98 protein-coding genes and 1 tRNA gene (2 of these 99 only partly in view) are annotated in these 115,343 nt (G+C 42.9%); 41 read left to right on the forward strand and 58 right to left on the reverse strand.

The annotated features are described in order from the left end of the window. Positions 1–301: the start of a RagB/SusD family nutrient uptake outer membrane protein gene (locus tag Q0R52_RS08490; RefSeq protein WP_295793935.1), read on the reverse strand. It extends 1,148 nt beyond the left edge of the window; only the first 301 of its 1,449 coding nucleotides appear in the window; the start codon lies at positions 299–301; the stop codon falls past the left edge of the window. A 10-nt stretch (positions 302–311) separates the two neighbouring features. On the opposite strand from Q0R52_RS08490, the gene Q0R52_RS08495 reads away from it, so the two are divergent. The 3 genes from Q0R52_RS08495 to Q0R52_RS08505 all read left to right on the forward strand — a co-directional run bounded on the left by Q0R52_RS08495 (position 312) and on the right by Q0R52_RS08505 (position 2,315). After that, complete coding sequence (locus Q0R52_RS08495) at positions 312–665, forward strand: hypothetical protein (RefSeq protein WP_295793937.1); 354 nt, start codon at positions 312–314, stop codon at positions 663–665. Positions 666–736: 71 nt separating this feature from the next. Beyond that, on the forward strand, positions 737–1,636 hold the full coding sequence (locus Q0R52_RS08500) for a helix-turn-helix domain-containing protein (RefSeq protein ID WP_295793939.1): 900 nt from the start codon (positions 737–739) through the stop codon (positions 1,634–1,636). A 79-nt stretch (positions 1,637–1,715) separates the two neighbouring features. Continuing rightward, on the forward strand, positions 1,716–2,315 hold the full coding sequence (locus Q0R52_RS08505) for a sigma-70 family RNA polymerase sigma factor (RefSeq protein WP_295793941.1): 600 nt from the start codon (positions 1,716–1,718) through the stop codon (positions 2,313–2,315). A 256-nt stretch (positions 2,316–2,571) separates the two neighbouring features. On the opposite strand, the gene Q0R52_RS08510 is transcribed toward Q0R52_RS08505, so the two are convergent. After that, positions 2,572–2,760 carry a hypothetical protein gene (locus Q0R52_RS08510; protein ID WP_295793942.1) on the reverse strand — a complete coding sequence of 63 codons (189 nt, stop codon included), beginning with the start codon at positions 2,758–2,760 and terminating at the stop codon, positions 2,572–2,574. Positions 2,761–2,984: 224 nt separating this feature from the next. On the opposite strand from Q0R52_RS08510, the gene Q0R52_RS08515 reads away from it, so the two are divergent. The 3 genes from Q0R52_RS08515 (at position 2,985) to Q0R52_RS08525 (ending at position 6,234) form a co-directional block, all read left to right on the forward strand. Then, positions 2,985–3,707 carry a hypothetical protein gene (locus Q0R52_RS08515; RefSeq protein ID WP_295793945.1) on the forward strand — a complete coding sequence of 241 codons (723 nt, stop codon included), beginning with the start codon at positions 2,985–2,987 and terminating at the stop codon, positions 3,705–3,707. Continuing rightward, positions 3,697–5,592 carry a metallophosphoesterase gene (locus Q0R52_RS08520; protein WP_295793948.1) on the forward strand — a complete coding sequence of 632 codons (1,896 nt, stop codon included), beginning with the start codon at positions 3,697–3,699 and terminating at the stop codon, positions 5,590–5,592. Before Q0R52_RS08515 ends, Q0R52_RS08520 begins: the two co-directional genes overlap by 11 nt. 186 nt (positions 5,593–5,778) lie before the next feature. Next, positions 5,779–6,234 (forward strand): hypothetical protein, encoded by a 456-nt coding sequence (locus Q0R52_RS08525; protein ID WP_295793950.1) that lies wholly within the window; start codon positions 5,779–5,781, stop codon positions 6,232–6,234. Positions 6,235–6,472: 238 nt separating this feature from the next. Here the strand turns inward: Q0R52_RS08525 and Q0R52_RS08530 are convergent, their stop codons facing one another. The 6 genes from Q0R52_RS08530 to Q0R52_RS08555 all read right to left on the reverse strand — a co-directional run bounded on the left by Q0R52_RS08530 (position 6,473) and on the right by Q0R52_RS08555 (position 13,742). Beyond that, positions 6,473–7,306, reverse strand: a complete 834-nt coding sequence (locus tag Q0R52_RS08530) for a hypothetical protein (RefSeq protein ID WP_295793951.1) — start codon at positions 7,304–7,306, stop codon at positions 6,473–6,475. Positions 7,307–7,308: 2 nt separating this feature from the next. Further along, on the reverse strand, positions 7,309–9,489 hold the full coding sequence (locus Q0R52_RS08535) for a hypothetical protein (protein WP_295793952.1): 2,181 nt from the start codon (positions 9,487–9,489) through the stop codon (positions 7,309–7,311). Between the two features lie 557 nt (positions 9,490–10,046). After that, on the reverse strand, positions 10,047–10,397 hold the full coding sequence (locus tag Q0R52_RS08540; RefSeq protein WP_295793954.1) for a hypothetical protein: 351 nt from the start codon (positions 10,395–10,397) through the stop codon (positions 10,047–10,049). 90 nt (positions 10,398–10,487) lie between these two features. Next, positions 10,488–11,657: an aldose epimerase family protein gene (locus Q0R52_RS08545; protein WP_295793955.1), complete on the reverse strand. Its 1,170-nt coding sequence runs from the start codon at positions 11,655–11,657 to the stop codon at positions 10,488–10,490. Between the two features lie 71 nt (positions 11,658–11,728). Next, the gene (locus Q0R52_RS08550) at positions 11,729–13,276 is read right to left on the reverse strand and encodes a carboxylesterase family protein (protein ID WP_295793956.1); all 1,548 of its coding nucleotides are present in this window, start codon (positions 13,274–13,276) and stop codon (positions 11,729–11,731) included. Between the two features lie 199 nt (positions 13,277–13,475). Further along, positions 13,476–13,742, reverse strand: a complete 267-nt coding sequence (locus Q0R52_RS08555) for a hypothetical protein (RefSeq protein WP_295793957.1) — start codon at positions 13,740–13,742, stop codon at positions 13,476–13,478. Between the two features lie 718 nt (positions 13,743–14,460). Between Q0R52_RS08555 and Q0R52_RS08560 the strand changes: the two genes are divergently transcribed. The 3 genes from Q0R52_RS08560 (at position 14,461) to Q0R52_RS08570 (ending at position 19,483) form a co-directional block, all read left to right on the forward strand. Beyond that, positions 14,461–14,961: a HEPN family nuclease gene (locus Q0R52_RS08560; RefSeq protein ID WP_295793959.1), complete on the forward strand. Its 501-nt coding sequence runs from the start codon at positions 14,461–14,463 to the stop codon at positions 14,959–14,961. Positions 14,962–15,185: 224 nt separating this feature from the next. Next, positions 15,186–18,230, forward strand: coding sequence for an AAA family ATPase (locus Q0R52_RS08565; protein ID WP_295793961.1), 3,045 nt, complete (start codon positions 15,186–15,188; stop codon positions 18,228–18,230). Further along, positions 18,227–19,483, forward strand: coding sequence for a hypothetical protein (locus tag Q0R52_RS08570; RefSeq protein ID WP_295793963.1), 1,257 nt, complete (start codon positions 18,227–18,229; stop codon positions 19,481–19,483). The genes Q0R52_RS08565 and Q0R52_RS08570 overlap by 4 nt, the downstream gene beginning before the upstream one ends. Positions 19,484–20,698: 1,215 nt before the next feature. On the opposite strand, the gene Q0R52_RS08575 is transcribed toward Q0R52_RS08570, so the two are convergent. Then, the gene (locus Q0R52_RS08575; protein WP_295793965.1) at positions 20,699–22,417 is read right to left on the reverse strand and encodes an ATP-binding protein; all 1,719 of its coding nucleotides are present in this window, start codon (positions 22,415–22,417) and stop codon (positions 20,699–20,701) included. 240 nt (positions 22,418–22,657) lie between these two features. Between Q0R52_RS08575 and Q0R52_RS08580 the strand changes: the two genes are divergently transcribed. Then, complete coding sequence (locus Q0R52_RS08580) at positions 22,658–24,412, forward strand: hypothetical protein (RefSeq protein ID WP_295793967.1); 1,755 nt, start codon at positions 22,658–22,660, stop codon at positions 24,410–24,412. 503 nt (positions 24,413–24,915) lie between these two features. Here Q0R52_RS08580 and Q0R52_RS08585 read toward each other — a convergent pair. After that, entirely contained in the window at positions 24,916–25,722 is an 807-nt protein-coding gene (locus tag Q0R52_RS08585; RefSeq protein ID WP_295793969.1) for a phosphotransferase, read from the reverse strand. A 72-nt stretch (positions 25,723–25,794) separates the two neighbouring features. On the opposite strand from Q0R52_RS08585, the gene Q0R52_RS08590 reads away from it, so the two are divergent. Further along, on the forward strand, positions 25,795–26,271 hold the full coding sequence (locus Q0R52_RS08590) for a hypothetical protein (RefSeq protein WP_295793970.1): 477 nt from the start codon (positions 25,795–25,797) through the stop codon (positions 26,269–26,271). 17 nt (positions 26,272–26,288) lie between these two features. Beyond that, positions 26,289–26,705, forward strand: coding sequence for an ester cyclase (locus Q0R52_RS08595; RefSeq protein ID WP_295793972.1), 417 nt, complete (start codon positions 26,289–26,291; stop codon positions 26,703–26,705). Between the two features lie 51 nt (positions 26,706–26,756). On the opposite strand, the gene Q0R52_RS08600 is transcribed toward Q0R52_RS08595, so the two are convergent. The 3 genes from Q0R52_RS08600 to Q0R52_RS08610 all read right to left on the reverse strand — a co-directional run bounded on the left by Q0R52_RS08600 (position 26,757) and on the right by Q0R52_RS08610 (position 30,241). Further along, entirely contained in the window at positions 26,757–27,542 is a 786-nt protein-coding gene (locus Q0R52_RS08600; RefSeq protein ID WP_295793974.1) for a LuxR C-terminal-related transcriptional regulator, read from the reverse strand. 129 nt (positions 27,543–27,671) lie between these two features. After that, entirely contained in the window at positions 27,672–29,009 is a 1,338-nt protein-coding gene (locus Q0R52_RS08605; protein WP_295793976.1) for a sorbosone dehydrogenase family protein, read from the reverse strand. Between the two features lie 179 nt (positions 29,010–29,188). Continuing rightward, positions 29,189–30,241: an NAD(P)/FAD-dependent oxidoreductase gene (locus tag Q0R52_RS08610; RefSeq protein WP_295793977.1), complete on the reverse strand. Its 1,053-nt coding sequence runs from the start codon at positions 30,239–30,241 to the stop codon at positions 29,189–29,191. Between the two features lie 279 nt (positions 30,242–30,520). Here Q0R52_RS08610 and Q0R52_RS08615 point away from each other — a divergent pair, with 279 nt between their 5' ends. The 7 genes from Q0R52_RS08615 to Q0R52_RS08645 all read left to right on the forward strand — a co-directional run bounded on the left by Q0R52_RS08615 (position 30,521) and on the right by Q0R52_RS08645 (position 37,377). Then, positions 30,521–31,198, forward strand: a complete 678-nt coding sequence (locus Q0R52_RS08615) for a hypothetical protein (RefSeq protein ID WP_295793980.1) — start codon at positions 30,521–30,523, stop codon at positions 31,196–31,198. 95 nt (positions 31,199–31,293) lie between these two features. Further along, positions 31,294–33,348 (forward strand): M13 family metallopeptidase, encoded by a 2,055-nt coding sequence (locus Q0R52_RS08620; protein WP_295793983.1) that lies wholly within the window; start codon positions 31,294–31,296, stop codon positions 33,346–33,348. A gap of 162 nt (positions 33,349–33,510) precedes the next feature. Continuing rightward, a complete protein-coding gene (locus Q0R52_RS08625; protein ID WP_295793985.1) occupies positions 33,511–34,224 on the forward strand; it encodes a GNAT family N-acetyltransferase in 714 nt (237 codons plus the stop codon). 57 nt (positions 34,225–34,281) lie between these two features. After that, on the forward strand, positions 34,282–34,641 hold the full coding sequence (gene pth2, locus Q0R52_RS08630; RefSeq protein WP_295793986.1) for an aminoacyl-tRNA hydrolase: 360 nt from the start codon (positions 34,282–34,284) through the stop codon (positions 34,639–34,641). A 389-nt stretch (positions 34,642–35,030) separates the two neighbouring features. Beyond that, positions 35,031–35,405 carry a hypothetical protein gene (locus Q0R52_RS08635; RefSeq protein ID WP_295793988.1) on the forward strand — a complete coding sequence of 125 codons (375 nt, stop codon included), beginning with the start codon at positions 35,031–35,033 and terminating at the stop codon, positions 35,403–35,405. Positions 35,406–35,986: 581 nt separating this feature from the next. Beyond that, the gene (locus tag Q0R52_RS08640) at positions 35,987–37,012 is read left to right on the forward strand and encodes an SMP-30/gluconolactonase/LRE family protein (protein ID WP_295793990.1); all 1,026 of its coding nucleotides are present in this window, start codon (positions 35,987–35,989) and stop codon (positions 37,010–37,012) included. A 5-nt stretch (positions 37,013–37,017) separates the two neighbouring features. After that, positions 37,018–37,377 (forward strand): helix-turn-helix domain-containing protein, encoded by a 360-nt coding sequence (locus Q0R52_RS08645; protein WP_295793991.1) that lies wholly within the window; start codon positions 37,018–37,020, stop codon positions 37,375–37,377. A gap of 252 nt (positions 37,378–37,629) precedes the next feature. Here the strand turns inward: Q0R52_RS08645 and Q0R52_RS08650 are convergent, their stop codons facing one another. Further along, positions 37,630–38,889, reverse strand: coding sequence for a phage integrase SAM-like domain-containing protein (locus Q0R52_RS08650; RefSeq protein ID WP_295793993.1), 1,260 nt, complete (start codon positions 38,887–38,889; stop codon positions 37,630–37,632). 171 nt (positions 38,890–39,060) lie between these two features. Further along, a tRNA-His gene (locus Q0R52_RS08655) sits at positions 39,061–39,137 on the reverse strand. A gap of 210 nt (positions 39,138–39,347) precedes the next feature. On the opposite strand from Q0R52_RS08655, the gene Q0R52_RS08660 reads away from it, so the two are divergent. Both Q0R52_RS08660 and rnhA read left to right on the forward strand, forming a co-directional pair. Further along, the gene (locus tag Q0R52_RS08660) at positions 39,348–41,450 is read left to right on the forward strand and encodes a cation-translocating P-type ATPase (RefSeq protein ID WP_295793995.1); all 2,103 of its coding nucleotides are present in this window, start codon (positions 39,348–39,350) and stop codon (positions 41,448–41,450) included. 84 nt (positions 41,451–41,534) lie between these two features. After that, positions 41,535–42,005: a ribonuclease HI gene (gene rnhA / locus Q0R52_RS08665; protein WP_295793996.1), complete on the forward strand. Its 471-nt coding sequence runs from the start codon at positions 41,535–41,537 to the stop codon at positions 42,003–42,005. Between the two features lie 69 nt (positions 42,006–42,074). On the opposite strand, the gene Q0R52_RS08670 is transcribed toward rnhA, so the two are convergent. The 10 genes from Q0R52_RS08670 to Q0R52_RS08715 form a co-directional block, all read right to left on the reverse strand. Beyond that, on the reverse strand, positions 42,075–42,569 hold the full coding sequence (locus Q0R52_RS08670; protein WP_295793998.1) for a metallophosphoesterase family protein: 495 nt from the start codon (positions 42,567–42,569) through the stop codon (positions 42,075–42,077). Positions 42,570–42,578: 9 nt separating this feature from the next. Beyond that, positions 42,579–43,238, reverse strand: coding sequence for a methyltransferase (locus Q0R52_RS08675; RefSeq protein WP_295794000.1), 660 nt, complete (start codon positions 43,236–43,238; stop codon positions 42,579–42,581). A gap of 102 nt (positions 43,239–43,340) precedes the next feature. Further along, positions 43,341–43,697, reverse strand: a complete 357-nt coding sequence (locus tag Q0R52_RS08680; protein ID WP_252790861.1) for a hypothetical protein — start codon at positions 43,695–43,697, stop codon at positions 43,341–43,343. 79 nt (positions 43,698–43,776) lie between these two features. After that, on the reverse strand, positions 43,777–45,216 hold the full coding sequence (locus Q0R52_RS08685) for an alpha-L-fucosidase (RefSeq protein WP_295794005.1): 1,440 nt from the start codon (positions 45,214–45,216) through the stop codon (positions 43,777–43,779). Positions 45,217–45,260: 44 nt separating this feature from the next. Beyond that, entirely contained in the window at positions 45,261–46,964 is a 1,704-nt protein-coding gene (locus Q0R52_RS08690; protein WP_295794008.1) for a GMC family oxidoreductase, read from the reverse strand. 284 nt (positions 46,965–47,248) lie between these two features. After that, the gene (locus tag Q0R52_RS08695) at positions 47,249–47,638 is read right to left on the reverse strand and encodes a VOC family protein (RefSeq protein WP_295794009.1); all 390 of its coding nucleotides are present in this window, start codon (positions 47,636–47,638) and stop codon (positions 47,249–47,251) included. A gap of 120 nt (positions 47,639–47,758) precedes the next feature. After that, positions 47,759–49,981, reverse strand: coding sequence for a phosphoribosylformylglycinamidine synthase subunit PurL (gene purL, locus Q0R52_RS08700; protein WP_295794011.1), 2,223 nt, complete (start codon positions 49,979–49,981; stop codon positions 47,759–47,761). A 151-nt stretch (positions 49,982–50,132) separates the two neighbouring features. Next, positions 50,133–50,519 carry a hypothetical protein gene (locus Q0R52_RS08705; RefSeq protein WP_295794012.1) on the reverse strand — a complete coding sequence of 129 codons (387 nt, stop codon included), beginning with the start codon at positions 50,517–50,519 and terminating at the stop codon, positions 50,133–50,135. 251 nt (positions 50,520–50,770) lie between these two features. Continuing rightward, positions 50,771–51,586, reverse strand: coding sequence for an energy transducer TonB (locus Q0R52_RS08710; protein WP_295794015.1), 816 nt, complete (start codon positions 51,584–51,586; stop codon positions 50,771–50,773). Positions 51,587–51,642: 56 nt separating this feature from the next. Further along, complete coding sequence (locus Q0R52_RS08715; protein ID WP_295794017.1) at positions 51,643–52,464, reverse strand: energy transducer TonB; 822 nt, start codon at positions 52,462–52,464, stop codon at positions 51,643–51,645. Between the two features lie 480 nt (positions 52,465–52,944). On the opposite strand from Q0R52_RS08715, the gene Q0R52_RS08720 reads away from it, so the two are divergent. Together Q0R52_RS08720 and Q0R52_RS08725 are read left to right on the forward strand one after the other, a co-directional pair. Next, positions 52,945–53,310 (forward strand): hypothetical protein, encoded by a 366-nt coding sequence (locus Q0R52_RS08720; protein WP_295794018.1) that lies wholly within the window; start codon positions 52,945–52,947, stop codon positions 53,308–53,310. Positions 53,311–53,566: 256 nt separating this feature from the next. Further along, on the forward strand, positions 53,567–54,874 hold the full coding sequence (locus Q0R52_RS08725) for an ammonium transporter (protein ID WP_295794019.1): 1,308 nt from the start codon (positions 53,567–53,569) through the stop codon (positions 54,872–54,874). Between the two features lie 149 nt (positions 54,875–55,023). On the opposite strand, the gene Q0R52_RS08730 is transcribed toward Q0R52_RS08725, so the two are convergent. From Q0R52_RS08730 to Q0R52_RS08740, 3 genes are all read right to left on the reverse strand, one after another. Continuing rightward, positions 55,024–55,614, reverse strand: a complete 591-nt coding sequence (locus Q0R52_RS08730) for a DUF4468 domain-containing protein (protein ID WP_295794022.1) — start codon at positions 55,612–55,614, stop codon at positions 55,024–55,026. Between the two features lie 64 nt (positions 55,615–55,678). Beyond that, positions 55,679–56,731, reverse strand: coding sequence for a porin (locus tag Q0R52_RS08735; protein WP_295794023.1), 1,053 nt, complete (start codon positions 56,729–56,731; stop codon positions 55,679–55,681). A gap of 228 nt (positions 56,732–56,959) precedes the next feature. Then, positions 56,960–58,579, reverse strand: a complete 1,620-nt coding sequence (locus Q0R52_RS08740) for an ammonium transporter (RefSeq protein ID WP_295794025.1) — start codon at positions 58,577–58,579, stop codon at positions 56,960–56,962. Between the two features lie 542 nt (positions 58,580–59,121). Between Q0R52_RS08740 and Q0R52_RS08745 the strand changes: the two genes are divergently transcribed. Beyond that, positions 59,122–61,296, forward strand: a complete 2,175-nt coding sequence (locus Q0R52_RS08745; protein WP_295794027.1) for a glutamine synthetase III — start codon at positions 59,122–59,124, stop codon at positions 61,294–61,296. 146 nt (positions 61,297–61,442) lie between these two features. Here Q0R52_RS08745 and Q0R52_RS08750 read toward each other — a convergent pair whose 3' ends face one another. After that, positions 61,443–62,831, reverse strand: coding sequence for a chloride channel protein (locus Q0R52_RS08750; RefSeq protein ID WP_295794029.1), 1,389 nt, complete (start codon positions 62,829–62,831; stop codon positions 61,443–61,445). Positions 62,832–63,047: 216 nt separating this feature from the next. Between Q0R52_RS08750 and Q0R52_RS08755 the strand changes: the two genes are divergently transcribed. Together Q0R52_RS08755 and Q0R52_RS08760 are read left to right on the forward strand one after the other, a co-directional pair. Then, positions 63,048–64,229, forward strand: a complete 1,182-nt coding sequence (locus tag Q0R52_RS08755; protein ID WP_295794031.1) for an AIR synthase related protein — start codon at positions 63,048–63,050, stop codon at positions 64,227–64,229. A 10-nt stretch (positions 64,230–64,239) separates the two neighbouring features. Continuing rightward, positions 64,240–64,929, forward strand: coding sequence for a sterol desaturase family protein (locus tag Q0R52_RS08760; RefSeq protein WP_295794033.1), 690 nt, complete (start codon positions 64,240–64,242; stop codon positions 64,927–64,929). Positions 64,930–65,197: 268 nt separating this feature from the next. Here Q0R52_RS08760 and Q0R52_RS08765 read toward each other — a convergent pair whose 3' ends face one another. After that, positions 65,198–68,521, reverse strand: a complete 3,324-nt coding sequence (locus tag Q0R52_RS08765) for a carboxypeptidase regulatory-like domain-containing protein (RefSeq protein ID WP_295794035.1) — start codon at positions 68,519–68,521, stop codon at positions 65,198–65,200. A 503-nt stretch (positions 68,522–69,024) separates the two neighbouring features. Here Q0R52_RS08765 and lpdA point away from each other — a divergent pair. Continuing rightward, entirely contained in the window at positions 69,025–70,413 is a 1,389-nt protein-coding gene (gene lpdA / locus Q0R52_RS08770; protein WP_295794036.1) for a dihydrolipoyl dehydrogenase, read from the forward strand. A 69-nt stretch (positions 70,414–70,482) separates the two neighbouring features. Here the strand turns inward: lpdA and Q0R52_RS08775 are convergent, their stop codons facing one another. Both Q0R52_RS08775 and Q0R52_RS08780 read right to left on the reverse strand, forming a co-directional pair. Further along, positions 70,483–71,025 carry an RNA methyltransferase gene (locus tag Q0R52_RS08775; RefSeq protein WP_295794038.1) on the reverse strand — a complete coding sequence of 181 codons (543 nt, stop codon included), beginning with the start codon at positions 71,023–71,025 and terminating at the stop codon, positions 70,483–70,485. A 111-nt stretch (positions 71,026–71,136) separates the two neighbouring features. Next, the gene (locus Q0R52_RS08780) at positions 71,137–72,300 is read right to left on the reverse strand and encodes a galactokinase (protein ID WP_295794040.1); all 1,164 of its coding nucleotides are present in this window, start codon (positions 72,298–72,300) and stop codon (positions 71,137–71,139) included. 131 nt (positions 72,301–72,431) lie between these two features. Between Q0R52_RS08780 and Q0R52_RS08785 the strand changes: the two genes are divergently transcribed. Then, positions 72,432–72,725, forward strand: coding sequence for a YciI family protein (locus tag Q0R52_RS08785; protein ID WP_295794042.1), 294 nt, complete (start codon positions 72,432–72,434; stop codon positions 72,723–72,725). A 92-nt stretch (positions 72,726–72,817) separates the two neighbouring features. Here the strand turns inward: Q0R52_RS08785 and Q0R52_RS08790 are convergent, their stop codons facing one another. Beyond that, on the reverse strand, positions 72,818–73,561 hold the full coding sequence (locus tag Q0R52_RS08790; RefSeq protein ID WP_295794044.1) for a hypothetical protein: 744 nt from the start codon (positions 73,559–73,561) through the stop codon (positions 72,818–72,820). Between the two features lie 160 nt (positions 73,562–73,721). Further along, on the reverse strand, positions 73,722–74,585 hold the full coding sequence (locus Q0R52_RS08795) for an aldo/keto reductase (RefSeq protein ID WP_295794045.1): 864 nt from the start codon (positions 74,583–74,585) through the stop codon (positions 73,722–73,724). A 131-nt stretch (positions 74,586–74,716) separates the two neighbouring features. Here Q0R52_RS08795 and Q0R52_RS08800 point away from each other — a divergent pair, with 131 nt between their 5' ends. Next, a complete protein-coding gene (locus Q0R52_RS08800; protein ID WP_295794046.1) occupies positions 74,717–75,151 on the forward strand; it encodes a DUF6526 family protein in 435 nt (144 codons plus the stop codon). Between the two features lie 119 nt (positions 75,152–75,270). Here the strand turns inward: Q0R52_RS08800 and Q0R52_RS08805 are convergent, their stop codons facing one another. The 3 genes from Q0R52_RS08805 to Q0R52_RS08815 form a co-directional block, all read right to left on the reverse strand. Continuing rightward, positions 75,271–76,704 (reverse strand): DUF6600 domain-containing protein, encoded by a 1,434-nt coding sequence (locus Q0R52_RS08805; protein WP_295794048.1) that lies wholly within the window; start codon positions 76,702–76,704, stop codon positions 75,271–75,273. Positions 76,705–76,902: 198 nt separating this feature from the next. Beyond that, a complete protein-coding gene (locus Q0R52_RS08810; protein ID WP_295794049.1) occupies positions 76,903–77,316 on the reverse strand; it encodes a DUF1761 domain-containing protein in 414 nt (137 codons plus the stop codon). A 347-nt stretch (positions 77,317–77,663) separates the two neighbouring features. Next, the gene (locus tag Q0R52_RS08815; RefSeq protein ID WP_295794052.1) at positions 77,664–77,978 is read right to left on the reverse strand and encodes a DUF3892 domain-containing protein; all 315 of its coding nucleotides are present in this window, start codon (positions 77,976–77,978) and stop codon (positions 77,664–77,666) included. 217 nt (positions 77,979–78,195) lie between these two features. Here Q0R52_RS08815 and Q0R52_RS08820 point away from each other — a divergent pair, with 217 nt between their 5' ends. Next, positions 78,196–78,555: a plastocyanin/azurin family copper-binding protein gene (locus Q0R52_RS08820; protein WP_295794053.1), complete on the forward strand. Its 360-nt coding sequence runs from the start codon at positions 78,196–78,198 to the stop codon at positions 78,553–78,555. A 466-nt stretch (positions 78,556–79,021) separates the two neighbouring features. Here Q0R52_RS08820 and Q0R52_RS08825 read toward each other — a convergent pair whose 3' ends face one another. The 4 genes from Q0R52_RS08825 to Q0R52_RS08840 all read right to left on the reverse strand — a co-directional run bounded on the left by Q0R52_RS08825 (position 79,022) and on the right by Q0R52_RS08840 (position 83,246). Continuing rightward, positions 79,022–79,705, reverse strand: a complete 684-nt coding sequence (locus Q0R52_RS08825) for a LytTR family DNA-binding domain-containing protein (protein WP_295794054.1) — start codon at positions 79,703–79,705, stop codon at positions 79,022–79,024. After that, positions 79,702–80,847, reverse strand: a complete 1,146-nt coding sequence (locus tag Q0R52_RS08830) for a TlpA disulfide reductase family protein (protein ID WP_295794056.1) — start codon at positions 80,845–80,847, stop codon at positions 79,702–79,704. Before Q0R52_RS08830 ends, Q0R52_RS08825 begins: the two co-directional genes overlap by 4 nt. 16 nt (positions 80,848–80,863) lie before the next feature. Next, positions 80,864–81,928 carry a sensor histidine kinase gene (locus tag Q0R52_RS08835; protein ID WP_295794057.1) on the reverse strand — a complete coding sequence of 355 codons (1,065 nt, stop codon included), beginning with the start codon at positions 81,926–81,928 and terminating at the stop codon, positions 80,864–80,866. A gap of 151 nt (positions 81,929–82,079) precedes the next feature. Next, the gene (locus Q0R52_RS08840; protein ID WP_295794058.1) at positions 82,080–83,246 is read right to left on the reverse strand and encodes a hypothetical protein; all 1,167 of its coding nucleotides are present in this window, start codon (positions 83,244–83,246) and stop codon (positions 82,080–82,082) included. Between the two features lie 187 nt (positions 83,247–83,433). Here Q0R52_RS08840 and Q0R52_RS08845 point away from each other — a divergent pair, with 187 nt between their 5' ends. Further along, positions 83,434–84,171: a DUF5020 family protein gene (locus Q0R52_RS08845; RefSeq protein WP_295794060.1), complete on the forward strand. Its 738-nt coding sequence runs from the start codon at positions 83,434–83,436 to the stop codon at positions 84,169–84,171. A gap of 16 nt (positions 84,172–84,187) precedes the next feature. Here Q0R52_RS08845 and Q0R52_RS08850 read toward each other — a convergent pair whose 3' ends face one another. The 4 genes from Q0R52_RS08850 to Q0R52_RS08865 form a co-directional block, all read right to left on the reverse strand. Next, entirely contained in the window at positions 84,188–85,084 is an 897-nt protein-coding gene (locus Q0R52_RS08850) for a hypothetical protein (protein WP_295794062.1), read from the reverse strand. 129 nt (positions 85,085–85,213) lie between these two features. Continuing rightward, positions 85,214–85,486, reverse strand: coding sequence for a SnoaL-like domain-containing protein (locus Q0R52_RS08855; RefSeq protein ID WP_295794064.1), 273 nt, complete (start codon positions 85,484–85,486; stop codon positions 85,214–85,216). Between the two features lie 112 nt (positions 85,487–85,598). Beyond that, the gene (locus Q0R52_RS08860) at positions 85,599–86,132 is read right to left on the reverse strand and encodes a GNAT family N-acetyltransferase (RefSeq protein ID WP_295794066.1); all 534 of its coding nucleotides are present in this window, start codon (positions 86,130–86,132) and stop codon (positions 85,599–85,601) included. Beyond that, complete coding sequence (locus Q0R52_RS08865) at positions 86,133–87,680, reverse strand: tetratricopeptide repeat protein (RefSeq protein WP_295794067.1); 1,548 nt, start codon at positions 87,678–87,680, stop codon at positions 86,133–86,135. It abuts the gene before it with no gap. Positions 87,681–88,008: 328 nt separating this feature from the next. Here Q0R52_RS08865 and gltB point away from each other — a divergent pair, with 328 nt between their 5' ends. The 6 genes from gltB to Q0R52_RS08895 all read left to right on the forward strand — a co-directional run bounded on the left by gltB (position 88,009) and on the right by Q0R52_RS08895 (position 97,041). Then, positions 88,009–92,529, forward strand: coding sequence for a glutamate synthase large subunit (gltB, locus tag Q0R52_RS08870; RefSeq protein ID WP_295794069.1), 4,521 nt, complete (start codon positions 88,009–88,011; stop codon positions 92,527–92,529). Further along, positions 92,529–94,007 (forward strand): glutamate synthase subunit beta, encoded by a 1,479-nt coding sequence (locus Q0R52_RS08875; protein WP_295794071.1) that lies wholly within the window; start codon positions 92,529–92,531, stop codon positions 94,005–94,007. Before gltB ends, Q0R52_RS08875 begins: the two co-directional genes overlap by 1 nt. Positions 94,008–94,219: 212 nt before the next feature. Then, on the forward strand, positions 94,220–94,453 hold the full coding sequence (locus Q0R52_RS08880) for a DUF433 domain-containing protein (RefSeq protein WP_295794073.1): 234 nt from the start codon (positions 94,220–94,222) through the stop codon (positions 94,451–94,453). Between the two features lies 1 nt (position 94,454). After that, complete coding sequence (locus Q0R52_RS08885) at positions 94,455–94,817, forward strand: DUF5615 family PIN-like protein (protein ID WP_295794076.1); 363 nt, start codon at positions 94,455–94,457, stop codon at positions 94,815–94,817. An 11-nt stretch (positions 94,818–94,828) separates the two neighbouring features. After that, the gene (locus tag Q0R52_RS08890) at positions 94,829–95,638 is read left to right on the forward strand and encodes a tRNA pseudouridine synthase A (RefSeq protein WP_295794077.1); all 810 of its coding nucleotides are present in this window, start codon (positions 94,829–94,831) and stop codon (positions 95,636–95,638) included. A gap of 92 nt (positions 95,639–95,730) precedes the next feature. Continuing rightward, positions 95,731–97,041, forward strand: coding sequence for a DEAD/DEAH box helicase (locus Q0R52_RS08895; protein WP_295794079.1), 1,311 nt, complete (start codon positions 95,731–95,733; stop codon positions 97,039–97,041). 142 nt (positions 97,042–97,183) lie between these two features. Here Q0R52_RS08895 and Q0R52_RS08900 read toward each other — a convergent pair whose 3' ends face one another. From Q0R52_RS08900 to Q0R52_RS08915, 4 genes are all read right to left on the reverse strand, one after another. Continuing rightward, entirely contained in the window at positions 97,184–97,402 is a 219-nt protein-coding gene (locus tag Q0R52_RS08900; protein WP_295794080.1) for a VF530 family protein, read from the reverse strand. Positions 97,403–97,464: 62 nt separating this feature from the next. Beyond that, entirely contained in the window at positions 97,465–97,890 is a 426-nt protein-coding gene (locus Q0R52_RS08905) for an SRPBCC domain-containing protein (RefSeq protein WP_295794083.1), read from the reverse strand. 14 nt (positions 97,891–97,904) lie between these two features. After that, entirely contained in the window at positions 97,905–98,228 is a 324-nt protein-coding gene (locus Q0R52_RS08910; RefSeq protein ID WP_295794084.1) for a metalloregulator ArsR/SmtB family transcription factor, read from the reverse strand. A gap of 130 nt (positions 98,229–98,358) precedes the next feature. Continuing rightward, positions 98,359–99,027: a YdeI/OmpD-associated family protein gene (locus Q0R52_RS08915; protein ID WP_295794086.1), complete on the reverse strand. Its 669-nt coding sequence runs from the start codon at positions 99,025–99,027 to the stop codon at positions 98,359–98,361. A gap of 155 nt (positions 99,028–99,182) precedes the next feature. Between Q0R52_RS08915 and Q0R52_RS08920 the strand changes: the two genes are divergently transcribed. Together Q0R52_RS08920 and Q0R52_RS08925 are read left to right on the forward strand one after the other, a co-directional pair. Then, positions 99,183–99,791, forward strand: coding sequence for an HAD hydrolase-like protein (locus Q0R52_RS08920; protein ID WP_295794088.1), 609 nt, complete (start codon positions 99,183–99,185; stop codon positions 99,789–99,791). A gap of 72 nt (positions 99,792–99,863) precedes the next feature. Beyond that, complete coding sequence (locus tag Q0R52_RS08925) at positions 99,864–101,468, forward strand: S41 family peptidase (protein WP_295794090.1); 1,605 nt, start codon at positions 99,864–99,866, stop codon at positions 101,466–101,468. 130 nt (positions 101,469–101,598) lie between these two features. Here the strand turns inward: Q0R52_RS08925 and smc are convergent, their stop codons facing one another. Beyond that, positions 101,599–105,141: a chromosome segregation protein SMC gene (gene smc, locus Q0R52_RS08930; protein ID WP_295794092.1), complete on the reverse strand. Its 3,543-nt coding sequence runs from the start codon at positions 105,139–105,141 to the stop codon at positions 101,599–101,601. 274 nt (positions 105,142–105,415) lie between these two features. Here smc and Q0R52_RS08935 point away from each other — a divergent pair, with 274 nt between their 5' ends. Further along, complete coding sequence (locus tag Q0R52_RS08935) at positions 105,416–106,054, forward strand: NAD(P)-dependent oxidoreductase (RefSeq protein ID WP_295794093.1); 639 nt, start codon at positions 105,416–105,418, stop codon at positions 106,052–106,054. Between the two features lie 103 nt (positions 106,055–106,157). Here Q0R52_RS08935 and Q0R52_RS08940 read toward each other — a convergent pair whose 3' ends face one another. The 8 genes from Q0R52_RS08940 to Q0R52_RS08975 form a co-directional block, all read right to left on the reverse strand. Beyond that, positions 106,158–106,943 carry a PhzF family phenazine biosynthesis protein gene (locus Q0R52_RS08940; protein ID WP_295794094.1) on the reverse strand — a complete coding sequence of 262 codons (786 nt, stop codon included), beginning with the start codon at positions 106,941–106,943 and terminating at the stop codon, positions 106,158–106,160. A 107-nt stretch (positions 106,944–107,050) separates the two neighbouring features. After that, complete coding sequence (locus Q0R52_RS08945) at positions 107,051–108,484, reverse strand: glycogen-binding domain-containing protein (protein ID WP_295794095.1); 1,434 nt, start codon at positions 108,482–108,484, stop codon at positions 107,051–107,053. Between the two features lie 3 nt (positions 108,485–108,487). Next, positions 108,488–109,465 (reverse strand): pepsin/retropepsin-like aspartic protease family protein, encoded by a 978-nt coding sequence (locus tag Q0R52_RS08950; protein ID WP_295794096.1) that lies wholly within the window; start codon positions 109,463–109,465, stop codon positions 108,488–108,490. Between the two features lie 273 nt (positions 109,466–109,738). Beyond that, a complete protein-coding gene (locus Q0R52_RS08955) occupies positions 109,739–111,721 on the reverse strand; it encodes a gliding motility-associated C-terminal domain-containing protein (protein WP_295794097.1) in 1,983 nt (660 codons plus the stop codon). Between the two features lie 195 nt (positions 111,722–111,916). Continuing rightward, positions 111,917–112,777, reverse strand: a complete 861-nt coding sequence (locus Q0R52_RS08960; RefSeq protein WP_073404581.1) for an RNA polymerase sigma factor RpoD/SigA — start codon at positions 112,775–112,777, stop codon at positions 111,917–111,919. Between the two features lie 161 nt (positions 112,778–112,938). Further along, on the reverse strand, positions 112,939–113,778 hold the full coding sequence (locus tag Q0R52_RS08965; RefSeq protein ID WP_295794098.1) for an MBL fold metallo-hydrolase: 840 nt from the start codon (positions 113,776–113,778) through the stop codon (positions 112,939–112,941). A gap of 192 nt (positions 113,779–113,970) precedes the next feature. Next, positions 113,971–114,264 (reverse strand): hypothetical protein, encoded by a 294-nt coding sequence (locus Q0R52_RS08970; protein WP_295794099.1) that lies wholly within the window; start codon positions 114,262–114,264, stop codon positions 113,971–113,973. 6 nt (positions 114,265–114,270) lie between these two features. After that, on the reverse strand, positions 114,271–114,924 hold the full coding sequence (locus Q0R52_RS08975) for an ABC transporter ATP-binding protein (RefSeq protein WP_295794101.1): 654 nt from the start codon (positions 114,922–114,924) through the stop codon (positions 114,271–114,273). Between the two features lie 366 nt (positions 114,925–115,290). On the opposite strand from Q0R52_RS08975, the gene sucC reads away from it, so the two are divergent. Then, on the forward strand, positions 115,291–115,343 hold the start of the coding sequence (gene sucC, locus Q0R52_RS08980) for an ADP-forming succinate--CoA ligase subunit beta (protein ID WP_295794102.1). 1,141 nt of this gene lie beyond the right edge of the window; only the first 53 of its 1,194 coding nucleotides appear in the window; the start codon lies at positions 115,291–115,293; the stop codon falls past the right edge of the window.

Raw genomic sequence — 115,343 nt, forward strand, 5'->3', positions numbered from 1 at the left:
GAAAATAAGCATAAGCCCGCAGAAATTTGGCCTCGGCAATATATTGCGTTTGGTCCGTTGCCTCTGTAGGTTTAAGCGGATCAGGTTTCCATACCTGCGCACGATCAATAACCACATTGGCGCGCGCTATTATCTGGTATAATGCTGACCATATTTGATTCGCCTGATTCTGGTCGGTGCCAAAATTATACTGTGCCAATTGCAGCAAATCACCTACGAGGGGCTGATTGTTTTTGGCATCATAGCCAAGCAGATCAAAAGTAAAATACCATTCGCGTGTCCACAAGCCAGTGTGCAGCAAACCTGCGTAAGTGGCTACAACCGTCGTCTATGGCGTAAACTCGGCAGACGGACATACCAGTATATTCAGCTGCGGCAGTTGTACGACCAATAACATTGGACCAATAGTAGAGATACTGGAAAGAAGGCTGGGCATAAATAAAGCCGTACTCAACACCACGCACGCATATACCGCGTCACAAACGCTGGTGGACTCCCCTTCAAAAAAAGAGCCAAGGATGGGCCGTGCGGCGGGGGTAAACCTGGCACCTGCAGCCACTGGGGCCGCGGTAGCAGTAACAAAAGTGCTTCCGAAATTTCACGGGAAATTTGATGGGATCGCTGTTCGCACACCTGTACCCGTTGGATCCATATCGCAACGTTAATTCTAAAAAAATACGAAACAGGTCATTAAATTAACCATTACAAGCCCATATATAACTTAAACAACTTAACCATGCTAAACCAATCTGTATTCACGCTCGTAAACCCGCAAAATAGCAAACTCGCCCTAAGGTATTTTACAATCGAGGATGACTGTTTTTTTAAGGGGGTACAACGTAACGATTTCTTTTCCCTGATCTGGATCGTAAAGGGTAAAGGCACCGTCGATACCAACTTTGACAACAATGAGTTCGGCGATAATACCTTTTTTGCCTTCGCGCCTTATCAGCCGTTCTCTTTTACTTTTGATGAGAAAATAACGGGGTTCGCCCTTTACTTCCATCCCGATTTCTTTTGCATTTATAAACATGATAAAGAAGTTGAGTCAAATGGGGTTTTGTTCAACAATGTTTACAGCCAGCCCTTTGTAAGCATAAGCGACGATCTGACAAATACCCTGACCATGCTGTTCGATCAGGTTAAAGAAGAAATGCAAAATTCGGCCATGGCACAACATGACGTACTTGTTTCCTATTTGAAGATTATCCTCATCACTGCATCACGCTTAAAGTTAAAGCAGACAGTTCAACCTATTGAAACAGGGAAGGCAAATAAGGACCTCTTTATACTTCAAAAATTAAAGAACGCTATTGAAGAAAATTTCAAAATAAAACACTCGCCGAGTGATTACACCAAACTGCTAAATATCTCTGCCAAAACGCTTGCAAGTATCGCAAAGTCGAACTTTAACAGACCCGTCTCTAATTTGATCAATGAACGGATCATTATTGAAGCAAAAAGGGAGCTGTACATTACCGATAAGGCCGTAAAATTAATTGCCTACGAGCTCGGGTATAAGGACGAATATTATTTCAGCAGGTTTTTTAAGATCAACACGAGCGTTTCACCGCAATACTATCGGGATACGATAGGATTTGCCAAAGGGGTACAGCCGCAGCCGTCCCTTAACTGAGTACCGGTAGGTTTCCTGATCATATCAGGGTCACGAAATTAACCGGCTGGATTTTTATCAATATTTAATAAAGAAAGGTATGCAAAACTTAGAGACCATCAGTACCCCAATCAGTAATAGATGTAGCCTTGAGCCTCAATATTGGGTTGAGCGACATGCGGACTTTATGTACAATTATGCCCTTATCAGGATTAATGATAGTGATCTGGCACAGGACCTTGTGCAGGAAACATTCCTTGCGGCGCTGGAGCGGACCAGTACTTTCGAGGGGAGAAGCTCGGAAAGGACCTGGCTTGTCTCCATCCTGAAAAATAAGATCTTCGACGTTTACAGAAAGAGGTCCTCAGGCCTTACTATCCGGATGCCCGCAAAAACGCCATCGGAGGTAGAGGACTTCTTTAATCCGGACGATGGGCGCTGGAATAAGACAGATCAACCGGTCTATATGAGTTTTGAAGAAAATGACCCGCTTAGAGAAAAGGAATTCAACCAGGTCTTGGAAAAATGCATGCTGAAACTGCCGGAGCTTTGGCTGGCTGTTTTCCGGATGAAACATATAGATGACCAGTCTACCCAGATCATTTGCAATGAACTGAGGGTTACGCCTTCAAACTATTGGGTTATCATTCACCGGGCTAAACTTAATCTTCGCGCCTGCCTTCAAAAAAACTGGAATTAATGCAAACCGTATATGGGCGTAAAGATCAGTAACAGGTGCGAAAAAATAACACTATTGTTAGAAAAAGGTCGATTTGCAAAAATAACGTATAACGAAAAATTGGCTCTGGGAATTCATTTGATCCAGTGCCGGGCTTGCAGGCAATATCAAAAAGACAGCCGCTATCTTAATAAAGCGATGGCACAATGTTTTAAAACATCAAAAATTAAACCGGCAAAACTAAATACCATTTTTAAAGACAGCTTAGCGGAACAAATCAGATCAAGATCAGGAAATCAATAAAAAACAAGCACAAAGGCAGGCGGTAATTTAAACGGGTAAAAGCATTCATTAAATCAGCATCAGGATGAAAAATATCACAAAAACGATCACCCGAATCAAGGAAAAAGAAGATGTTTCTTTTGTTGTTTTTATCAGCCTTATAGTCGGCGACGTCTTGCTTCATTTTTTTTTATTTATTACCAATTCTAATTTTTAGGCGATGTTGCACCAACAAAATAAAACCGACATTATAGGTCCGCATACTATTAAACAAGGTACGCTGACTTTAAGCAATAATTACACGCTGACTTACACCGGTGCTAATTTGACTATCGGCACAAAGGCTATCAGTACTGGTTCTGGACTTATAATCTGCAGAATACCTCGCTATTTGACGAGACTGGTGTGATGAATGAACTTCATTTTCGCAAAGAGTTGCTCCGGATCGTTTTTATCAATATCTTTTTTGGTCACGACCATAACCAAATGAAATGCCCTTTGCCGGAGCTTTATACTTTTTGGGACCGGCACTACAAAGAGATTCGAAACGCCGTGCTGGAATTGCTGGATTTTATGGGCAGGATCAATCTTGCGGGCGACTTAATGACCTATGTGAACCAGCAACTGGATACTTCACTCAAAAAAACTGTTGGGCACCTGGTTGTGTCGGAAAAAGATATTGATTTGGGAGACCATTTCATTAAGCAAATCTCCACACGCTATCATGGCGAGTACAATCCTTCGGGGCTTGCTGCAAGATTGACCACCAAAATTCGACTTTTCGGAATTCTTGATAATGCTGATCCGGACGATTTAATCTCGAAAGATTCTGTGATCTACATGCAGTGGTTTATGCACCACTCCCTGAAAGTCATTTATAAGGAGAATAGCAAAATCGTTGTGCTCCGGCGCAACTGGCGGGATGGTCAGCCTTTAAAAACTTTTTTGCAGCAGGAATCTGCCGGCTATCTGTATTCCGTTGATCAAACCGGGGGCCTATTCTTCGACGATCCGAACTCTCAAATGAAATATTTCCAGCTAAGTTGCGCAATCATTACGCAAATCTGGGACTTTGCTCAACGCAGAAAAAAAATCTTCATTCTTAAAAACCTGGCGGGCAATGAAAAGTAAAGAATTTAAAATACTATGGATCAGCGACATTCACTTTTCAGTGAAGTACGAAGAGGCTTTCAAAAAGAAGCCTGCGCTGGAGTTATATTTTGCAAACTTTTTTAATAAGATTAATGAAATTGTAATAACAGATGGCCGGGTCTCTTTTGACTACATATTTTTAACCGGTGATTTGGCCCAGGCAGGCCTGGAAGCCGATTACAAGCTACTGTTTATCAAGTTTCTTAAACCTCTTTTCGACTTGCTATTAACCTTTACAGGAAGCAAGCCCAGGGTGATCGTGATTCCCGGCAACCATGATGTAGATTGGCAGAAAAGTGAATTTTTAAAGGAGTATGTAAAAAAGATTGAACCAGGGAAAAAAGAACCTGTTGAAAGAGCAGCATATCTCGCCGATAATACCCCCGAATTCAAAAAGCTGTTTACCGATTATCGCAAATTTCTCATGGAATATGTTGTCGAGTTCGATGGGGGTAAGTATAAAGATTTTTTCTGCATGGACAACAATTTGGAATTCAAGGTATCACCTGAATATCAGGAACATCGTTTGTTCGGTTATTTGGTGGATCACGAACGTCGACTGATCGTCAATTTAGTCAATACCGCATGGTATTCACTTGGCGGCCGTTTCAACAATATTCTCGCTGATTTGGAAGCCGATCCAACCAATTGGAACATTTATCATGTTGAGACCGGAAATAAAGCTGAAAATCCAACCGTTGGTGACATTTTAAGAAAACACACTGCCGCTCGACTGAAACGAGTATTGAACAAAAAAGAATATATCAGCGAGTATAATAGCCAGATTACAGGTATTAATCTCTTCGAGCTCAGTGATATGCAAACTACCCAAAAAGAGTATAGTGAGTATTTCGTAATAACCTGCCTACATCACCCATTTAATTGGTTAAAATGGGACGAACAATACGCATTCGATGACAAAGGCGACGACACCAATGCGAAGCGGCTGTCGAAACTTATCGGATTATCGAACTTAATCCTCACCGGGCATGAACATGTGCCGAAACAGGTTAAAGGCGAAATGAAGTCCAATAGTTGTGTAATGCTCAAGAGCGGCTGTTTTCTTTTCGACAACCAGCATTCAGATGAAGGAAACCTGGAAAACGGCTGGTTTTCCGTATTGCACATCGACTCAGATAGAGCAACGGTACGACAGGACAAACACTACTATGTCGTGAAAGAGCATAGCGGCAACTGGGATGACCTTAAAAGCGATCGGTCAAAAACGGGCTATTATAAACTTAGAAAAAAAAACGCAGGGTATCCGGACAAAGGGGAACGGCTACAAGAAATATCGAAAATGGTAAATAATACGTCAGTTGAGCAACTTTTTGCTTTACTCAATACCCTTTTTGAGGCAGACGAAAGAGCAATTAACGTCGAGCTGATTTCGAGCATCCCTGAGGCAAAATTTTTTAGGGTGGAAAGGACAGGCCTGGCAAACCTAACCGAAATATGTATAATAGTACGAACGGAGAATGCTTATGATGTTTTACGTAAAGAAAGTTTTTGCGAGCAACTTATTAGTTTAGCCGCCGATGTCAGAGCCAAAGTTAGCATTTTTCGCTTTGTTATTTTGGACCTGTTCATCGATCCGCCTGACCTAAGCCGCATGGCCCCACACCTTCAGGAAAAGTATTCATTTAAGGAAAGAAGTTCGCAGCTCCAATTAAAGACCTTGATCGCGGATGACATGTTTGATATTATGCGTTATGAAATGTTCGTCAATTTTGAAAAACGCTTCGCGTCTAGCGGAAACCTACCCAGCGAATTTGAACTTATCAGGGATGCAATGTTCGTAAATACCATCGTTCCATTTTGGGTTGCCGAAAACATATGGCGGTCCGCCAAAATTCGGGTATAACGGTGTAACATTTTTAACCGCTAGGCGTCAGTATATAGCAACCATAACGATGGCTCTGCGTATAAAGTTAATAATCTGATAATTGTTGACAAATAATTGACAGTGAGTGAAATATTATAGAAAGTTTTTGTTTAAATTTGACACTTAAAAAAAACCTTCCTTATCCGCGCTTGTTAAGCGTATAGGATGAAAATTTTAACTATGAGGAAAGTAACGCTTAATCCCGGGAGTCAACTGAACGCTGAAGGCGAGTTCAATCAGATTTTTGATTTTTTCAAAAGCACAGAAATTATTGCGGACACTCCTTATCCCGAACTGAAGCAGAAGGCGCAGGAATTTTTAGCAGGCGCCGATCAAATGACGAAAAACGCCATACTTAACTCCGTTTATCAGCCAGCTGGCGATTTATTCGATTTTCCGGAAAATTTAGACCCTTATGACCGTTTTGCAATAACTTTTGGTTTTCAGAACTTTTACAGGGCTGTTCATAACGTACTTACTGAACATACACCATTATCATTGCAAAGCAATGGGGCCAAGCCACAATACGTGCTGACAAAAGATGCCTTTGACTATATGGGGCACAACGACTTGGAGATCGAGCCTAGTAAAGCTGGATATGCAGCGCTGTTCTATCATTAAAGCTGCGTCTTTATTCATTACCTTGCGAAGTAAGAACAGTCCGGACTCCCTCCTTGTCTTTCCCACCCGCGGCTCCATGCCCAATTCTCCGGCGTACTGCCGGATGGCACTTGCTTTTTCCCGCGCGTTTTAATGATTACTCATTTTACTAGCATCTTATCCCGGTTTCGCTTTTATGCGACATAGATTAGGGTGAACCGAGATTTAATAATATTATTAAGCAAACACACTTATTCTATCAATTATCACTAAAGTCTTCGTCATCTTCGTCCTCATCTTCGGTTAATTTATCGAATTTGGCTTTTTGTTCATCCCTTTCGCTTTCCCAGCGCTTGAGCGTTTTCTCATTTTCTATTTTAAAGTCTTCATACTCTTGCATGGGTAGCTGGTAACCTAAACCTGATTTTGGATAACCCTGATCTCCAAAACCAAAGTTTCTTTCATCGAGGTTAACACCAAGTTTTTTAACGCTTCTGGCCAAACGTATAAATTCTGCATAATCCATACCTGCTTTTAACCTCGATACGTCCTTTACTTCTTCCCCCCACCACGTGTGATCGACTGTGGGAAATCTCCACGTTTTAATATCTTGAAAATATTGATATTCCCCTGAAAAATAGTATAGATAACTACGTGTCAGCAAATCAGCCGTTTGCTCCGAAAAGTCCATCCCAACGAGCATGTCCATCGTTTGCATATACCCCGTGTAGGCATAATTTGCGTTTGTCAAATCTTCTGCCTGATCTTTAGAAATACCAAAATTGTTATACAACCGAAACACCCAGACTGGCTGATAATCGGCACCCGCTTTAATTGCTGCAGCCTCATTACCATCATACAGCCCGGCGGAAACGGCCCCCAACCAAACTTGAAATGCCTCCAGCTTAGAAGATTTTGCCACCTCCGTTAAAAGCGCTTCGTTTTTCTCTAAAACCGACTTTGCTAAAGTGGCCGAAAAGTCATTTGGTAAATAATTAAATCCGAATCTTGTACCAAATGGTTTAGCTGCATCCAAAAAATTTCCAGGTTTTGCATCATGGCGATCTGGCCACATTGAATAGTCATTGTACATTCTCAAAATATTTTCTCTAAAAATTCGATTGTTGCAAGCTGTTGATTTGGAATTGCTTGCTCTGCTTGGATTAAAATATCTTCGGAAATTCCGACAATTACCGGGTTCAAGAATCTGCTGGACAGCGGTAAGAACTCTTGAAAATTTAAAATTCCTTCTACGGAAAAATTGACTGATGCAATCATTTCCAAGTCGATTTTCCAAGACTTTCCTTCAACCGGTTCAACTCGTTTAACAATGCAGGAAAAGAAAATATTATCACCGATAGTTTTAACGCCGTTAATGGCGACTTTCCAAACAGACATGGGTAGCACAGGAAGGTCTGACATATCTTCCTGAGTGATAAATGCCTGTGCATCACACCGAAACCTATCAATTATCGTAGCAATAGGTTTACCTTCGGTAACAAATTCTCCAATTGAAACGATCCGCGATACAACTTTGCTGTCTAGCGGAATTTTCAGGTAGCCTAAATTGATATAATCGCTATTTAGTTTAGCTGTTAAGCTGTCGAATATTTTTTGAACATTATTTATTGCATCTACCGTTGTTAGGGCAATTCTTATTTTATCGATTTTCGAAAAAATCGAATCAAAACTTTTTCGGTTTTTTTCCAAATAAGATCTACTTTTATTAAACCTATAATAGTCATCAATCACTACATCGTCATTAGGGATACTTGTGCGAACGTTATTTTGTTCGAAATTATCGCGCCAAATGCGTAAGTTGTTTATTTGATCCTCATATAACCTGGGATTAACAAGCAGGTCATTATAAATTTGAATACCTTGAGGGAGATCAGAAATGTTTCCTCGCTGATCAAACGGATTGTTTTGTAGATCTGCTGAGGTGTAGGCTTGCAGTAGCTTTACAGTGGTTCCGCCAAAAATACTTTTGATCTTAAATTCCATAACAGCCGAGATATAATCGCTGGCCGCATGGGGGATGATAAACGTTAAAAGCCCTTCAATGTCCCCGGCAAAAAATAAATGTGGTACTAATTTTCCATCTTGGTCATGATTTTTCGCAATCGGAATTGCCTTGTTTGGGGTTGTAATATACTTAATTATAAAGCCGAGCAGACCGTCAAAGCAACTACCATATTTATTGGCTTCCTCGGCTGGCAGACCAAGATTTGCAACTGCACATTTTGCGACCCACAGCGATCGTTCCTCAGGAAGCACTTCCGTCGTTGCAGGCCATCCTCCACTAAGCCAAACGTTAAATCCGACATTCCCAATCTCTTTGGTGGCTTTGATGGCATTATCAATTTGAATTCTAACATCATACAATTCATCATAAGCATTTTCTAACTTGGTAAATGGGGTGGGGATATCTTCCGCTGCGGGCAGAAGGCCTGCAAGGTCAGCTTTTTTATTTTGAATAACGCCCCATGCTTTAAGCGCTGCTATGTCATCTTCATTATATAGTTTTTTTAAAGCTATATTTTCCCAATATTCCTTTATTTTGCTAGGGTAATACATCAAAGAATTGATGCTCTCATAATCTACATAGATAATTTGTTCTTGGTAAAATACAGGGTCATTGATCCTTATTTTTTGAAATAGGGCTGTCGGATGAGAGACTTCATCCGAATAAAGCCCGTTAAATAGTTCCCGTCTCCTTATTTCATTAGCAATTTCCTTACAGGCTAATAAGCGAGTACTACCCTTGTCTAAGGAGATCAGAGCCGAACAAAATGCGATGGTTGTCTCGCTTAATAGAGCACTAATTCTTTTTTCTAAAACTGGATAAGTTTCCTCAGGTATATCATTAGCTAGTGATGAAATTTGATTATTCCATAAAATTGACAGCAGCAATGCAATTGAATTATTTATTCTGGCTGAATCTTTAAATTTCGCTGGCAGGAAAGGGTCTTCAACCGCTTGCAATGACAGGCTATCAAAATCTTTCCGAAAGGCAAACAAAGCGTCATATCTGGTATTAAATTCTTCACTCAATTTGCGTACCTCCTCGCTAAACACATTAGTCTGAAATTCAATCACATTTGTTGATGCGTCGTATTCCAAATAATAACCGTCTGAAAGATTTTCTGACCGGTTTTTGACGCCATCGAGAGAGTTTCGGCCTATGTCACCAATATCAGCCATTTTGGTAATTGTCCCTGAAACAGGCATCGTTAAAGAACTTATACCTTTATGCAGTAATGCTTCTATTTTCATGGTTAACAAGGGAATTAGTGAAATTCAGGTTAGATATCATAAATATTGATTGATGCAATTTAATATTTAAATTCGATTCATAAGTAGCCCGTTCAACCGATAAACGTTTATGAAAATGATGTTAGCAATTTCTTAGGCAGCTAGGTGAAACTTTTCGAAACACTTGTCACATTTTAAGACTCTTTAGTGCCTCTCCCCTCCTTTTTCAGCGGGAATAATAACACCACCACCACTACGGTCAACGCAACATATACGTTCGTTAAGTTTCCCGCTGCATCCGTTAATATCCCCTTACCTGTAACAAGGTCCGCTCCCCAAACCACTTAATCTCATACCCCGTTACAGGCCGCGCCGCAAAACCATCCGGCATCCATACTCGCCTTTCCCCCCCGCTGCCCCAGCCCCAATTCTCCCGGCGCACTACCAAATGGCACTTCCAATGCATGCCGGCTTAGTTCCTGTTCTTCGACCTTTACTTTTTCCCCATCTTTTTGGGAGTAACGGTGAACTGGCCTGGAAAAGTCGTAATGAAATTTTCAACCTGACAACTTAGGGGATTATTTTGCAGCATCCTTCTTAAGTTCGAAAGCCACCGGGTTGCCATTGAAAGACATAGAAAGGCTCATTACATCCCCTTTCACAACACCTTTAATAGGAACATCGTTATCCATTATCGGTATGGTAAAACTTAGGCTATCGCCTTTGATAACACCATTTTTTATTTGTACGACATTTCCGTCAGGCCCCTTATGGGTTCCCGTCAGCGTTGTGCCGTCTACCTTGAAGTCGTAAGAAATGTCAAACTGGTCGTTAACTCTTCCGGTCCAGTGTCCGGTAATGTCAGCGGCAAAGCAAATGGCAACAACTGCCAATACTAATAAAGCGGATAATAAAAATTTCTTTTTCATAATAAATAATTTAAAAAGGTTAATGACTATATTGATTTAAAATTTAGATAACGATTTGATTTTCTGATGGTAAGCGAAACCGGCTTATACTTACTTCTCAAACTTATACATCGTCTGAGTTTTATAGATTTGACCCGGTCTTAAAGTAGTTGCGGGAAACTGCGGTTGATTAGGCGAATCCGGGAAATGCTGGGTTTCCATAGCGAACCCTGTGCGATGTTTGTCTTTTTCGCCATATTTCATGGTGTTAGCACCGCCCATAAAGTTGCCGCTGTAAAATTGCAAGCCGGGCTCTTCGGTATAAACCTTCATCACAATGCCGGTTTTATCTCCTTTAACTGTAGCTACAGGGGTAGTAAAGCCATGCTTATTTAATACAAAATTATGGTCATAACCCTTGCCGTTTTTTATCTGCTCGTTTGTATCGTTTATATTCGCGCCGATAGTAGCTGTCACAGTGAAATCAAATGGTGTGCCTTTTACCGGTTCAATTTTCCCGGTAGGTATTAGTGTTGCGTCAACCGGGGTGTAATTATCGGCATCTATTTGAACGATATGATTTAATATAGTACCGTTGCTTTCGCCATTCAGGTTAAAATAGCTATGATTGGTCAAATTCACTACGGTAATTTTATCGGTAGTAGCTTCGTAGCTGATTTTCACTGCGTTATTATTTGTTAATTTATAAACTACTTTAACACTTAATGTACCCGGATAGCCTTCTTCCATATCTTTGGAAACATAGGTCAATTCCAGTGTCTGGTTGTCTGTTTTTTTTGCATCCCAAACTTTGCGGTCAAATCCTTCTTTACCGCCATGCAGGCTGTTCGGCCTATTGTTGATGAACATTGTATAATCCTTACCATCCAGGGTAAAATGCCCTTTTGCGATACGATTGCCATAACGCCCAATAGTTGCCCCATAATAGCTTGCCCCGGCTTTAACATAACCATCGATACTGCCGCAGCCCAATACTACATCTGTCATCTTACCTTCATGATCAGGTACTAACAGGCTCACTAAATGGCCGCCATAGTTGGTAATTGCAGCTTCCATTCCGTTTTTGTTTTTTACTACAAATAAATGTGTTTGTTTACCCTTAATGGTTTTTTCAAAGCCTGAATCGGCGGGCAGCTTCCCGTAAATAATACTATCTTTCACGGATGTTGCTATTGTTGTTTTATTGACCGATGGGCTAAAGGCGACAAGCATTGCCGCACCGGCAGTTAGGATGGTCAGCGATAAATTCCTTAAATTCATTTTATAGTTATTAATTTGTTTTTATTAGTTACTGAGCTCGTTATAATTGTTAGTTTATAACAAATAGAAAATTATTTACCCCAGGCTTCACCTTCAGGAGAACGCCTCCATTTGAAATATCCATCCAATACTTTTAGCGATGCAGCGCTGGGGACGGTTCCGGCGTGCGCAGTTTGCGAGAAGTACATCACCACAGGGTGAGCCATATTAAATGCAGGCCAATTAGGCTCTCCCGGCCCGTTAGGGTCGCCATATTTTGCAAAGTTTGTCCAATAGGTGCCCATCGCATCCGAAATATCCAGGTCTGTTTTACTGGTTTGTGGGCTTGAAGTATCAAGCGTGCCGAAAACATACGCTACTTCCTGCCCATGCGGCGACCCATAGCCCGCACGGGGCGAGCCTGGCGGATATTCGGGATGCTGATCAAAATAATAATAAAAAACCTTAGCCTTACCGCCCTTCGCCTGCAAATTTGCCCAGCTCCAGGTTTGCCAGCCAAAGGCGGCATCGCGTGAAAGATCACGGGCAGTTTTTGCAACCGTATCCGTGCCCGGCGGATAAGCCTTAATAAGCTCGGCAGCGAATTTGCCATACCGTTTATTTACCGCAGCAATATAATCTTCTGTGGTTTTTGGTGGCGAGAAACTTGCGCCTTCGTCCGAGTTGTAACCCACCAATATTGGGGTTTCGTTATATTTTCCGGCGTCATAAAGTTTGTATTGGTCGTCGGGTATCACCCAACCATCAACAATGGGCCAGGCAAGCCCGCGCACCGCAGGCAGCTTATTTGCATCCACCTTTCGCAAACTGGCAATTGATGAAAACCCGGCACCTTTAACATAAGCTTCACCCGCAGCTTCCGCCTCGGGCAAGCTTTTCATATTTTCGCCCGGATAGGTTGTAGTGCGTGTGGGACCAAATGAGCCGCCGCTTTCGGAAATAGCACCCTCGAACAGTCCTTTGGCCAGTGGGCTTGCGCATAACATGCTAACCGCAATACCTCCTGCCGATTCACCGAATATGGTAACTTTATTTGGATCGCCCCCAAAAGCGGCAATATTTTCCCTTATCCATTTAAGGCCAGCGATCATATCCAATAAACCATAGTTCCCTGAAACATGGCTCGGACTCTCGGCGCTCAGTTCAGGATGTACCAAAAACCCAAGCTGCCCTACACGATAGGCTATACTTACCAGCACTACCCCTTTTTTAGCCAGCTTTTCACCGTTATAAGTTGGTTCAGCTGTACCTCCAAAGTTAAAAGCACCACCGTATATCCATACAAGGACCGGAACTTTGTCAGTTGGGGACTTAGCCGGTGTCCATACGTTCAGGTACAGGCAATCTTCACTTTTTCCTGATGCAGAATTGCCGCCTTGCATAGGTTCCGGAGCGAATTTATCGGCACGGCGCAGGCCATCCCATTTTGCTGCGGGTTGCGGCGGGCGCCAGCGAAATTCTCCAACCGGGGGCGCCGCAAAGGGGATGCCTTTATATATGGTAAGGCCATTTTCCGCAGTTCCCTGCAATAATCCCTCGCTCACCTTAACGGGCGCAGGCTGCGTATTAGCAATTTCAGCAGAGATCGTTAAGGCAAGAATAAAAATCAGATGTCTCATAAATGGTTATTATTATTTTGATTTAGTATTTCCATTAGGATAAGCTTTTTGATGTTTTAAAGACAGTCAATAATCAGCACCCTGTATTTTATGTCCAGGCAATTCCAACTTTTTTGTGCCACATCTTTTTCAAGCTATTCAATAACGCTCTGCAGTAAAAATGCAAATGGTCGCAGATTAAGGGTTGAACTATCCATCGCTATTTGTAAGTAAATTTTATGCTTTTGATTAATATGGTATTAGCGGCACTGATGGGAATTTCACGAATACATCGTTTTTGGTCTGTAATGCCCCTGAACAACTTACTGAAGGTTTTCCACTGGTTGTTACCTGTTGCAATAACAGGTATTGTTGCAATCAATTTGCCATTCTGCAAATCATCCAGCCATGTTTCCAGCTTTCCGTTTCCCTTAGCGGAAGCTGTCACTTCTACAGTGACTGGCGGCCGGTTACCCATTTCTACCATAGTATATGCTATGGGTCTAAGTTCTATTAATGATTTATTAATTTATGCCATTTTTTGTCAAAAAATCGCAACAAATGTCTAAACTAATACAAAATGCAGTTTCAATTCACTGGCGGGACAGTCAGGCGTCTCCATGGGGACAACGCGCTAAAACGTGCGAATATTCATACAGTAGTTAAATTGTTGATTGGCAATTTTTCGTTTTCTGTCGCAGCAACCAAAAAAGGCTTGTATTTATTTTTGCCCGCCCGCTGCTCCAGGCCCAATCCTTCCTCGTACTGCCGGATGGCAATTGCTTTTTACCCACGTTTTGATGATTATTGCCTTAGTAGCTTTTTATGCCCGGTTTCGCATAGCACAATCCCTGTAAAAACTTCCCGCTAATCTTCCCCCGCCTGTAACAAGGTCCGCTCCCTCCACCGCTCCATTCCTTACCCCATTACAGGCCGCGCAGCAAGAACCGTCCGGCATCCCTCCTTCTTTGCCCCAGTGCTCCAGGCCCAATTCTCCCAGCGTACTGCCAGATGGTACTTGCTTTTTTCCGGAAATTATTTGATAATATTTGTCTTTGGTAGCTTTTTATATGCCCAGGTTCCGCCACACACAATATCTGCTTTCTATTTTACCATTCTACCCCGCCGGATTAAACTCGTTCATTTTATTTGCGAATGAATTTAGAATTATTGAATTTTAACGGAACTTTAATCACAATTCTCTAATGGGTAATTACGCAGATTTCGAATACGAATTTATAGAACGGACACTTCAACTGATTAGCCAGTACGAAAAGGATCTGAATCAATATGACTTTTATGAACAATATAATTATACGCTGCTGCTTAATTGCTTGACAGGCCTTATCGTTATGCCGAAAGAACGCATCATCGATGCTATCCCAAATGACCGGCTGCTTTCGCAGATGAAAAAGGAAATGGGACTACAAGATACGCAGATCAACCCGGACTTCGTAACAGTCAAAGACCTTGCGATAGCCCTTCGGCATTGCGTTGCTCATTTTTCGATTAAGGTCGAATCTGTAACACCTGCGTTTTTAGTCGACAATATTGTTTTTTATGACAATCAGAAAGCTCCCGGTTACATTGTCGCAACTTTCAAAGCAAATGAGCTACAGCCGTTTGTGCGTTATTACGGCAGCTGGCTGTTAAGTAATCTTCAAACCAAAAAAAAATTCAAGTTGGGGGCAGGAAGGCTGACTTAAGCACTTTTCTTTTCTAATCTTTGCCAGTGATTATCTCTCCGAAAACCCTCTGCAGACACAATGTTGGCGTACAATATCATGTCTTGGATTTTAATAAATTTAAGTTGTAGTAACCCATTGTATTACTAGCTTTATAGATTAATATATTCCAGTCATTCCCTATCGCTTTGGCGTATTTTAACTCTGACGTGGAGAGTAGATTAATTTAAATTTTAACTTATTAAATGGCATTTAAACCTGACCTGATCACTAAAGATCACATCTTAAAAGCGCTTGAGGAAATCGACGCAAGCGACGAAAAACTTAATAAGTCTACGCGCTTTGACCTTGCCGTGAATGGTAAACTTTATCCACCAAAAGAGGTATTGCGCCGCGCCCATTTTTTTGCGACAGGCGAGCACCTTTGGGAACGCCCGGGAGGAGGTCCTACCAATACATTCCTGCAAAACTTTGGCTTTTTAATCCAGGGGAAATCGGAGGATCAAAGTCCCTTTTTCGAGCTTATAAAGCGTTATAAAGAATTGTTGAGCAAAGAAAGGCTGTCGGATGAGATGTACAAATGGGAACTTCTCAAACAATTTCAGGGCAGGCCTGATATGAACGCCCCGGATCTTTACACCGAGATCAAGTCCGTAAAGTTTATGAACTTAATTTATGGGCCGGGAATAGGTGTGATTTTCAACCTTGCGCAAAAGCAGACGGAACCTTACAGGGAATGTCTGAAACAATTATTTGAAGATGGTACTGAACTAACTGAACGGATCAGGAATTTCAGTCAGACTGCTTTTAAATTATACAGGGAGATCGACCAGCAGCCCAACCACCTGCCTCACCATGATGAGCGAACGGCAGCTACTTTGCTAACCTATCACGATCCGTCCAAATACACTTTTTATAAAGATTCTTTTTACCAGATCCTGTGCCGCATTACCGGGGAGCCCCCTGCGGAACCCGGACTTAAGTATGTGCATTACCTGCGTATAGTCAGTGATTTTATCGACGGCTTTGTAAGTGGGGATGCCGAATTGCAAAATTTGGTTAGAAAGTTGAAATCCCCGAATTGCTATACGGATGAAAACAATATGATCCTCGCACAGGACATTCTATACCGCATGCTGGAGATTAACGGAAGAACCTTCAAGGGGCTGATGGAAGAACTTGCACAAACATTATCAGATGAAACAGAACCACCGCTTTTTTCAATTATGCAGGAAATCAGTGGGAGGCAAGGGCAACGGGATTGGATGTGGGCCAGCGATGAGTCAAAACTCCTTGGCTCAAAGTTAGCGCATTACGAATTTGAGATACTGGCCGGCAAACGCGATAAGGTCAATATCTGCCTCCACTTCGAAGATGAGTTGAATAAAAAGGTATTCTGGGAAAAGATTGGTAAAACACTGCCTGCCGGTTTAGAATGGTTCCCCTGGCAACACGCTAACTGTATACGCCTGGCGGAACCCGTCAACTTCTTCGGAGAACAAACTATTACAAATCTCATCGACCGCCTCAAATTTTTTGACCAGGCCATTGGTGACCAGGTTAGAAATATTGTTAAGGAAATTAAAACGAACGAGCTTAAACAAAAAATTAGAATGAGTCAGCCACTTAATCAAATTCTGTACGGCCCTCCTGGAACAGGGAAAACTTACCATACCATCAATAAAGCCTTGTCGATCATTGACGGCGACATAGAAGGACTCACCCGCTCCGCACTCAAAGCCCGTTATGATCGTTACGTTGACGAGAAACGTATTGTCTTTACAACATTTCACCAAAGTCTCGGCTATGAGGATTTCATAGAAGGCATTAAGCCGCTTGAGCCCGCCCAAAATGCTGCCTCCTTGCAATATGAGATCAAACCCGGCATTTTTAAGCTGATCTGTAACGCAGCGCGCTTGACAGCCGACGTTAAAACGCAAAAAGTGCATGACCTGGCCAACGTACGATTTTACAAAATGTCTCTCGGTGGTTTACAAAATCCGCACATCCATGACTGGTGTATCAAAAACAATTGTATCTGCCTGGGCTGGGGCGGCGACCACGATTTTGCTGACTTCAAAAAGATCACGCTTTGGAGAGAATATCGCAATAAGTTTCAGAAGGATCTTCCTGACCTTGTTAAAGATAGCAGGTATAATATCACTGCCATGTTTACCTTTCAGAACATGCGGCAGGGCGATATCGTTGTGGTCTCTAAAGGCAACAATATTGTAGATGCCGTCGGTCGTGTGACCAGCGATTATTATTGGAGTGATGAGAATGACTTTGAATATTACCAGTTTAGGAAAGTAGAATGGCTGGCGGTCAACCTCAACCAGACGCCGGAAACCTTCTTTCGTAAAAAAATCAGTCAACAAAGCATCTACGAGTTTTTTGATGAGGATATCAAACACGATGCCTTCACCGACCTGTTCCAGCCGGCTAAACAGGATCATAAACCTTACGTGTTGATCATAGACGAGATCAACCGGGGAAATGTATCCCGTGTGTTCGGTGAACTCATCACCCTGCTGGAACCGGACAAACGTACCGGGAATAGTGAAGCGTTGAAAGTTACACTTCCTTATAGCCGTGATGAGTTTGGGGTACCTTCAAACCTGTATGTAATCGGCACAATGAACACTGCCGACAGGAGCGTCGAGGCACTGGACAGCGCGTTGCGCAGACGGTTCAACTTTCTCGAAATGCAGCCGCATCCTGAGCTCTTATCACCGGAAAGGATGTTTTGGCAAATGCTTTGGGATTATGGCGACAGCGACTGGGCCGATAATGATTATCTGGTGGCTGAACGGAATTTGATGGAGTTATTTGGAGTAACCGACGAGTTAAAAAGTAGCTTAAAACGGATCTGTGATAGCTGGGGAAACATTCAGGACGAGGCCCAGATCGATGAGTTAAAACACGAATATTTCACTGGTATCGATCTCCAAAAGTTGCTGACCGTAATCAATCAGCGCCTGGAATTGCTAAAAGACCGCGACCACCTGATCGGCCATGCTTACCTGATCAGCGTTGGTTCTGTGGAAGACCTGATGAGCCGATTTAGGAATAACATTATCCCACTGTTGCAGGAATATTTCTTTGGCGATTACCGAAAGTTGCGTTTGGTATTGGGCGAAGGCTTTATTAGCCATACCGTAAAAAAAGCCTCGTTTGCCTACAGGGACGATGAGGAAATGGATAGTAAAGACCTGTTTGCAATTAACGAACATGCGTTCGCAACTAAGGAAAATTTCATGGCGGCTTATGCGAAAATAAACATCGGATGAAACGGCTCAGGCAGTATTTCGAATACGACCGCATAAACTTCGAAAGGGAAGCGTTTACTCTGGACGAGATCAAATCTTTACAGGCTTTCAGCGACAAAACTTCCTATTACGACCTCACCTATGGCGGCATCCGGTTTAAGGAATTCGTTGGTGTGCTCCAGGTGGGAAGCCTGACGATTGAGGTGTTGCCTAAAATTGACCGGGACGATCAGGAAAAAGGCAAGTGGCGCAACATCTTACTGGATATGCTCAAAGAATGCCGTTTACTTCATCCGGAAACCACGGGCTTTGCCGATCTGCGGTTGCGCGCCAATTCCATCTTGGAATTGTACTTTGAATTGTTCCTAAGCGAGATTAACGATCTCCTGCGCCAGGGGCTGATCAAAAGATACCGGGTCGAAGCCGACAATCAGTACGCTTTAAAGGGTCGGCTGTTGTTCAATGAGCAGATACGCGAGAACATGATCCATGCCGAGCGGTTTTACACGGAACATACGGTATACGACCAGCATCACCAGATACATCATGTACTTGGCAAAGCCCTCCGGGTAATCGCGGATCTTGCCGGTGAATCACACACTGGCGTTAAGGCAGCTGCTGTCCTTCAAAATTGGCCCGAAAACGATAAGCTTGTCGTAACAGAGCAAACTTTTTCCCGGTTTCAGCTAACTCGTAAAACACAATCTTACCAGGCCGCATGGCAGATTGCCCGGCTCATTTTGCTGAATTACCACCCTGATCTGCGACAAGGTAAAACGAATGTGCTTGCGCTTATGTTCGACATGAACATGCTTTGGGAAAAGTTCGTCTATAATCGCATCCGCTCCGCTGCAAAGGGTTTAGGATGGTTTGTAAGTGATCAGCGGGAATATAAATATTGGAAAGGCGATACGGGTACCAAGAAGCTGATCCCGGACATCCTCATCGAACTGGTTGACGGCCGGAAGATCGTGCTGGATACAAAATGGAAACGGCCGGTTGACGATAAGCCGGATGACCACGACCTTAGGCAAATATTGGCTTATAAGTTATATTTCAAGGGCGATCATGCATATCTTTTATATCCCTGTTATAAAAAAGACAGCTTTTGTGTGGATGGGAAATTTGAACCTAAATCATATGATGATATTGATCTGGTCTTCAGGAATGAATTTACCTTAAAAGGCGGACAAATGTTCTTGAATTTATTGGATGATGACAAACTGATCACTAAAACAGCTTTTGCAAAAATGTTCTTACAATTCATTAAATAGCTGCGAATACAGGCGACGGGGGAAGCGTTCCCCCTTGGACCAGGAGCTCACGGTGGGCTTCGAACCACTAAATAGGTCTTTTTAGAAATCTTATAATTATAGTCGGACTATAATGCTGTTACAGTAAACAATTCTATCATTGCACCCGGTAATCCGCCCCTACCTGTGACAAGGTCCGCTCCCCCCACCACTTAATCCCTTACCCCGTTACAGGCCGCGCGACAAGAACCATCCGGCATCCTTCCGTCCCTTTCGCTCCCGTTGTCCCATTCTAAATTCGCCTGGCGCCCTGCCGGATGGTACCTGCTTTTTCCTGAAGTGATTGAAAAGAGTTGCTTATATATAGATATTCTCAGCGGTGACGAAACGGGCACTTGACAGTTCTATCACTTTCCTGTGTTTTAGGAATTGCTTAAGTGTCAGTGACAATGGCTGGAGCATGCCGACGGTTTCCTTAAGCACCTTTATTTCGAGTCTTTCTTTGCTTATAGCATTAATGATAGAGTTATGTCATTCCCTATAACGTTCCGGCGTGTGACCGCGGCCAGGTGTAGCCGATTGGGATCGTCGGTCACTATAATTTGGGGGAATTTGAGGGTATGGGTTACTTTTCTAAAGAAAAGTAACAGATGAAAGAAAAACCGTTTTACCTGATTGCAATCCAACTAAGTTGGATTGCAATCAGGTAAAGTGAATGAACATATATCATAACTCATCCTTTAAAACGCGATTGTTTTTTATTTTTTTTATTCGGGAAATCTTTAAAGACGAACAAATATAATCAAAATCACATTAACAACAAATCAGGTAAATTTATATAATTTGCATTCTGTCTGGGTCAGGAAAAATCTTCAGATTGAAGTTCAGATTTAGTCGTCTAAACTAATTCTTGTGGAATTTTCAGAGTTCTTGTGGAATTCTTAGATTTTTATATAGGATCAGTCGGAGACTTTCTTTTGTCGAATTGGAAAATGAATTTCAAGTTCATTAGGTCATCTTTTCGGATTAGTCACTCTTTGATCCAATGATTTGCCTATAAGATCTTTAGAAGAAGTCATATTCTCCTTGATCTGAACTCTCAAGACATAAGAATGTTCTCATAATTGTTCTTGACACGTCTTCTTCTATCTAGTCGTCTATTCCAGTAGTCTTGGGGAATTCCTATCTATATTGTGGAATTAAGTTAGACTAGATCTCTTCTCAGATCTTCTCTGACTACTTGTCCAGATCATTGGGTTTATATTTATGATTTAAGAACTCTTCTACTTGACTGAAAGGACTCTTGCCATTAAATTTAGAGGATATTGTATACTTAGTTGCAGCTCCTTCCCCGGACTTTTCCAATACCTTATCGTCTAAGAGCTTCTCAACAAGGAATTTAACTTGTTCTCTTTTTAATCCCCCCTCAAATGAATTGACAAATGTCCCCATCTTTACCTTGTCCTCTTTCTTAAAAGTCTCCAGAATAATTTCCAATTCCTTGACAATATAATTTCCGATTTTTAAAGGTTGTTTTGTCAGTTCCTGATAGGTATTTCCAAGAACGAATCTTTGACTGTTTCCACTTCCCACTTTTACAATTAATTCTTCTTTTTCAAGTTTTTGAATGACATCATTATGAATTCCCGAAGAAAGTCCTTCACGAACTTTCGCAAGTCCAATAATATCATAGACACTAAGCTTTTGATCCACTGAAAGAGCGTCTTGGGCCGATTGAATAAAAACATTGAAAGCTTTATCCGTTACTGACCCTTTTAAAACTAGAGAAACCTGGAATGGATCTGAATTAGAATAATCCGGTTCGGCTTTACCTTCTGAGAGCGTAAGGGAATATATCTTGTCTACTCCTTGCCCGGAACGCTCAACCAGACCAGTCTTGAGTAAGACGTCTGCCATCAGTCTGCTCCTCGGAGTACTGTTTACAGAGAGCAAATTCTCGAGATTTACGCCCAATGGAAAACCTCCGGGATTGTTAATAATGAGTTTCTTGGGAAATTGCTTAATGACAATTTCGGAGGTCAAACGATAGTCGCGATGCGCAATTGCATTTAAAAGCGCCTCACGGATAACCATTTCGTTAAATACAGGAATGTCAATAATATACGGTCCCAAATTATGATGCTCAACCGTGTTTCTCGAACGAATAATATTCCAGACATTGTCGATGCCAATAAATAAAGGCTCATTAATCTCCTCCCGCCAATCATGTGCAATTTCAGATTCTAAACTTCTATATTCAATGATGACTTTTGATTGAGGTATATATTGTTGCAATGCCTCCTTTTTACCTAACAAAATCAATGCAGCATAGGTAACCTTGTCTGATTTGATTAAGTCGAGATCAGAAAGAACTTGTTCATTACTTAATGATCTGAATGCCTGATTTTGTTGCTTACTGGCATATCGTTGTTTTAATACGTCAATTGCAGCTTCGTCAAGGTCGTCAATCGTTAGTCCCTCGCAAATCTTTGCAGAGTAGTCAGGTTCTTGTTCAGACAGGACTTTGAATAATTCTTCATCTGACATATTCCTGAGACTTTCGCCGATTCGCATTAGGGGAACACCCTCATATTTCATTGGCTTTCCAACCGGACGGGCAGGAATAGTCGTAACAATCACCCGTTTGCCGTTTTCAAAGAGTTCATCGATTTGCACACGAATTTTTAAGTGACCATAAACGCTGTCAATCAGATTTCCCAGTTCCCTATCAGCGAATTTAGTTCCTACAACTTCGTGCGGGTACCTGTCGCCCATCCCTAACACAAGCATGCCCCCGCCCTCGTTACTTAACGCTACGACATAGCCCAAAAAGCATTTTCTCCGGTCTGCTTGGTTAGTATGCTTTCCGCCGTTATAAGTAAAATCCTTAGAAGCAGCTTTAAATTCAACTTTATCTTCAGATTCTCTTTTGGTCTTTAATTCTTCAATAGTCATAGATTGCTATAAGAAACAAAATTAAAAATGTTTTAACGTTTATTTATAAGACCGTACTTATATCTTAACATAATTAAACTTAAGTCTAAATATCGCAGAAAGCTGCAAATGAACAAAGAAATCGAATAACTGAGATTCAAACAATCGTAGGTGGGCAAAATTTATCTTTACACATATAAGAGTATTAAATCATATTATTCTTAGTCCGAGTATCCTAATTTTACAATTTAAATTCCAATAATGACTGAAATAGAACTTGAAATTGAGCGACTTAGTAAAAAGGTTAAAAAAGAAGTTTCCCAGTTTGAATTGGAAAGCTTCGCGGGCTACCTCACCTATTTCATTAAACACCGACCCGACGGGCTTGACGATCATCCGTTAAATAAATTCCGCTCCAAATTGAAAGACTGGTTGTATTTAATAGCACTAAATGCATTGGCAGAAAAACGCGGAGAAGAAATTTTGGGATTGGAAAACGTTGATCTTATATCCGGTTGGGCTGATGACTTAAATAAAATAAAAGATCTATATCAGCAACAAAGCTTAGGAGATATTGATAATGTGGCTGACTTAACAAATAGGTTTATTCATCAGGCTTCATTTCAGACCTTTTTTGATAACGGCTCTTTAAGTTACATGGAGCAGGATATTGACCGGCTAAAACGGGTATTCACCCGGTTCGACAAAACTATAGAAAAGTTATTTGGGGTAACGGTGGATATTATTGTTCGTTGGATCAGATATGCCGAAGAAGTAAGTCAACGCAAATTTCGCGAGGTTAACTCTTATCAGGGTACAAAGGAATTCCAGGAACTTATCCTGAATATCGACGACAATAAAACTTTTGAACAAAAGCTTGAAAGCCTCCCTGACTCTGTGCGCGATGCGTTTGATAAATTTCACGAATGCACGCATGCCGAATTCAAATTCAGAAAAGAGGAATTCTATGCGCAGTTTGCAGAGAAAACCACTGTTCGCCTATTGGGAATGGTGGCGATGTTTCCTAACCCAGACCCGAAATTCCTTTTTTATGCGCAAGCTAATCCAATCGAACAAGCTCCAATTATGATATTGCCCACCGGCGAGCTATTACATGTTTATCAGAAACAACTGCCGATTGCATTTAGTAGTTTTCTTTATCGGTTACTTTTGAATGAGCCTGGTATTGCGGATAAACTTCGTAAACACAGGGACCAGGTTTTGGAAGTAAAAACAATTGAAGTTTTCAAGAAACTGTTTGGACAAGCAAAGGAAGCGTTTTTCTACACTAACTATCGCGTTGAGCATAATACCGAACAGGATATCTTAATATTATACAAAGACACGGCTTTGATCATCGAGGTGAAAGCATCTAAATTCAGGGAACCATTCCGAAACCCTGAGAAGGGCTTTGAGCGGATAAGGACCGATTTCAAAGATGCCATTCAATATGGGTACGACCAATGCTTACGCGTTGAAGATAAATTCTTTAGCGACGATCAATTTGATGTTATTGAAAACGACAAGGTTATCCATACCGTTAACCCTAAGCGCTTTAATCATATCTTCTCTATAATTGTAACATTGGAAAGATGGGGCCCGGTCCAAACGGATTTAAACCTGTTATTAAAGAAGGAACCTGAAGAAGACTTTCCGTGGTCTGTTTACATAGATGATCTCGAAACGTTCGTGCTGGCGTTAAAAAAACAGTTTAATAACCCGGTAGCAAATTTTACGGAGTTTTTACGCCACCGCCGTAGGATTCATGGCAGAATGTACGCTACAGACGAAATGGATATATGCGGCACTTATATATCCAACAAAAATCTCTATTTAAAAATGGCGGCAAACAACGGCGCCTCAATGACATTTTCGCCCGAGAACCAGGGGGTTTTCGACGAATTGTATTACACGGGGTTAGGCTTTGAAGATGAATTTTTTATTGATATCAAAAGAAAAAGAAGACCGATAAAGAAGGACCGTATTAAAGGTTATGTTATTAATGCAAAGAAGTAATCATTAATTTTTGTAGCTTTTTATGCCTGGTTTCCCAGTTATTCGTTACCATTTAAATAACAGATCGAATGCAATTTAAGGTGTCGGTATTTGGGCGGCCTGTTAGTTAGCATAGCAGGAGGTCTTGGTAGCTGAAACTATACGAAGAATTTGCTGCTTTAAAACAGGGGGTATTTGGGGAAATTGTGTCAAGGGTAGTTCAATTCCCCGATGGCTTGCCTTAAATCTGGGCACCAACATGACCAACTTCTAACCACTTAATGATTCGAGATTATTTGCCCAACTTCAATAGTTCGATCCTGTTTTAGGCTAATTGAGTTTATGAGCCCTTGCCGGACAATTCTCGAACTATTTCTTGGATGACTTGCGAAAAATTGCATTCTAAGGATGAGGTTCGATTCCCCAAGGGGCTACCATAAGGGAAAGTTGCTTATGAAAAGCTACTTTCCCATTTTTTATTTTCAATTACCGGCGTCGCCTCGGAACATATTTGAACTCTAATGCTATTCGATAGATTTCACTATTGTGTTAGCCGCCAAAAGGCATTGGTGCGCGCTGATTAGGGCCAGTACCCTTTTGTTTGGGGGCATTGTGTCCGAACGATAGGAGATCTGGATAAATTCTTTCAGTAGACCTAATTGCAATTCGAATAAGTGGGCCTTTTCATTTATAGCGGCGTAATTCGCCGTCAACCAGTTCAAGGCAACTATAAAATTATCATTCTTGCCGTCCAAATCGATCGGCTGCAAATGGATAATTCTGTTCGCGACGGCAATATCCCGGGGCAGAATCGCCGGGTCGAAGTAATCCGCAGTGCCATTATCGAGCCCGTTGGTGAAGATGTGAACGATCAACCGTGCATAGTCCAGGCACCAATATTGATGACCGATCGCCCCGGTATCGATGATGACCGGACGGTGATTACCCTGGACTAAGACGTTTTTAGAATGAAAATCACCATGGGACAGCACCAGTTCCGAAGCAAAGGCGGCGGTCAGGGTCTTCGCCGACTGGAGGTTGCCATAATCGTGTACGATCATCAGACGCCGGAAATCATCGAAATCGAATGCGTGGCCATATTTTTCGATCACAGGCTTGAGCTCGTCAAAGGATTTTCGGGCTCTTAACAGTTTCCCTTCATCGATTTTCTCGAAGATGTCAGGCCAGTAAACCGTTTCCTGTCTGTTCGTCCGGTAAAAGTTTGCCAGCGAGTTGTCTTCCAAGTACAACTGCGTCAGGAACTTTTGGATGTCATCTGGCTGCGTGCTGGCGCAGTTTAAATAGTCGAACAAGGTTTGCGCATCGCTCACGTTCTTGATCAAGAAGCCGAGCACGCTCTTATCAAACGATTCATATTCGTCTGCGGCTACGAAATTGGTCAGTTGCGAAGGGAACCGCTGGTAGAGCTCCTGCCCGTTCCGGTGCTCCTCGCGCAGGTTGAGTACAAAGGCGGCCGTAAAATGCGCGATGCTATAAAACTAAACGGACAAGCGGCTCCACTGCTTAATATCTCATTAAAAGAAGTTACAGATGCCGGCGCCATTCACGTTCCCCGGGTAGCCGGCGCCAGTTCGGGCTTTCCGTTGCTAGCAGATGGTGAAATATGTGACGTTTCAACCGTAATCTGGTGCACCGGATTTACAAGGGACTTTTCTTGGCTGCACAACATGAAAGAAATAATTGACAGCCATAATTACCCTGTTACTGAACGGGGAATAGTTAAAGGTTACAATGGGCTTTATTTTCTAGGAATGGCTTTCCAATACGCTATTACGTCCACCTGGATACTGGGCGTGGGGCGGGATGCAGAATTTATAGCAGACCACATTGAAAAGAATACGCATCAAGTAAGTTCATAACCTAAAAACCCGCAATAATGCAAACGCTTTCTGAAAAGAATAAAACCGTAGTTATCCGGTTTAACAAAGAATTTATAGAAGCTGATAACCTGGACACCTTCAGCGAACTGGTGGCCGTGGATATGATTAACCATGCGGCAATTCCAGGCACGTCATCCGGTCCGGATGGAATGCTGCAGTCGATAAGGGGGAGCCTTAAAAAAGGCTTCCCCGATCTGGAGGTAGAAATAGTTGAGCTCATTGCAGAAAAAGACCTTGTAACCGCGCAAAAAATATTTCGGGGCACACACCAGGGCACTTTTATGGGGATACCCGCCACGGGCAAAAAGATCCAAATTAGCTCCTTAGAAATTATCAGGATTAAAAACGGGCAATATGTCGAACGTTGGGGTATTAGTGATATCAGCGAAATTATAAAACAATTAATCGCGTAATGATCGTTTCATTGACTTATACCAATATAGGGTTTCCAGTGATTTGACCATTTACAATGAAAATATCCTCGAGGCCTGCCTGATCAATTCCATGGAGTTTTTTGCGTTTAGTTTCACAAGGAGATGCCGCCGGTGAGTCTCCACGGTATTAATACTGATGTGGCACCGGTCCGCAATCATTTTTGTTGAAAGGCCTTCGCCAACAAGCATTAAAATCTCTTTTTCCCTTTTAGTAATTATAGGCATCTCGGCTACGTGATGAAGAGCAGTGCCAATAGGCTCTTTTAACTTGGCGTTTTTAAGCATCATGGCCGCTTCCAAAACACGCGCATACGGCTCCTGAGAATTTAATAAATTGTCGAATTCGTTTGATTCACTCTTGGTACCGGGCGATAGTTCAATCTTACATAATATTTGCTGAGGCTTGCCCTGTTTATTCATCGAGAGGAGATATTTTGTATCTTTAAGCCATACGTTTTTACCTGAAGCAGTCTTTAACCTGTAACGAAGCACGATTGGCGTAGGCGCTTCATGGCTGAAATTCGGGTTCATCATGTCGCGGAACTTAGTAATAATAATATCAGAAATAAATGGAAGGTCACGCGGATCAATGAGCGAAAACCAAAAATCAATTCCGCCTTTTGCAAATTGCTCCTGGGAATAGCCAATGAGGTCCTTAGTAGCCGCCCCCAGGTGAATGTATTCGTGCCCTCCCTGGCACGATTGTAAAAAAATACAACACTTTTTGTCCTTCAGTACCTGGTCAAAGAAATCCTGGCCAATCTCAAAATCTTCAGGCAGGTAATTTTGTAACTCAAACCGTTGCGTCTTCAGCATCCGCATTCCATAATTAAATCTTGTAATCCGCACAGGATTAAAGTAGTTGGTTGTTGTGTTCAAAGGTAAAAATTTAGATTAAAAAAATAATTATTTGTAAAACGTGATGTTTTAGATTTCAATACATGTTCAATTATGGCTGCTACGTTTTCTAACATAACTTACCAGCCAGACTTTATTACCGGCATCGTCCGAAACAAATAAGGAGCCAGTTTTGGAGTTGGCAACTCCCGCAGGACGGCCATAAACGCGCCTTGTTTTTCGGTCGCATATAAACCCTGTTAGGAAATCCCCGCATTTGTCCGCGGGCTTGCCATTTAAAAACGGTATAAATGCAACGCCGTAACCCACCAGTTCGGCCCGGTTAGCCGAGCCATGCTGCGCAATAAAAGCCCCGTCGTAATACTTTGGCGGGAAGTCCTTTCCGTTATAAAAGCATAAGCTCAACGGGGCTGTGTGAGCGCCAAGGGATAGATCAGGCATGAGTGTTTGCTTCACCTTATCCGGATTCTCATTTTTATGAGTGGGGTCTTCGTGTGGACCGAAGTATGCGTACGGCCAGCCATAAAAACCTCCTTTTTTTACTTGTGTCAAAAAATCAGGAACAAGCTCGTCACCGAACCCATCTCTTTCATTAACCGCCGCCCACAGCGATTTTGTTTCAGGTTGAATGTCGAGCCCGTTCGGATTTCGCAGCCCATTGGCGTATATTTTTTCGCCCGAACCATCGGGGTTTATCTCCAGGATCGCAGCCCGCCTGAACTCGTTCTCTTTCCCATGTTCGCCATCGTTGCTCCCCGATCCTACTGCTACATATATTTTTGTACTGTCGGCGCTCAGGCGTAAATTTCTCGTCCAGTGGTTATTATAACCACCACGGGGCAGCGAAAGGATTTTATTGCCCTTGCTGTTAATATGGTTTTGGCCAGTTTTATATGGAAAACGCCACAGACCATCTGTATTGGCCACATAAAACCAGTCTTTAAAAATCAGCATTCCGTAAGGTTGGTTTAATCCGCTCAAAAAAACGCTTTTTATATCTGCGTTACCATCGTGGTTGGTATCCCTTAGCAAGATTATTCGGTTTGCACTTTTACCCAATTTCTGCGATGCACTGATGCCAATTAGGTTGGCGCCGATTTTTTTTAGACCGGATACCTCAGTGTTTGCCTCACTTACAAAGAGGTCGCCGTTTGAGCCTACAATCATATTGCGAGGATTATCGAGACTATCAGCAAATAATTGCACGCGAAAACCGGCCGGGGCTTGTGGCGTTTTACCCGGCGGCCAGCCGATGACTTTGCAATAGTTATGTACGGGTGCAGTTTGGTAGGCGGGCGGCAAACTTACTTCCTGCCCAATAGGGGTTACTACATGAAAGGCTTGTTTTGGGTCGGGGGCAGGCGTGCAGCCATCAATGATCCCCAATACGACAACCCAAACCAGCCCGTTAAATTTTCGGCACATAATCTTAATCACTTATTTCAAAAATTATTTCCAGGTGCGTCGCCGTTTAATTTGGTTCAACCGCCTAGTTTCCTTGACCTCACCCTGTTAAATGACAAAGCTGACCCTTTTCAACAGGTTTCGCAATCACGGAAAATGGTGACCCGCAACTACGCATTGTTTGCCTTCATCCGGGGGTATTAATCGAGTCGTTTGATTTGTTTTGCAATATATTTCGCATCGGAGCCAACTCCATAAACAAGGTGCGAGGTGGCGTTATGCTGAAACGGCATCCCCAACATGTAAAGTCCCTTTACCCCCTGAACTACCCCTCTTTTTGCCAGCGGCCAACCAAATTCAGTTTTCAGCTGAAACTTTATCCAGGAATGATCGGGCTGAAAACCGGTGCACCATATAATGATATGGGGGCGGATAACTTCGCCGTCGGTGCATTGGGGCAGCCCGGCTTTTACCCCTGCAAGGCGGGGCCTTCTAATCACCTGCGACTGATTGAGCCGTTCGTAAAGCATGGGCATAATGGCTCCGCCCCTGAGAAACCCCGGCCGCGCCTTTCTGCCTATCGGTGTCCGGGTTGATAGCACATGTTTTGATATCCACCAATTAAACTTTCCCAGCTTAAAAAGAATTGCAGGAAGGATGAAGGTTGGTTCGCCCGATAGCTGAGTCTTTCGTTTTCGGGAGATTTCGAGCGCGATTTCAATTCCTGATGCGGCCCCGCCAACCACCAATACATCGCCTTCAGGCAGCGACTCCTCGTTTTTATATTCCGATGAATGTATTTGTATTATCTCCGGACTAATCTCCGCCGCAAATGACGGGATTTTTTTAACACCGTTTCCAGTGGCTACGACCACATTGCTGCACTGGATGTTTGCTGCCTGGGTTTCTAACAGGTAGCCTGAATCAATTTGATGTAAGCCGGTAATACGCTGCCCTGTTAATATGGGTAAGTCAAATTTGGCAGCGTAAGCTTCCAGGTAACGTGCCATATCGTTTTTTGACGTTCTTCCATTAACCGGCTGTAGCGGCCCCATTCCTGGTAATTGATTATACTTTGAGGGTGTAAATAGTTTTAATGAGTCCCAACGCCTGCGCCAGTTGCTCCCAACTTGTTCGTTCTCATCCACGATCAGGAAATTAAGCTTCATTTTTTTAAGATAGAACCCCATTGCCAGGCCGGCCTGGCCGGCTCCTATTATTACAGTATCATATTTTAGCGAATGCTCTTTCATACTTATCAATTAATGCCGAATCAACTACCGGCAGCACAAAAGTCTGCCATTGCCCGACCGGAAGCAATAACGGAAAATGGGGATGGATACCGACTCTATTCAGTTGGTAAACCTTGTGGTAACGATACAACTACAGGCAGAATCCGGGGATGCTTTCAACGTTTATGCCGCTAGACCGACGGACAAGTCCGCCCTTGTTCCGCATAACAGAATACCGTGATTTTGGGATTTTCGCTATGCCTGGATAAATTTTAAATACAATTTTGCAGCAAAAAGCCTATGAAAAAAATTAATTATTTAATGCTTATTGCATTTGCATGCGCCATAATGGCGTGCGGAAAAAACGGTGCACCGGGGCCACAAGGTAATACCGGAAAAGATGGAGCTACTGGCCCGGCAGGGGTCGAAGGCCAAAAGGGCGCCACAGGATTAACCGGGGCTACTGGTCCGCAGGGACCAACAGGGCCACAAGGCCCGAAAGGGGCAACAGGACCGGCCGGGCCGCAAGGGCCAACTGGTGCAACAGGTGCAACGGGACCTGTTGGTCCACAGGGGCCAACCGGGCCACAGGGACCTGCCGGTGGCGTTAATATTAAAACGCAGCTGATAACGATAAAACCAACAGATTGGAAATTCCCTGCCGATAGTGGCTACCTTTACTACAGCTTTACCCCAACAGTTAAAAACGCGGGGCTGCTTGTTTACTACTTTTGGCCGGCTATTGGGAAAGGAGGGTATGCCCCTTTACCCGTCTTTACAACCAATTGGATTTTAACATTTGAAAATGAGCCAGCCGGAAAGGTTGATATCGTATACATTGGTGGAGGGAAAGTCAGGCCTACGGATGACCTTCCTTTAAAAGTTATTTCCTTTAGCGGCATAAGCCCCTCAGCTATGCAGGTTCAAGCCGGTTCTTTAAACTATGACGATGTGAGCCGTTACGCGGCATCTCATTAATTAAAACTTAGGGCGGCGGGCCAAACAGCGCGCCGCCCTATGCCCTGCCAAAGATTTTTTACTTGCCGGTATCAAATATCGATCAAAAATGAATTATGAAAATAATCAAACTTAACTTTTTTAACTTTAAGCTGCTTATGGTAAGCATAGTAGCAGCCGCGTCTTTAGGTTTCCGATTTGACTCCCAAAAAGAGCCTTTTACTGATTATTTTGACACGGCCAATATGGACCGCAGTGTGCGGCCCGGCGATGATTTTTACGCTTACGCCAACGGCACGTGGTTAAAAAAACATGACATCCCGCCAACCGAGGTTGTTTGGGGTGATGCCACGATAACCAAAAACGAAAGTTTTAAAAAATTAAGGGGACTACTCGAAAACGGCGGTTCGCAACAATATTTTGATTCCATGCAGCAAAAAGCATGTGATATGTTCAGGAGCGGGATGGATACCCTGACCATCAACAAAATGGGGATTACTCCAGCGAAGCCCGATCTCGACCGTATAGGCCGGATAAAAACGCCGGATGGTTTACAGCAGGAAATTGCGCTTGAACAATCTATGGGGTTCCGGTGTGTGTTTTTATTTAACGCTGTACCCGATTTGCACAATAGCGCAAAGCTTATTGCCAACTTTGCTCAGGGACTGTTAGGAATGCCCGAAAAAAGTTACTATTTTGATAACGACGCCGGCTCCAAGAAAGTGCGGGACGCTTATTTGAAATACATCACCAAAATATTGGTGATCACCGGGCATGGAAAAAAGGAAGTTGGCATTTCGGCAAACGATGTGCTGAAGCTGGAGACGGCATTGGCTAAAGCATCCAAAACAGAAAATGAGCTAAGAGAGGTAGATGCCAATTACAATCGTTATAGCGCAGGGGCCCTGAAAACCGCTATTCCGGGTATCAACTGGCCGGTTTTATTTAACGGACTCGGCTTTAAACCAGATTCGGTTGAAGTTGGGCAGCCGGATTTTTTTAGAGCCATGGCAATACAGTTGCGGGTAACCGGACTTGAAACCTGGAAAAACTACCTGCGTTTTCGATTCATCGACAATACGGCCGCTTACCTTGACCATAACACTTCTTTTGCACATTATGAATTTAATGAGAAAACGTTAAAAGGAAGACTGGCACCGAGGGAACGGGCAGAGGAAGTTACAATCTATGCCGATACATTAGTAGGTGATCCGCTGGGATATCTTTATGTTAAAAAATATTTTTCGCCGGTTGCCAAAGCCCGAGTCGACCAAATAGTAAAAAACCTGCGGGAGGCTTTCGAAGAGCGCATTGCCAGGCTTGACTGGATGAGCGAATTGACGAGGAAAAAAGCTATTGCAAAACTGCACGCTATCATAGCAAAAATTGGTTATCCGGATAATTGGAGAAGTTATGCCAGTGTAAACATAGACCCCAAATTTTATTACCGTAATGCAATGGCCTGCAAAAAATACCTGTATCAGGACATGATTACCCAACTAAAAGCAGGAAAAACTAACAGGCGAATATGGGACATGACCCCGCCGACCTATGATGCTGAATACACTCCATGGCTTAACACGATTGATTTCCCCGCCGGGATATTGCAATATCCCTCGTTTGCCGCCGACGCTGACGATGCAATTAACTACGGTGGCATTGGCTGGGTAATAGGCCACGAACTTACCCATGCCTTTGACGACCAGGGAAGACAATACGATGGACTGGGCAATCGCGTAGACTGGTGGACGCCCGAAGATGCAAAGCGCTTCGCTGCAAAGGCCCAGGGTGTTATTAAGCTTTTCGACGGGTTTAGTGTCCTTGATTCGCTACACGTAAACGGCGACCTTACCCAGGGCGAAAACATTGCCGATTTTGGCGGCCTGGCAATCGCCTTTGATGCATTTAAAAAGACTGCCCAGTACAAGACAGGCAAAAAAATCAATGGCTTTACCCCTGCGCAGCGTTTCTTCCTGTCGCATGCGCAGTTTGCACGCCGGAAAGAATCAGCCGCTTACGTTCAGGATATGTTAAGGACCAATCCTCACTCGCCATATAAGTTCCGTGTTAACGGACCGTACTTTAATTTCGACGAATTTTATACGGCGTTTAACATTAAACCCCGCGACAAAATGTACAGGCCAAAGGCCGCTCGGGTGGGCGTTTGGTAGCCGCGCTAATTATAACCGGATGTTTAAACATTACCCTGAAATTTAGAACCTTCAATATTTAATGAATGCCAGTACAGTATCGAGGGTTTTGTATCACGCAAATAGCACTTCGGACACAACTTTTAATATTTATTCATCGTTATTTTAATCTGATCATTAATAATGAAAAATAAAAATAAGACTTTGGACAACCCGGTTTGGAACGCGTTAAATGGACTTCATGCCGGCTTTGCCGTGGGAAATGATGTGCTAAAGCGTTACCATCCCCATATTTTACCTTTTGTGGGCGTCAATGAAAAGACTAAGCTTCCATTTAATGACATCACGGGGATTTTAGGCAATGATGAAGCGTTGCTGTTTCTGGGTGAACTTCCAGAGATTCCAGTAAGCATGAAAGTGATCTCCAGGCTCCCTTGTTTGCAAATGGTCTGCTCCGGCCCGCTTCCGGAGGTTAACAGGGAGGAATATGAGATTGTATTGCTGAAATCAGAAAACTTTGTAGAAATTTACGAATTTGTGAATATGGTCCAGCCCGGATATTTTCGAAAAAGCACACCTTTGCTCGGCGATTATTATGGAATAAGAGAATCCGGACAGCTGATAGCTATTACTGGCCAACGTTTTAAGGTTGAAGGATATACTGAAGTCAGTGCTGTTTGCACCCACCCTGAGCATACCGGTAAAGGACTGGCAAAATACCTGTCCACCTTTGTATGCAACAAAATATTTGAGGGGGGCTCTACGCCATTCCAGCACGTTTCAGCGGTCAACAGTCGCGCCATAAGGTTGTACGAATTTCTAAGTTTTAGAACCAGGCGATCAATTGACTGCTGGAGAATTGGAACGGGTGCCCAAAATGGATCACAGGTGAATTAAAAAAATCTGTCAATGAATGCGAATTCCGGTGGCACGGGCCGAGCAGGATAATTCCTTATGAAACAAGTTATAATTTTACGAAAAGACCTTTGCATGTCTGCAGGGAAGGCTGCCTCCCAGGCCTGTCATGCCTCTTTAATGGCGTTTTTAAATACAGCCCAAAAGTACCCCGAAAAAATAGAGGTCTGGCTGGATAACGGGCAGGGGAAAATTATAGTGGCAGTAAACACAGAAAACGAGCTTTTGGATATCTATAGGTTGCTCACCGCTGACGTAAAAGGAAAAGATTTATGCTTCCTTGTCAGAGACCGGGGATTAACCGAACTTAATGAAATGGAATACACTGCCTTAGCCATAGGCCCGTTCGACGATGACTTTATTAACAGTTTTACCGGGCACCTCAGACTATATAAATAATTTTAAAAACACCTCCTTAATTCAATTATGTCCTCAAAGTAAGCGTCATGTTTTAATGCCCGAGAAATGTAAAACCGCTTTTCAACAAATCAAGGAAAAAGCCTTGTACAGATGTCATAAAACGGATTTCGATTCTTCGCTCGCCTTGCCCGATTTTGCATTGGTCTATAATTTGCCTGCCAAGCCTTAACAGGAGTAAATTCTTTAATCCCCAAACCTCAAGATATGCACTATTTGAAAAATTTTAAAATAACCTGACGGATATTTCCGACCTGAAACATTTCTATTCTAATACGATGATGCACAAAGTTAGGGTGAAGTAAGATAAAATAATCTGATTCTTTCAATTTGGTCTAACATTCGCAACAATTAAATAACTCTTTGCCTAAATGAATTTAAAAGAAAAACTGCTATATCAGCAAATACATCCTTTTAAGCTGATTGTCGATTTTGGAACTGGTTTTTATACTACATATTTAATGTGGCAGCATCAGCTTTGTACATTTGCTATATTGTTTCTGTTACCTTCAATAATCGCCACGCTAATATTGATACGATTTGCCGACTTAGAGCAGCTAAAAAAAACGCGCTTTGGCAAATATGTGGAAATGCATATGACCAAAAAGCTTGAGGCACTCCGGTTTTCAGGGCAAATAATGATGTGGGCAGCCGCATGGTATCACCTGCCACTTCCTATCACCATCGGCTTTTTGACTATCTTATTGGGATGGGCAATGGGCTTATTTTCGTCAACTTTGTCGTAGTTTTATAGAGTTCATACCACAGTAACACGTCGAAGTCTTAAGTTTAATGACCAGTTTCCGACTCCAATTTTGTGTATTCGATTAGCGGTCGGGCATTAATCCCGGGCTGGCATTATTCAGTTGGTTAAAATGGGCACGGCCACTGGTATGCGACCTGAACTCTTTAATTTCAGTCGATGTAAATGTTTACGACATTAACGTTGTATTCGCGTAGTGTTTTTTGCCTGATGCCTACTTTACGGCTGTAAGTCGTGCCCTTTCTGTTAAATTGCAAATGCTATTTCAAATTCCAGTAAAAGGTTGATCTAATCCAAGGGCGCCAAAAAAGGTACAGGATGAGATGGGGCAGAGACCAATAATAAAGAATGCTTTTTTATTTTCACGGGTTATAAGTATGCTGAATATGTTAGCATTTGTTATCGGTTGTTTACCAGTTGGTTGCCATTCGAGCCAACTGTTTGCCATGATTTCGAAATCGACTGATTAAAAAGGTTGTACTTACCTTTATGTTATATACTTACTTAAATGTAAGTGATCCAAAAATCGATTTGTCAATGAATATTTTTGCCTCAAAATTTATCATGAAAAGCAAATTAATTTTTACAATCGCATTCTTGTTTTCTTTATCAATTGTTGCGGCACAAAAAAGCAACATTAATGAGAGCCCTAAACTATCACACTATCTAAAAGGGGTCCCGAATCCTGAAGATCTGATGGAAATACCCGGATCCGATTGGATTGTAGTAAGTTCCATGGCAGGTGATAATAATTCGTCCGGCCGGATATATTGCGTAAATAGAAAAACTGAAAAATTATTATCCTTGTTTAACATTGATAAAGGAAAGACTAAACTGGGTTATAATAATCTGGAGCGTTTTGCGCCCCACGGCATTTATATTCGCCAAATAGCGATTAACAATTACCGGCTAATGGTTATTAATCACGGTAGCAGAGAAGCAATAGAAACTTTTCAGCTTTATTTTAAAGATGCTTTGCCAGAATTATTATGGGAAAGTAATATCAACTTCCCTGGTAATGTTTGGGCCAATGGATTAGTAACTGATAATTCCGGGAATATTTATGCTACAGCTATGTACGATCCCAATGATAAAGAATTCCTACAAAAATTCAGCGCTAAAATCCCTACAGGCCAGGTCTGGAAATGGACACCATCAAATGGATGGTTACCATTTTACAAAAAAACATTTTCAGCGGCAAATGGAATTGCTATATCCAAAAACGGCAAATACCTTTATGTTTCGGAATGGGCTGCACGACGTATCTATAAGTTATCGACGACCAATAGTTTAGATACAACATCCGTTACTGTAGATTTTTTACCAGATAATATCAGGTGGACTAAAGATAATGAGATGACCGTCACAGGTCAAAAATCTTCCCCGATGACGTTGTTTACTAATAAAGGAGTTAATAAAAAAATAATTTATTTTAGTATTATTAAAATCAACCCTAATTCATTAAAAACCAGAAAAATTATTGAAGGGGGAGACAAAAATTTTGCAAATGCAACCGGAACATTAGAAATAGGCGATACATATTGGGTCGGCTGCGTAGCAGATGACAAAATAGCGATTTACAATAAATAACAATTATGCCTGAATTTTTCTTTGATAGAATATTATATTATACCCCAATAGAATTTGCACTAAGTCACATCGGTGGAACCTGGAAAATGCCAATCCTATGGAGATTACACAACAATGTTCAAAGATTTAGTGAACTAAAACAAGACATACCACATATTACCGATAAAATGCTTACAAGTCAACTTAGAGAGCTGGAATCTAAGGGACTTGTCAAGCGGGTTGTTTATCCCGTCGTCCCGCCAAAAGTTGAATACAGCCTTACCGAAAAAGGAAAAGACACCATACCAATAATCGAAACGATTATGAAATATGGCTTTGATTTAATGAAGCAGGAGGGAATTGAATATCCTTTTGTAAATAAATAGATTGTAAGAACTTGGTATTAAAATAGTTAGTTTGTAATCTACCGTTACAAAAACTTCCATCTCGACTTTGATCTGTTGATTCAAGAGAAAATACCCTGTCAATCACTTAGCTTTTAATGGAGATGCTTGGTTTATCCTATAAATATCTGGTGATCGATTATTTATTAAAACAATTTACGCTGAAAACAAAAGTCTCTGGACATAAATCAAAAAATTTGATTTGGGCAACAAACTGTTGTATGAGAAAAGTATTTATTTCATTCTTCGTAGTTTTAACAATGACACAACATTAAACTGGACATCATCAATTATCCGCCAATCGGGCTTAATATAAATATCTGTTGTTTTAGTAGTGTTATCAATGTGATTTAGAGCAAATGCTACATCGTCCTTCGAAAACCGGCATTCGTTCCTGGCCATACTACCAAAGGAATGACGCGCGCAGTACATGGTCAATGAGGGAATACCTATTGACTCACCGATTTCCTTTAATCCTTTGTTCAAAGCCTTATTAAAGTTACTGGATTCTGCATATCTGTCGCGAAGTCGATTTATATATTTGAACAATAATGGAGATGCCTCTGGAATAAGATTTATACTTATAAGAGCCTGGTCCTTTCTTCGCTTTCTGGTTTTTGACCTATTATAATTAACTCTATTTTTCAAAATGGATGATTGGCTAAGGTTATAAATATCTTTAGCGTTCATTCCACACATGTAAAAAGATAAAAGAAAAATTTCCTTTGCTAATTCTGCTCGACAACCAGGAATGCATTTAAATTCGACGATTTTAACTATCTGTTCGACACTTAATGCACGTTTTGCGGTCATCGGAGCCTCGATTACTTTATGTTTTTTAAAGGGATAATGCTTGATCCTTATCAAGCCCCTATCTTCATCGTTATACCGGTCCCTCGCAGCATTAAAAAGGGTCCTAAGATCACGTATGTGATTATGAAGACCAGAATCGGAAAGACCCTTGCTCACATAGTTAACATCTTTACCAAATTGATTTTTACGTTTGAATTTTCTTTCCTTTCTCAGGTACCTTTCATAGTCAGGCAGCATGATTGAATTTATTTGCTCTATCCCGACTTTTTGAGTTCCGAAATAGTCACAAAGACTATTGGCAACGGTTAGAATTGGATAGGCGGTCCCTTTTCTGTCTTGTTCAATCAAGTCTTTTACATATTGCTTCGCAAATGCGATAATATCGATAACAGAATTTTCATCATCCTGAGTGAGACGGTTTGCCAATTCTTTTACGTCAAAATGTATCAGCAAACTATCCAGTTCCAATAACTTCATACGGTATTTCGCTATATCGGTGGAAATTATAGAAAGCAAAAACTTGTCTTTTATAGTCAAGTCCTTTTTTAATTGCTTTTCTCCAGCAAAATAATTCGTGTTGATGTAAGTTATTTTTCGATTGTGAGTCAATCGGTACTTTATATTATAAGTACCATCATCCTTTTTATGGTGTTTGAGAACCACCTCTTTGATTGTAGCCATACTGACGAAATCCATTGTAAAACATATGTAAAACATTTTCGTCAAGTTGGGCAGTTTTTCGTGTTTAACACAACGCACCAGTTAACAACTGACGAATTAGAATTATTATCGAAAAAGTGCCCTCAGGGCATAAAAAAAGCCCTTTTACTACTGTAAAAAGACTTTTAGAATTGGGGTAAATGATGGGGCTCGAACCCACGACCCTCGGTACCACAAACCGATGCTCTAACCAACTGAGCTACATCTACCGTTTTGGAGTGTGCAAAAATAAGAATCTCCGGCTGATTTGCAAAGTCTTTTTTTGATTTAGTTTTTGCGAGGTTTAAATGTTGTAAAGTTTGAATGTCGGCGCCTGCCTCCGTAACAACTTTGTAAACTTAATCAACCCAATTCAACTCTATCAACTAAAATTACAATCTACTTACCCTTAAAACTTTAAACATATATAGCTTTGTACCATGGCAGAGCAATTGGTTGAATTAAACGTGACGGGGATGCATTGTAACAATTGCGCCCTGAGTATTCATAAACTTTTGGAGAAGAAAGGACTGCAAAATATTTTGGTTGATTTTGCCGGCGAGGAGGTGAAGTTTTCGAATAACGACCACATCGCGATTCCCGGTATAATTAAAGACATTGAGGGTCTCGGCTTTAAGGTGGTCGACGACCCGGCAACCCAAATAACACCATTCTACGAAAAAATAGAGAATAAATTTGTTTTCTGCGCCGTACTTACTGCTCCTCTTTTATTGCACATGGTTTTGCCCTGGCACTTTCTGCACAACCCAATTGTTCAGTTACTACTTTGTCTGCCTGTTTTCCTGGTGGGATGCCTGCATTTTGGCAAAAGCGCTTTCAATTCAATACGCGGTGGTGTGCCAAATATGGATGTGCTGATATTTGTGGGTTCGACAGCCGCATTTATTTACAGTTTGGTTGGCACAATTGAAAATTTAGGCGAGCACTACGAGTTTTACGAAACCTGTGCCGCTATTATTACGCTGGTATTGCTGGGTAATGTGTTGGAAAAGCAGTCGGTTACTCAAACCACCTCGGCGGTGAAAGATCTGATAAAGATTCAATTGGTAAATGCCAACCGCGTGATTAACGGTGGAATTGAAATTATCAGCGCAAAAGAAGTGCGCCCCGGCGACACTTTACAGGTGAACCAGGGAGATAAAATACCTGTGGATGGCGAGGTGCTTTCTGGTAATGCATCAGTTGATGAAAGTATGCTCACGGGCGAAAGTATCCCGGTTGAAAAAGAAAAGTACAGTTCTGTTATTGGTGGCACAATTGTTCAGCATGGCAATATCAGGATGCTGGCAACCAAGGTTGGTTCAAATACTATACTGTCCCAAATAATTGACCTGATGAAAAAAGCACAGGCGGCAAAACCACCGGTACAAAAACTGGGTGATAAAGTTGCCGCTGTATTTGTGCCGGCTGTTATCCTGATTTCTCTGCTAACATTTGTGCTTACTTATTTTGCCGGGCATACCGGTATGCAAACGGCTTTAATGAATGCCATTGCTGTACTGGTAATTTCGTGCCCTTGTGCAATGGGCCTGGCTACTCCTACTGCTGTGATGGTTGGTCTGGGTCGCGCTGCAAAAAATGGCATTCTGATAAAAGGTGGCGATACCATTGAAGCAGTTGCGAACACTAAATACGTGGTATTTGATAAGACAGGCACGCTTACTACCGGGAAATTCAGGGTTAATGATATAAAAATTACAGGTAAAATAAACCCGGAACTGGTACGTGGCATCATAATGGCGATTGAGGAGCGCTCAAATCACCCGATTGCAAAATCGCTGGTAAATGAATTGAAAACATTAACCATGGCCAAAGTGATTTTAAAAGCAGTTAAGGAAGAAAAAGGCCTCGGGATGCGTGCCGAGGATGTGGAAGGCAATCACTACTTTTTGGGTTCGGGAATGGCTACAGACGACAGTGGCTTTAACCTGTCGCTCTATAAAAACCAAAAATTGCTTGCTCAAATTGATGTTGATGACGAAATAAAGCCCGATGCCGCGGCCCTTATTGCTCAGCTAAAAAAAATGGGCATTATCCCTGTTTTATTAAGCGGCGATAAAAAAGCCAGGTGCTTAAAAGTGGCGCAGCAAATTGGCATTACAGACATACACGCCGAAAAACTGCCCGATGAAAAACTGAAGGTCATAGACATCTACAAACAAAAAGGCAAAACTATAATGATAGGCGATGGCATAAACGATGCCCCTGCCCTAACCCAGGCCGATGTTGGGGTATCAATGAATGACGCCAGCCAGGTAGCCATACAATCGGCGCGGGTTGTACTGCTAAACACCGACCTGCATTCGGTTATCAAATTTTTACAGGTAAGTCGTCACACCCTGCTTACCATCAAACAAAATCTTTTCTGGGCATTTGCCTATAACATAATAGCTATTCCTGTGGCTGCTTTGGGCTTCGTTAACCCAATGATAGGCGCATTCACCATGGCCTTTAGCGATGTGGTGGTTATTGGAAATTCGTTAAGGTTGAAGCGGAAAAAATTAGGCCCCCCAGCCCCCTAAAGGGGGAGTAAAAAATGCCGTTTTACTTATTAAAACGTTTAATTTTACTTAATTTTGTTCCCCCTTCAGGGGGCTAGGGGGCATATGATTGAAATTTTTACAGACGGTGCATCAAGCGGTAACCCGGGACCGGGTGGTTACGGGGTAATTTTACGTTCGGGTAAACATTACAAAGAGCTTTCGGAGGGTTTCCGTAAAACTACCAATAACCGTATGGAATTACTGGCCGTTGTAAAAGGCCTTGAAGCTTTAAAAGCGCCCAACCAGGATGTTACAATCTTCTCCGACTCCAAATATGTTATCGACGCCATCGAAAAACGATGGGTGAACGGCTGGCTGCAAAAAGGCTTTGCCGGCAAAAAAAATAAAGATCTTTGGTTACGCTATCTCGAAATAAGCAAGCTGCATAAGGTAAAATTTGTGTGGGTACGCGGTCACAATGGGCACCCTGAAAATGAGCGCTGTGATGTGCTGGCGGTGATGGCCGGAAAACAGAAAGGCTTACTTATCGATTCTGTTTTTGAGATGGAGAATGCGAAGGCAAACCTGCTTTAGCAAGTTGGCAGTATTCAGTTGGCAGTTGGCAGTTTAAACGGCTGCAAACTGCACACCGGCAACTGCAAACTACTTTCCCCCTAACTCAATAATCTGCAAATCCTTAATTTTATCATCGTCTATCGCAAACCTGATTAGGGTGCGCACTTTTTGCCAGCCCTGCTTGCCGGCAGCGCCGGGATTAATGTGCAGGCAGCTGATTTTCTTATCGTAAATAACTTTCAGGATATGCGAGTGCCCGCAGATAAACAGCTGGGGCGGGTTGGTGTAAATCTCCGGTTTTACCAGCGGGCTGTACCTGTCGGGATAGCCGCCGATATGAGTTATCCAAACATCCACGTTTTCGCATTTAAACCGCCGGTTTTCGGGGTAGGTTTTACGGATATCGCCACCATCAATATTGCCATAAACACCTTTAAACGGCTTAAACGCCGCAAGCTTATCGGCGACTTCTATACTTCCAAAATCGCCGGCATGCCAAATTTCATCACAGTTTTCAAAGTGTTTAAAAACTGCATCGTCAAGATAGCTGTGGGTGTCGGAAATGAGGCCTATTTTAGTCATTGGCAAATATTAATAATTCAGAAAGAATGGCTGCAACAATATTTTGTATTCGCCAGTGTAAACGCCTGCGGTTTCGTAAATAGTTATGTTAGTTATCTCGGTTGTCTTCTCTTCAAACCCAAAACACACTATCTCCCTGTGCGGCTCCGAATGTTCAAACGACCGTATTCTCATCTCCTTTTGCAAACACATTCTATTTTGAATTGCCAGTGATTTTATCAGCGCTACGGTTTGTACGGGTAAAATTAGCCAGCATACCCCATTCGGCGACAAATGCCCGGCTACACTTTGCATCAAGCTTTCAAAAAAGTCTGCATCGGTATGTTTGGCCAGGGCTGTTTTTGCCTTCGGCGATTCCAGCGAATTTATAAAAAACGGTGGATTGGATACAATGATATCATATTTATTACCGGGATGCTCTTCAAAAAAGACCTGAATGCTGGTGGGAAACACGGTCATCCGGTTGTTGAAAACCGAATTTGCGAAATTACCGGCCGCAGTCTTAGCTGCCGAAACATCAATTTCAACTGCATCAACGCGCGCGTTACCAAACCGTTGCGCCAGCATTAGCGCTATCACCCCGGTACCAGTGCCAATATCCAATATCGACGATGGATTTTCAGCTAAGACCATAGCGCCAAGCAATACGCCATCTGTGTTTATTTTCATGGCGCAACCAGTTTGGTCTACACTAAATTGCTTGAATTTGAACATACTTTAATTTACCAAACGCGGCAGCCTTTAAACAAGCGATGACAACATTAATTTCGGCTACCTTATATCCGACATTTTAGCATAACAGCACTGTGCATATGTAAATGCGCTGTCAATCTCAAAAACCTTAGTTTCGGTAACAGGTGCGCCGTTTAAGTTTTTAAAACTATAAGTATGCACTATTTCCCATCGTCCGTAGGCTCGCAGTGGTGCTTTTGCTCCCGGAAACATCCTGTCTTTTAATTTAACAACTTCCGAAAATCCATGGCTTTTGTAGCTGCCCGGATCTGCCAGGTGTTCATTTAAATAATTTCGTACCAATTCTTCGGCGGTACTTTGCCGCTTATCACATGAGGTAAAAAGAAATAGAAATGGGATGATAAATAGTAGTTGCCTGGTTTTTACTTTAATCACTTTACAAATTTTTAACGTTTCCAAATAGCGTGTTGCCTTGTTATATATTGAAGCTGCAAAAATAACAGAATCGGCATATTTAGTGCACGAATGACACCACATAACTTACTGCATATTCCGAAGGGTAGCCTTTTGAAGGCTGAATGACCAGTTCTTCATCCTTTTGCTTCCATACCACGTCCCCTCCGCCTAACAACTTAATACCTGCTATTTTTCCATTCGCGGCCTTCAGTCCCAAAACTTTTATGGCAACTTGTCCATCCGGCAATCCCAAAGCAATAATGTACAAGGAATCGCCCTTAGTAGTAAAACGCACATCGCGCCAGGTAAACGGTTCTTTCTGATCAGCAAACGAGCCACTTGCAGATTTAGTTGGCCCCTCCCCATAAATTTTCCATGGGCGGGTGCCGTATATGGCTTCGCCGTTAACCTCAAGCCACTTACCGGTGCCAAATAGCGTTTGTGTTTCGCCATCGGTAATAGTGCCATCGGCTTTGGGGCCGATGTTTAGCAGTAGGTTACCGTTTTTACTTACTATATCAATCAAATTTGTAATCACATACCGCGCATCCTTAAAGGTGTTGGTGGTAGAATAACCCCACGACTGGTTGCCAATGGCATCATCTGTTTGCCAGGCCTGTGGCCGAATGGCGCCCAGCTTACCCCGCTCCAGATCAAGCACGGCAACACCATCGGGGAACGAACTATTTTTGTAATTGATAACCACGCCCTTGTTCCAATCCAAACCTTTATTATAGTAAAACGCAGCGAACGATTTGCGGTACGGCGTTAGCGCGGGCTGCTCAATCCACCAGTCGAACCAAACCAGTTGGGGTTGGTAGTTATTCACCAGCTCGATATCGCGCATCAGCCAATCATTCATATACTCGGGCGACATCGTCTCATTTTCTTCGTGCGCAGGGCCATAATAATCATTGAATTTAGGGTCGAGCACATCTGAGTCAAATTTCTTACCGCCATTCATAAAAAACCAATGCTCGATTCGGTGCGATGATAAACCAAAAACAAGGCCTTGCTTTTTTACCTCTGCGGCAAGTTCTCCCACTACATCACGGTGCGGGCCCATATCAAAGGCATTCCATTTGGATAGCGAAGTTTTATACATCGCGAACCCATCGTGATGCTCAGCAACGGGCACTACGTATTTGGCGCCGGCTTTTTTAAACAAGGCAACCCAGGCCTGCGGGTCGAACTTTTCTGCCTTAAACATGGGGATGAAATCTTTGTATCCGAATTTGCTCTGTGCCCCGTAAGTAGCAATGTGATGCTTATACTCGTCAGAGCCCACCTGGTACATTTGCCTTGGATACCACTCCGACCCAAATGCCGGAACGGAGTATACGCCCCAGTGTATAAATATCCCAAACTTAGCATCGCGGAACCAGTCGGGAGTTTTGTATTTAGAGAGTGATTCCCAGTTGGCCTGGTACCTATCCTGTGCAAACACCGTTTGGCTAAAAGCGAAGATCACTAAACAAATTGAAATAGTTTTTTTCATGATTTTCATGGGATAAAATATTAAGGTTGATATTTTGATTAAGCCTAAAGGTTTCCCTTCTTCATCTCCCCCACCGCATAAGTCGCCGCCCTGGCCGTCAACGCCATATACAAAATAGATGGGCTTTGGTTACCCGTACTGGTCATACATGCGCCATCGGTAACAAAAACGTTTTTACAAAGGTGCAGCTGGTTCCATTCGTTGAGTAAGGATGTAGCAGGGTCTTTACCCATGCGACAGCCGCCCATCTCGTGAATATCGAGACCGGGTGCCTGGTTATTTTCGTAGGTGGAGACGTTTGTGCATCCTGCCTTTTCCAGCATTTCTTTGCTTTGCGTCAGGAAGTCTTTTACCATCCGTTCATCGTTGGCATCATACTCAACCGATGTTATTAATAAAGGTATCCCCCACTGGTCTTTTTGATCGTCGCTTAGCCTTACGTGGTTCGTTATTTTGGGAACGGTTTCGCCCTGCATGTACATATAAACCGTCCAGCGGCCAGGTTCGGTAAGTGCATCTTTGTAAGCAGCCCCAATTTCACCATTCTGCGTTTCTGCCGGACCTCGTTCACGGTTAGCACCCATAAACGTGGTGAAACCGCCAAAATAATCTGTTTCCTGCGTGTTTAAGTTGCGGTAATTGGCTAAAATCAGTTCTGTAGGATTCCGTCCATAATAATAACTATCCAAATAACCTTCCATTTCGCCACCAACCGATGCCCGGTAATTCTGGAATGCCACGTATTTGCCAAGCAAGCCATTGTCGTTCCCCAGGCCGTTAGGGAAACGCTTTGATTTCGAATTTAGCAATACCAAATTGCTATTCAGCGCCGAAGCATTTAGAAATATGATGCGCGCAAAATAATCAGTTTGCTCTTTTGTGTTGGTATCAATAACCCTCACCCCTGTTGCCTTACCCAATTTCTCATCATAAATAATGGAATGTACCACCGAAAAGGGCCTGACGGTTAAATTACCGGTGCGCTTAGCCCAGGGCAGCGTCGAACTATTCGAACTGAAATACCCGCCGAACGGGCAGCCGCGCATACATAGGTTACGCGCCTGGCATTGTACACGGCCCTGGTCGAGATGTATTTGGTTGGGTTTGGTCAGGTGCGCCCAGCGGGCGTGCACCAAATGCCTGTCGGGGTAGTGCTCGCTTATCTTTTTGCTGATAGTTTGCTGAACTGCATTCATATCAAACGGCGGTAAAAACTCGCCATCAGGCATCGATTCCAGCCCGTCCTTATTACCGCAAACACCGATGAACTTCTCGACGTGCGAATACCATGGCGCAACGTCGTCATATCCTATAGGCCAGGCAATACCATAGCCATAACGCTCTGGATTAGTAAATTCATACTGGCTCCAGCGCTGGCAGGCGCGACCCCAGGTAAGCGATTTGCCGCCAACCTGGTAGCCCCTTATCCAGTCAAAGGGTTTTTCCTGTATGTAGGGGTGATCTTTATCTTTTACAAAAAAATGCGCGTTGTCTTCGCCGTAACCGGCAGCTTTGCTTATCAACGGATCTTCCTTTAACATTGCCGTTGTCATCCGGCCGCGATGCTTAAAGTCCCAGGGGGGCATATTAGCGGTAGGATAATCCTTAACATGTTCAACATTGCGGCCGCGCTCCAACACCAGTGTTTTTAATCCCTGTTCACACAATTCCTTGGCTGCCCAGCCACCGCTAATGCCCGAGCCTATTACAATAGCATCATACGTATTTTTATCAATTCCTTTCGACATGTATTATAGGTTTCACCGCCCTGGTCAAAGCGTTACGCAATTTATTACTAAATGATGTGTTTAGGAAAATAATCTTTGTCTTGTGACCACAGAAATTAGGGTGTCATCCCGATGCCATGATAGGGAAATTTCAGTTTAGCGTTCCATTTTCCCACGCGGAACACCCGGAACGCTATGAAACACGCTCATTATCAATTGATTTAATTTCAACCAGTCAACAAATAACAGATAATCAAACGATATAAAATAAGCACTTCATGTGAAAAACGCTTGACCGAACGTCATTATTTCTCATAAAGCTCAATCGGCAATCCATCCGGGTCGGCAAAAAAGGTAAAGCGTTTGCCGGTAAATTCATCAACCCTTATCGGCTCAATTTCGACGTCAAAGTCTTTGATATGCGCAATTGCGGTGTCAATATCATCAACCTCAAACGCTAAATGCCTTAGGCCAGCAGCCTCGGGCCGGGATGGCCGCGCAGGCGGATTTGGAAAAGAAAAAAGCTCAATTTGGTAATGGTCTCCCACTTCGAAATCGAGCTTGTATGATTGTCGCGCTTCGCGATATACTTCACGCACTATTTTTAAACCGAGCACTTTGCTGTAAAAATGTTTGGATTTTTCGTAATCCGAACATATTATCGCGATGTGGTGAACGCGGTTTAGTTTAAGCATGTTGTGGGCTATTTTTTCATTACGCAATTTACAAACCTGTCCTGCGGGAGACGCAAATATTGCGTCTCTACAAAATCGTTTTGACTTTAGACTCCCGACTAAAGACTTCGGACTCTTCCCTTACGCTCCTAATATCTCGTGCAGCACATTATTATACACCATCTTAATATCGGTGATATGCCCAAACAGTTCTTCATCAACATTTAAAAAGCCGTTTGATACGGTTCCTAACAGGCTAAAATCAACCTCGCTGGTGGCCATCATTTCGATAAAACGCTCCTGGTCGGCCGGGGCAACGCTAACCACTACCCTGCCTTGTGCTTCACCGAATAGGAAAGCGTCCTTGCGTATAGCGCTATCTGTTTCAATGGCAAAGCCCAAACCGTTTGGCATTGCAGATTCAACCAATGTTATATATAAACCACCGTCAGCCACATCATGTGCCGATTGGATTACTTTATGCTGTATCAGTTGCTTTACAACCTGGTGCATGGCATATTCCTTGTCCAAATCAAAATATGGAGCAGGCGCTTTTGTTATTTTATGGTATGATGCCAGGTATTGCGACGAGGCAATATCATTAACCGATTCACCTACCAAATAAATCAAATCATCAGGTTGTTTAAAGTCCGATGTCATCATGTTATCCAGGTTATCCATTACGCCAAGCATACCGATGGTAGGCGTCGGGAATACCGGCCCGTCATCTGTCGACTGGTTATAAAAGCTTACGTTACCACCTGTTACAGGGGTTTCAAACTTGCGGCAAGCTTCGCCCATGCCTTTTATGGCGCCGACAAACTGCCAGTAAACTTCTGGTTTGTATGGATTGCCAAAGTTAAGGCAATTGGTTATGGCTACCGGTTCGCCACCGGCGCAGGTAATATTACGGGCTGCTTCAGCAACTGCAATGGCCGTACCTTTTTGCGGATCGGCGTATACATAGCGCGACTGGCAATCAACCGTAATTACAATGGCTTTATTAGTATCTTTAACAGCAACCACAGCAGCATCGCTTGGGCGATTGGTTGTCATGGTGGCTGTGCCTATCATCGAGTCATACTGGTCGGTAACCCAACGTTTTGACGCGATATTCGGGTGACCGATCAAGTGCTCTGCAACTGCAATCAAATCGGCAGGCTCTTCAACGTCTTCAATTTTAAATTTCTGGTTTTCGGCAAAGTAAGCAGGTTCACGGTATTCGCGTTCGTAAACCGGGGCGCCGCCGCCTAATACCAAATCATCAGCAGGCACATCGGCAACCATTTCGCCGTTCATATAATATACCAGGCGTTTGGTATCGGTTACCTCGCCTATAACGGCACAATTTAAATCCCATTTATCAAAAACGGCTTCCACTTCAGCTTCACGGCCCTTCTGCACCACAATCAGCATACGTTCCTGCGATTCAGACAGCAAAATTTCGTAAGGCTTCATGTGTTCCTGGCGCATTGGTACTCTGTCAAGGTAGATAACCATACCATGCTCGCCTTTAGCCGACATTTCGGAGTTAGAACAGATAATACCTGCTGCGCCCATATCCTGCATACCTATCACAGCACCGGTTTTTATAACTTCAAGTGTGGCTTCCAATAATAGTTTTTCCTGGAACGGATCGCCTACCTGTACTGCCGGAAGGTCGTTAACAGAATCTTCTGTAATATCTTTTGATGCAAAAGCTGCGCCATGTATTCCATCTTTGCCGGTTGCAGAACCTACTATATAAACCGGGTTACCTACACCATAAGATGTAGCCGAAACAGTTTCACCTGCTCTAACAATCCCGGCTGAAAACGCATTAACTAAAGGGTTAACGTTATAGCAATCGTCAAAAAACAATTCGCCGCCCACGGTTGGGATGCCGAAGGCATTGCCGTAGTGGCTGATACCTTTAACCACGCCTTTTACAAGCCATTTGGTACGGTCAAGACTCAAATCGCCAAAGCGCAAGGAGTTTAGCTGTGCAATCGGCCTCGCACCCATGGTGAAGATGTCGCGGTTGATACCGCCGACACCTGTTGCTGCGCCCTGGTATGGCTCTAAAGCCGAAGGGTGATTGTGCGATTCTATCTTAAAGGCACAGCCAACGCCGTCGCCAAGGTCAACTAGTCCGGCATTTTCTTCACCCGCTTTGGCCAGCATACGCGGACCATCTTTTGGCAAAGTTTTTAGCCAGGTGATGGAGTTTTTGTACGAGCAGTGCTCGCTCCACATTACCGAAAAAATAGACAATTCGGTAAAGTTGGGCACACGCCCTAATATCTCTTTTATACGTTCAAATTCTTCGGGTAGTAAGCCTAAATCTTTGGCGGTTTCAACGGTGGTTAATTCCTGGTGCTCCAATGTAATATCGTTTTTTTGAAAGGAAGCACAAAATTAGGAAAAAAGGTTGGAAAATCAGTCCGAAAGTCCGGAAAGTCCTCAAGAAAAAGTCATTTAATGCCCACTGTCGCCTGTAGCTTGTCTATTTAGACAAGTACTTTTGGTAAGATTATTAAACACCTTTTTTGCGACTGCGCAATTGCCTTCGCCATGCTGCCAACGAAATTGATTTACCGGTAATCATGTCGTCATATTTGATAGTGTAGTCACGGGCGTCAACTTCATACCAATCATAAGTACGCAACTGGAAGCCCAGGTCTTCGCTGATGCTAACCTTATAATAGTTCTCAGTTTTTGTAGGAACGTCTTGAATACATGCCTTTAGCAGATATTTAACGTTTGCTTTTTTTCGATGTTGATTCTCCCTTACAATTTCGGGCAAGGCGTTAATTAGTCGCAACACCTTTTTTTCCCGGTCATTTGTACCAATGAAATCCTGGGCATTCATTTCTGTACGAAAACAAACGATGAGAAGAAAAGCGAGGACGATGGATTTCATTTCATTATAAGGTTTTATAAAAATAAGTTAAATTAACTGCTCGTCAACATAATCAAAGCCCAATTAAATAAAAAAGGGATAGCAAAAGGAAGTCAACCTTTAATGCCATCCCATAAAACCTGCCTGATACTATTAATCACGTAGTTTAGCCCAAGTACAATCAAACCGGTTTTTATTTATTGTGCTCAGTTTAGTTTACATTAGTTTATAAGTCCGGGCTTCAGCTCCACTATTCACCATTTCCCTTTCGCCTAAATTTCCGGCGCCTGGAAAGTAATCGGTATTGAATATTTTACCCTTACCGGCTGACCATTTTGCATACCTGGCTTCCATGCTTTAGCTAACTTTAAAACCCGCAGGGCCTCTTCATCAAATCCATGCCCGGCTGCTTTGTCAACAGTTATATTCGACAGGCTCCCATCCTTTTCAATAATAAAGCTTAGAAAAACCCTGCCACCTACACCCTCTTCCTGTGCTACAGAAGGAAAACGTAGGTTCTTGCTTAAAAATTTGTTCCAGGCTGCTGCGCCGCCGACAGGTTCAGGCATATATTCAAGGCCATTAATGCTATGTATACTTTCATCAGGCGCAGTCCCTTTGCCAGGCATTGTTTCAACTGGTAATGGTGGCAGCGATTCTGCAGGTCCTTTAGTGCTCACCTGCCCAATATTCCCCGGTAGTTCGCTATTTTTTGGTGGGATAGCCGCCTGTTCATCAGGTTTAGCCACCATTTCCACAAACTTTGTTGTAGCAGCAGGAGGTATCGCCTCTGCTTTTATATGCTTTGGTGCTACCGGCGGTTTAATTTCTTTGGTGTGCGCAGTCGGAGGAGGTTGAGTGACGGGATCATTTATTACATGAATTACTTTGTCGACGCTCGGAGCTGTTCGCAAAATTATACTGGCCGCACAAAGCGTCCCCACGCCTAAAAAAGCAATAACCATTGCCTTCACCATTGTATTAGAATAATTGTGCCGTAATTCATAAGCACCGTAAGCCTTGTTACGGTCATCAAACACCCGGTCGGTCCACTCGGTGTTGTACAAATTAAATTTTGAAGTAAGCATAAGGTTGAAATTAAGAATAGGTTAAAGCCTGTTGTTTGTTATTATTAATAAGTAAATTATTGGTCGGCTAACTGGAAATTAATTGGGATGGAATATTTAACCCTTACCGCCTGGCCGTTTTGCATACCGGGTTTCCAGGCCTTGGCTAATTTTAATACGCGAAGGGCCTCTTCATCGAAACCATGCCCTGCCGGTTTATCGACGACTATGTTTGATAAACTGCCATCTTTTTCAATAATAAAACTCAGTAACACCCGGCCACTAACCCCATCTTCCTGTGCAACAGCCGGAAAGCGCAAATTCTTATTTAAAAATTTGGCCCAGGCAGCCGCGCCGCCCACCGGCTCCGGCATAAAATCAAGTGTGCCTAAATTGTGAACACTATTGTCAACCGCCGGGCCATCGCCACCTGTTCCGGGTTTATCCTCCGGGATGTCAATATTTACGCCCGTTGTCCCTTTTAGTGTTTGCTGACCAATAGCCGCTCCTTTAATGTCATCATTTTTAACCGGATCCTGTGCTTTTACATCGACAACTACTACCGGGGGCACGTCCCTTATGGTAGCAATAGTTTTCACCGGCTGCGGTTTAATATGTTCAGGCGCTTTTGGTGGTTCAATTTTTTTAATAGGCTCCACAGGCGGCATAACATTTGGACGCAGGTCTACCGGGGTAATGTGCACAATTTCTTTACGCGAGCTGGCGTAAATACTGACCGCACAAAGAACACCGATTGAAAAAAATGTGATAAGCATTGCCTTAACCATGTTATTGGCATAGTTGTGCCTTAAATCGTACGCGCCGTAAGCCTTGTTGCGGTCGTCGAATACAAGATCGAGCCACTCGTTCTTGTACAAATCAAATTTTGAGGTTAGCATAGTGGTTGAAATTTAATTTTCTATTATAACGCTATTCCCCTATTTAGTATTGCAACTTTGTTACTTTTATGATTATTGCAATAATAAAATGCAACTTTGTGTATTTTTATAACTAAAACATTAGTTTGTTGCAAAACTATCAAAATTTGCAACATTGTGTATTTACTATTTTACTGATTTTCCACGCCCTTTTTTAGAAATTCTGCGTGTTTTGCTGATTATGACCAACTGAGCACAATATCCACACCGACCGGTTGAGAATTATATCTAATGAAAGTATTTAACATAGAATATGCGGGGGTGCAGGAGTCAGAATTGTGCCGTTGTTTAGCAATATTTAAGGTCGATCAGGCTCTTCTGCCTATGAATAATTTAGCAATTTAGCAGCTCACAATCATCAATACATCACCAAACATCGACAATAAATAAAAAAATTACATAAAAATGGTATTTTAAATAAAATTTACATACTTTCATAATATGCAAACCAGGCTTTTTAAAATATCAGCCTTATTTATATTACTATTCACCGCATTTTATGCGCATGGCAATAATATATTGCATAAAAAAGACGATTTAAACTTAAAAAAAGTCGTTATTTTAAAAGAATCAGTCAAAAAAAATCCTGATTATCCTTTTAATTACGAACTAATTTTAAATAATGCACCGGTCCAGGTGCTAAACATTCAACAACACCGTGTGGTGCATTTTTCGCACGGAATAAATAACCGCCCCTCTACTTACACCATATCGGTAAGCTATCTTAATTTTATCTGTGGGCAGGGCAACAGCGAGCTCTCGCATTTCCGCAGACTCATCCTTTTTCCATTTCATGATTTTTGGTAGGCAGTAAAACGGTGATTAAAAAACATAGCTGCCTGTGCTGATTACACAGTTGGCGACATTGTTTTTAATTTAGTTTTAGTACTGCGCAGGGTTTTGATTGAGCCCCGTGCAGTATTATTAAGTCCTAAGTCCATAGTCCCGAGTCGATAGTCCTGAGTCAATAGGAATTGAAGTCCCTTTTTATTTCATCTTTGACTTTTGACTTCCGGCTTAAGACTACAGACTCCCTGCAAACCCTTTTCCCAAAAACTTAAACATGAAAAAATTCATACCATTTGGCGTACTTATAATTGTAATTATACTTGCCCTTGTATACCCGTCTATTGATATTGTAACCATAAAAGACAGCCTGATTAATTCGGGCGATACTGCCTGGCTGTTGGTTAGTACGGCATTAGTATTAATAATGACACCCGGCCTCGCCTTTTTTTACGGCGGTATGGTGAGCAAAAAAAACGTCCTTTCAACCATGATGCAAAGCTTTGTATGTATGGGCGTTATTACCATTATATGGGTAATATTCGGTTTCAGCCTTGCTTTTGGTGATGACATTGGCGGCGTTTTAGGCAACCCCGGCACATTTTTTATGATGAAAGGCATGCTCGGTAATGCTACCTGGAAGCTCGCTCCCACCATTCCCCTGGTGCTATTTGCCATGTTCCAGCTAAAATTTGCCGTAATAACCCCGGCATTAATTACAGGTGCATTTGCCGAGCGCATCCGCTTTAACTCTTATATCATTTTCCTTTGCCTGTTTATGATTGTTATATACGCACCATTGGCCCACTCAACCTGGCACCCCGACGGTTTCTTGTTCAAACTTGGCGTACTTGATTTTGCAGGTGGCACAGTTGTGCATATGTCGGCCGGCTGGGCAGCACTTGCTTCGGCATTATATCTTAAACAGCGTAATGATAAAGCCCACGCTCCTGCCCGTATCAGCTACGTACTTTTAGGTACCGGCCTGCTTTGGTTTGGCTGGTTTGGGTTTAACGCTGGCTCGGCACTTGGCGCAAACGCATTGGCAGCAACCGCACTAGGCACCACAACTACAGCATCAGCTGCAGCAGCTATATCCTGGATATTTTTTGATATGGCCCGCGGTAAAAAGCCATCGGTAATGGGTGCTTGTATCGGTGCCGTTGTCGGCCTGGTGGCTATAACACCTGCAGCAGGTTTCGTATCTATTCCTCACTCATTAATTGTGGGTATCGTTGCTGCGGTGGTAAGCAACCTGGTTGTTATCTGGAGGTCATCAACCAGTATTGATGATACACTTGACGTGTTCCCCTGCCACGGTGTAGGCGGCATGGTAGGGATGCTGATGACCGGTATTTTTGCTCACGTAAACGTTAACTCGGCAAACACCACAGGGAATGGCTTATTCTTTGGCCAAACCCATTTGTTTGTTGTGCATTGCATTGCATTGGTTGCTGTATCAGCGTTTGCTTTTTTCGGCTCGTTATTATTATTAAAGATAACCGATATGATAAGCAAGTTGCGCGTATCACCAGAAGAGGAGTTAATTGGATTGGACGTTAGCCAGCACGACGAAGAATTATAATATACTAAGAAACTAAATCAACTGTAAAAAATAAAGCTGCACCGGTAATCGGTGCAGCTTTTTTGGTTTGTTGTAGAGGGCGTGTTACATACGCCCTGGCTGTACAAAGTAAAGGACGTATGCAATATACCCCTACGCTGAATTCCGTTCTACCAATCCTTGGTAGATATCTTCTTCACCCCAATATTTTTTTTGAGCGAGGACACCTTCAGCATATATTCCTTCAGCTTGTCGCCTATTTTGCGGCTTGAGGTAAGCACGCCGTTTAAATAAGCCGTCAAATCTTTCTTTTCTATTTTTCCCTCGGCTTTTTCAAGGGGAATAAAAATTCCGGGAACAGATTCGTAGGCATTATACCGGTTGCGCTGGTACGGATTAAACACAAAATCGGTTAACCAATAGCGGTATTTTCCGTCTTTAATATCAATCCGCATGGTAAATGTTACAGAGCCGTCTTCGTGCGATGTTAGCAATGATTTTTTTGAGACAAGAAAGCTCCCGGATCCCGTCAACGTCCCTTTATCCTTATCAACAGCATCAAGCTGTAACGCCGATTTAGGATATGCCGTTTTAAAAAAATAAAGCGCCCGGTTAAACAGGGTATCAACAGCTAATCCTGGTTGTTGCACTACCTGGTAATAAATGTATTTGTTATTCTCGTCCAAGGCAAGCGAATCCTTTTGGGCAAACGCCGCTCCTGCAAACAGTATAAATACCAAAACGGCTGTAAGTTTTTTCATATTACAAATATAAAGCCGCTCCCTTGTATGAGAGCGGCTCCTTGAAAATATTTTGGTTGAAATATTAAAACGCGTAAACCGCAGCCAGTACAAACTGTGACGCATGTTTGCTCGCCAGGCCATTGCTGTCGGTAAAAGCCGCACCAAAAGCATCGCTCTTTGTGTCAAACCTTACTTCCGGAATAACAGTTAATGGGCCTGCTTTAATGTTCGAGGTAACAGTGACAGCTTTTACATCGCCACCGTTATCTTTTACTTTAAAGTACTCACCGCGTAAACCGAAGGTTACAATAGGTGATACAGCTATTTGGGGATATAATGCTACACCTTCAAAACCACCGCCATTGTTTGGAGCAGAGAATGTTGCAGCGTTTACACCCAATTTAAAGGCATTGGTGATTTGATAGGCAGTTGTAAGGTCGAATTCAGTACCCGAATATGAGCCAGTTACCAGGTTTAAATAAGCTGTCCAGCCTTTTACAGGGGCAACCATTAATTGTGCACCAAAGGTTGATACATCACCACTACCGGTTTTAGCGGCGTTTAATGACGAGTAGTAGTTCCACTGGTTGTTAAAAATACCTGCCATTAAGCTTACTTTATCGCTAAATGCATAAGTGGCTTTAAAGCCGGCATTTTGGAACGGGCCGCTGGTGAACAGGTACGATGTTGAATAGTTAAAGTTACCTGCAGGCGATATTACCTCGTAACCAACAAACGTGGCCATATAACCCGCGGTAAGGTTGAATTTGTCAGTTACATCATACGATACATACAAATTTTGGATGTGATAGCCCGAAGTTGGGATAGATTGATCGCTGCGGGGACCAAAAGAAAGCTCGCCAACAAAAGCTGCTTTACCTACCTTTTTTTTCAGGGCAAGGTCAATCATACCTATCGATATGGAATTGTTTTCGTTTGCAAAGCTGGTAGGGATATTTGAATGGCCCGAGAAATCAGCTTTATAATAAGTATCTACCGAACCTGAAAATACCAGGGGCGGGTCGGCTGCCGGGGCAGCGGTCTTACCGGTGTCGGCCGGCATTGAAGCCGCAGTGGCTTTAAAAGTAGCAAGTGATGCGGCAAGTACAGTACAAAGTAAAAATCTTTTTTTCATGATAATGAGTTGATTGAAAGTTGAATTAGTTTTGATTGATTTGAAATTTTGATTGATTGATTTGAAATTGTTAAAGCATAGAAATCCTGTATCTGAATTATTTAGCTTTAATTCAGCATTACTTTTAGTAAAGTGTTATTATTTTTAAAGAACCCTTATGCGGCCGGTTATAAAAGGATAGTAATTGCAGAATCAAAAACCAACCGCATAAGGGTATATATTTAAAGGTTATGCAGTAACCTTAGCGCCTGTTTCAAACAAACCGCTTAAGCTAACTTCATCTTCCTGTGGTGGGTATACTTCAATACCGTGATCGAATACATCAAGACCACCAACACCTGCTTCGCCATGTTCTTCAACGCGCAGTCTCCATGGGTTCGGTAATTTGTTGATGATAAACATCATTACAAAGGTTACCACAAAAACGGCAATGGCAATTGTAAAGGTACCTATTGCCTGTGCCGCAAGCACGTGGGTACCACCACCGTAAAACAAACCTGTAACAGGTGCAGAGTTATCGGCGCCTGTCGGGCCTGTAGCACCGTACTGGCCACTTGCAAATAAACCTAAAGATAATGTACCCCATATCCCGCCTAAGCCGTGTACAGATACTGCACCAACCGGATCGTCAATACGGAACCACTCGAAAACGTAAATACCGGCGAATACAATAAACCCGGCAACAGCACCAAGCATTATTGCACCAAACGGGCTAACCCAGTAGCATGGACAGGTAATAGCAACCAAACCTGCAAGGAAACCATTTATGGTAAATGCCAAATCGAATTTTCCTTTGGTTGGGCCCCACCATAATGCAGCAAGCATTGCAGTGAAACCGGCGGCGCAGGCAGCAAGTGTAGTATTTGCAGCAACGCGGCCGATACCCTGGGCATCCATAGCAGACAATGTACTACCAGGATTAAAACCATACCAGCCAAACCACAGAATGAAACCACCCACAGCGGCAACCAATAAGTTGTGACCCGGAGGTAATCCGCCTTTTTCTTTGTTATCGCGGGCAAAAATACGGCCTAAACGAGGGCCTAATACTATTGCACCGGCTAATGATGCCATACCACCAATGGTGTGTACAACTGTTGAGCCTGCAAAATCGCGGAAGCCCTGGCCTAAAGATGGCAGGATGTTTCCGGCAGATCCCATCAGCGCAAGGAAACCGTCAGGTCCCCATGCCCAGTGACCTATAATTGGGTAGATGAACCCTGTAATACCAATTGAATAAAGAATATCGCCACGGAAGCTGGTACGGCCAATCATAGCACCGGAAACGATGGTTGAGCAGGTATCAGCAAATGCATACTGGAAAATCCAGTGAGCCAATACAGGGATACCAGTACCTTCGTACGTTAAAGGTGTATTTTGAAGGAAGAACCAGTTGGTGATGGTTTTACCGTCGGCGCCTAAGCCACCCCAGCCGATAAAGCCGTTGCCATGGCCAAACATAAACGCGTAACCAACAGCATAAAATAAAATTCCGCAAAGGCAGGTATCAAAAATACACTCCATCAACACGTTAACCGTTTCGCGCTTGCGGGCAAAACCAGCCTCAAGCATTACGAAACCGGCTTGCATACCAAATACAAGGAAAGCAGCAACAAGGGTCCACACCGTGTTAACTGTATTAATTAATGATGTTTCGTGCGCAGTGTACACTTCGGCAGCAGCGTGTGCCTTTGTACCAAAAATTCCTGGCAATGTCATCATTGCAAATACGATAAGCCCAAGGCCTATCATTTTCCCAGCAAAAATAGTAGCACCAAGCTGCCATTTTTCTCGTGTCAGTTGTCGGACCGAACTGAGCAAGCCGTCCTTTGTAGTTTTCACTTTCATTGTTTGATTAGTTTAATTTAGTTTGATTGATATTATTTAAGGTGATTTTTTTGCGTAACTCTTATTTTGTTTGACTCTGCGTGATTATTGCTAATTTTTTGCGAAATATTTAACAAACACACCATTTTTATAAATTTTTCTATGAAATTATGGATGAATTTTAATAAAAACAAATTTTACAACAATAATTTAACATTAAAATTTACATTTTTATCAAATTAATAAAATTACACCTAAAAAACGACCTATTTTTGAGTTTTTAATAATGACAAATTTATGATAGCAAAAAAAATATGCCAAAAAATATAAAACTCATATCAAATCAATAAATAATTGTTAAAAATTTAAATTTTATCATAAAAATTAGCGAATCAAAGCGTAAAAAACATCGAAAAGACCAAAATTTAACCACAAACACACCCAAAATGGTTAAAATTGAGCAACTTTTAAAAAAAATGCACTTTTTTTGATATTTATTTTAAAATCTGTATATATAATAAAGTATAGTTTTATTTTTGACCATAACCTTTAAAATCAGTTTCATGGGCAATATTCGTTTCCAGGCTTTGCAGGCAGTACTTACCAGGGGCATACCCGAGGTGAAATTTCCTTCCCAAAAAATCTCCGACTTTTTTGGAGCAAACGTTTTCGATAAAAAGAAAATGAAAGAATACCTGTCGTCCGAAGCATACCAGGGCATCATCAATTCTATTGATAAAGGAGAACCTATCCCCCGCGATATGGCAGAACAGGTTGCTTCAGCTATGCGTTCGTGGGCGATGGGAAAAGGCGCCACGCATTACACTCACTGGTTTCAACCGCTTACCGGATCAACTGCCGAAAAGCACGATGCCTTTTTTGAGCCTACCGGCGATGGCGGCGCAATCGAAAGATTTTCGGGCGATGCATTGGCCCAACAGGAGCCTGATGCATCAAGTTTCCCAAGCGGCGGTATCCGCAATACATTCGAAGCGCGTGGCTATACCGCATGGGACCCTTCATCCCCTGCATTTATAATGGCACGTACACTTTGTATCCCAACCGTATTTGTATCATACACCGGCGAAGCACTGGATTATAAGGTACCTTTATTAAAGGCATTGAATGTACTTGATAAGGCAGCCGTTGACGTTTGCCACTATTTTGATAAAAGCATTGAAAAGGTTAACGCATCGCTGGGTATTGAACAGGAGTACTTTTTGGTTGATATAGCCTTATTTAATGCACGCCCCGATTTGTATTTAACCGGACGGACGCTGTTTGGCCACATGTCGGCGAAAAACCAGCAACTGGAGGACCATTATTTTGGCTCGATACCTGAGCGGGTGTACGCATTTATGCAGGATATGGAAACCGAAGCCTTATTATTAGGTATCCCGCTAAAAACACGCCATAACGAAGTAGCACCCTCACAATTTGAGTGTGCCCCTATTTACGAAGAAATAAACCTTGCCATTGACCATAACCAACTGCTGATGGATTTGATGGACAGGGTGGCCAAACGCCATAACTTTAAGGTGTTACTGCACGAAAAACCGTATGCAGGCATCAATGGCTCGGGCAAACACAACAACTGGTCGATGATAACCAATACCGGTAAAAACCTGTTGTCGCCCGGCAAGACGCCAAAAAACAACCTGATGTTCCTTACATTTTTTGTAAATACCATCAGGGCGGTTTACGAACATGCCGATTTGCTGCGGGCGTCTATCGCATCGGTAAATAACGACCACCGTTTAGGGGCCAATGAGGCGCCGCCTGCAATTATATCTATATTTTTAGGCACCCAGCTGAGCGATGTACTGGACGAAATCGAAACATCGCGCATTAGCAAAAAAATAAAAGAAGACGCGCTGCTATGGCAGGGTATCCCTAAAATACCGCAGATATTAAAAGATAATACCGACCGTAACCGCACCTCGCCGTTTGCTTTTACTGGCAATAAGTTTGAATTGCGGGCTGTTGGTTCTTCTGCAAATTCAGCCAGCCCGATGACAGTACTCAACCTGATAGTGGCCGACCAGCTTAAAAAGTTTAAATACGATGTAGATAAGCTGATAAAGAAAGGCGAGAAAAAAGATGTGGCATTGCTATATGTGATAAAACGCTATATCAAAGAGTCGAAGAACATTCGCTTTGAAGGTAATGGCTACAGTGCGGAATGGGAAGCTGAAGCTGCGTTACGAGGATTGGCCAATATAAAAACCACGCCCAAAGCGCTGGATGCGATGCTGTCAGACAAAACCGACTATTTATTTGCTGACACAGGTGTTTTCTCGAAAAGAGAGTCGCACGCCAGGCACGAGATTTTGTTAGATAGCTTTTACAAAAAATTACAGATTGAGGCCCGTGTAATTGGCGAATTAGGTACTAACGTAATTATCCCCGCTGCCCTAACCTACCAAAGCAAGCTGGTTGAAAATGCCAGGGGCTTAAAAGACCTTGGGCTTGATAAAGAGACTTACAAAACGCAGCTGGATATCATCATGAAAATATCAGAGCACGTTAACGCGATTCAAACCGATATCGACCAAATGGTGAATGCCCGTAAAAAAGCCAATACTATTGAAGACATCCGCGACAAGGCGATAGAGTACGATGAAAAAGTAAAACCTTTCTTTCAGCCAATTCGCTATCACGTGGATAAGTTGGAGCAGTTGGTGGACGATTCGTTATGGCCGTTGCCGAAATTTAGGGAGTTGCTGTTTATAAAATAATTGGGCACTAATTTTTACGAATTAAATCGAATTTCACGAATTAGATTAGCGCGAATCAAAGCAAGTTGAACCGGAACTGGTCCCTAAAACCGACTCCATAAGGTTAATTTGAGAAAATTCGAACTAATTCGTGAAATTCGTGTCTTTCAATTCGCGTTACTATTTTCCACCTGTTCCGTCAGTTCCATTTCCTCCGGGGTATTTAGTTCCTTAATATACTGCACCTTCAGGTGGTCGTAAAGCGAGTGCTTATCAATTAATATCGATACAAGGCTTGCAACCATTCCTGCGAGTATCAAATGAAAAATAATGTTATGGCTGTTGGTCATCTCCAGCACCAATATAACCGATGTAAATGGCGACCTGGTAACGCCGGTTAAAAAACCAACCATTCCAGCCAAAATAAGCAGGTTCGCGTTGGCTTCGGTTACATTAAACCACGATGCCATCAGTGAACCGACGCTTGCGCCTGCTCCAAGTGCAGGCGCGAATATGCCGCCTGCCGAACCTGCAGTAAATGAAACCAGTGTGCCCCCTATCCGTAACAGGGGTGTGTACCACGCAACATATTTATGCGTTGTAAATAACGTAGTCTGCATAATATCCTTTCCCGACCCTAACGCTACCTTATCGATAAAAAATGCCATCGACGCCAAAACAAGGGCACAAGCCACTACATAAGCAATATGGTGCCAATGAAATTTAAACTTCGCCTTAAATTTAAAAATGAACAGTACCAGTTTTGACATTCCGCTACCACACAGCCCTGAAACAATAGCCACCAGTGCTACGCCTAAAAATATATAGCCCGACAAACCGTCGACTTTAGGATATCCCAGGTATAAATATGGACCAAGTAGCGCCTGTGCTGAAAGTCCGGCGATAATCACCGACGAAAAAATTGCTGTTTTATAATAGCTAAAATGGGTTTTTGTAAGTTCCTCAATGGCAAATACTATACCGCCAAGCGGTGTGTTGAAAGCCGCGGCTAAACCTGCCGCTGCCCCGGTTACCATCATATTTTTCTTAGCTATTTTTGGCCACCATTTTGGCAACACCTGGTAAACAATTTTGTATACCGACGTGGCAATTTGAATAGTAGGCCCTTCCCTGCCTATGGCGCCGCCGCCAACCGCCATCACCAGGCTTGAGCATACCTTTACTATAATAATGCGAAAACCCAAAAGCTTATCGACAATCTTTACAGTTTTGGGCGATGAAATCTGTATGGCTGCCATTACCTGCGGAATACCGCTTCCCCGCGCGTAAGGTGAAAAACGATGTACCAGCCACCAGGCAAACACAAAACATACCGGCGACAATATAAAAAGCATCCAGGCATGGTGCGTAAAAACAAACGTTGTTAAATCCTCCGCAGCAACAAACAGCTTTGTATACAAAACTGCCAGCAAGCCGGTAATTATTGAGGCAAACCAAAATGGTATAGCCTGCAGTGCATTCTTTTTTAAGTTTTCATTGCGTATCCTATCGAACGCGGTTTTGAGTTGAAGACGAAGCCAGGTGATGAATTTCATGTAGCAGCGGGGGTATTACTTCTGTTGAACAAAATACCGGCCGGTATGTGTTAACAATAGTGCAAATGTAATCCTATGATGCGAATTTCACGAATTAGCCCGAATTTTCTCAAATCGGATTCGTGTAATTCGACTTCGTTCGCAAAAATTAGTGCTAACTCAATTCGTCTAATTCGAAATAATTCGTGAAATTCGTGCCTTTTTAATTCGGTGCTTATGAGTTCTTCGCAAAGATATGACCAAAGGGGTGTTTCGGCCTCGAAAGATGATGTACATAATGCTATAAAAAATATCGACAAAGGCATCTTTCCAAAGGCTTTTTGCAAAATTGTGCCCGATATTTTAACCAATGACCCATTATATTGCAATATAATGCATGCCGATGGCGCGGGTACCAAATCGTCATTAGCATACACTTACTGGAAAGAAACAGGCGATATTTCTGTTTGGCGGGGCATAGCACAGGATGCTATTATTATGAACCTTGACGATTTGCTTTGTGTGGGTGCAACCGATAATATCCTGCTGTCATCAACCATAGGTCGCAACAAAAACCTTATCCCCGGCGAAGTGATTGCTGCCATAATAAACGGCACCGAAGAAATCCTGGCCGAATTGAGGCAAGCAGGCATCGGCATCTACTCCACAGGTGGCGAAACTGCCGATGTAGGCGACCTGGTACGGACCATCATCGTCGACTCTACCGTTACCTGCCGCATGAAACAAAGTGACGTAATATCCAATCACCGTATACAACCCGGGGATGTCATCGTCGGCCTGGCATCATACGGGCAGGCAACTTACGAAAAGGAATACAACGGCGGCATGGGCTCAAACGGCCTCACCTCAGCCCGGCACGACGTTTTTAATAAAACCATTGCGGATAAATACCCTGAAAGCTATGATGCGGCTATTCCGTACGAATTAATCTTTTCAGGTAGTAAAAACCTTACTGATTTAATTGATATCGGCGACAGCCAAAGCGTAACGGCCGGCAAGCTCGTGCTATCAGCAACCCGTACTTACGCTCCTATCATCAAAAAAATGCTTGATGCGCATCGCGATAGCATACATGGCATGGTTCACTGCAGCGGCGGCGCGCAAACCAAAGTGCTGCATTTTATCGATAACCTGCATATCATAAAAGATAACCTGTTCCCGGTTCCACCGTTGTTTAACCTTATACAGCAGGAATCGAAAACAAGCTGGCAGGAAATGTACAAAGTATTTAATATGGGCCACCGTATGGAGCTTTATGTACCTCAGGCAATTGCTGACGACTTAATAAACATTTCGGAAAGCTTTGGTGTTGATGCCAAAATTATCGGGCGGGTTGAGGGTGCAGATAAAAAACAGGTAACTATCCGTTCCGAGTTTGGGGAGTTTGTGTATAATTAAAGCCAAATTCATGCTGCATTTTCTCTCGTCACAATCGCCGCAAAGCTTATGGGTGATTTTTTTGACGGAAAATTTTGCAGTAACAGCAATAGCTTTATTTGCCGGCTGGGCTACTCTCAGGCTGCTTAAAAAACCTGTAAAACCCCCATCAGGGAAAGAGTGGCGTATTTGCCTAATCACCAACCTGATTAATACGGCTATAACATTTGCAGGTTTCTGGCTGTGGAAACACAACTATATCACGTTCAGTTTCGACGCGAACTGGCGTATAGCAGCCGATTTCGTGGTTGTTTTCATCCTGATGGACCTGGCCATGTATATTTTTCATTATGCCATTCACCATTCTGTAGTTTATAAAATAATCCACCGTTTTCACCACCAGTACCAGCACCCTATCCCCATCGATTTATTCGTACTTCATCCGCTGGAAACGGTAAGTTTTGGAGCGTTGTGGCTCGCGGTTATCTCTTTGAATAGCTTTAATTTTTATGCCATTGCTATTTACCTGGCAGCAAACGTTATCTTCGGCATCATCGGGCATTTAGGCATTGAGCCCTTGTCTGCCAATACGCGTAACAAGCCTGTCTTCAGGTACCTCGGCACGTCAACTTTTCACCACACGCACCACCTTGATGTAAATTACAATTTTGGTTTTTATACTAACTTATGGGATAAGTTATTTAGGACTTATAAGGACTAATACGATATATTTTTCGTTGTTTCACTACCACTCTTTCGCCATTTCCTCAACTTACTTCAGCGAATAAAAATCACCCGCCTTAACCCTGACTACGGGCTTCTTCTATCTCGCGATTATATCGCTCAATATCAGTAGGATTATTTTCTTCGTCCAATTCTTTATGTGTAGTAAATTTCACAAACTCTTCCATTACAAACTTAAATATTTTGATACAAGAAAGGCCCGGACGTTTGCCCGGGCCTTTTCCATTATGTGGTTAAAGGTGATATTAATTGAATGTGTACCTTACACCTAATTGTACCTGGTAACGCGAAATCTGGCCGATTTCGTTTACGAATGATGTAGTAACCGGTTTCAGGTTAGTTTTATCAAGGTACGGGAATGAATAGGTTGCGTGGCCTGTAGCCTGATCAATACCCTGGTATTTAAGAACTGTAGTGCTTCCGTTGTTAAATCCGCTGTACGAATCCTGGTATAAGCCCCAGTTTTTGTTCAACAGGTTACCAAAGTTAATGAAGTCAGCAGTAAATGTAAGCGTATTTTTAGTTTTGCCTATGTTTGTGAAAAAGTCTTGTGCAAAGTGAAGGTCAAGTCTTTTAAAGTAAGGCAATATTACACCGTTACGCTGGGTAAATTGTCCCCTGTGTGCGCTAAGGTATTTATCCTGGCTTATGAATGCATTCAACTGGTTCCATATTTCATCCGGTGTACGTGGGTCAGCCGCAAAATCTTTAACCAGCTCAATATCGCCTTGTGCTTTTGGCACAAACATTAAATCGTTGGTTGTTGAACCATCATGGTTTAAGTCGTTACCTGCATTGGCAGAAGTGATGTACGACACAGCACCGTTATTAGCCATTTCGAAGATCAGGCCCAATGTGGTAGCTGTATGATGCCAGAACTCTTTTTTCCAGGCAAGCGATGCAATTATACGGTTCGGCTGTACAAATGAACTATTTGAGAGGTAATCGCCATTAGAGTTACCTGGGGTTGGGCGCGAGCTCCAGATGGTGCTTGCAGTTGAACCACCGTCGTTAACGTCTTTCGAACCGCTGTGGGTATAGGCAATGTTAGCATATAAGCCGTTTGTGAAGCTTTTTTGCAACTGTGCAGTAATAAAGTACGAATAACCTTTGCTGGTGTTGTTCATGTAGTACAACGATGTGATTGCAGGGTTAGCCGCTGTTGCCGACGCAGCTGGCGTGGTTGTATTGCTCTTGGTATACTGAATTTGTCCTTCAGGGCCAGGCAATACGCTGAAGCCATCAGATATCACAAGGTTTTGGTGATAGATAGCGTTTATGTCTTTGCTGTAAACACCTTCAATAGTTCCTATCAGACCACCTGGCAATCTTTGATCGATAGCAAGGTTAGTTCTCCAGATTTTTGGATATTTAAGGTTTGGATTCGCAACGTCAAGCTCGTAAGAAGTGTTGGCTGCAGCTGTTCCTGGAGCAGGGCGGTTAGCGTTCGGATCTGGATTGAACTTCAACCTTGGGTCTGCTGGGTTATCCTTTTTGTTGATAGTGTATGAACCGAACAACACGCCATTGTTTGAGGCCTGGTTAGATATCCATACAAAAGGAACAGAACCGGCAAATAAACCAGAACCACCACGAACCTGGGTTGAACCATCGCCATAAACATCCCAGTTAAAGCCTACACGTGGCGATAATTGTATACGGTTTTTCGGCAATACAGATGGGTCAACATGGATGCCCTGTTGGAAAGTAATACCTGTTACGTTAGGGTTTTTCTGAAGGGTAGTTGGGAATATGTCATAATCAGCACGCAAACCGTAAGTTAACCTTAAATTATCAGTTACGTGGAATTTATCCTGCGCATACAAGCTAAGGTTGTAAGCCTTTATTTTAGCAAACGGGAACGCTCCACTAGGCAAAGCGGAGTTACGTGTTGCGTATTGGTTTGCAGGCAAATCATTTAAAAAGTCCGAAGCGGAGTTAAATATGTATATGCCATTGTAGTTAGGGGCAAAACCGTTGGTATAGCTCTGTACCTGGTCGTTGGTACCAAATGTAAATTCGTGCTTGCCTGAATAAATGGTCAAGTCGTCAGAAAACTGGCCAATATTCGTACTTAACAAGTTGCCGGCTGTAAATATTTCAGACCCGAAAGATGTCAAGTTAGCATTTGACGGAGTTACGACTGTACCGTTTGCATCTGAAGTACCGTTGCCAATATCAACAAACGGAAGGGCGGTAGTGCCAAGGAAGGTGCGGAAATCGCGCAGTGCCGAATAACCGATTGTTGCCCTGTTTGATATTTTACTGCTAATGCGGGTATCCAACTCAACAATACCTATGTTAAAGTTATTGTTAATACGGTAACCGGCACCATAAAACGGAAGTGTAAATTTACCGGCTGCCCTGGTGCCGAAGTTCGACGGACCTGAGTTAGAGTTACTTGGCGGGTTATCCCTGTATGATTTCAGGTAAAAATATTTCGCGCTTAAAGTATTGTTCTTGTCTATGTTCCAGTCAAGCTTGAATGTTATTTTATCGCTATGTGTTAAAAAGTTATAATTCTGGTAAGCACCCGGATCATAACCGTAACCTTTTAGTTTGGCAACAATAGCATTAAGTGTTTGTGCATCGGCTTGCGATACACTGCCGCTGCCACCCTGACCTGGTGCCGGGGCCGCAGTAAAGCTTGATGCAGGGTTGCTCACGCGCTCTTGCTCGGCTGATAAGAAGAAGAACAATTTGTTTTTGATGATCGGGCCGCCTACGCTAATACCATCAGTATGGTAATTAAACGGGATCTTGTTAACGTTTGTAGCGCCTGCGCTATAGCCGGTTAGGCCAACACCGCGCCAGTAATCATATATTGTACCTTTAAATGTGTTGGTACCCGATTTTACTACTGTGTTAACACCTGCGCCGGTAAAGTTACCCTGCCTAACGTCGTAAGGAGCGATGTCAACCTGTATCTGATCAATCGCATCTAACGATATTGGCTGCGAGTTTGTTTGACCGCCCAATGTGCTCGATAGACCAAAAGAGTTGTTAAACAATGCACCATCAACAGTAATATTGTTAAACAAACCGCTGCGGCCGCCAAAACTTAAGCCATTTGCTGATGGTGTAAGCTTTGTAAAATCAGACAATGACCTGTTAAGTGTAGGCAATGCCTCAATTTGCTGGCGGTTAACAGTTTCGCGGGCGCCGGTACGTGATGAGTTTATCACTTTACTGCCCGAAGCCTTGATAACTACTTCGCCTAATGTTGTAGTATTATCTTCCAATTTGGTATCAAGCCTTTGGTCCTGGCCAATTGAAAGTGTGATATTTTCCTGCACATTGTCTTTGTAGCCTATAAAGGTTACTTTAAATGTGTACGGGCCACCTACCCTTAAGTTAGGAAGGTTAAAACGGCCATCGGTACGTGTTACTGTTGAATATACAGTACCTGTAGGCGTGTGGGTGATGCTAACGGTAGCACCTGGAATCGGGCCTTTCGCGTCGGTAACGATACCGTTAACGCTGGCCGTTGTTACGCCCTGGGCCGATACATCTTTCGTCATGAAAAACGTAATGCCTGAGAGTAAAATAAAGAGTAAAAACTTCCTCATAGTAGTTTCTTTAATTTTAAATTCTGTTAATTAATCCAATTGTGGGGCAAAGATAGGTACAACTATTATCGGCTATATTAAGTTAATGTTAATATTTATTATAAACTTTTCAACAGTAATGAATTATTTACATACATTATTGAAAATAATAAGCTATTTGACGTAATATTTCGCAAAATTTTATTTAGATTTTAGGAAGTAAGTAAGACTATCGTATTTGTATACTTTCCGTTTTGACCTTATAAAACAGACATTTCTGTGATTTTAGCATTTGACAGCTTTTAGTTAGCTTTGGCATCGATTTTAGAGCGATAAACGGAGGCATTGGATAAACACACAGATGGCTCTATCGCCAAAAATCGGGACGGGATGGTTAGCAGGTTGACCGCCCGGATGGTAACAAAACATAAAAACTTTCACATTCGTAAAAAGGGGAAATTGAGATCCCGTTTTCAAAAAAAGTTGTATAAAGAGTTCACTATTAAAAACATTATAATCAAAAAATGAATTACGATTTAATTGTTATAGGTTCAGGTCCGGGCGGTTATGTGGCGGCCATACGTGCTTCGCAGTTGGGTTTAAAAACCGCTATTGTCGAAAAAGAGTCGCTTGGCGGCGTTTGCTTAAACTGGGGCTGTATACCCACCAAAGCACTGATAAAAAGCGCCGAAGTATTTGAATATATTAACCACGCAGCTGAATACGGCATAAAGGTTGGCAGCAGCGAGGTTGATTTTGATGCAATGATAAAGAGGAGCCGCGGCGTGGCGGAAGGCATGAGCAAAGGCGTTCAGTTTTTGATGCGAAAAAATAAAATTGATGTTATTATGGGCACCGGCAAGCTGAAAAGCAAAGGCACGGTTACCGTAACCAACGCAGCCGGCGAAACTTCCGACGTATCTGCAAAGCATATAATACTGGCTACAGGTGGCCGCTCGCGCGAATTGCCAAATTTAAAGCAAGACGGTGTTAAAGTAATTGGCTACCGCCAGGCTATGGTGCTGCCAAAAAAACCGGCATCTATGATCGTGGTTGGCTCGGGCGCTATCGGTATTGAGTTCGCTTATGTTTACAATGCCATAGGTACCAAAGTTACCGTAGTTGAGTTTTTGGATAACATCGTTCCGCTTGAAGACGAAGAAGTTTCAAAACAACTTGCCCGCACACTTAAAAAACAAGGCATCAATATCATGACCAGCTCAAACGTTGAGTCGGTTGATACCAGTGGCGATGTTTGCAAAGTGCAGGTTAAAACTGCAACCGGCACCGAAACACTTGAAGCTGAAATAGTTTTATCGGCAGTTGGTATTTCAACTAACCTTGAAGGCATTGGCCTTGAAGAAAACGGTGTACAAACCGATCGCGGTAAAGTTGTAGTTGATGACTACTACCGCACCAACGTTGAAGGCGTTTATGCTATCGGCGACATTGTTAAGGGCCAGGCGCTTGCTCACGTGGCATCGGCTGAGGGCATTATTTGTGTGGAAAAGATTGCCGGGCAAAATCCGCATCCGCTTGATTACAACAACATACCGGGCTGTACTTATTGCTCGCCAGAGGTTGCCTCTGTAGGTTATACCGAAAAAGCAGCGAGAGCAGCCGGTTACGAATTAAAGATTGGTAAATTCCCATTCTCGGCATCGGGTAAAGCAAGTGCTGCAGGCGCTAAAGACGGTTTTGTAAAACTGATATTTGATGCTAAATACGGCGAGTTTTTAGGCGCCCACATGATTGGCCATAACGTTACCGAAATGCTTGCCGAAGTTGTTGTGGCACGCAAACTGGAAGCTACCGGCCACGAAATGATAAAATCGGTACACCCGCACCCAACCATGAGTGAAGCCATTATGGAGGCTGCCGCTGATGCGTATGGCGAGGTGATACACCTATAAAAAGTTGGCAGTAAGCAGTGGGCAGTTGGCAGTATTTTTACCAATTGCTCACTGCCAACTGAAAACTGGCTACTGCAAACTCTTCTCAACCATCTTCGAGAAGAAATCCCAAAGAACAATCCCGGCTGATACTACGATATTAAATGAATGCTTAGTCCCAAACTGGGGAATTTCGATACAGGCATCAATGTTTGCCATTACTTCCTCGCTTACACCGTTTACTTCGTTGCCGAAAATTAAAGCGTATTTAGCATGGTTAGTTGGTGAAAATTCGTTCAGCATAATTGCATTTTGCGCCTGCTCAACGGCTACAATTATATAACCTTCGCTACGAAGTTGTTCAACGGCTTGCAAGGGTGTTTCAAAGTATTTCCAGGTGATAGATTGAGTCGCTCCAAGTGCAGTTTTTTCAATTTCGCGGTGCGGCGGACAAGCGGTTATACCGCACAAGCAAACCTGCTCAACAGCAAAACCATCTGCGGTACGAAAAATAGAGCCGATGTTATGCATGCTCCGCACATTATCAAGCACTACCGCTATCGGGAATTTCTCCATCGCCTTAAATTCAGCTACCGAAGCACGGTTTAGTTCGTCGAGTTTTAGTTTCTTCATTTCGTGCAAAGGTAAAAGGCAAATTGGGAAAGGTAAAATGCCTAAAGGAAAATTTAGCTCTCCTGGCTTTTTCGCATTTTTTTGCAGCTTCTTTCGGACTTCCGGACTTTACTAACTTTCGGACTTCATCACCCCCACCCCATCACCAATAAGCGAACGGTAAACCGAAGGGGTGTAACCTATTTTATTTGTATAATAAGCCGTGATGTTTCTGCTAAAATCTTCATATGCCGATTCTTTAACCAAAGCTATCCCACAGCCACCGAAACCGGCGCCGGTCATGCGGGCCCCTGCTACATTGGCATCAGTTTTACTGTATTCGGCTATCGCATCCAATTCGATACCGCTAACTTCGTATAAATCGCGCAGCGAATCGTGCGAAGCATACATCAGGCGACCAAATTCGCTAAGGTCATTTTGGCTTAAAGCAACCGCAGCCAGTTTAACACGGTCGTTTTCCTCAATTACGTGCTTAGCACGGTTGTAAACTACTTTATCTGTAATTAAATGACTGTGTTTATTAAAGGTTGCGGTATCAATATCGCAAAGGTTGTTAATATCTAACTCCTGTTGTAGTGCAGCTAACGCCGCCTGGCACTCCTGCACCCGCTCGTTATATTTCGATTCAGCCAGTTTGCGCGGTTTGTTGGTGTTTATTATCGCGAGGATATATTCGCCCAAATTGCTGTCGACAGCCTTATAATCCAGCGTGTCGCAGTTCAGCATCAGGGCCTTGCTTTTTTCGCCGAAGGCAACGGCAAACTGATCCATTATACCGCAATTAACGCCGATGAAGTTGTTTTCTACAGATTTGGCCAGCTTAACCAAATCAAGTTTGCTGTAACCGCTACCCATCAAATCGTTCAACGCAAAAGCGGTAACCACCTCGATAGATGCTGACGACGACAGTCCGGAGCTGATAGGAATGTCACCATAAAAAAGCATATCCAAACCCAAAACCGGGTGACCATCCTTTAAAAAATACTCGATTACACCCAGCGGGTAGTTAAACCAAAATTCATCTGTTTTAGTGTAGTCATCCTGTACAGGTATATCCAGCTTGTCATCAAAATTCAAACTCCTGAACCTGAAAATACCATCGCTATTGGGCGATACCATCAAATAAGTGCCAAAAGTTATGGCACAAGGCATTACCAGGCCGCCATTATAGTCAATATGTTCGCCTATTAAATTTACGCGACCAGGGGAAAAGTAAGCGTTTTGAGGTTCTTTATTAAATATCCTGTTAAACTCCAGCGTAAGAGATTGCTTCATTTAGTATCGGTAATTGGTTGAACTGCAAATATTGTAAAAAATGTAAAACTAACAGTTATTATTTACTTTTATTTTGCGATTGTTTCTTAAAAGTTTAACAAATTAATACCTTGACCCTAAATTAACTAAACATGAAACAGTATTTGATCACCGGGTATGACTTTACCGATGCAGGCGCTTTAGACCGCCGGATGGCCGTTCGCCCGCACCATTTAGACAAAGGCGCTGAAATGAGAAAAACGGGCAATTATATTTTTGGCGGGGCAATATTGAACAATGAGGGCAAAATGATCGGCTCGGTTATGGTAATGCAATTTGAAACCGAAGAAGAACTGGAAGCCTGGAAAATGGATGAGCCCTATATTACACAGGGCATTTGGGAGTCGGTAGATGTGAAGCCGTTTAAGGTGGCACCGACGAGTTAGTATTAAGTCTGAAGTCTTGAGTCCATAGTCGTCAGTCTTCTATTAAAAGAATAAACTACCCGGACTAAAGACTCAAGACTTCAGACTTAATACTAACCCTTGCTTTTTTCGCCGGTTAACAGGTTGATAATAAATACGGAACCGTTAACTGTAAGTTTGGCCGTGCCATCGGTGTTAAAAACTAATGTACCTGCATAGCTGAAAGCACCTTTTTTAGGAACTGTACCAGTTAAAGTAAACGTAGCTGTGCCACCTGCAATAGTGGGTATTGGTTTGTTGAATTTTAAATTCTGAACTACTACGCTAAGATTCTCGTTGCCGTGATTGGTAGTGTCTTTTTTCGAGATAAACGAACCGCTTTGTATAAAAGTTGCGTTAAGAACGTAGTTAGGTGCTGTAGGTGTTAACCCGGCCACCTTAAATATTAAATTGCCAGTATTTGACGATGAAAAGTGAGGACCACTGTGACTGCCGCTAAAATTAACCTTACCTGTAATGTTATCGGGGATATTACTTGCGTTACAGTTTAAGGTATAAGAGTAGCCTAAACCATAGCTAAATGTTACCGGCGCGCCGGGATGGCTTGTTTTTGTAAGCGTATCTGTTTTAGTGGCTCCGCATGTCAGGTGATTATCTATAAACCATTTCGATTTAATTGTGACGTCGTCACTCAAGCTGGCCAGTCCGTTTGAATTAACTGACAAGGATGCGCCCACCATGTCCGCCGCGTCAGATTCGGAAACATTAGCAGTAGTATCGGTTTGAAGGCCGTTTTTGTTACATGCTATGGCGCCGGCCAATAGTAACATCATTAAGGGGATTGTGATTTTTTTCATAGCTTGTTTGTGTTTTGCCCTTTTACGTACAAAAAAAGGATTTGTTGTGCTTAAATGATTTTAATTTACTCATAATTAATTAGTTAATAAAACAACGCCAAAATTAAAAGAATAGTCTTTTGCGATTTTTATTTTCCTCAGACTAAATCATTATGGCATATCATCGAGGGTTTATGCTGTTTAATACGTTAACATCATCGTCTGTGAGGTCAATATTTACCGCTTCCATATTTTCTTCCAGGTGTTTTACGCTTGATGTGCCGGGAATCAGCAAAATATTATCCGAATGATTGTGCAACCAGCTTAAAGCTACCTGGTGAACCGATGCATTATGTTTATCGGCAATTTGTTTCAACTTATCCTGGCTGGTCACGTTGCCTGCATTGAGCGGGAACCATGGAATAAATGCGATTTGATGCGCCTTGCAATATTGCAGCACGTGCTCCCATTTGCGGTTATCAACGCTATACATATTTTGTACGGATACCACTTCAAAATACTCCTGCGCTTTTTTTATAACGTCTACATCAATCTCCGACAGGCCGATGTGTTTTATTAAACCTTCCTGCTGCGCCTGTTGTAAAAATTCAAAACTTTGCTCAGCCGGAACAATCGGGTCTATCCTATGCAATTGGTACAAGTCAATTTGATCAAGTTTTAGTCGCTTCAGGCTCCCCTCCAATGCTTTTCTTAAGTGGTCGGGTTTGGCGTTTATCGGCCATGCATCGGGTCCGGTGCGCAACAAACCGCCTTTAGTACCGATAACCAAATCAGCAGGGTACGGAAAAAGCGCTTCAGCAATCAGTTCTTCCGAAACATGTGGACCGTAGCTATCGGCGGTATCAATAAAGTTAACGCCAAGTTCAACGGCACGCTGCAAAACCCTTATGGCTTCGGCTTCGTCTTTTGGTGGGCCCCATATACCTTTGCCGGTTATGCGCATAGCGCCATACCCCATTCGGTTAACGGTTAATTCGTTGCCTATGGTAAACGTTTTTTCGGATGTAGTTGGTGAGTTAATCATATCAGTTTGCGTTTGGGTTAAAAACATTAACGCCTTTTTTCACGATTTGTTCTTTAACGCTGGTTTAAAAGTGCATTTTACGATAGCCCATAAATCAAATAGTAGTATCTTGGCTCAAAATTTAAACCATCATGTTACAACAAAATAACGCCCATCACGGCCGCTACGTTACCGGTTATCATTTTATATTAAGCGCCTTGTTGCTTTTTGGCACCATCACCGCACTGGTAAATGTTTACCTGCAATGGGCAGCCCACTACGATATGCTAAACTCTATACTGATAGCTGTGCTATTTATATGCGGCTTATTTGTTTTCTGGTATATGCGGCAATTCCCGCTAAGAGCGCAAGATCGCAGCATCCGCGCCGAAGAGGGCTTGCGGCATTATATTTTAACCCACAAACAGCTGGATAGCCGTATAACCATGGCACAGGTTATAGCCCTGCGTTTTGCTCCCGACGATGAGTTCGTGGTACTTGCCGACAGGGCCGCTAAAGAAAACCTTACCCCAAAAGAAATTAAACAGGAAATAAAAAATTGGCGGGCAGATAATCACAGAATGTGATTTTAGTCCGAAAGTCAGTAAAGTCCGAAAGACGAGAAGAAGTCAAATAGAAAAGGCTAAAGGCTCTTACTTTAAAACGTAAGCACCTTTAGCCTTTTATCTTTGAGCCTTATCCTGAATTATTGCTGGATTACCGGCCTTTGTTCTGGTTGTTTAACCGGCTCCGGTTTCTTTTCCTGTACCCTTGGTTGCGGCTTTGGCAAAATCACTGGCCTTGTTGCCGGCCTTTGAATTTGCGGGGCTGGCTGCGGATTAGGGTTCACCTGCCCTGCATTAGGCCGTGGGCTTTGTACCTGCGGCGGGATAGCCTGTGGGTTTACCTGTCCGTTGCCCGGCCTTGGGTATTGCCCTTGCTGAGGGTTTGGATTTGGATTAACCTGTCCGTTACCTGGCCTTGGGTTTTGACCTTGTTGCGGGTTCTGATTCCCTTGCTGCGGGTTTGGATTTTGATTACCCTGCCCATTATTTTGCCTTGGATATCTTGTACCATCATCAGTTACCGGCCTGGTATTTGGCTGGCCTTGCTGCGGGTTTGTGTTTTGATTACCCTGGCCATTATTTTGCCTTGGATATCTTGTGCCATCATCAGTTACCGGCCTGGTATTTGGCTGGCCCTGTTGCGGGTTTGTGTTTTGATTTCCCTGGCCATTATTCCCTCTTGGATATTGATTACCCGGGTTGCGGTTATCGCCGTTATTATTGTAGGTTACTACACGCTGCGGTGTCGGCCGTTTACCGTTTTGGTCCTGCGACGGGCGGTTTATAACCGGCCTGTAAACGTTAAGTTGGTTATTATCAAGCGTTTGGCCGGGCCTGTTAATTACCCCAATCCTAACCGGCCTTATGGTGTTGTGTGTCCGGGTTTCAACATCATTTACCTGCGGGCCGCGATTGTAGCTAAACCCACGGTGACCGTTCCTGTCGCGGCTATCACCATTGCTGGTATAAATATTATTAATAATTGTTGTGTTGTGTATGATTGTTACGTTGTTCCTAACTACGTAATGATTTATATCTCCGCGGCGGTTCATATAACCGGCATGCACGTAGCTCCAATCCTCGTCTCTTGGTCTCCAGTTGCCATTGTAGCCGGCATTTGGTGGCAATGGCGCCCAGCCGTAATAGTCGCCGCTTTGGCCCCAGGTTACCCATGCAGGTGCCCATTCATTGCCCGGCCTCCACATCCATCCGTAACCGCCATCGTAAAACCAGCGACCGTAATGAAACGGAGCCCAGCCCCAGCTATAATTTGATACCCAGGTCCACCCGGCATCGCTGTAAACCCAGTTACCATTGGTATCGTAAGGCCTGAAATCGGCATCTACATTTGGCTGCCATACGTAACCATAGTCCGGGTAGTCGATCCATTGGCCGTAGGGGCTCAATTCATCATAAAATACCTGGTCGGTTGTTGGCTGGTCGGCATATTGCGGCTGATCATTATATTGCGGCTGGTCGGTATAAACCGGCTGTGGATTGGTACTGGTGTACACAATAGGCGAACATGAACTTATCAGTGCGGCTATCGGGAATATATAAAATATCTTTTTCATGATAAGGAACTGTTTAATATGTATATAATAATTTCATATACTTATGACAGCCGCAAATTTATTAAGTTTAATGGATGATGATAATTATTATTTGGTTTGATTAGCTTCGTTGTAACGTTTGAAAGTTGAAATGTTGTAATGTTATTCAACGCAGCGCTCAATTTTCAAATCGGCAAATCTTCAAATCGATTAATCGCCTTACCTCCACGCCCCGATAATGGCACCCATAAGCGTTAACGATACCAGGCTGTAGCCGCCGTTAACAAAAATATACCGCCAGCTTTTTAGTTCAAACAAACTGTGAATTGCGATTGCGCTGAATGTCCAGATACCCGCAAGGAAACCAGCTTCGGCACCCCAGGCAACAGTAGTTTTGCCTGCGCACGAGTCTAGTAGGAAAATGCCCAGGTTTACGGCCATCAACAGCGAAAAAAATGCAGTAAAACCGAATATCTTTCCTTTGTTTCCGGTCTGTATCTCCTCCATTGTGAGTTTGCTGTCAACCATCCATGCATTACCAAATAAGGCTTTTGAATACCAGATACCACCAACCATAAAGGCTGACAAGGCCGCAACTATTACAGCAAGCCAGTTCAAATGTGAAATGTCCATTGTTTTAGGTTTTTAAGTTTTAATAAATGTAATAATATATTATTTGGAAGTCAAAAAATTTAGAAACGTGTCGCGGCCAGTTTAACTTACCTTCCTGCCGGCGTTTTAAATTTTGTGCTTAAAGTAATAATATTGAAATGCACGCGATGTGCGAATAATGACTTTTGTTTTTAGGAAAGAACCAGGAGTCAAGAATCAAGAGCAAAAAAGGGTAAGAGTCAAGAGGGCAAGATTCAAGAGTCAAGAATTTAGAATCAAAGGAACGGGTAAACCCGTTAGGAAGTAATTACGATAGATATTCGCCTTCCCGTTTTTTATCTTGACTCTTGGCTCTTGGTTCCTGGCTCTTAACATCCTGTCTCCTGGCTTAAATCGCATTGAGGCAGCAACAACAGCCTGTCGGTTACGGTTTCGTCGTCCACCGTTTTTACGTATTTATTGCCTTGCGGGCATACAGCGGGTATAAGGTAAGTTTTATTGCCATCGGCATCGGTAATGTAAGCTTCGCCGCTGGCCTCTTTTATCCAATCGTGAATTTGAGCGCGGTCGGTTACACCATTTACGTTTATCTTTTCATTGATCCACTCAAAATAATCAATTGCCAGGTAGGGGTTGTCGTTAATTCCCTCGTCTTTTTTGATGCAAATTATTCGTACGGCCATATAGGAAGTGTTAAGTTAACCAGGTAAGCCAAAATTAAATTAAACACACCTGTGGCTATACCGTATTATCACCCAATTTGCCACGTAAAACTACGTAAAGTACTCGGCAGTAAAGCATACTATTAATTAGTTGGAAAGAAATTATCACAGCAGGCAACCTTTACCATTTTTTATCCGTGATGATATAAAACAACGTATTATTTCTAATATCCATCTTATGAAAAAGAAAATCATTTATTTATCGCTTATAGCTTTTGCCGGCGTATCGTTAATGTTTAGCTGCTCATCAAATAAAGCCAAGGTAACCCCTACGCCGTCGACCCCGGCGGCTACGGTAGCTATACAGGGCTTCGCCTTTGTTCCGGATACCGTACGAATTACAAAAGGCTCATCCGTTGAGTGGACAAACAAAGATTCGGCGCCGCATACTGCGACGGAATTATCAACCGTATTTGATAGCGGCAGCCTGTCAACCAATCAAAAATTCAGCTTTACATTTAACAATACGGGCACGTACAGCTATCACTGCCTCATCCACTCAATGATGAAGACCGCTGTAGTTATTGTAACTAATTAGGATTGTTGGTCAACTGATAATATGGGGCATTGCGGGTAAACTGCAGGCCCCTTTTTTATTTTGATGGGTTCAAATCATTTAACGAAACCGGACCGTTTCGCCCCCCAAACGCCGGGTTGAAACCCGGCTCTACAATATTGGCCGAGCCTACGGCTCTTTAGAAGTTTCAATCGTGGTGGGTACAAATCCCCTTCGTTTACCGGTCCCAGGTGCGATTTTAATAAATACTAAAACTGAAACATGCTGATTATAAGCAAATTATAGCAGTTTGCCCAAAAAGCACAAATCCTGTAAAGCTTAATTATCAATAACTTACATTTTGTAAAAACACGAAAACGCTGATAATCAACATGTTTCACAGCGTTCCACCCCGTTCCGTGTAAAAATGGAACGCTTTGCCGACATGTGTCTGCGCCGTTGATGCTGATTTTTTTGTCAGCCCGAGGACACATTATGTTAACCTATTTTACAATTTCACCTTACCCATCAAATCATCCCTGAAATTTACCGATACCGGTATCTTGGCTCCGCCCACCAGCACCTGCCCGCGTTCTATTTTCTCTATTTTATCAATAGCTACAATGTATGATTTATGCACTTTTTGAAATGCCTCTCCCGGTAATTTGGCAATTAACTCAGCCAGGGTCATACGGGTTAGCGTTCGTTTTTCACCTTCATAAATACTGAGGTAGTTATCGCCGGCTTCTATGTAAGTTATTTTCGATGGGTCTATTTTCACCAGGTTGTAGCCGTCTTTTACGAACAGGGTTTGCACCTCCGGCTGTTTTCTATCAGCAGCAATCCTTTCACTTACCAGCGCGCAGGCTTGTAACAGCCTGCTTAAACTAACCGGCTTTAAAAGATAATCGGTAGCAGCCAGGTCAAAACCTTTCACTGCATATTCGGGATAGGCCGTAGTAAAAACAATGTGGACAGGTTTTGGCACCAGTGCAGCAAATTCAATACCGGTTAAGTCAGGCATCCTTATATCCAATAGTATAAGGTCGATTTTATGTTGCTGTAAAAAAGCCATCGCCTCAGTTGTGCTCAAAAACGTCGCCTTCAAATCCAAAAATGGTATTTTGGCTGCATGCGTTTTCAGCACATCCAACGCAATCGGTTCATCGTCTATAGCAATGGCGCTTATCATTTGTCTTTGTTCAGTTGTTCTATTTTTGCGGCAAGGTCGGCAGGCTCTATATTTCTTGCTATTACCTTTCCTTTTGGATCGATCAACACATTTTGCGGGATGGCCCTTATTCCATATTGTACGGCCACCGCATTGTCATGACGTTTAAGGTCTGATAATTGCGTCCAGGCCAAGCCGTCGTCTTTAATTGCCTTTATCCACACGGCGCGGGTATCATGCCCATCAAGCGATATGCCTAATATAGTAAAGTTTTTACCTTTTAACAGTTTAAAGGCCTCCACCAATTTCGGATTTTCAGCGCGACATGGTGCGCACCACGATGCCCAGAAATCAACCAGTACATATTTACCACGGAATGACGAGAGTTTAACCGGCCGGCCATCTACACCGTTTTGAGCAAAATCGGGAGCTATTGCACCCACGTTAACTTTACTGTCCAACAACATCGTGAACATCTGGCCGGTTCTGTTATTTCGCAGACCCTGGTCTATCTTCTTAAATAATGGTTTTATTTCAGCAGTGTCGGGAAAAGCGCCGGCATAGTCAATAAGTGCAACAAGCGCTATGTAGCTTTTTGGATTTTGCAGCACAAATTGCTTTAACAACGGCCGGCGGACGGCTTTCAGGCTATCGTAATAATTTACATAGGCTTTTTCGGCCGCGGGTGTGCGCAGTTTTTGCATTTGGGCCGACAGGTGGTAGAGTTTATGCTCAGCTTTTACACCGAGCAGTGCATTTAATCTCGCATAATCCTGGTTAACCGGTGAGTTGGTAAAAACTGCAGTCGAAACAGAATCTTTCCACGTTAATGTGATATTGCTTCGGTACAGGTAAAATTTCAGGGCGTCAATCTCATCAACAGGGGCTTTAAGCAGTTTTTTCAGGCCGACACCATTATGATCCAGTACCAGCGTCGCCAATAAGATATTTTGTATATTTCCCTTAACCCGAAATTGCCGGTTAACAACGGCAGCGGAATCAATGTATTTTTGTCCTTCGTATTGGTAAACAAGGTACACTTTTGCAGACCTTGCCGACTGGCTCAGCGTGCCTGTTATAGTAAATGCTTCTGGCGCCTGAGCCATTAATTTGCTGCTGAATTGAACGCACAGGGCAGCGATGATTAGTATTGCTTTTTTCATGTTGATATTGGTTTAGTTAGAGTACAATTGAAAGTTTAACCCTGAATATATTTCCGTCGTTTTCGATGGTAAGTTGATGCAGGCCGGGATACAACATTTGAAGACGCTGTTTCACGTTTGAGATGCCCAGGCCCGACCCTTTCTCTGCGTTGATGCCAGAAAAAACGCTGTTTTTAATCGTCATGATAAGTCGGTGCTTCTCAACGTAAATAGCAAGATCAATATTGCTGGGTTTATCCATGCTGATGCCATACTTCCAGGCGTTTTCAATCAGCGGGATGAGCAACATTGGGGCTATTTTATATTTGACTTTTGGGTACTCAATGCTGGTTTTTATGGTGATATTTTCTGTTTGAGGAACGCGCAGCTGCTGCAGTGTAAGATAATTTTCGACAAACTTTAACTCCGTATCCAGCTTTATAAAGTTCTCGCGCATGCCATCCATATTATAGCGCATCATATCGCTAAGCAATTCAATTGCACTGGCTGTTTTATTGGCATTTTCGCTTAATGCGATACCATAAATATTGTTGAGCGTATTAAAAAAGAAATGCGGGTTTATTTGCGCTTTCAATAATTGCAGTTCGGCTTCCGATTTTTGTCGGTAGTATTGTATCCGCTGGTAGCGCTCATAAAAAAAGTTGTATAAAATAGCGTACCCTGCAACGTAAAGTTTAATAAAAATCGCAGATTCGATAAACTGTGCCCCTGTTGAATAAAATGCCAAATGCTTTGTAAACAACAGGCTTATTGCGCCGCCAAGTATGCCGAGACAGGCACTGCTGACTATAAACCAAACCAAACTTTTTTGCCGGAAAACAAATACATAATTTCCCTCCGCCAAAAAAGCCACTAATAAAACCCATAAAAATAAGGGCTGGTGGATATTGTGGTTTATAAAACTGTCACTAAAGCTTATCAGCGAACCATCTTTATTAACCGTATAAGCAAGATCGAATTTCACCTTATAGATGTACTCGAGCCAGCTAAAAGCATTCACCACCAGCCAAATGACAACGGCGTGTACAATAAATCTTTTTACGAAGGCCGAAGCCGTAGGTTTTTGATATATTTCTTCCATTTTTTTAATTGCTTATCCAAATGAAAGGCGATTTTTTTGCCCGGTAAAATAAATGAGCTGAAATGGGGGAAGTTCGGGGTGAAATGGAAAAACACCCACTTTTTGTTATTGCGGCGGGGGAACGAGCGCAGCAATGACCAATTTTAATTTGCTACTTACACTCCTCCCCCGTCAACCTAAAAAATTTAAACCTTACGGGCACAACGCTTGAATTTGTAAACCCTTTTATTGCAAACAACCCGACATATTTTGGTTTTATATCAATTTCCTGGGTCACTATTTCCTTAAAGGCTCCGTTTTTCCTGGTCCCACCGGAATATAAAAACCTGAATTTATTGCCATACTTTTCGATTCGCAACGAGGTATTTTGAAGATTTTGAAGCAATATCCCATTATTGCCTGCGCTGTCGGGATAAAAAACAACTTTGTGGGCAATCTCTTCCGGCTTGCCAAAACCGTCGCCAAGTGAGGTGATAGCTTGTATCAATATTTCTTTCGGCCTTTTCATGCCGCCAAAAAAATCGTTATATGCCAGCGAAAGGCGGATGCTCTTCCCAGTAAACGAGGTGTCTTCCATCAGCAATATGCCCGCCTGCTGCCATTCCTCATGTGGGATAAAGTTTTCCAGGTGCACTTCTGCGGTGAAACAATCTGATACAATTGGCCTAACCAGTAGATTTTTAATAACGGGCTTTGACGAGGAATCGGGCCAGCTGTCGCCGCTTAGTGTAAACAGGGTCAAATCGCCGGGCTTTTCTTGTCGCCTGTTCCAGTATACAGGGTCTTTCCCTTTTACAAACCAGCCATTATTAAGCATCGATTCTTCGTTCAGATTTGTAAAATGATCGGTAAAATTTACACTCTTGGGGCCAATGGCGATCTTATAAATTGCGGCGAACAGGGCAACAAGTAATATCACACCGAGCACAACATATAAAAAATTGAGAGAGATTAGCCGCCGGTTTGCATGTGCGGGCCTTTTGAATTTTTCTTTATACAAAAACCAGTAAGGATAATGGCTTTCGTTATCTTTTCGCTGTATCTCGCTGGTGTATGGTGCATTTAAAACGTAGCGGGCCAGTGTATCCATCGTTGCCACAGATGGGTTTTCCCGCTTTCCTGATGCCGTATCATTAATAAAAATAGAATAATTCTTAACGCTCTTCCACCCTACCGATAAGCCGGTTTTATCCAATATATGATTACAAAGCAGCTTGCTTTCGGTTTCGGTAAGCGGGCTTTTCATGGCATCGCCGAAGCATTTTTGATAGATCTCTTTAAATAAAACTGTAAAAATCAAAAAGTCCGGGTTGTCCATAGATAGCTATTAAGTAAAATACCTGTTTTAAGTTCCACAGAATTACGCAAGATTTCCGCTGCAATTACGCCCTCAAAATTTAACATCAGGCACATTTGCAGAAGGTTTTAACACTGAAGATATCATGAATCGGTGCGATCATTCTCAAATCAGTATAATCCCCTAATAAAAACATAAAACTATAAAAATGAAACGTATAATTTTCACATGCCTTTCCACATTTCCGATGCTCATTTTTGCGCAAAGCCTGCAGCTGCATTACGACCTGAGGCATACCGTCGACCCAAAACATAATCCGCAGAACTTCCCTACGCTATTTTTTGAATATTTTAAATCCCAAATGGATACGTCATCATTTATAAAACCCGGCTCATTCCTTTTCAAGGCCGAAACCGATATGAAAGGCGACAAAAACAACATCGGCAACGCGTTTGTCCAGGTTACGCAAAGCTTCCGTTTGTGGCGCCCTAAAATATTTGTAGGCGTGCAATACAGTGGCGGGCTGGGTGTTACCGAGCCCCGGCAATACAGCTATTACATAAACAACAGTTTCGCCATAGGGCCAAATTATTCATTTCAATGGCGGGGATTTTACTGCAGCACGTCAGTTTATTACACCTATAATATGCGTAAAAAGCCCAGCGATGACGTTATGTTATCCTTTTACTGGTGGAAAGGTCTGTTTAATTATAAAATAGAATTTAATGGCGATTTTGAGTTGTACACCCTCAATAAAAACACCGGCGAGGATTTCACCAAAGATTTAAAAGGCAAGACCGTATCATTTTTTGGTGAACCCCAGGTATGGTATAATGTAAATAAAAGTATTGCATTTGGGTCCAAGCAGTTGCTTTATTATCATGTAAACACTACCGAAAACTTGTTCCAGGTATACCCGACAGTGGCGATAAAAGTGAAGATTTGATTTTTACCGTGACAAATCATTTAATTTTCTTCAAAAACGGCTCATTTTCAAGCATCAACCTGAAGTTATCGGGACTTACCACATCGTTATGTTCTTTTAAACTATGGATAAAAAGCAAACGATGGGCAACCAGTTGCTGTGGTAAGAGCTTAGCTTCTTCCACCTGGAAATTGCTGATGTCAGCATCGTCGAGTTTGCCCGCCATGGTTTTGCTTTCATCAAGTGTACCGCCATGGTCGGTGTATATATCGATGAAACGATGCTGGGTATCGGCAGTTATCCATTCCATAAACTTTTCGGTTTCAGCATAAAGGGCGTCAAAAAGCATTACCTCATCCACCGGCATTTGCCCGTTTTTTACAATGCGGGCAATAACCCGGTAGGCCCCACTATGTCCTGCCAGCAGGATATGCCCCGCGGCGCAATTGGCCTGCACAAGTTTTTTTGCAGCCAGTCCCTGCAGCACATCGCTAACCAGTTTTTTAAACGTACCCGCATTTTCCAGCTTGCCGCCGTAGCTATCCGGTGCATTACGGGCAGTTTCGGCCAAAACCAATACAGCATTCAGTTTTGAGGCGATAAATTGTTTGGTTAGCTCATATCTTATTGCGGCACTGTCAATATTGTTGCCCCACCCGTGAAACCAAAATACCAGGTCAACTTTTTTAGATGCATCAAGATTTTTTGGAGCGATAATTAATACCGAACTATCATTATAATGAGCCGCCGCCGTATACAGCTTGCCATCGTAAGTATGCCCCTTCGCTCTGCCCGTATCCGGAAACGACGTATGTGATGAAAAAATATGAAATTGCACAACACCCGGCATATCCTGCGCAACAACATTAATGCATGCAAACAACATCAACACCATTAATTTGGTATATAAGCCGGATGGTTTTATTTTAAACATTCCTTTATTGATTCTTGGCTCTTGATTCTTGGTTCCGGCCTCTAGGTGTTATCCTATAAAAAACTGCTGACTTACAATTTTACCATTTTCAACCTTGTAAACGCAAATTTCTTCAACCATTTTTGTTCCCTAGCCCTTAACTGTAAAGTGCATAGAAAAAACCAGGCTAAAGTAGTTGCCGGCAAAAATCGCATCAGAAACCTTCACATCGTGTATCTCTACTTTTTCAAGAAATTGTTTCTCGTACTCAATTAGGGTATGAAGACCGGTTAGCGGTTCGTTTTTATTATTTGGGTCGATGCTTACTGCGCTATCGGCGTACAATTCGGTGTAAGCCTCAACAAATTTAAGCTCGTTGCATAATGATGTTAAACGATTGGCTATTTCAGGTATAGTGTTCATTCTTTTTAAAATTTTGTGTTAAAACTAATCAACGGCAATAGTATGCGAATGTTTACAACATCAATCATTTAAAAGCGAAGAATGCTACAGATATGATATAACCTAAAAGCACCTAGCTTATCTTATACAAAACATGTCGTTTTAAAGGATGCCCGTCGGCAACTGAAGGATGCTCAAAATACCCCGCCTTAACCATTCCAATTTTCTTCATTACGTTTTCCGACCGGATGTTATGTTCCGTTGTAAACGAAAATATTTCATCAATTTTCAAGTTTTCAAAACCAAATTGCAGGCAAGCCTTTGCCGCTTCGGTTGCAAATCCATACCCCCAATTTGCTTTGCTCAACCGCCAGTCTATTTCCACGCAGGGCGTAAAGTAGCTTTCGAACCGTGGATGTGAGAGGCCGGTAAACCCAACAAATTCCCCGTTATCTTTTCGCTCGACGGCAAAAAAGCCGAAGCCATGTTGTTTGATATGATTAGTGGCCCTGTCAATTTGCGCCATTGTTTCATCAACAGTTGAAACCGACGGAAAAAACTCCATAACATCTTCATCATTATTTAATTCCGAGAAAGGCTTAACGTCTGCTTGCTGCCACTGCCTTAATATCAGCCGGGGTGTTTCAACATAAATTTCTGCACTCATCTATTTTATTCCCAGTATGATTTTAAACTCTGCCGTATTCCTGATGTTGTCAAAATCACCGTCGGTAAGCGCATACTTTTTATTGTAACCGCCATCAATACATTTTTTAAGGAAATTATTTGCTTCCCCGGGCTTATTCATAACAGCATACAAACAGGCCATATTATAATAATCACCCATCAGCACAAATGTATCGTTAGTTTTCAGAAAGCTACTCTGCATTACTTCAACTGCCTTACCAGGGTTGCCCGTGTAGTATAATGAAAATGCATAATCGGCCGATTGTTTTGAGGTATCTCTTGCCAGTATTTCTTTAAAATCGTTTACTGCAAGGTCTTTGTTATTCATCTTTAAATAGGCCCGTCCGCGTTCAAAATAAGGCGACCAGTCTGCTGTATTAAGTGCAATTGCTTTTGTGCAATAATCAATTGCTGTTTGGTAATTGTTTAAGAAATATTCGTTATGAGCCATTGAACTATAAATAGAGGTCATAGCCAGCGGATTATTCATATAATAGGGTATCGTCTTTTTAAATTCCGCATTACTACGGGTGTATTCACCATTTTGGGCGCGGGCATTCGCCTTATTGTAATAGGCAACCCTATAAGCAGTATCGAGAGAAATAGCTACCGAATCATCGGCAATTGCCTGCTGGTATTGCTGCAGGCCGACTTCCATCAAGGCCCTGTCGTCATAAAGCCTGGCCAGTTGCATGCGATCATTTTTGAAGTAACTTATTGCTTTGCTGTAGTCCTCGTAAGCCAGTTGGTAGTCCCCATTTTGCCTGTAAGATGCGGCGCGGTTCCAATAAGCTAAGCCGTTGTCAGGGTTAAGTTTTAGCGCAAGTGAATAATCATTTATCGATTCTTTGTATTGTTTCAGTGCCCTTTTCATATCCGCCCGCTGCATAAGTAATACCGAAAGCGCCCGTGCATTATCCTGAAAACCATACATGGCAGGTAACAGATCATTAATGGCAAGCTGAAATTTCCCCAACCTGCCATATGCTTCGGCGCGACTTGCATAGGCACGTGCAAATTTCGGGTTTAATACAATAGCCATCGAATCGGCGCTGACAGCTTTGTCATATTCCTTTGTGTTGATATACGAACGCGCAATCAGATTGTACAATTGGGCTTTATCTTCTGTTGTCGTAATGTATTGTATGGCTTTTCTATAATCTGCAATAGCTGGTTCATCTTTGTAAATTTTGTTGTAGATGTTGCCCCGGGTAGCATATGCTTCACCCGATTTTGGGTTTATTGCTATCGCCGCTGTGCAATCATCAATGGCCTTGTCAAACTTCCTCAAAATTACATATGCCCCACTGCGCTCAAGGTGCATACGCACCTTTGCTTCCGGTTTTAAACCTTTATAAGTAAACGTTTTGGTGTAATAGTCAACACTGCTCTGTGCAAGCTTTATCATAGACCGGGCCCTGCCTGCCGAATCTGTTTTAGAACTAAACTTTGCAACCGCCTGCCCATAAAGCATGCTGCTAAAGCCAATTAAGAAAAGCAAAACAGTTATTAAAAATATTTTTCTCATTGATAAGGTACCTTACAAGTTGTTAATCTTTTAAAACTAAAAAATATTCCCTTAAAAACAATTTGTCGAACAAAATTGGCGTTTCGAACCAAAGAATCTAATCATATATGGATTTAGTAGATATTACCAAATAAACGGGAGGTGTTACAACTAAAGTTCCATTTATAAAATTCATATAATTACCCGCCAAAATTTGACAAATTATCAATTTTAAGCTTTTTAAATATTATGTTATTTAGATAAATTAAAAAATTTTGATAAATTTTTAATTAAAAGCCATTTTCAGTAATTTCGTAGTTGCACCATTTTATAAACATTACTATTTACAATGGATCAAGCTGAAAGCCACCAGGGCCTTTACCGGCCGGAATTTGAACACGACTCGTGCGGTACGGGATTTATAACCAATATTAACGGCCATAAAAGTCACCAGATAATTAGCGATGCCCTTACCATGCTCGAAAACATGGAGCACCGCGGCGCCTGCGGCTGCGACCCCGACAGCGGCGACGGCGCAGGTATACTGATACAATTGCCCCATGAATTTTTCATGGAGGAATGCTCCGACCTGGAGATAAGCCTGCCTGAGCCGGGAGAATACGGCGTTGGGATGATATTTTTCCCAAAAGAATCAGCTTTAAAAAAAGCCTGTAAAAACGTTATTGATAGTGCCGTTGAAAAACTTGGCCTGCACACTTTGGGCTATCGCAAAATATCGGTCAACTCATCGGTTATTGGTGAAACCGCCCGTAAGGCCGAGCCGAACATGGAGCAGATTTTTATACAGCGTCCGCATAATATCAGCAATCCCGAAGATTTTGAGCGTAAGCTTTATATATTAAGGCGCTATGTCAACAAAACAATAACAGAAACCATTTCTGCCGCTACCGAGCATTTTTACTTCACCTCGCTATCGTGCAAAACCATTATATACAAAGGGCAGGTAACAACCTATCAGCTGCGTAAATATTTCAGCGACCTGGCCGACCCGCGCATTGCATCGGGCTTTGCCATGATACACTCGCGCTTTTCAACCAATACTTTCCCATCGTGGAAACTGGCACAGCCGTTCCGCTTAATCGCACACAACGGCGAGATAAACACTTTAACCGGTAACTTAAACTGGTTTTACTCTGGCTTAAAATCGTACGCATCAGCTTATTTCACCAACGAGGAAATGGAGATGCTGCTGCCAGTGATTGATAACAATCAATCGGATTCGGCCTGCCTTGATAATATTATTGAGATATTGTTACATACCGGTCGCTCATTGCCTCATGTAATGATGATGCTTATACCCGAGGCATGGGATGGCAACGAGCAAATGGACCCGGTTAAAAAGGCATTCTACGAGTTCCACGCAACTTTGATGGAACCATGGGACGGCCCGGCAGCGATCACCTTTACCGACGGTAAATTGGTAGGTGCATTACTCGACCGCAATGGATTACGCCCTTTACGTTTTGTGATTACCAACGATGGCCGCGTTATCGCTGCGTCTGAAGCCGGCGTATTAAACCTTGACGAGAGCAAGGTATTGCGCAAAGGCCGGTTGCAACCGGGTAAGATGCTGTTGATAGATACCGAAAAAGGTATGATTATCACCGATGATGAAATAAAACACCAGATAGCATCGCGCCAGCCTTATGGCCGCTGGCTTGAAAACTATAAAATACAGTTAGGCGAGCTGGCCGAGCCCCGCCTGGCTTTCGCCAGCCTTTCTGAAGCATCGGTCTTTCGTTATCAGCAAGTATTTGGCTACAGCCGCGAAGATATCGACACCATTATTAAGCCGATGGCGCTCGATGGCAAGGAACCAATTGGCTCCATGGGTACTGATGTTCCGCTTGCGATATTGTCTGACAAACCGCAGCATTTATCAAGCTATTTTAAGCAGTTTTTCGCGCAGGTAACCAATCCGCCCATCGACCCGATTCGTGAGCGTTTGGTAATGAGCCTTTCTACTTTTATCGGTAATAATGGTAATTTACTGGATGAGGATAAGATGCATTGCCATTGCGTGGTATTACAGCACCCAATTCTTAAAAACCATCAGCTTGAAAAATTAAGAAGTATCGATACCGGCATGTTCCATGCAAAAACCCTACAGACCTATTATAATGCCGATGGTATGCCGGGTTCGCTCGAAAAAGGGATAGCAAGGCTTTGCCGCTACGCCGAGGATTCGGTGGATGACGGATTTGAAGTTTTGATATTATCCGACCGGGCTATCGACTCGGAACATGCTCCTATACCATCATTATTGGCTGTATCAGCCGTTCATCACCATTTAATAAGAAAAGGCCGTCGCGGCGCAGTGGGGCTGGTAGTTGAAACCGGCGATACCTGGGAAGTACACCACTTTGCCTGTCTGTTGGCATTCGGAGCAACTGCCATAAATCCATACCTGGCGCTGTCAACAATCGAAACGCTGAAAAATAATGGCAGCCTCGAAACCAACCTCGACCTGAAATCATTGTATAAAAACTATGTAAAATCGGTTAATGACGGGTTGTTGAAAATATTCTCGAAAATGGGAATATCTACCCTGCAATCGTACCATGGCTCGCAGGTTTTTGAAATATTGGGTATCAACAAAACAGTTGTGGATAAATATTTTACCGGTTCCGTAACCCGCATTGGTGGCCTGGGGCTTGACGAAATTGCCCGCGAATCGCTTTGTAAGCACAAAGTAGGCTTCGGCGGCTCAAAAACCGGCCCGCATTTACTGCCCGAAGGCGGCATTTACCAATGGAAACGCCGCGGCGAACAGCATTTGTTTAACCCGACAACAGTTCACCTGCTGCAGCACGCAACTCGAAGTAATGACTACAACGTTTACAAAAACTATGCGAAAGAAATAAACGAGCAAAGCGAAAAGCACTTCACCATACGTGGCCTGCTCGACTTTGCTCATCACCGTGAAGCGATAAGCCTTGACGAGGTTGAACCGGCTGAAAACATAATGAAACGGTTTGCGACAGGTGCCATGTCATTCGGCTCTATTTCGCACGAGGCTCACAGCACCATGGCTATTGCCATGAACCGCATAGGCGGCAAAAGCAATACCGGCGAGGGAGGCGAGGATGAATTGCGTTATGAGCTGATGCCAAACGGCGACTCCATGCGTTCGGCTATCAAACAAGTAGCATCAGCACGTTTTGGGGTTACCTCCAACTATTTAACCAATGCCGATGAGCTTCAGATAAAAATGGCGCAGGGAGCAAAACCCGGCGAAGGTGGACAGCTGCCCGGCCATAAGGTTGATGATTGGATCGCAAAAACCCGTCACTCTACACCTGGTGTGGGCTTGATATCGCCACCTCCGCACCACGATATTTACTCTATCGAGGATTTGGCCCAGTTAATATTCGACCTTAAAAATGCGAACCGTGCTGCGCGTATCAATGTTAAATTGGTATCAAAAGCCGGTGTAGGTACAATTGCTGCCGGTGTTGCTAAGGCTCATGCTGATGTTATCCTGATTGCCGGCTACGATGGAGGCACAGGTGCATCGCCAATAAGCTCGATAAAACACGCCGGCTTGCCATGGGAACTTGGCCTTACCGAAGCACACCAAACGTTGGTACGTAACAAACTGCGCAGCCGCGTAGTGTTACAAACAGACGGGCAACTAAAAACCGGTCGCGATTTGGCAATTGCTTGTTTAATGGGCGCCGAAGAATGGGGCGTTGCTACTGCGGCCCTTGTTGCCGGCGGTTGTATCATGATGCGCAAATGCCATCTGAATACCTGTCCTGTGGGCGTTGCCACCCAGGATCCTGAACTGAGAAAACTATTTAGCGGCAAGCCGGAACATATTGTAAACCTATTTCGCTTTTTGGCAGAAGAGATGCGCGAAATAATGGCTGAGCTTGGTTTCCGTACCGTTAACGAAATGGTTGGCCGTGTACAGTTCCTGAAAGTAAAAGACGGGCTTAAAAACTGGAAAGCGCAGAAAATCGACTTGTCGGGTATATTACATCCTGTAAATAATCCAAAGGATGTTACCCTTTACAACAGCGAAAAACAAGATCATGGCATGGATGCCATCCTTGACTGGCAACTATTAGAAGCGGCTAAACCTGCTTTAGAAGATAAAACACCAGTGTTTGCAACGTTCGATGTAAAGAATGTTGACCGCACTATCGGCACCCTGTTGTCAAACGAGATATCGAAGATATATGGTTCTGCAGGTTTGCCTGACAATACCATTAACTTTAAATTTAAAGGATCTGCCGGGCAAAGTTTTGGTGCATTTACCACCAAAGGTGTTTCGTTCGAACTGGAAGGCGAAGCCAACGATTATGTAGGCAAGGGCCTTTCAGGTGCACAACTGGCTATCTATCCATCAGAGAAAGCAACCTTTACGCCGGAGGAAAATATCATCATTGGTAACGTGGCCCTTTATGGTGCAACTGCCGGCGAGGTGTTTATCCGCGGCATGGCCGGCGAACGTTTCGCCGTACGTAACTCGGGTGCAACAACTGTTGTGGAAGGCATTGGCGACCACGGTTGCGAGTATATGACTGGTGGCCGTGCCCTTATACTTGGCGAAACAGGCAGAAACTTTGCTGCCGGCATGAGCGGCGGTATTGCCTGGGTGTACAATCCAAACAACACGTTTGCCGACAACTGCAATATAGAAATGGTTGATCTTGATCCGCTGTCGCCGAAAGACGAGGAGCAGATTACAGCATTATTGCACAAACATGTTCACCTGACTGGAAGTAAGGTGGCGCAAAACCTGCTTAAAAACTGGGCCGTGGCATCGGGCAAATTTGTTAAGGTATATCCAAAAGAGTATAAAAAAGTTATCGAGAAATTACAATATCAAACTATCAGCTAATGGGAAAACCAACAGGATTTCAGGAGTTTAACAGGGAACTGCCCACAAAAACACCCGTTGCCGAGCGCGTTAAGAATTATAAAGAATTTGTTCATTTATATACCGACGAAAAGCTAAACCAACAATCGGCACGCTGCATGAACTGCGGTATACCGTTTTGTCATTCGGGTTGCCCGCTGGGTAATATTATCCCGGAGTTTAACGATGCGGTTTACCGTAAAAACTGGGAGGAAGCTTATGATATCCTTTCATCGACAAATAATTTTCCGGAGTTTACCGGCAGGATATGCCCCGCGCCTTGCGAATCGGCTTGCGTGCTAGGCATAAACAAACCAGCCGTAGCTATCGAGGAAATTGAAAAGCACATTATCGAGATTGCTTATTCAAAAAACCTTGTTAAGCCAACAGCGCCGCTACTAAAAACAGGTAAAAAGGTAGCTGTAGTAGGTTCTGGCCCGGCAGGTTTGGCAGCTGCTGCCCAACTGGCAAAAGCAGGCCATGCCGTAACCGTTTACGAGCGTGATGACCGCATTGGCGGCTTATTACGTTATGGCATCCCCGATTTTAAGCTTGAAAAAACAATCATCGACCGCCGTCTTGAAATTATGGAAAAGGACGGTATCGAGTTTAAAACCAATACCGAAGTTGGCAAAGATATACCGGCCGAAGAATTGGTGCGCAATAATGATGCAGTAGTATTGGCTGGCGGTTCAACCATCCCGCGTAACCTTAATATCCCCGGCAGGGAGCTGAAAGGCATTCACTTTGCTATGGATTTTTTAAAGCAGCAAAATAAGCGGGTTAGCAATATTGAAGTTACTGCCGAACAAATTATAGCTACCGATAAGGACGTTATAGTAATTGGCGGCGGCGATACCGGATCCGACTGTGTAGGCACATCCAACCGCCAGCTGGCACGCTCAATCAGGCAGTTCGAGGTTATGATGCAGCCGCCGGAGCAACGTACACCACATATGCCATGGCCTACCTACCCTATGCTGCTAAAAACAACCAGCAGCCACGAAGAAGGCGCCGACAGGCATTGGGGAATTGAAACAATTGAGTTTTTAGGCGATGCCGAAGGCAATTTAAGAGCATTAAAGGTTATTGACGTTTCGTGGGAAAATGACATTGCAGGCAGGCCGGTTACAAAAACAATTAAAGAGGGCTCTGAACGCGAGATACCTTGCCAGCGTGTTTTCCTGGCCATGGGCTTTTTAAACCCGCAATATGATGGCATGATTGAAAGCCTTGGTGTTGAACTGGATGGCCGCAACAATGTAAAAGCCACCGAAAAAGCATTCCGTACCAATGTAAGCAAAGTATTTACTGCCGGTGATATGCGCCGCGGCCAGTCGCTGGTTGTATGGGCCATATCCGAAGGCCGTGAGGCAGCCCGCAGGGTTGACGAGTTTTTAATGGGCGAATCGATACTGGAAAGTAAGGATTCGGTGAACCAGTTTGCGGAGGTGTTTTAAGGAAGTCAGTAAAGTCCGAAAGACGCTGCAACGGCGGTATTAAATTCGTCTTTCGGACTTTACTGACTTTTCCGACTTTCGGACTAAGAAAGAATCAATCAATCAACTATACAATGAGAACCGGGTGGCTAAAGCTGGTCGGTTTTTTTGTGTACATAAATGTGTAATTTGATTACGACAGTTTAATGTCGTAATTTTATAAAAAAGAAGTTATGTTGGCTATAGATAGAATCACGTCAAATCCTAATGTAATGAACGGCAAAGCCTGTATACGGGGAATGCGAATTACAGTATCGATAGTGCTCAACCTAATTGCCAATGGCATGAGCAAACAGGAAATATTAGATAACTACCCTTCTTTAGAACCAGAAGATATTGATCAGTGTTTGCAGTACGCCGCATATTTAGCCGAAGAAGAATTATATACCACACAAAAAGTTTCTTGACTTGCGCTTTTTACTCGACATGGGGATAGCCGCCAGCGTGGCCAAATGGCTCAAAAGTATTGGATACGATGCCGTGCATTTGAATGATGAAAATCTTTACCAACTTGAAGACGGACTAATATTGACAAAAGCAATCAGTGAGAAAAGAATTATTATAACTGCAGATATGGACTTCGGCCAACTTTTGGCATTTAATCGTTCGGGAACGGCTTCGGTTATACAATTCAGAACTTCCGACTTTACGCCGGGCAACGTTAAAGCTAAGCTTGAATTATTATTCGATAAGTTCATTAATCAGTTAGACGAAGATTTTATCATAACAGTAGAAGATAACCGGATGCGGTTCAGAAAGCTTCCCATTTAATATTTCTCCCATTGCGCTACTTCTTCCACATAGCCTATCATGGCACTAACTACAGCGGTTGGCAAAAACATCCCGGCGTTTTGAATGTGCAGGAAGTTTTGGAAACTGCCCTTGGCAAATTATTAAAAGCAACAGTAAACATTAACGGCTGCGGGCGTACCGATGCACAGGTGCATGCCGCCCAGTTCTTTTTTCACGCTGATATTGAACAGGATTTGGATGATGAATTCTTTTTCCGGTTAAATAAAATCTTGCCGGATGATATAGCTGTTTTTGAGATCATCCCGATGCAGGGTTTGCCTCATGCTCGTTTTGATGCCGTTCAGCGGAGTTATGATTACTTTATCCATACGTATAAAGACCCCTTCTTAAGCAATTTCAGTTCGTTGTATTTAAATCCGCAACTCAACCTCGATAGCATGACGTCTGCTGTTGCTTTACTCCCGCTTTACAATGATTATCGCGGCTTCTGCAAAATGCCCGACAGGCAGGAAAGCACAATCTGCAATGTATCTTCAGCCGGTTTGTTCATTAATAACAGTGGTGATAAAATCCGCTTTCAAATTTCGTCCAATCGCTTTTTAAGCAAGATGGTCAGGATCATAATTGGTCGGCTACTCGAAATTGGCGAAGGTAAAATGAGCGTGGACGAATTTGAGCATTATCTTAGTGCCAAAGAGACGCCTAAAATCATTATCCCGGCCTATCCTCAGGGACTGTACCTGTCGAAAGTCACCTATCCTTACCTTGATCTGCCACCTGCCACTACATTTACAACTATGCTGCAGCACGACGTTGATAGCAGCTGGATGGTGGTTTAAATCGCCTTAAAATCGCTCATTATATTAAATAGCAGAAACTTAGCTATAAAAACGGTAATTTTGCACTCCTTCGGGATTTTTAAATTAAAAGGATGGCGTGGTCAGAAAAATTAAAGCTTAATAAGCAACTTGTACGTACTATAACCGAAGCCGGGTATACCAGCCCGAAAGAGGTGCAGCAAAAAACACTGGCGCGCATTTACGGTGGCCAGGATGTAATTATTGCAGGCCCTGAGGGTTGCGGAAAAACCACCACCTATATTTTAGCCGTTTTAAATAAGATAAGATATAATGCTGAAGGCGTACCGTTAGTGCTGATACTGGTACCAACAAAGGACGAAGTATTAGCTGTAATAAGCGGATTGGAGCACTTCAGCAAAAATAAAAACATAGCCATTGTTGGGCTATATGCTGCCACAGGCACCGAGGCACAAATGGATGCCCTTGCCGACGGTGCAGATATTGTAGTTGCCACACCCGACAGGGCCCGGGCCATTTACCTCAAACTCGGCCTTAACTTGAACAAGATCGAGTTGTTGGTGGTTGACGATGCCGATTTGATTGTTAAGCAAGGCTTACAGCTCCCGGTTGTTGAACTGGCAAACAGCATCACCAAATGCCAACGCCTTGTGTTTACCGAGGTGATACATGATAAGCTTAGCAAAATGATTGCGCCGTTTATGGGTACAGCAACCGTTGTTGAAGTAGAAGAAGTTGCAGAAACCACGCTTGATACATTGCCACAGGTATTGTACCACGTACCCAACTTTGTTACCAAACTTAACCTGCTTAACCTTTTCATGCAGGACAGCGAGGTATTTACCAAAACAGTTGTGTTTGTAAACACCCGCCACACAGCCGAAAAGCTTTATAAAACACTACAAAACCGTCAAAACACCGCTGTTGCGGTATTAAACTCCTGGACGATAGAAATGACTGGTTTAACATCAGTAGAAGATTTTAAATTATCGGCGAATACCAAAGTGCTTATAGTTTGCAATGAGGGCCACGAGAATATCGATACAAGTTATATTCCCTTCATCATCCATTTCGAACTGCCTGAAGAAAAAGAAACTTTCATCAACCGGATAATTAATAAAACCCCTGCCGATACCGAAGAAACACTGGCCATAACATTCACCACCGACCTTGAACTTACCATGGTGCGGCGAATTGAGCAGGCCATTGGTCAAAAAATACCTGTTGGGGACCTGCCCGATGATTTAGTAATTGAACAGGAGAAAAAACCGGTGGATACCGAAGAGAAAAAGCCCATAAAAAGTAAAAACGCAGCGCCGGTTGCCGGTGAGGCCTTTCACCAAAAAAAGCCGGAAAACGCTAAAACTTATAACTATAGTTCAGGTGTTAAGGCCAAGATGAATAAGAAGAAAAAGCACGGGTAGGAAGAGCTGAGCGCTGAAAGGCTTTAGAAATTGTCATTGCGAGCGAGGAACGAGCGCGGCAATCGCATGCTATACAGAGCAGACCTGCTTAGTTCGCGATTGCTTCATACCTCGCAATAACATGGTTGTTAGTATTTTACCTCTAGTCTACCGGGCTGTCCAAATATAAGTCCTCTACTTTTTTCCTTGCCCAGGGCGTTTTGCGAAGAAAAGCGAGGCTGGATTTAATGCTGGGATTATCCAAAAAACAATTAATCCGGATACGATAGCCCAACTCCGGCCAGCCATAGTAGGCCACCAGCGCATTCAATATCATTTCTAAAGTTTTACCGTGAAGCTTGTTGTTGGGCTGTTGCTGCATATCGTTGCAAAATTAGCAAAAGTGGAGACACAAATAGCTGTATCTCCACAAATCCAATTTTATCAGGCCTTTTCCAGGTATTCTTTCAGCATTTTGCCAAGGATTTCTGTCCATCCCATTACAAAATTTTCCTTTGCAAATTCAGGCAGCGGAGAGAAGGTTTCCAACCCGGCATGGGTAAGCTTAACGCGGGTTTTATCGCCTTCGTCAAAAATCTCCCAGGTTACGAACGAGTTACCTTCATACCCATCATACCGCCAGCTGTGTGTCAACTTTTTACCAGGTATTACTTCAGTAACCTTGCAGAGGTGTAAAAAGGTCTTTTCAGGCGGGCCACCTTCAAATTCAAATTCAAAACCTACTTCCGGCTTAAATTCCTTCAACTTAAAATACCATTGCTCCATTTTATCCCTGTCGGTTATGGCCTGCCAAACCCTTTCGGCTGTGGCGTTATAGGTGCGTTCAATTACAAAAGGTGCTGTTTCCATAATATGCTTTTTTATTATTGTTGATTGTCTTTTGCTTCTTTTTCCAAAAAATCGCCGAGCGCGTCCAGCTTTTGGTTCCAGAATTTCCGGTATTGCTCCACCCAGTTGGCCACTTCGTTAAGCTTTACAAAATTGGCTTTACAATACCTGTCGCGCCCATCCTGCTTGATGGTTATCAAGCCGCATTGTGTTAAGATCTTTATGTGTTTGGATACAGCGGGGCGGCTGATATCAAAGTTATCGGCAATAGCATTAAGGTTAAATTGCTGGTTTGACAATAAGCCAATAATCTCTCTCCGGGTTGGGTCGGCAATTGCCTGGAAAACATCTCTGCGCATAACACAAGGTCATATGAAACCTTTCGGTTACAAATATATATGAAACCGATTGGTTACACAAAATAAATCACAAAAAAATCGCAGATATTCGACAATGTGCGAAATCAACGCAATCAAAAAAATCAACGGTTTATTTTTCCGACGGGTTCTTCTTCCCTTCGCTCAGCTTTTCAACCAATTTTACCAGCCTTTCATTTTTTGTTTTTTCCTGTTTGGCAGAAAGTATCCATACCACATATTCCTTTTTGTTGCTGTAGGATAGCTTTTGATAAAACTCCATAGCCGCTGGCTCATTGGCCAACACCTGCTGCATTTCGTCGGGCAGTTTTATTTGTTTGTTGTCAACGTCGATGTAGTTGGCATAGTCGTTTTTCTTAATTTCCTCATTGCACGAGTCAGATACCTTTGACTGCCCCCTGGGCCTGAAACGTAAAGCCGTCCATATATTATTAATAGCAGCGGCTGCAACGCCATTGTAACCATACCTATCCAATTCGTCCCAACTGCTCATCATCTCTAAATCCGATGGTATACCCGAACTTTTTTTAGGATAAGTAACCCAAAAAACCGTGTCAGACTTTAATATCGGCATTATAGTTTTTAAGCTGTCGATCAGCTCGCCGCTATTTTTTACGAAAAGCTGCACGCCGTCAAATTCGCCCACTGTGTTAAAATTTGCTACAACACCTTCGGGCAGCGGTTCCAATACTGCAAGATAATCCTCCGGCGCATCATAAAACAGCCAGTTTTTTCCGGGCTTTATCAGTAATTTTTTGGCAACAGCGCTTATTGTATGCATAGCTTATAGTTTGGTGGTTATAGCAAATGTAGTAAGGCTGATTCTTATCTTTACAAAAAATTAACGCCAGGGCAAAATATAGCAATAATGAAGAAGCGGCGGGCACCCGGATAGGGCAATACAAACGCCCAGATCGCGAAACTGTTACTAATAGAATGAAATATACAGACATAGACAGCCGCAAACAGGCATTTATATTTGAATTGGACGATGTGCTTTACCCCGAAAAAGACTATTTATTCCAGGTTTATTACCTTTTTGCCGGCCTTTTGGAATATACCACACTTATTGATGCCAAGCAGACAACCGACGTGATGGTAAACACGTATATAAATGAAGGAAAGGAGTTTGTTTTTGACAGGTTGAAGGAAAAACTTAACATTGACGAAAAACATCGTGGCAATTTAAAACACCTTATGGTTACCGCAAAACTGCCTTTAAAGCTACTGTTGTACCAAAATATGTTAAATTTGCTACAGGACATTGTTGTTGACCGCAAAAAAATATTCATTGTAACCAACGGCGACCCGGCAAAACAACTGAATAAGATCAAACAGACAGAATGGCACGGGCTTGAACAATATTTAATAGTTTATTTTACTGATGAAAGTAAGCCAAAGCCAGATACCGATGCCATTGATATGTTAATAAAAGAACATAACTTGCAAAGGCGGGATATAGTGATGATAGAAAATGCTGAAATTGACCGGCTTTGCGCCGAATCCAGTGGCATTGATTATATAAATGTAAACGAATTTTTATAAGTAAAACCATAACATACTTTGCTTATTTTCGTTAAATAGCCTATTCATTCGAAATAACTTATATTCATTAATATGAAAAAAATATTTTACTTAATTTTAGTTGTTGCAGCAGTAGCTGTGTCATCATGTAAGAAGAACAGCAAAGGCAGTGGGGGGACTACACCCACCGATCCCACGCAGCCGTCAAAAACGGGCACGGTAATACAATTGGCACAGGATTCCATTTGGCTATACGCTAAAGAGGCTTATTTGTGGAATGACCAGTTACCCACTTATGCAACATTTAAACCACGCTCGTTCACTAATGCAGCGCCGCTAACCGCTTTGTCTAACGAGTTGGACGCACTGTCGCAGTATGCAATCAATCCCGCTACCAACAAGCCATACGAGTATTATAAATACGATCCCGGTCGCGCTAAATATTCGTTTATTGACGATGGCACCGAAACCGGCGCGTTGAATGGAACTAAAGGCGATTTTGGTTTTGATTATAATTACCAGGCAGTTAACGATGTGCGCATTGTGTACGTATACCCTGGTTCACCGGCCGGGCTCGCAGGTTTAAGGCGTGGCTACGAGATCATGAGTGTCAATAACAACACCAAACTTTCCTACGACGGCGTATCAGGCGGCACTACCTATGGTGATGGCTCCGGTACCAATATCAACTTTTTATACAACTCAGTTTTCAATAGCGGTAACATTAAAATGACGGTTAAAAAGCCCGATGGCTCAACATTTGATGTTAACTTTGCTGCTGCAAATTATAACGTAAACCCGGTTTTAAAAGATACTGTTCTTGATCTGGGCAGCGGTAAAAAACTGGGATACTTTGTATTTAACAGTTTTACCTCAGATGCAAATGCCGACCCTAAACTTGATGCCGTTTTTGCAAAATTTACCGCTGCAGGGGTTACGGATGTCGCAGTTGATTTACGCTATAACGGTGGTGGTTATGTTTCAACAGCCGAGTATATCGACAATTACCTGGTGCCGACTGCAAAAAACAATACGTTAATGTATAACACCTATTTTAACAGCATCCTGTCGTCGAACAGCGAAACGCTATTAAAAAACCAGGTAAGGAAAGACAACACCGGCGCTTTATATAACCTGTCGCAAATTGACTACTCATTAAATTCGCCATATAATACGCCGAAATTTGCAAAAATGGGAAATTTAAACGTAGGCCGCGTGTTCTTTATCATAACCGGAGGCACAGCCTCGGCAAGCGAGCTTACCATTAATAACTTGCGCCCGGTACTGGATGTTGAACTGGTTGGCGAAACAAGCTATGGCAAACCGGTTGGCTTCTTTGATATAGGAATCAACAAATACACAATGTTTACCCCTGAGTTTTCGACCAAAAACTCGGCAAATCAAGGAGATTACTTCGACGGGTTTACCCCTGGCACTACCGGCCTTCCGGGAGTAAACGACTTCGACGATTACACCAAAGATTTTGGCGACCCCACAGAAAAATTATTGGGACACATAATCTCAAAGATAACTACGAACACTTACGGCGTGACTACAAAGGTTATTCAAAGCGTTGACCCGGCCAAGCGAACTTTCTCACTTGCCGAATCGCGCGACAAAACTATGCTGCTTAACAAAAGTAAGTTTACAGGAATGTTATTTAACTTCAAGAAAGTACAGCTCAAGCCTAAAAAATAAGGTAAAAGCTGAAAGCGAAAAGCAGAAAGCCTAATACAAAAGCCGAAACAAAGAAGCAAACGCTTCAAAGTTTCGGCTTTTTTAGTTTTGGTCGCTCAACACCTTCGGCTTTGCTCTTTAAGCTTTCGGCTTAATCCACCAATTCCCTCAAATCTACCGCCACCACCCTCGATATGCCTTGCTCAACCATGGTTACGCCGTAAATAATATCGGTACTGGCGATAGTGCGCTTATTGTGGCTGATGATGATAAACTGCGAGTCTTTGGAAAACTCCCTGATGATGTTGTTAAACTTGTCGATGTTGGTATCATCAAGCGGGGCATCAACCTCATCAAAAATACAGAATGGCGCCGGTTTTAGCAGGTAGAGCGAAAATAGTATAGCTGTTGCTGTCAATGTCTTTTCGCCACCCGATAGCTGGTTGATTGACAGCGGCCGTTTACCTTTAGGTTTAGCTATAATGTCAATATCAGATTCAAGCGGGCGCAACGGATCGCTTAGTATCAGGTCACACGAGTCCTCTTCGTTAAACAACGACCTGAACACTTTTATAAAATTTTCGCGCACCAACGTGAACGATGTCATGAATTTTTCTTTCGCCGTATCGTCAATTTCTTGTATGGTTGCCAGCAGCGAGGCTTTGGCATCGCTTAAATCCTTCTTTTGGGCTTGTATAAAGGTATAACGTTCATTCATCTCGTTATAAGCCTCAACAGCAAGCGGGTTTATTGCGCCAAACTCATCAAGGCGTTTCTTTAGTTTCTCCGCTTTGTCGCGTATTTCATGTTCGTTTTCACCTTCTCCTACTTCGGTTTCGGGCAAATCCTGTATATCTATATTAAACTCAACCGAAAGCCTTTCTTTAAGTGCATTAAGTTCCAGCTTTAGGTTGTTGCGTTGATCCTTCAGCTCATTTTCTATAATTTCAGCATTATCTTTTTTGCGTCTTAATACTGTGATTTCCTCTTCGGTTTCCGAAATCTTTCCCCGCCATGCGTAGTATTCCTGTTCGGCCTGTTGGGTAGCTTTTTCAAGCAGATCCTTTTGTTCATACATCCCCAGCAGATCATCGTCCGAATTATCGGCCTGCTGCAGGTTTTCCTGTATGGCAAGTTTAACTTTCTCCAATTCCCCGCTGTTGACCTTTATCCGGCCTTCCAGATTTTCTTTTTGCGATTCGCGGTAGTCCAAATCCTTCACCAAACCCGATACCTTATTTTGCTGCTGGTGAAAGCGGATATTCTCCTGGTTATAAGCACTTGATTTTACCGACACAAACTCATTCAGCTCATTAAAAGCCAATTGTTTTTCGGTAAACAATTCGCTTTGCTCCTGCTTTTGGGCCTTCAAATCTTCCAGTAGTGGTAACAGGGCTATCGTTTCCTCTTTAATGCTGGCTATTTTACGGGCTATATCTTCCTTTCGGTTAAGGCTGTTTTCAATAAAAGTCTGGTATTGTTCCTGGCGAGTTTTAACGGTAACCAGCTCAGTATTCAGCAAGTTTAACTCGTGCTGTTTTTGTTTTATCTCGGCAGCTTTCCCGGCAGCTTTTAATTCGCCCAGTTTAGTGTGCAGCCTGTCGAAACGTTCTTTAAGCTCATGCACCTCAACATCTATCAATTTTATTACCTTCAGCAGTGCTTCCAGGTTTTTTGCCCGGCCTATACGCTTACCCTCAAACAGCCCCACCGATCCGCCCGCCATGGCATGCTTCGATTTATTAAACTTGCCGCTTTTCCCAATTAACACTACACCCTCGGGCAGAGTGGCATTGTTAAGCGCGCTGTCGCTTTCATCATTAACTAAATAAACGTTCTTCAGCAGGTGCTCGCAAAGGGGTTGGTATTGTTTTTCAACCTCTACCACGTTTAAGGCAGGTATTGCGCCTTCCAGTTCCAGCTTCTCCGAAAAGCTTTGAATGGTTTCATAACTATCCAGCACAAAAAACTGCGCCCGGCCCTGCGCTGCCTTACTTAGCAGGTTGATGGCCTTGATAGCTTCGTTATAGCTTTCAACCACGTAGTGGTTCATCAGCGGCTCCAGGTAGTTTTCAATTGCCACCCGGTATTCCTCGCGGCAAAACAAGATATCGCTAAACAGTGGCGCGCTTTTAGACCACTCCGTATTCTTCTTTAAAAACCGTATCGACTCCGGGAAGCCTTCCAAATTATCAACCATACTCTTGGTAAGGTTGTATTCATTTTGCTTGGCATCCAGCTTGCGGCTCTCTTTGATAATGGTTTCTTGTACGGTATTCAGTTCCGTTTCGGTGGCTGTTATCTGCTCCTGCAGTTTAGTCTCAAACTCAACTACCTGGTTATAGTCTTTTTCGGCGACCTCAACTTTTTCAAGCAAGCCGTCAACGGCAACGTTAAAATGCGAAAGCTCTGCTTCTTTGCTGCTGGCATCTTCCATATTACGCTGTGCTTCCTGCTCCAGCGCCTGTTCCTGTATCTTTAAAATATCAAGGTCCTTTTCGGCCTTGTATGCCTGGTTTTGCAGGCGGGTGTTAATATTGGTAAGTTCAGCGAGCTCGCCCCGGGCTTCTGACTGTTGGGCCCTTAATTCATCAACAGCTTCTTTTAAATCAGTTACCTGGGCTATTACCTTTTGCAGATTTTCGTCCTCCTGCATTTTTTCTTCCGACAGGCGCTTGATGTTATAAAGCACATGGTTAAACTGGGTTTTATCCTTGTCCAGTTCTTCGGTTAACCGTGCTTCCTTATCCTGCTGAAATTTCAGCTGCTCATTCTTTATCTTTTTCTCGCTTTCGTAGGCGCGTATTTTTGATACATATTCGTTGGTAGCTTTCTGCTGCACCGACAGGTTTTTCTCTTTGGTAAGGCTGTCCAGCTTTTGCTGCTGCAGAAATGCCTCCAGTGTATCAATCTGGCTTACTATCCCCGATTTACCTTGCTTGTGCTTTTGCTCCTGTTCCTCAATCCGGGCTAACGATTCGCTAAAGGATGCAATCCTGAACGATGCCAGGGTAATGCTCAGTGCTTTGTATTGTTCTTTTATCTGGTAGTAACGCTCTGTTTTCTTGGCTTGGTTCTCCAGCGTTTTGAGGTTTTTCTCAATTTCAAAAAGCAGGTCCTCCACCCTTTCCAAATCAGCCTCGGTATCCTTCAGCTTGGTAAAAGTTTGCTTTTTACGCAGTTTATATTTTGATATGCCCGATGCTTCCTCGAACAAATTACGGCGCGAGCCTTCTTTATTGGTGATGATCTCGTCGATCATCTTCAGTTCGATGATGGAGTACGAATCTGCGCCGATACCCGTGTCCAAAAACAAATCGGTAATATCCTTTAACCGGCATTGCACATCATTCAACCGGTATTCGCTTTCGCCGGTTCGGTATAGTCTCCGCGTAAGGGTTACCTGCGAAAAATCAGTTGGCAATATATTTTTGGTATTGTCAAAAGTCAGCGAAACTTCGGCGAGGTTGGCAGCCTTGCGACTTTTGGTACCGTTAAAAATAACGTTGTCCATTTTCTCCGACCTGAGCATACGGGTACTTTGCTCGCCCAGCACCCAGCGGATGGAGTCCACCACGTTTGATTTTCCACAGCCGTTAGGACCCACAATTGCAGTTACACCCTCGTTAAAATTAATCGTAATCTTATCGCCAAAACTTTTAAATCCCTTGATTTCTAACTTTGTAAGCTGCATTTACGTCGTACCCGTCCTTAAATTTTCGAACCTTCAAAGTAATCATAAAAAAATCATTTTTCTATGATTTTTTTATGATTACTTTAGAGATTAGAGGCTGAAGATTAGAGATTAGTTTTACCTAGCCGACCTGCTTTGGGCTGCTTTAAATCAGGAAGAAAAACACCTGCTTGCGCCAACAAAAAAATCTAAAGCAAAAAAGGATTTGTTTTGTTATACTTTCTCGGATGTAAAGCTTTGGACCTTTTGCTTTACACTTTTAGTTTAATCCACCATGAAAATAGCAGTATTTGGAGCCACCGGCAATATTGGCAGCCGTGTAATTACTGAAGCCTTAAACCGGGGCCACGATGTTACCGCGATAATGCGCCATCCAGAAGATTATACCCTGGAGCAACCGCACTTGAAAGTGGCCCGAGGCGACATTTTCAGAACGCAAGATGTAGAGGCTGCGGTATTTAACCACGATGCTGTTGTAAGCGCCTATAATTTTACAAAAGGCGCTAAGCCCTCAACTATTGTTGAAGTTGCTGAACCGCTTATAAGCGGCTTAAAACAAGCCGCCGTAAAACGGCTGATAATAGTAGGCGGTGCCGGTAGCCTTGAAGTTGCCCCTGGCCAGCAATTGGTTGATTCACCTGGGTTTCCACCGGAGTTTAAAGACGCCGCCATGGCCCATCGCGATGCTTTAAAAGTATATCAAAAAGAAAAGGAGCTTGAGTGGACATATATCAGTCCGGCAGCCTACATAGAACCCGGTGAACGGAAAGGAAATTTCAGAAGAGGCAAAGACAAACTTCTAACCGACGAAGAAGGCAACAGCCGCATATCGATGGAAGATTTCGCGGTGGCCATTATTGATGAAATTATGAACCCGCAGCATATAAGGGAACGGTTTACAGTTGGATACTAATGAATTTCGGATTTTCGATTTCGGAATTAAAAAGAATTTAATATTTAGAAATCTCAAATTATGCAATTGAGCAAATCCGAAATGGAAAATCCGAATTCCGAAATCAAATAAAAATCTCTCCTTTTAAATAGGTTACCGCTTTTCCGCTCATCTGCACACGGTCGCCTTTTAATTCGCACCAAAGCTCACCTTTGCGGGCTGATAACTGGTATGCGTGTAATTTAGTTTTACCCAATTTATCTGCCCAATAAGGTATAAGGTTGCAATGGGCCGACCCGGTAACCGGATCTTCGGGGATACCCGCGCCGGGAGCAAAAAAGCGGGAAACGAAGTCGGAATTATCACCGGGCGCGGTAACAATTACGCCAACGGTATCCATTTTTGATAAAGCGAAAAAATCGGGTGATATATCCCGGATGTCGCTTTCTGATTCATAAACCAGAAAATAATCCCTCGACCTTAATACTTCGAGGGGCTGTTTTTCGCCCAAGGCCTCTACTAGGCCAACCGGGGCATCGATATGAATTGGCGGCCTCGATGGGAAGTCCATCTCGTATTTATCGCCATCCTTTTTTACTGTAAGCGTGCCTGCTTTTACAGTTTCGAAATGTATTTCATCCCCGTTATGTCCTAACTGGGTAAACAAAATATGCGCAGATGCCAGCGTGGCATGGCCGCACAAATCAATTTCATATTCGGGGGTAAACCAGCGTAGCTTATAACCGTTGTCGTTTTTTACAAAAAAAGCGGTCTCAGCTAAATTATTTTCAATAGCAATAGTTTGCATCAGGTTATCAGGCAACCATTTATCCAACGGACAAATAGCAGCCGGGTTGCCGCCAAATAACTTATCGGTAAAAGCATCAGCCTGGTATATAGGTATTGTCATCGTTTTTTTGATAAACGCTAAAGGTAAAAGGTTTTTTTAAATTGCGGAAGTCGGAATGCCAATTGTGAAATGAATTAAATGAAATCTTCTCTGCTTCCGCATCGCACTCACTCTATCCACAGCACACTATTCCCGGTTCCGTATTCATTTTGCTCCCAAAGCTTGTTACCCGGGTCGATTATTAGCTTACCGTCTACAACGAATTTGTACAGGTATTTACCTGGTTTAAGGTAAAAGTTAATTATCCATTCATCTCCGGCACGGGTCATACTGTAGCCATCGTCATCCCAGTTATTAAAGCTGCCAACCATTCTTACTTTTTTTGCACCGGCATAACCTTTAAGCCTGAAAGTATGGTTGGGTTTAACGGCAATAAACGAGTTACGTATTCCCCCTTCAGTCGCAAAGTGCGGGTTTGCAGGATCCGTGATCCAGTCGCCATCTACAATAAATTTATAATTATAATTACCTGCCGCAAGGGTGGTGGTTAATGCCCAGCCATCTATATTTTTCACCAGGCTTAACTCTTCGCGCCGCCATTTGTTAAAAGTGCCCGCCAAAAAAACCTTTTTTGCATTTGCATAACCGGCCAGTTTAAAAGTAACATCGTTACCAAGGTTTAAAACCGAATTCAAATTACCCTCACCATCCTTCAGCTTTACCGGGTTGCCCGGGTCGGTTACCCAACGGCCATCAACCAAAAAATGGTAAACGTGCTTTCCCTCGCTTAAATAAAGCTGCTTTTCCCAGCCGCTCCCTTTCTTTTCCAGCACAATTTCGTTGGTTTTCCATTTATTAAAATCGCCGGCAAGAGCCACTTTACGGGCCGATGCGTAGCCCGGCAGTTTAATGGTGTAATTATATTTAAAGAAAAGTGAGTTGGTATTACCAACACCATCGTCAACCTGTAAAAGGTTGTTAGGGTCGGTTGTCCAGTGCCCGTTAATAATATATTTGTATTCGTAAGCTCCGGCTGCCAGCTTAACATCGAGAATCCAGCCCCCGTCGGTCTTTTTCATAGCGCCCTTTAACGTACTCCAGTTATTAAAATTACCAGACAAAATAACCCTTTTTGCCCTGGTGTTACCCGGCAGGATAAACCTTGTTAGCCCGGATGATAAACCAAAAACTGTAACCTGCGAAAACTTATTAACCCCGTACTTAACTTCCTCTGGGTAGCCCGGCGCGCCGGCAAACTCCGGCAAACGGGTAGTAATCTCAAAGGGTGCACTTTGCGGATTGTCATTCAAATCGGAAAGTGAACGGTCGAAACGGACCAGGTATTCGTCTTTTGTGGCCAAGTTCCAGCCATCTTCTTCTAATCCCTTATAGTCATTGTCGAAAAACTTTTCTGCGCTTCGCGCGGTTACACCTGCCACTTTAAGAATACTGTCGATCACTTTCCGGGGCGATTTCAGGTCGATCTGTAATATCAAATGGTCGCGTGCAATTAGCAGGCTATTCTGGCTTTGGGCCACGGCAGTTTTTATACCGCTTAAAAGCAATACAAAAATGGATACCATATAAACCCTTTGCCTCATTTGTTAATTTTTATAAATGTACATCTCAAACTCTTTTTTAACGAAATTGATGGTGAATATCCCCCTCGAGAAAAAATCGTACCCTAGAATGCCATCAACCGTTTGCCCGTAGGCCTTGCCCATTTTTTCCAAATTGGCCACCAGTGCGCGGTTTTTCGCGAAAGTATGGTCAGCCATCGTCAGTTTGTCAAAGCTGGTGTACAAAACTTCTACACCTGTACCGCCCAGCCCCTTAATTTTGGCGCGACCAATTACTTCCAGTGTCGCCATAAATTTCTTCGATCTGTCATAATCCAACAGGTTTGTTTCCGCGGCGCTGTCAAAAGCAAACCACAATGTATAATTATTAACGCTTCCTTTTAAAAAAATAACGTCATTGATCAACCTAAAAGGGCTTATCAGCAAGCGGTCGTGAAATATACGCTCCCCTTCAGGAATATTCCCACTTTTATCCAATTTTTGAATGTAAAGGACGTTGTTAAAAAGATCGACTGTTACTGCAAAATTTGCAAAAAGCCTTGTACCCAGTAAACCGAGGACCTTTATGTTTCTGCCGTTTTCAATAAATCCAAGGTCGCAAACATGGGCAGTTAGGCGGCTATATTGCAGGTCGAGGATTTTAAAATTGCGTACGTAGGTAGTAAACGAACCTGTAGAACCATTAATACCGCCGGTTTCGGGCTCATCAACAACCGGCATACCCCTGAAATAGGTTGCATTTAATACCAAACCGGGCGCGCCTGTATCCAAAATAAAATTACCCTCCATGGTATCAACCTGCGCTTCAACAACTATGAGGTTGCCTACCCTTTTAATGGGTACAATCATCGTGGTAAAATCGGCAAACGGCGCAGGGTCGGGGTCATAAACCCGGTGATGCGTATTAAATTTCAACTTGCCAACCAAAACTCCTCCATCTGCCAGCGCGTTGCTGTGCCGGCAAATAATAAAAAGGAGCAATATCAGGCAAAATTTTCGCATCAGTTTGGTTGATGCTTAATAGACCCATTTTTTGGTGTGATAGTTACAGGGGAAGTAAAAAAAGTCTTGAGTCTGGAGTAAAAAAAATCAACCCCTTGACTTAGTACAAACAAGGTCTACATGCACGCAAAGCGTTCCATTTTTACACGCGGAACACCCGGAACACTGTTAAACATGCTGATTATCAAATATTTGGAAAAATGACTTTTTTCAATCTTCCGAACGCCTGTAGACTTAAGACTCAGAACTTAAGACTTTTGACTTCCTTCCCACCTACCTCACCAGCAACACCCACCCCGATTGCTTCGGCACATAATCATCTTTAAAATCGACAATATAATAATACGTACCAGCGGGTAGCCGGCCGCCATTCGCGCTTCCATCCCAGGGTTTGCTGTAGCCGATACTGTGGTAAACCAACTGCCCGTAGCGGTTATAAACGTTAAACTCGGCTTTAGGGTAATTGTCGGCGTTTTTGATAAACCAATTGTCGTTGATGCCATCGCCGTTTGGCGAAAAGCTGTTTACCGCAGCAAGCACTTTATAAACGCGTACAAACACGTTACTGGTGGCCTCACCGCAGCTAACACCCGATACAACATGCAGCGTGTAGGTAATATCAACCGGCGATTTACAAGTTGGTGTTAAAGAGTTTGCGTCATCAAGGTAATCCGACGGTGTCCAATGTACCGAAATATTGTCCCCGGCTGCTGTCCCGCTTAATTTCACGGTTTGTCCGTCGAACATTCTCAGCGCCTTTCCGGCATCGGCAACCGGCTTTAGCAGCACTTTAACCGTTAGCTGTGCCGTAGGCTGTAAACTACAGCCATCGTTGCTTACCGTTACCGTATAAAGAGTGGTTACCGATGGGCTTGCCATTGGGTTGGCGATGTCGTCATGGTCGAGCCCGGTTGAAGGCTCCCATTTGTAGTGCGTGATATTATTACCGGTTGCGGTAAGCTGCACTGCATCGCCCTGGCAAACCTGCGCATCGCTTATTTGCTGAACAGATGGCGCCGCGAAGACCTTAACAGTGGTCGACGTGAAAAATGGGCAGTTATTTTTTGTTGCCCTAAGGGTATATACACCCTCATCGGCCAGGCTGGCGGTTTGGGTAACAACAGGGCTGTTTTCTGCTGATATATAATTATTCGGTCCTGTCCATAAATAAGTTTCGGCGCCCGACGCCCGTAGCTGTACCGGCTGCCCTTCGCAGGCGCTGGTATTTGCAGTCACCCCTACATCGGGCGGCGGGTAAACATTAACGGTAAGCGGGTCGGAATAAATGCGGCATTGCTCTGCGCCGATCGTTGCCTTGTTTAATATGCCTATCCTGTATTGATATTTGCCCGCCGCGGCGTTCGGGAGGGTAACATCTACTGTTAAACTTTTTGCACCCGGGATATCCACCCAGCCATTACCGTCATTTAAATTCTGTTGCCATTTATAGTCAGGGTTATCATAACCGGTTTGCTGTGCAACAAGGGTATAGTTTAAGTTATCATTCTGGCAAGTGCTTTTTGGGTCGATGTTACCAATTGTTGTAAACCCCGTTTGTATCAGGGGACCGCAGGCGCTAAAGGTGATATCATCCAGCGCCAGGTCGTTCCCGTTACCACCTGCGCCATTATTAATCATCTTAACCACCAGGTCCGACCCATCCGATGGGCTGGTAAAAAAAGTGCCATACTGAACCCAGGTTGGTTCTTCGCTTTCTAATATGTCGCCCGTTTCATATTGTTTTACTAATGTGCCATCCGTTTTTTCAATCCTGAAAGTAATATTCGGCCTCGAGTAACCCTGGGTTTGCGGCAGCGGGCGCAGTATATTCATTATCCAGGCGGCAAACTGATAGGTAGTATTGGGACAAAGTTTACTGCCATCCACCTTATAGGTAAAAAATAGGCTCGGATCAATGGTGGCGTTGATTACCATCATGTATCCAAAGTCCTCCCCTGTTACCAAACCCGTGTGGTCTTTTGCCACAGCCTGCCATGTGCCACCTTTACATGATGAGCCCATCCGCTGTAAAATAGCATACGTGCCATCATTTCCCCCGCAACCAGGGCCATAAACATATGTTAAATCGGTAACACCTGCCGGAAGTGGTGATCCGCCATCAAACACGGTGCCATGCCCAAAAGTTTCGTTAATTACCGGTGCACCCAAACTGCCAGTACAGGTTTGCGCCTTAAGCCGGCAAGCGAAAGCACATATAAAACCAACTAAGAATGCAGTGTATAAAATCCGGCGCATTGGGTTACTACAAAACTTGATGTATGCAACCTATAAAAATATAATTTATTGCGGATAAATAAGAAGGAAGCAAGAAAGCAAGAACCAAGAAATCAATAAATTAAGAAGCAGCATAAAATGTGTAGAAACAAAAAAGCCAGGATTTCTCCCGGCTCTTTTATCTTGATTCTTGTATCTTGATTTCTTGACTCTCTTCTACCCGAGATATGATTTCAGGATTTTGCTTCTTGAAGTATGGCGTAAACGCTGTAACGCTTTATCCTTTATCTGGCGAACACGTTCGCGGGTAAGGTTAAACTTCTCGCCTATTTCCTCCAATGATAATGGATGATTGGTACCTAACCCAAAGAACAGCACAATAATTTCGCGCTCGCGTTCAGTAAGCGTCGATAGCGAACGTTTTATTTCTTCGGATAATGATTCGTTAATTAATATCGAATCGGTATTTGGCTCCTGGTTTTCCAGTACGTCCAACAAAGTATTTTCTTCACCCTGTACAAACGGCGCATCCATTGATACATGGCGGCCAGAGTTGCTTAACGTGTCGGATATTTTGTCGACAGTGGTTTCCAGCATATCGGCAAGTTCTTCGGGCGATGGTTCGCGCTCAAATTCCTGCTCAAGTTTTGAAAACGCTTTGCTTATTTTACTTAACGAGCCTACCTGGTTTAAGGGTAAACGTACTATACGCGATTGCTCGGCAATAGCCTGCAATATCGATTGGCGGATCCACCAAACGGCGTATGATATAAATTTAAAACCTTTGGTTTCGTCAAAACGCTTTGCAGCTTTTATCAAACCTAAGTTACCTTCGTTTATTAAATCGCCAAGGGTAAGTCCCTGGTTTTGATATTGCTTAGCTACCGAAACCACGAAACGAAGGTTGGTTTTTGTTAAGCGTTCTAAAGCCGCCTGGTCACCTTCCCGTATTTTTTGAGCTAAAATTACTTCTTCTTCGGCTGTTATCAGGTCAACTTTACCAATTTCGTGCAGATATTTATCAAGTGATTGCGACTCACGATTGGTAATAGATTGTGTTATTTTGAGTTGTCTCATTTATATTTATTAACCTCGATTGTGTTGTTTTAGAAATGAACGTGCAAAGCTATAAAATTGTTATAGAAAATTTTCAGGAATTTTCAATAAAATAAATATTTACATTTTACTGATTTCATGCGTGTTATTGCACGGTTTTTGTGGTTGGCGGCGCGTAATTCTCATATATCATTCAGGTTAAAAGTTTCGTTTAGTTTTATCCCTTTTTCGGTATTTTTAAGCGTACAACACTCATTCACCGGGTCGTGTTCAAGGTACAAAATATATTCTTTTTCCGCAGCTTCGGTTAAAAAAAGTTTTTTTTCATGTAAAGTTGTCAACGGAAACATATCATAAGCCATCACATATGGCAGCGGTATATGACCGGTTGACGGCAGCAAATCAGCCATATATAAAATATTTTTTTCTTTATAGCTTATGAGCGGCAGCATCATGGCATCTGTATGCCCATAAACAAACCGTACATTAAAATTATCGCTGAATTTCACGCCATCTTCTGTCGAAATAAACTTTAGCTGACCGCTTTCCTGTATCGGTAAAATATTTTCTTTTAAAAACGATGCTTTCTCGCGATCGTTTGGATTAACGGCCCAGTCCCAGTGCTGTGCGTTGCTCCAATAGGTTGCGTTTTTAAAGGCCGGCAATAGTTTTTCGCCATCCCGAACCACTGCCCCACCCACATGATCAAAATGCAAGTGGGTTAAAAACACGTCGGTAATATCATCGCGGTGAAAACCCAGCGCGGCTAACGATTTATCAAGCGTAGCATCGCCGTGCAAATAATAATGACTAAAAAACTTCTCGTCCTGTTTGTTGCCGATTCCGGTATCAATCAAAATTAATTTACCGCCATCCTCAACCAACAGGCAGCGCATGGCCCAGGTGCACAGGTTGTTTTCGTCAGCTGGGTTGGTCCTGCTCCACAGGGTCTTGGGCACAACGCCAAACATGGCGCCGCCGTCGAGTTTAAAAAAGCCGGTATCTATTGTGTGTAGTTTCATTTGTAGTTCATAGTTGATAGTTCATAGCCAAACATGTGCAACCGTCATCGAGGAACGAAGCAATCTCTGAACTCGCTAATCACAGACCTTTATGTTTATGGTGAACAACATGCGGTTTCAAGGCCACCACAAAAACAAAGGTCCTTGACTGTCCTTCGTAGAGATTGCTTCGTTCCTCGCAATGACGAGTGGTTATTTATTTTTTATATCTTTTAATTCGATTCCAAATTCTGTAAACAATTGTACGGCTGTGCGAAGGTTACTATTTTCTTCATCTCCTAACGCGTAAACCACCCTTATCTCCTTATCCAAACACAAAGTCAGCATTTCATGCGCATATGATAGTGATGAAGGGTTTGGCAGCTTTAAAATCTGCATAAATGCCGGCATTTCCTGGTAATCACCTAAAATAATATTATCGGCGCGAAATTGTTTTTTTAGCCTGTGCGCTTCGGACGATGTGGCTGCAGTTATCAAAATGTTCATATCAACTTACTGAACTATTAAACCATCCTTCATCGATACCGTGCGGTCACTCATGTCAGCAAGGTCTTTGTTGTGGGTCACTATCACAAATGTTTGGTTAAAATCCTTACGCAGCTTAATAAACAATTCATGCAACTCCAATGAATTAGCCGAATCCAGGTTCCCCGAAGGCTCATCTGCAAAAATAATCGACGGGCTGTTTATTAGTGCCCTGGCTACTGCAACTCTTTGCTGCTCACCGCCAGATAGCTGGTTGGGCTTGTGGTTCAGCCTGTCGCCCAGGCCAAGCAGGTCAAGCAGTTCGGTTGCGCGCTTTTCGGCGTCTTTACGGGGTGTTCCGGCAATAAATGCCGGGATACAAACATTTTCAATGGCATCAAACTCGCCCAGCAAATGGTGAAACTGGAATATAAAACCCAGGCGCTGGTTGCGAAAGGCGCTTAAATCTTTATTGTTTAAGCCACTTACCTCCGTATTATCGATATAAATTTTGCCGATGTCGGGCCTGTCCAGTGTACCTAAAATATTCAGCAGCGTACTTTTACCAGCGCCGGATGCACCCACGATGGTCACAATTTCGCCTTCGCCAACTTCAAAATCGACACCCTTTAGTATTTGCAGCTGGCCGTATGCTTTATGGATATTTTCAGCTTTGAGCATGGGCGAATTTAGAGATTAGTGATTAGAGATTGGAGATTAGGTGAAAAAATATTCATCTTATTTTCGCCGGATTAAAATCCGGCGCTACAAAATGCATCGAGCCGATGGCTCTTAGCTGGAATTCGGCGATAAATTAGTCTTAACCTATCCCAAAGAGGCGTAGCCTCGGCCCATATTGTAGCGCTGGATTTTAATCCAGCGGCTACAGGACCGCATTTTTACCCGGCATAAAATGCCCGGGTTACCATCACACTCACCAAACAAAAATTTTACTCACCAAAAAGTAAAAAACTACCTTCTAATCTCCGCCCTCTAATCACTAATCTCAAACAAAATCCTAACTTTACCGCAAATTCTTTACACAACATGAATATTCACGAATATCAGGGTAAATCCATACTAAAAAGCTTTGGCGTTAG

Origin of the sequence: Mucilaginibacter sp., assembly GCF_025359345.1 — a bacterium.
Taxonomy (GTDB): Bacteria; Bacteroidota; Bacteroidia; order Sphingobacteriales; family Sphingobacteriaceae; genus Mucilaginibacter.

Excerpts from the sequence above, each read along its gene's own strand:
- Q0R52_RS08500 (WP_295793939.1), top strand. The coding sequence starts at position 737 with ATGCTAAACCAATCTGTATTCACGCTCGTAAACCCGCAAAATAGCAAA.
- Q0R52_RS08505 (WP_295793941.1), top strand. The coding sequence starts at position 1,716 with ATGCAAAACTTAGAGACCATCAGTACCCCAATCAGTAATAGATGTAGC.
- Q0R52_RS08510 (WP_295793942.1), bottom strand. The coding sequence starts at position 2,760 with ATGAAGCAAGACGTCGCCGACTATAAGGCTGATAAAAACAACAAAAGA.
- Q0R52_RS08515 (WP_295793945.1), top strand. The coding sequence starts at position 2,985 with ATGAATGAACTTCATTTTCGCAAAGAGTTGCTCCGGATCGTTTTTATC.
- Q0R52_RS08520 (WP_295793948.1), top strand. The coding sequence starts at position 3,697 with ATGAAAAGTAAAGAATTTAAAATACTATGGATCAGCGACATTCACTTT.
- Q0R52_RS08525 (WP_295793950.1), top strand. The coding sequence starts at position 5,779 with ATGAAAATTTTAACTATGAGGAAAGTAACGCTTAATCCCGGGAGTCAA.
- Q0R52_RS08530 (WP_295793951.1), bottom strand. The coding sequence starts at position 7,306 with ATGTACAATGACTATTCAATGTGGCCAGATCGCCATGATGCAAAACCT.
- Q0R52_RS08535 (WP_295793952.1), bottom strand. The coding sequence starts at position 9,489 with ATGAAAATAGAAGCATTACTGCATAAAGGTATAAGTTCTTTAACGATG.
- Q0R52_RS08540 (WP_295793954.1), bottom strand. The coding sequence starts at position 10,397 with ATGAAAAAGAAATTTTTATTATCCGCTTTATTAGTATTGGCAGTTGTT.
- Q0R52_RS08545 (WP_295793955.1), bottom strand. The coding sequence starts at position 11,657 with ATGAATTTAAGGAATTTATCGCTGACCATCCTAACTGCCGGTGCGGCA.
- Q0R52_RS08550 (WP_295793956.1), bottom strand. The coding sequence starts at position 13,276 with ATGAGACATCTGATTTTTATTCTTGCCTTAACGATCTCTGCTGAAATT.
- Q0R52_RS08555 (WP_295793957.1), bottom strand. The coding sequence starts at position 13,742 with ATGGTAGAAATGGGTAACCGGCCGCCAGTCACTGTAGAAGTGACAGCT.
- Q0R52_RS08560 (WP_295793959.1), top strand. The coding sequence starts at position 14,461 with ATGGGTAATTACGCAGATTTCGAATACGAATTTATAGAACGGACACTT.
- Q0R52_RS08565 (WP_295793961.1), top strand. The coding sequence starts at position 15,186 with ATGGCATTTAAACCTGACCTGATCACTAAAGATCACATCTTAAAAGCG.
- Q0R52_RS08570 (WP_295793963.1), top strand. The coding sequence starts at position 18,227 with ATGAAACGGCTCAGGCAGTATTTCGAATACGACCGCATAAACTTCGAA.
- Q0R52_RS08575 (WP_295793965.1), bottom strand. The coding sequence starts at position 22,417 with ATGACTATTGAAGAATTAAAGACCAAAAGAGAATCTGAAGATAAAGTT.
- Q0R52_RS08580 (WP_295793967.1), top strand. The coding sequence starts at position 22,658 with ATGACTGAAATAGAACTTGAAATTGAGCGACTTAGTAAAAAGGTTAAA.
- Q0R52_RS08595 (WP_295793972.1), top strand. The coding sequence starts at position 26,289 with ATGCAAACGCTTTCTGAAAAGAATAAAACCGTAGTTATCCGGTTTAAC.
- Q0R52_RS08600 (WP_295793974.1), bottom strand. The coding sequence starts at position 27,542 with ATGCTGAAGACGCAACGGTTTGAGTTACAAAATTACCTGCCTGAAGAT.
- Q0R52_RS08605 (WP_295793976.1), bottom strand. The coding sequence starts at position 29,009 with ATGTGCCGAAAATTTAACGGGCTGGTTTGGGTTGTCGTATTGGGGATC.
- Q0R52_RS08610 (WP_295793977.1), bottom strand. The coding sequence starts at position 30,241 with ATGAAAGAGCATTCGCTAAAATATGATACTGTAATAATAGGAGCCGGC.
- Q0R52_RS08615 (WP_295793980.1), top strand. The coding sequence starts at position 30,521 with ATGAAAAAAATTAATTATTTAATGCTTATTGCATTTGCATGCGCCATA.
- Q0R52_RS08620 (WP_295793983.1), top strand. The coding sequence starts at position 31,294 with ATGAAAATAATCAAACTTAACTTTTTTAACTTTAAGCTGCTTATGGTA.
- Q0R52_RS08625 (WP_295793985.1), top strand. The coding sequence starts at position 33,511 with ATGAAAAATAAAAATAAGACTTTGGACAACCCGGTTTGGAACGCGTTA.
- pth2 (WP_295793986.1), top strand. The coding sequence starts at position 34,282 with ATGAAACAAGTTATAATTTTACGAAAAGACCTTTGCATGTCTGCAGGG.
- Q0R52_RS08635 (WP_295793988.1), top strand. The coding sequence starts at position 35,031 with ATGAATTTAAAAGAAAAACTGCTATATCAGCAAATACATCCTTTTAAG.
- Q0R52_RS08640 (WP_295793990.1), top strand. The coding sequence starts at position 35,987 with ATGAAAAGCAAATTAATTTTTACAATCGCATTCTTGTTTTCTTTATCA.
- Q0R52_RS08645 (WP_295793991.1), top strand. The coding sequence starts at position 37,018 with ATGCCTGAATTTTTCTTTGATAGAATATTATATTATACCCCAATAGAA.
- Q0R52_RS08650 (WP_295793993.1), bottom strand. The coding sequence starts at position 38,889 with ATGGCTACAATCAAAGAGGTGGTTCTCAAACACCATAAAAAGGATGAT.
- Q0R52_RS08660 (WP_295793995.1), top strand. The coding sequence starts at position 39,348 with ATGGCAGAGCAATTGGTTGAATTAAACGTGACGGGGATGCATTGTAAC.
- rnhA (WP_295793996.1), top strand. The coding sequence starts at position 41,535 with ATGATTGAAATTTTTACAGACGGTGCATCAAGCGGTAACCCGGGACCG.
- Q0R52_RS08670 (WP_295793998.1), bottom strand. The coding sequence starts at position 42,569 with ATGACTAAAATAGGCCTCATTTCCGACACCCACAGCTATCTTGACGAT.
- Q0R52_RS08675 (WP_295794000.1), bottom strand. The coding sequence starts at position 43,238 with ATGAAAATAAACACAGATGGCGTATTGCTTGGCGCTATGGTCTTAGCT.
- Q0R52_RS08685 (WP_295794005.1), bottom strand. The coding sequence starts at position 45,216 with ATGAAAAAAACTATTTCAATTTGTTTAGTGATCTTCGCTTTTAGCCAA.
- Q0R52_RS08690 (WP_295794008.1), bottom strand. The coding sequence starts at position 46,964 with ATGTCGAAAGGAATTGATAAAAATACGTATGATGCTATTGTAATAGGC.
- Q0R52_RS08695 (WP_295794009.1), bottom strand. The coding sequence starts at position 47,638 with ATGCTTAAACTAAACCGCGTTCACCACATCGCGATAATATGTTCGGAT.
- Q0R52_RS08705 (WP_295794012.1), bottom strand. The coding sequence starts at position 50,519 with ATGAAATCCATCGTCCTCGCTTTTCTTCTCATCGTTTGTTTTCGTACA.
- Q0R52_RS08710 (WP_295794015.1), bottom strand. The coding sequence starts at position 51,586 with ATGCTTACTTCAAAATTTAATTTGTACAACACCGAGTGGACCGACCGG.
- Q0R52_RS08715 (WP_295794017.1), bottom strand. The coding sequence starts at position 52,464 with ATGCTAACCTCAAAATTTGATTTGTACAAGAACGAGTGGCTCGATCTT.
- Q0R52_RS08720 (WP_295794018.1), top strand. The coding sequence starts at position 52,945 with ATGCAAACCAGGCTTTTTAAAATATCAGCCTTATTTATATTACTATTC.
- Q0R52_RS08725 (WP_295794019.1), top strand. The coding sequence starts at position 53,567 with ATGAAAAAATTCATACCATTTGGCGTACTTATAATTGTAATTATACTT.
- Q0R52_RS08730 (WP_295794022.1), bottom strand. The coding sequence starts at position 55,614 with ATGAAAAAACTTACAGCCGTTTTGGTATTTATACTGTTTGCAGGAGCG.
- Q0R52_RS08735 (WP_295794023.1), bottom strand. The coding sequence starts at position 56,731 with ATGAAAAAAAGATTTTTACTTTGTACTGTACTTGCCGCATCACTTGCT.
- Q0R52_RS08740 (WP_295794025.1), bottom strand. The coding sequence starts at position 58,579 with ATGAAAGTGAAAACTACAAAGGACGGCTTGCTCAGTTCGGTCCGACAA.
- Q0R52_RS08745 (WP_295794027.1), top strand. The coding sequence starts at position 59,122 with ATGGGCAATATTCGTTTCCAGGCTTTGCAGGCAGTACTTACCAGGGGC.
- Q0R52_RS08750 (WP_295794029.1), bottom strand. The coding sequence starts at position 62,831 with ATGAAATTCATCACCTGGCTTCGTCTTCAACTCAAAACCGCGTTCGAT.
- Q0R52_RS08755 (WP_295794031.1), top strand. The coding sequence starts at position 63,048 with ATGAGTTCTTCGCAAAGATATGACCAAAGGGGTGTTTCGGCCTCGAAA.
- Q0R52_RS08760 (WP_295794033.1), top strand. The coding sequence starts at position 64,240 with ATGCTGCATTTTCTCTCGTCACAATCGCCGCAAAGCTTATGGGTGATT.
- Q0R52_RS08765 (WP_295794035.1), bottom strand. The coding sequence starts at position 68,521 with ATGAGGAAGTTTTTACTCTTTATTTTACTCTCAGGCATTACGTTTTTC.
- lpdA (WP_295794036.1), top strand. The coding sequence starts at position 69,025 with ATGAATTACGATTTAATTGTTATAGGTTCAGGTCCGGGCGGTTATGTG.
- Q0R52_RS08775 (WP_295794038.1), bottom strand. The coding sequence starts at position 71,025 with ATGAAGAAACTAAAACTCGACGAACTAAACCGTGCTTCGGTAGCTGAA.
- Q0R52_RS08780 (WP_295794040.1), bottom strand. The coding sequence starts at position 72,300 with ATGAAGCAATCTCTTACGCTGGAGTTTAACAGGATATTTAATAAAGAA.
- Q0R52_RS08785 (WP_295794042.1), top strand. The coding sequence starts at position 72,432 with ATGAAACAGTATTTGATCACCGGGTATGACTTTACCGATGCAGGCGCT.
- Q0R52_RS08790 (WP_295794044.1), bottom strand. The coding sequence starts at position 73,561 with ATGAAAAAAATCACAATCCCCTTAATGATGTTACTATTGGCCGGCGCC.
- Q0R52_RS08795 (WP_295794045.1), bottom strand. The coding sequence starts at position 74,585 with ATGATTAACTCACCAACTACATCCGAAAAAACGTTTACCATAGGCAAC.
- Q0R52_RS08800 (WP_295794046.1), top strand. The coding sequence starts at position 74,717 with ATGTTACAACAAAATAACGCCCATCACGGCCGCTACGTTACCGGTTAT.
- Q0R52_RS08805 (WP_295794048.1), bottom strand. The coding sequence starts at position 76,704 with ATGAAAAAGATATTTTATATATTCCCGATAGCCGCACTGATAAGTTCA.
- Q0R52_RS08810 (WP_295794049.1), bottom strand. The coding sequence starts at position 77,316 with ATGGACATTTCACATTTGAACTGGCTTGCTGTAATAGTTGCGGCCTTG.
- Q0R52_RS08815 (WP_295794052.1), bottom strand. The coding sequence starts at position 77,978 with ATGGCCGTACGAATAATTTGCATCAAAAAAGACGAGGGAATTAACGAC.
- Q0R52_RS08820 (WP_295794053.1), top strand. The coding sequence starts at position 78,196 with ATGAAAAAGAAAATCATTTATTTATCGCTTATAGCTTTTGCCGGCGTA.
- Q0R52_RS08825 (WP_295794054.1), bottom strand. The coding sequence starts at position 79,705 with ATGATAAGCGCCATTGCTATAGACGATGAACCGATTGCGTTGGATGTG.
- Q0R52_RS08830 (WP_295794056.1), bottom strand. The coding sequence starts at position 80,847 with ATGAAAAAAGCAATACTAATCATCGCTGCCCTGTGCGTTCAATTCAGC.
- Q0R52_RS08835 (WP_295794057.1), bottom strand. The coding sequence starts at position 81,928 with ATGGAAGAAATATATCAAAAACCTACGGCTTCGGCCTTCGTAAAAAGA.
- Q0R52_RS08840 (WP_295794058.1), bottom strand. The coding sequence starts at position 83,246 with ATGGACAACCCGGACTTTTTGATTTTTACAGTTTTATTTAAAGAGATC.
- Q0R52_RS08845 (WP_295794060.1), top strand. The coding sequence starts at position 83,434 with ATGAAACGTATAATTTTCACATGCCTTTCCACATTTCCGATGCTCATT.
- Q0R52_RS08850 (WP_295794062.1), bottom strand. The coding sequence starts at position 85,084 with ATGTTTAAAATAAAACCATCCGGCTTATATACCAAATTAATGGTGTTG.
- Q0R52_RS08855 (WP_295794064.1), bottom strand. The coding sequence starts at position 85,486 with ATGAACACTATACCTGAAATAGCCAATCGTTTAACATCATTATGCAAC.
- Q0R52_RS08860 (WP_295794066.1), bottom strand. The coding sequence starts at position 86,132 with ATGAGTGCAGAAATTTATGTTGAAACACCCCGGCTGATATTAAGGCAG.
- Q0R52_RS08865 (WP_295794067.1), bottom strand. The coding sequence starts at position 87,680 with ATGAGAAAAATATTTTTAATAACTGTTTTGCTTTTCTTAATTGGCTTT.
- gltB (WP_295794069.1), top strand. The coding sequence starts at position 88,009 with ATGGATCAAGCTGAAAGCCACCAGGGCCTTTACCGGCCGGAATTTGAA.
- Q0R52_RS08875 (WP_295794071.1), top strand. The coding sequence starts at position 92,529 with ATGGGAAAACCAACAGGATTTCAGGAGTTTAACAGGGAACTGCCCACA.
- Q0R52_RS08880 (WP_295794073.1), top strand. The coding sequence starts at position 94,220 with ATGTTGGCTATAGATAGAATCACGTCAAATCCTAATGTAATGAACGGC.
- Q0R52_RS08895 (WP_295794079.1), top strand. The coding sequence starts at position 95,731 with ATGGCGTGGTCAGAAAAATTAAAGCTTAATAAGCAACTTGTACGTACT.
- Q0R52_RS08900 (WP_295794080.1), bottom strand. The coding sequence starts at position 97,402 with ATGCAGCAACAGCCCAACAACAAGCTTCACGGTAAAACTTTAGAAATG.
- Q0R52_RS08905 (WP_295794083.1), bottom strand. The coding sequence starts at position 97,890 with ATGGAAACAGCACCTTTTGTAATTGAACGCACCTATAACGCCACAGCC.
- Q0R52_RS08910 (WP_295794084.1), bottom strand. The coding sequence starts at position 98,228 with ATGCGCAGAGATGTTTTCCAGGCAATTGCCGACCCAACCCGGAGAGAG.
- Q0R52_RS08915 (WP_295794086.1), bottom strand. The coding sequence starts at position 99,027 with ATGCATACAATAAGCGCTGTTGCCAAAAAATTACTGATAAAGCCCGGA.
- Q0R52_RS08920 (WP_295794088.1), top strand. The coding sequence starts at position 99,183 with ATGAAATATACAGACATAGACAGCCGCAAACAGGCATTTATATTTGAA.
- Q0R52_RS08925 (WP_295794090.1), top strand. The coding sequence starts at position 99,864 with ATGAAAAAAATATTTTACTTAATTTTAGTTGTTGCAGCAGTAGCTGTG.
- smc (WP_295794092.1), bottom strand. The coding sequence starts at position 105,141 with ATGCAGCTTACAAAGTTAGAAATCAAGGGATTTAAAAGTTTTGGCGAT.
- Q0R52_RS08935 (WP_295794093.1), top strand. The coding sequence starts at position 105,416 with ATGAAAATAGCAGTATTTGGAGCCACCGGCAATATTGGCAGCCGTGTA.
- Q0R52_RS08940 (WP_295794094.1), bottom strand. The coding sequence starts at position 106,943 with ATGACAATACCTATATACCAGGCTGATGCTTTTACCGATAAGTTATTT.
- Q0R52_RS08945 (WP_295794095.1), bottom strand. The coding sequence starts at position 108,484 with ATGAGGCAAAGGGTTTATATGGTATCCATTTTTGTATTGCTTTTAAGC.
- Q0R52_RS08950 (WP_295794096.1), bottom strand. The coding sequence starts at position 109,465 with ATGCGAAAATTTTGCCTGATATTGCTCCTTTTTATTATTTGCCGGCAC.
- Q0R52_RS08955 (WP_295794097.1), bottom strand. The coding sequence starts at position 111,721 with ATGCGCCGGATTTTATACACTGCATTCTTAGTTGGTTTTATATGTGCT.
- Q0R52_RS08960 (WP_073404581.1), bottom strand. The coding sequence starts at position 112,777 with ATGAGACAACTCAAAATAACACAATCTATTACCAATCGTGAGTCGCAA.
- Q0R52_RS08965 (WP_295794098.1), bottom strand. The coding sequence starts at position 113,778 with ATGAAACTACACACAATAGATACCGGCTTTTTTAAACTCGACGGCGGC.
- Q0R52_RS08970 (WP_295794099.1), bottom strand. The coding sequence starts at position 114,264 with ATGAACATTTTGATAACTGCAGCCACATCGTCCGAAGCGCACAGGCTA.
- Q0R52_RS08975 (WP_295794101.1), bottom strand. The coding sequence starts at position 114,924 with ATGCTCAAAGCTGAAAATATCCATAAAGCATACGGCCAGCTGCAAATA.